The sequence below is a fragment of the Pseudomonas sp. NIBRBAC000502773 genome, assembly GCF_006517195.1.
In the GTDB taxonomy this organism is placed as follows: Bacteria; Pseudomonadota; Gammaproteobacteria; order Pseudomonadales; family Pseudomonadaceae; genus Aquipseudomonas; species Aquipseudomonas marginalis.
The window spans coordinates 5,825,905-5,941,247 of the sequence record NZ_CP041189.1 but is presented as its reverse complement, the minus strand read 5'-3'; the positions used below and the strand labels follow the sequence as shown (position 1 = coordinate 5,941,247).

The 115,343-nt window shown below is 62.9% G+C and carries 89 protein-coding genes and 4 pseudogenes (2 of these 93 only partly in view); 34 read left to right on the top strand and 59 right to left on the bottom strand.

Translation table 11 applies throughout. The annotated features are described in order from the left end of the window. The 11 genes from NIBR502773_RS27460 to gspG form a co-directional block, all read right to left on the bottom strand. Nucleotides 1–298 carry the 5' end (the start) of a ShlB/FhaC/HecB family hemolysin secretion/activation protein gene (locus NIBR502773_RS27460; RefSeq protein WP_115488583.1) on the bottom strand. Its footprint begins 1,292 nt before the window's first position, so only the first 298 of its 1,590 coding nucleotides appear in the window; the start codon lies at nt 296–298; its stop codon lies off the left edge, out of view. Nucleotides 299–357: 59 nt separating this feature from the next. After that, nucleotides 358–951 (bottom strand): transposase, encoded by a 594-nt coding sequence (locus NIBR502773_RS27455; protein WP_065926276.1) that lies wholly within the window; start codon nt 949–951, stop codon nt 358–360. Nucleotides 952–1,603: 652 nt separating this feature from the next. Then, the gene (locus NIBR502773_RS27450) at nt 1,604–14,092 is read right to left on the bottom strand and encodes a filamentous hemagglutinin family protein (RefSeq protein WP_141157433.1); all 12,489 of its coding nucleotides are present in this window, start codon (nt 14,090–14,092) and stop codon (nt 1,604–1,606) included. A 185-nt stretch (nt 14,093–14,277) separates the two neighbouring features. Next, on the bottom strand, nt 14,278–15,462 hold the full coding sequence (locus NIBR502773_RS27445) for a substrate-binding domain-containing protein (RefSeq protein ID WP_141157432.1): 1,185 nt from the start codon (nt 15,460–15,462) through the stop codon (nt 14,278–14,280). Nucleotides 15,463–15,951: 489 nt separating this feature from the next. Then, nucleotides 15,952–17,163, bottom strand: a complete 1,212-nt coding sequence (gspF, locus tag NIBR502773_RS27440) for a type II secretion system inner membrane protein GspF (protein WP_141157431.1) — start codon at nt 17,161–17,163, stop codon at nt 15,952–15,954. Next, complete coding sequence (gene gspE, locus NIBR502773_RS27435; RefSeq protein ID WP_141157430.1) at nt 17,163–18,581, bottom strand: type II secretion system ATPase GspE; 1,419 nt, start codon at nt 18,579–18,581, stop codon at nt 17,163–17,165. Before gspE ends, gspF begins: the two co-directional genes overlap by 1 nt. 346 nt (nt 18,582–18,927) lie before the next feature. Beyond that, nucleotides 18,928–21,255 carry a type II secretion system secretin GspD gene (gspD, locus tag NIBR502773_RS27430; protein WP_141157429.1) on the bottom strand — a complete coding sequence of 776 codons (2,328 nt, stop codon included), beginning with the start codon at nt 21,253–21,255 and terminating at the stop codon, nt 18,928–18,930. Further along, nucleotides 21,252–21,764 (bottom strand): type II secretion system protein GspM, encoded by a 513-nt coding sequence (gene gspM, locus NIBR502773_RS27425; protein WP_141157428.1) that lies wholly within the window; start codon nt 21,762–21,764, stop codon nt 21,252–21,254. Before gspM ends, gspD begins: the two co-directional genes overlap by 4 nt. Continuing rightward, nucleotides 21,757–22,827 (bottom strand): type II secretion system protein GspL, encoded by a 1,071-nt coding sequence (gene gspL, locus NIBR502773_RS27420; RefSeq protein ID WP_141157427.1) that lies wholly within the window; start codon nt 22,825–22,827, stop codon nt 21,757–21,759. Before gspL ends, gspM begins: the two co-directional genes overlap by 8 nt. Continuing rightward, the gene (gspK, locus tag NIBR502773_RS27415; RefSeq protein WP_168209019.1) at nt 22,824–23,702 is read right to left on the bottom strand and encodes a type II secretion system minor pseudopilin GspK; all 879 of its coding nucleotides are present in this window, start codon (nt 23,700–23,702) and stop codon (nt 22,824–22,826) included. The genes gspL and gspK overlap by 4 nt, the downstream gene beginning before the upstream one ends. Before the next feature lie 8 nt (nt 23,703–23,710). Further along, nucleotides 23,711–24,160, bottom strand: coding sequence for a type II secretion system major pseudopilin GspG (gene gspG / locus NIBR502773_RS27410; protein WP_049708805.1), 450 nt, complete (start codon nt 24,158–24,160; stop codon nt 23,711–23,713). Between the two features lie 148 nt (nt 24,161–24,308). On the opposite strand from gspG, the gene gspI reads away from it, so the two are divergent. After that, nucleotides 24,309–24,674, top strand: a complete 366-nt coding sequence (gene gspI, locus NIBR502773_RS27405) for a type II secretion system minor pseudopilin GspI (protein ID WP_141157425.1) — start codon at nt 24,309–24,311, stop codon at nt 24,672–24,674. Here the strand turns inward: gspI and NIBR502773_RS27400 are convergent. Then, nucleotides 24,661–25,092, bottom strand: a complete 432-nt coding sequence (locus NIBR502773_RS27400) for a type II secretion system protein N (RefSeq protein ID WP_027607547.1) — start codon at nt 25,090–25,092, stop codon at nt 24,661–24,663. The genes gspI and NIBR502773_RS27400 overlap by 14 nt on opposite strands. A 93-nt stretch (nt 25,093–25,185) precedes the next feature. On the opposite strand from NIBR502773_RS27400, the gene gspH reads away from it, so the two are divergent. Next, nucleotides 25,186–25,638: a type II secretion system minor pseudopilin GspH gene (gene gspH / locus NIBR502773_RS27395; protein WP_027607548.1), complete on the top strand. Its 453-nt coding sequence runs from the start codon at nt 25,186–25,188 to the stop codon at nt 25,636–25,638. Further along, nucleotides 25,635–26,246: a type II secretion system protein GspJ gene (locus NIBR502773_RS27390; protein ID WP_141157424.1), complete on the top strand. Its 612-nt coding sequence runs from the start codon at nt 25,635–25,637 to the stop codon at nt 26,244–26,246. The genes gspH and NIBR502773_RS27390 overlap by 4 nt, the downstream gene beginning before the upstream one ends. 740 nt (nt 26,247–26,986) lie before the next feature. On the opposite strand, the gene NIBR502773_RS27385 is transcribed toward NIBR502773_RS27390, so the two are convergent. The 7 genes from NIBR502773_RS27385 to NIBR502773_RS27355 all read right to left on the bottom strand — a co-directional run bounded on the left by NIBR502773_RS27385 (nt 26,987) and on the right by NIBR502773_RS27355 (nt 38,660). After that, nucleotides 26,987–27,472, bottom strand: coding sequence for a hypothetical protein (locus NIBR502773_RS27385; protein WP_141157423.1), 486 nt, complete (start codon nt 27,470–27,472; stop codon nt 26,987–26,989). A gap of 233 nt (nt 27,473–27,705) precedes the next feature. Then, nucleotides 27,706–28,236: an SMI1/KNR4 family protein gene (locus NIBR502773_RS27380; protein WP_141157422.1), complete on the bottom strand. Its 531-nt coding sequence runs from the start codon at nt 28,234–28,236 to the stop codon at nt 27,706–27,708. Nucleotides 28,237–28,238: 2 nt separating this feature from the next. Continuing rightward, on the bottom strand, nt 28,239–34,370 hold the full coding sequence (locus NIBR502773_RS27375) for a DUF637 domain-containing protein (RefSeq protein WP_168209018.1): 6,132 nt from the start codon (nt 34,368–34,370) through the stop codon (nt 28,239–28,241). Nucleotides 34,371–34,391: 21 nt separating this feature from the next. Further along, complete coding sequence (locus NIBR502773_RS27370; RefSeq protein ID WP_141157421.1) at nt 34,392–36,086, bottom strand: ShlB/FhaC/HecB family hemolysin secretion/activation protein; 1,695 nt, start codon at nt 36,084–36,086, stop codon at nt 34,392–34,394. A 423-nt stretch (nt 36,087–36,509) separates the two neighbouring features. Next, complete coding sequence (locus tag NIBR502773_RS27365) at nt 36,510–37,436, bottom strand: DUF4880 domain-containing protein (RefSeq protein WP_141157420.1); 927 nt, start codon at nt 37,434–37,436, stop codon at nt 36,510–36,512. Nucleotides 37,437–37,473: 37 nt separating this feature from the next. After that, nucleotides 37,474–38,019 carry an RNA polymerase sigma factor gene (locus NIBR502773_RS27360; RefSeq protein ID WP_027607555.1) on the bottom strand — a complete coding sequence of 182 codons (546 nt, stop codon included), beginning with the start codon at nt 38,017–38,019 and terminating at the stop codon, nt 37,474–37,476. Next, nucleotides 38,016–38,660, bottom strand: a complete 645-nt coding sequence (locus tag NIBR502773_RS27355; protein ID WP_065939841.1) for a secretin and TonB N-terminal domain-containing protein — start codon at nt 38,658–38,660, stop codon at nt 38,016–38,018. The genes NIBR502773_RS27360 and NIBR502773_RS27355 overlap by 4 nt, the downstream gene beginning before the upstream one ends. A 216-nt stretch (nt 38,661–38,876) precedes the next feature. Here NIBR502773_RS27355 and NIBR502773_RS27350 point away from each other — a divergent pair, with 216 nt between their 5' ends. Then, entirely contained in the window at nt 38,877–39,176 is a 300-nt protein-coding gene (locus tag NIBR502773_RS27350; protein ID WP_027607557.1) for a hypothetical protein, read from the top strand. Between the two features lie 141 nt (nt 39,177–39,317). Here the strand turns inward: NIBR502773_RS27350 and NIBR502773_RS27345 are convergent, their stop codons facing one another. Next, nucleotides 39,318–40,385, bottom strand: a complete 1,068-nt coding sequence (locus tag NIBR502773_RS27345; protein ID WP_115488567.1) for an NAD(P)-dependent alcohol dehydrogenase — start codon at nt 40,383–40,385, stop codon at nt 39,318–39,320. Between the two features lie 147 nt (nt 40,386–40,532). Here NIBR502773_RS27345 and NIBR502773_RS27340 point away from each other — a divergent pair, with 147 nt between their 5' ends. From NIBR502773_RS27340 to NIBR502773_RS27330, 3 genes are all read left to right on the top strand, one after another. Then, complete coding sequence (locus NIBR502773_RS27340; RefSeq protein WP_141157419.1) at nt 40,533–41,429, top strand: VOC family protein; 897 nt, start codon at nt 40,533–40,535, stop codon at nt 41,427–41,429. Continuing rightward, nucleotides 41,426–42,817 carry an alginate export family protein gene (locus NIBR502773_RS27335; RefSeq protein ID WP_141157418.1) on the top strand — a complete coding sequence of 464 codons (1,392 nt, stop codon included), beginning with the start codon at nt 41,426–41,428 and terminating at the stop codon, nt 42,815–42,817. The genes NIBR502773_RS27340 and NIBR502773_RS27335 overlap by 4 nt, the downstream gene beginning before the upstream one ends. A gap of 89 nt (nt 42,818–42,906) precedes the next feature. After that, on the top strand, nt 42,907–43,725 hold the full coding sequence (locus NIBR502773_RS27330) for an alpha/beta fold hydrolase (RefSeq protein ID WP_141157417.1): 819 nt from the start codon (nt 42,907–42,909) through the stop codon (nt 43,723–43,725). Between the two features lie 46 nt (nt 43,726–43,771). Here the strand turns inward: NIBR502773_RS27330 and NIBR502773_RS27325 are convergent, their stop codons facing one another. Together NIBR502773_RS27325 and NIBR502773_RS27320 are read right to left on the bottom strand one after the other, a co-directional pair. Continuing rightward, the gene (locus tag NIBR502773_RS27325; RefSeq protein WP_027607562.1) at nt 43,772–44,158 is read right to left on the bottom strand and encodes a DoxX family protein; all 387 of its coding nucleotides are present in this window, start codon (nt 44,156–44,158) and stop codon (nt 43,772–43,774) included. A gap of 81 nt (nt 44,159–44,239) precedes the next feature. Beyond that, a complete protein-coding gene (locus NIBR502773_RS27320) occupies nt 44,240–45,115 on the bottom strand; it encodes a LysR family transcriptional regulator (protein ID WP_141157416.1) in 876 nt (291 codons plus the stop codon). A 112-nt stretch (nt 45,116–45,227) separates the two neighbouring features. Here NIBR502773_RS27320 and NIBR502773_RS27315 point away from each other — a divergent pair, with 112 nt between their 5' ends. Both NIBR502773_RS27315 and NIBR502773_RS27310 read left to right on the top strand, forming a co-directional pair. Continuing rightward, entirely contained in the window at nt 45,228–46,460 is a 1,233-nt protein-coding gene (locus NIBR502773_RS27315) for a YbfB/YjiJ family MFS transporter (protein WP_115488563.1), read from the top strand. Further along, nucleotides 46,457–47,455, top strand: a complete 999-nt coding sequence (locus NIBR502773_RS27310; RefSeq protein ID WP_115488562.1) for an NAD(P)H-quinone oxidoreductase — start codon at nt 46,457–46,459, stop codon at nt 47,453–47,455. Before NIBR502773_RS27315 ends, NIBR502773_RS27310 begins: the two co-directional genes overlap by 4 nt. Before the next feature lie 259 nt (nt 47,456–47,714). Here the strand turns inward: NIBR502773_RS27310 and NIBR502773_RS27305 are convergent, their stop codons facing one another. The 3 genes and pseudogenes from NIBR502773_RS27305 to NIBR502773_RS27295 form a co-directional block, all read right to left on the bottom strand. Continuing rightward, entirely contained in the window at nt 47,715–48,839 is a 1,125-nt protein-coding gene (locus NIBR502773_RS27305; RefSeq protein WP_141157415.1) for an alkene reductase, read from the bottom strand. A 78-nt stretch (nt 48,840–48,917) separates the two neighbouring features. Continuing rightward, nucleotides 48,918–49,595 carry a type 1 glutamine amidotransferase domain-containing protein gene (locus tag NIBR502773_RS27300; RefSeq protein WP_027607567.1) on the bottom strand — a complete coding sequence of 226 codons (678 nt, stop codon included), beginning with the start codon at nt 49,593–49,595 and terminating at the stop codon, nt 48,918–48,920. Next, nucleotides 49,592–50,219 (bottom strand): annotated as a pseudogene (locus NIBR502773_RS27295) (TetR/AcrR family transcriptional regulator). Before NIBR502773_RS27295 ends, NIBR502773_RS27300 begins: the two are co-directional and overlap by 4 nt. Before the next feature lie 172 nt (nt 50,220–50,391). Here NIBR502773_RS27295 and NIBR502773_RS27290 point away from each other — a divergent pair. Next, nucleotides 50,392–51,336, top strand: a complete 945-nt coding sequence (locus NIBR502773_RS27290) for a GlxA family transcriptional regulator (protein ID WP_027607569.1) — start codon at nt 50,392–50,394, stop codon at nt 51,334–51,336. Here the strand turns inward: NIBR502773_RS27290 and NIBR502773_RS27285 are convergent. Beyond that, complete coding sequence (locus tag NIBR502773_RS27285) at nt 51,314–51,820, bottom strand: GNAT family N-acetyltransferase (RefSeq protein WP_141157413.1); 507 nt, start codon at nt 51,818–51,820, stop codon at nt 51,314–51,316. The genes NIBR502773_RS27290 and NIBR502773_RS27285 overlap by 23 nt on opposite strands. A gap of 177 nt (nt 51,821–51,997) precedes the next feature. On the opposite strand from NIBR502773_RS27285, the gene NIBR502773_RS27280 reads away from it, so the two are divergent. Further along, complete coding sequence (locus tag NIBR502773_RS27280) at nt 51,998–52,870, top strand: undecaprenyl-diphosphate phosphatase (protein WP_092359732.1); 873 nt, start codon at nt 51,998–52,000, stop codon at nt 52,868–52,870. A 138-nt stretch (nt 52,871–53,008) separates the two neighbouring features. Here the strand turns inward: NIBR502773_RS27280 and NIBR502773_RS27275 are convergent, their stop codons facing one another. The 5 genes from NIBR502773_RS27275 to NIBR502773_RS27255 are packed head-to-tail and all read right to left on the bottom strand — an operon-like array spanning nt 53,009 to nt 57,486. Further along, nucleotides 53,009–53,971, bottom strand: coding sequence for a Dyp-type peroxidase (locus tag NIBR502773_RS27275; RefSeq protein WP_141157412.1), 963 nt, complete (start codon nt 53,969–53,971; stop codon nt 53,009–53,011). Nucleotides 53,972–54,020: 49 nt separating this feature from the next. Further along, nucleotides 54,021–54,839 carry a sugar phosphate isomerase/epimerase gene (locus tag NIBR502773_RS27270; RefSeq protein ID WP_098479788.1) on the bottom strand — a complete coding sequence of 273 codons (819 nt, stop codon included), beginning with the start codon at nt 54,837–54,839 and terminating at the stop codon, nt 54,021–54,023. A 1-nt stretch (nt 54,840) separates the two neighbouring features. Then, a complete protein-coding gene (locus NIBR502773_RS27265; protein ID WP_141157411.1) occupies nt 54,841–56,040 on the bottom strand; it encodes an NAD(P)/FAD-dependent oxidoreductase in 1,200 nt (399 codons plus the stop codon). Between the two features lie 2 nt (nt 56,041–56,042). Further along, nucleotides 56,043–56,363 (bottom strand): MocE family 2Fe-2S type ferredoxin, encoded by a 321-nt coding sequence (locus NIBR502773_RS27260; protein WP_027607575.1) that lies wholly within the window; start codon nt 56,361–56,363, stop codon nt 56,043–56,045. A gap of 28 nt (nt 56,364–56,391) precedes the next feature. Further along, nucleotides 56,392–57,486, bottom strand: coding sequence for a fatty acid desaturase family protein (locus NIBR502773_RS27255; protein WP_115488554.1), 1,095 nt, complete (start codon nt 57,484–57,486; stop codon nt 56,392–56,394). Nucleotides 57,487–57,648: 162 nt separating this feature from the next. Here NIBR502773_RS27255 and NIBR502773_RS27250 point away from each other — a divergent pair, with 162 nt between their 5' ends. Together NIBR502773_RS27250 and NIBR502773_RS27245 are read left to right on the top strand one after the other, a co-directional pair. Then, a complete protein-coding gene (locus tag NIBR502773_RS27250; protein ID WP_141157410.1) occupies nt 57,649–58,698 on the top strand; it encodes a LacI family DNA-binding transcriptional regulator in 1,050 nt (349 codons plus the stop codon). A 462-nt stretch (nt 58,699–59,160) separates the two neighbouring features. After that, complete coding sequence (locus NIBR502773_RS27245; RefSeq protein ID WP_053128775.1) at nt 59,161–59,457, top strand: DUF6124 family protein; 297 nt, start codon at nt 59,161–59,163, stop codon at nt 59,455–59,457. A gap of 342 nt (nt 59,458–59,799) precedes the next feature. On the opposite strand, the gene NIBR502773_RS27240 is transcribed toward NIBR502773_RS27245, so the two are convergent. Continuing rightward, nucleotides 59,800–61,773: a sigma-54-dependent Fis family transcriptional regulator gene (locus NIBR502773_RS27240; RefSeq protein WP_141157409.1), complete on the bottom strand. Its 1,974-nt coding sequence runs from the start codon at nt 61,771–61,773 to the stop codon at nt 59,800–59,802. Between the two features lie 185 nt (nt 61,774–61,958). Between NIBR502773_RS27240 and NIBR502773_RS27235 the strand changes: the two genes are divergently transcribed. Genes NIBR502773_RS27235 through NIBR502773_RS27225 form a run of 3 tightly spaced genes read left to right on the top strand, consistent with a single transcriptional unit; the run spans nt 61,959 to nt 64,700 of the window. Next, nucleotides 61,959–62,975 (top strand): Gfo/Idh/MocA family oxidoreductase, encoded by a 1,017-nt coding sequence (locus NIBR502773_RS27235; protein WP_141157408.1) that lies wholly within the window; start codon nt 61,959–61,961, stop codon nt 62,973–62,975. Continuing rightward, nucleotides 62,975–63,754, top strand: a complete 780-nt coding sequence (locus NIBR502773_RS27230) for a TIM barrel protein (RefSeq protein ID WP_027607580.1) — start codon at nt 62,975–62,977, stop codon at nt 63,752–63,754. The genes NIBR502773_RS27235 and NIBR502773_RS27230 overlap by 1 nt, the downstream gene beginning before the upstream one ends. A 19-nt stretch (nt 63,755–63,773) precedes the next feature. After that, nucleotides 63,774–64,700 (top strand): sugar ABC transporter substrate-binding protein, encoded by a 927-nt coding sequence (locus NIBR502773_RS27225; RefSeq protein ID WP_115488550.1) that lies wholly within the window; start codon nt 63,774–63,776, stop codon nt 64,698–64,700. A gap of 123 nt (nt 64,701–64,823) precedes the next feature. Here NIBR502773_RS27225 and yghU read toward each other — a convergent pair whose 3' ends face one another. Beyond that, nucleotides 64,824–65,660 carry a glutathione-dependent disulfide-bond oxidoreductase gene (yghU, locus tag NIBR502773_RS27220; RefSeq protein ID WP_027607582.1) on the bottom strand — a complete coding sequence of 279 codons (837 nt, stop codon included), beginning with the start codon at nt 65,658–65,660 and terminating at the stop codon, nt 64,824–64,826. 78 nt (nt 65,661–65,738) lie between these two features. On the opposite strand from yghU, the gene mug reads away from it, so the two are divergent. Both mug and NIBR502773_RS27210 read left to right on the top strand, forming a co-directional pair. Beyond that, complete coding sequence (mug, locus tag NIBR502773_RS27215) at nt 65,739–66,251, top strand: G/U mismatch-specific DNA glycosylase (RefSeq protein ID WP_141157407.1); 513 nt, start codon at nt 65,739–65,741, stop codon at nt 66,249–66,251. Between the two features lie 38 nt (nt 66,252–66,289). Further along, nucleotides 66,290–66,886, top strand: coding sequence for a glutathione S-transferase family protein (locus tag NIBR502773_RS27210; protein WP_141157406.1), 597 nt, complete (start codon nt 66,290–66,292; stop codon nt 66,884–66,886). A gap of 138 nt (nt 66,887–67,024) precedes the next feature. Here NIBR502773_RS27210 and NIBR502773_RS27205 read toward each other — a convergent pair whose 3' ends face one another. Beyond that, entirely contained in the window at nt 67,025–67,792 is a 768-nt protein-coding gene (locus NIBR502773_RS27205) for an SDR family NAD(P)-dependent oxidoreductase (protein ID WP_027607585.1), read from the bottom strand. 136 nt (nt 67,793–67,928) lie between these two features. Between NIBR502773_RS27205 and NIBR502773_RS27200 the strand changes: the two genes are divergently transcribed. Next, nucleotides 67,929–69,077 (top strand): aldose epimerase family protein, encoded by a 1,149-nt coding sequence (locus NIBR502773_RS27200; protein ID WP_141157405.1) that lies wholly within the window; start codon nt 67,929–67,931, stop codon nt 69,075–69,077. Nucleotides 69,078–69,202: 125 nt separating this feature from the next. Here the strand turns inward: NIBR502773_RS27200 and araH are convergent, their stop codons facing one another. The 7 genes from araH to NIBR502773_RS27165 are packed head-to-tail and all read right to left on the bottom strand — an operon-like array spanning nt 69,203 to nt 77,526. Continuing rightward, complete coding sequence (gene araH, locus NIBR502773_RS27195; protein WP_141157404.1) at nt 69,203–70,171, bottom strand: L-arabinose ABC transporter permease AraH; 969 nt, start codon at nt 70,169–70,171, stop codon at nt 69,203–69,205. Between the two features lie 9 nt (nt 70,172–70,180). After that, on the bottom strand, nt 70,181–71,683 hold the full coding sequence (araG, locus tag NIBR502773_RS27190; RefSeq protein WP_141157882.1) for an L-arabinose ABC transporter ATP-binding protein AraG: 1,503 nt from the start codon (nt 71,681–71,683) through the stop codon (nt 70,181–70,183). Beyond that, complete coding sequence (locus NIBR502773_RS27185; protein ID WP_065926374.1) at nt 71,680–72,687, bottom strand: substrate-binding domain-containing protein; 1,008 nt, start codon at nt 72,685–72,687, stop codon at nt 71,680–71,682. Before NIBR502773_RS27185 ends, araG begins: the two co-directional genes overlap by 4 nt. A gap of 37 nt (nt 72,688–72,724) precedes the next feature. Further along, nucleotides 72,725–73,588, bottom strand: a complete 864-nt coding sequence (locus tag NIBR502773_RS27180; protein ID WP_141157403.1) for an SMP-30/gluconolactonase/LRE family protein — start codon at nt 73,586–73,588, stop codon at nt 72,725–72,727. Between the two features lie 16 nt (nt 73,589–73,604). Further along, nucleotides 73,605–75,185: an aldehyde dehydrogenase (NADP(+)) gene (locus NIBR502773_RS27175; RefSeq protein WP_141157402.1), complete on the bottom strand. Its 1,581-nt coding sequence runs from the start codon at nt 75,183–75,185 to the stop codon at nt 73,605–73,607. A gap of 10 nt (nt 75,186–75,195) precedes the next feature. Then, nucleotides 75,196–76,188 (bottom strand): AraD1 family protein, encoded by a 993-nt coding sequence (gene araD1 / locus NIBR502773_RS27170; protein WP_141157401.1) that lies wholly within the window; start codon nt 76,186–76,188, stop codon nt 75,196–75,198. A 15-nt stretch (nt 76,189–76,203) separates the two neighbouring features. Further along, complete coding sequence (locus NIBR502773_RS27165) at nt 76,204–77,526, bottom strand: MFS transporter (protein WP_141157400.1); 1,323 nt, start codon at nt 77,524–77,526, stop codon at nt 76,204–76,206. Nucleotides 77,527–77,718: 192 nt separating this feature from the next. Here NIBR502773_RS27165 and NIBR502773_RS27160 point away from each other — a divergent pair, with 192 nt between their 5' ends. Together NIBR502773_RS27160 and NIBR502773_RS27155 are read left to right on the top strand one after the other, a co-directional pair. After that, entirely contained in the window at nt 77,719–79,455 is a 1,737-nt protein-coding gene (locus tag NIBR502773_RS27160) for an IlvD/Edd family dehydratase (protein ID WP_141157399.1), read from the top strand. Between the two features lie 48 nt (nt 79,456–79,503). Continuing rightward, on the top strand, nt 79,504–80,226 hold the full coding sequence (locus NIBR502773_RS27155) for a FadR/GntR family transcriptional regulator (RefSeq protein WP_027603617.1): 723 nt from the start codon (nt 79,504–79,506) through the stop codon (nt 80,224–80,226). A gap of 42 nt (nt 80,227–80,268) precedes the next feature. On the opposite strand, the gene NIBR502773_RS27150 is transcribed toward NIBR502773_RS27155, so the two are convergent. Continuing rightward, entirely contained in the window at nt 80,269–82,395 is a 2,127-nt protein-coding gene (locus NIBR502773_RS27150) for a TonB-dependent siderophore receptor (protein ID WP_065939745.1), read from the bottom strand. 221 nt (nt 82,396–82,616) lie between these two features. Beyond that, nucleotides 82,617–83,708 (bottom strand): NADH:flavin oxidoreductase/NADH oxidase, encoded by a 1,092-nt coding sequence (locus tag NIBR502773_RS27145; protein ID WP_115489074.1) that lies wholly within the window; start codon nt 83,706–83,708, stop codon nt 82,617–82,619. Between the two features lie 78 nt (nt 83,709–83,786). Here NIBR502773_RS27145 and NIBR502773_RS27140 point away from each other — a divergent pair, with 78 nt between their 5' ends. Then, nucleotides 83,787–84,098, top strand: a complete 312-nt coding sequence (locus NIBR502773_RS27140; protein WP_027603612.1) for a helix-turn-helix transcriptional regulator — start codon at nt 83,787–83,789, stop codon at nt 84,096–84,098. Nucleotides 84,099–84,106: 8 nt separating this feature from the next. On the opposite strand, the gene NIBR502773_RS27135 is transcribed toward NIBR502773_RS27140, so the two are convergent. The 3 genes and pseudogenes from NIBR502773_RS27135 to NIBR502773_RS27125 all read right to left on the bottom strand — a co-directional run bounded on the left by NIBR502773_RS27135 (nt 84,107) and on the right by NIBR502773_RS27125 (nt 86,482). Further along, nucleotides 84,107–84,565: a metallophosphoesterase family protein gene (locus tag NIBR502773_RS27135; protein ID WP_141157398.1), complete on the bottom strand. Its 459-nt coding sequence runs from the start codon at nt 84,563–84,565 to the stop codon at nt 84,107–84,109. After that, nucleotides 84,562–85,607: pseudogene (locus tag NIBR502773_RS27130) on the bottom strand (GGDEF domain-containing protein). The gene NIBR502773_RS27135 and the pseudogene NIBR502773_RS27130 overlap by 4 nt, the downstream one beginning before the upstream one ends. Continuing rightward, the gene (locus tag NIBR502773_RS27125) at nt 85,592–86,482 is read right to left on the bottom strand and encodes a hypothetical protein (protein WP_227451630.1); all 891 of its coding nucleotides are present in this window, start codon (nt 86,480–86,482) and stop codon (nt 85,592–85,594) included. The pseudogene NIBR502773_RS27130 and the gene NIBR502773_RS27125 overlap by 16 nt, the downstream one beginning before the upstream one ends. Nucleotides 86,483–86,731: 249 nt before the next feature. Here NIBR502773_RS27125 and NIBR502773_RS27120 point away from each other — a divergent pair, with 249 nt between their 5' ends. The 4 genes and pseudogenes from NIBR502773_RS27120 (at nt 86,732) to NIBR502773_RS27110 (ending at nt 90,623) form a co-directional block, all read left to right on the top strand. Continuing rightward, nucleotides 86,732–87,622, top strand: coding sequence for a bestrophin family protein (locus NIBR502773_RS27120; protein ID WP_115489070.1), 891 nt, complete (start codon nt 86,732–86,734; stop codon nt 87,620–87,622). A gap of 144 nt (nt 87,623–87,766) precedes the next feature. Then, nucleotides 87,767–88,798 (top strand): annotated as a pseudogene (locus NIBR502773_RS31465) (cache domain-containing protein); the annotation flags it as partial. 375 nt (nt 88,799–89,173) lie between these two features. Further along, nucleotides 89,174–89,710 (top strand): annotated as a pseudogene (locus NIBR502773_RS31460) (methyl-accepting chemotaxis protein); the annotation flags it as partial. A 91-nt stretch (nt 89,711–89,801) separates the two neighbouring features. Further along, nucleotides 89,802–90,623 (top strand): DeoR/GlpR family DNA-binding transcription regulator, encoded by an 822-nt coding sequence (locus tag NIBR502773_RS27110; protein ID WP_115489068.1) that lies wholly within the window; start codon nt 89,802–89,804, stop codon nt 90,621–90,623. Nucleotides 90,624–90,780: 157 nt separating this feature from the next. Here the strand turns inward: NIBR502773_RS27110 and otnI are convergent, their stop codons facing one another. From otnI to NIBR502773_RS27050, 12 genes are all read right to left on the bottom strand, one after another. Then, nucleotides 90,781–91,566, bottom strand: coding sequence for a 2-oxo-tetronate isomerase (gene otnI, locus NIBR502773_RS27105; protein WP_115489067.1), 786 nt, complete (start codon nt 91,564–91,566; stop codon nt 90,781–90,783). A gap of 15 nt (nt 91,567–91,581) precedes the next feature. After that, entirely contained in the window at nt 91,582–93,042 is a 1,461-nt protein-coding gene (locus NIBR502773_RS27100; protein ID WP_141157396.1) for an SLC13 family permease, read from the bottom strand. Between the two features lie 97 nt (nt 93,043–93,139). Beyond that, nucleotides 93,140–93,784: an aldolase gene (locus NIBR502773_RS27095; RefSeq protein WP_141157395.1), complete on the bottom strand. Its 645-nt coding sequence runs from the start codon at nt 93,782–93,784 to the stop codon at nt 93,140–93,142. Further along, nucleotides 93,781–95,073, bottom strand: coding sequence for a 3-oxo-tetronate kinase (gene otnK, locus NIBR502773_RS27090; RefSeq protein WP_141157394.1), 1,293 nt, complete (start codon nt 95,071–95,073; stop codon nt 93,781–93,783). The genes NIBR502773_RS27095 and otnK overlap by 4 nt, the downstream gene beginning before the upstream one ends. Before the next feature lie 10 nt (nt 95,074–95,083). Next, nucleotides 95,084–95,989 carry an L-threonate dehydrogenase gene (gene ltnD / locus NIBR502773_RS27085; RefSeq protein ID WP_115489063.1) on the bottom strand — a complete coding sequence of 302 codons (906 nt, stop codon included), beginning with the start codon at nt 95,987–95,989 and terminating at the stop codon, nt 95,084–95,086. Nucleotides 95,990–96,126: 137 nt separating this feature from the next. Further along, nucleotides 96,127–99,231 (bottom strand): autotransporter outer membrane beta-barrel domain-containing protein, encoded by a 3,105-nt coding sequence (locus NIBR502773_RS27080; RefSeq protein ID WP_141157393.1) that lies wholly within the window; start codon nt 99,229–99,231, stop codon nt 96,127–96,129. Nucleotides 99,232–99,338: 107 nt separating this feature from the next. Beyond that, nucleotides 99,339–100,373, bottom strand: coding sequence for a fimbrial protein (locus NIBR502773_RS27075; RefSeq protein WP_141157392.1), 1,035 nt, complete (start codon nt 100,371–100,373; stop codon nt 99,339–99,341). After that, on the bottom strand, nt 100,370–102,877 hold the full coding sequence (locus NIBR502773_RS27070) for a fimbria/pilus outer membrane usher protein (RefSeq protein WP_168209017.1): 2,508 nt from the start codon (nt 102,875–102,877) through the stop codon (nt 100,370–100,372). The genes NIBR502773_RS27075 and NIBR502773_RS27070 overlap by 4 nt, the downstream gene beginning before the upstream one ends. A gap of 120 nt (nt 102,878–102,997) precedes the next feature. Continuing rightward, nucleotides 102,998–103,693: a molecular chaperone gene (locus NIBR502773_RS27065; protein ID WP_168209016.1), complete on the bottom strand. Its 696-nt coding sequence runs from the start codon at nt 103,691–103,693 to the stop codon at nt 102,998–103,000. A gap of 91 nt (nt 103,694–103,784) precedes the next feature. Further along, the gene (locus tag NIBR502773_RS27060; protein WP_168209015.1) at nt 103,785–104,282 is read right to left on the bottom strand and encodes a fimbrial protein; all 498 of its coding nucleotides are present in this window, start codon (nt 104,280–104,282) and stop codon (nt 103,785–103,787) included. A 430-nt stretch (nt 104,283–104,712) separates the two neighbouring features. Beyond that, entirely contained in the window at nt 104,713–105,351 is a 639-nt protein-coding gene (locus tag NIBR502773_RS27055) for a response regulator transcription factor (protein WP_115489057.1), read from the bottom strand. Between the two features lie 16 nt (nt 105,352–105,367). Beyond that, complete coding sequence (locus NIBR502773_RS27050; protein ID WP_168209014.1) at nt 105,368–108,259, bottom strand: ATP-binding protein; 2,892 nt, start codon at nt 108,257–108,259, stop codon at nt 105,368–105,370. Between the two features lie 302 nt (nt 108,260–108,561). On the opposite strand from NIBR502773_RS27050, the gene NIBR502773_RS27045 reads away from it, so the two are divergent. From NIBR502773_RS27045 to NIBR502773_RS27020, 6 genes are all read left to right on the top strand, one after another. Then, complete coding sequence (locus NIBR502773_RS27045) at nt 108,562–109,152, top strand: amino acid synthesis family protein (RefSeq protein ID WP_141157389.1); 591 nt, start codon at nt 108,562–108,564, stop codon at nt 109,150–109,152. Between the two features lie 39 nt (nt 109,153–109,191). Next, nucleotides 109,192–110,025, top strand: a complete 834-nt coding sequence (locus tag NIBR502773_RS27040; RefSeq protein WP_141157388.1) for an alpha/beta fold hydrolase — start codon at nt 109,192–109,194, stop codon at nt 110,023–110,025. Continuing rightward, nucleotides 110,022–111,503 carry an aldehyde dehydrogenase gene (locus NIBR502773_RS27035; RefSeq protein WP_141157387.1) on the top strand — a complete coding sequence of 494 codons (1,482 nt, stop codon included), beginning with the start codon at nt 110,022–110,024 and terminating at the stop codon, nt 111,501–111,503. Before NIBR502773_RS27040 ends, NIBR502773_RS27035 begins: the two co-directional genes overlap by 4 nt. A gap of 12 nt (nt 111,504–111,515) precedes the next feature. Then, a complete protein-coding gene (locus NIBR502773_RS27030; RefSeq protein ID WP_027603601.1) occupies nt 111,516–112,001 on the top strand; it encodes a flavin reductase family protein in 486 nt (161 codons plus the stop codon). Between the two features lie 130 nt (nt 112,002–112,131). Then, nucleotides 112,132–112,884, top strand: coding sequence for a GntR family transcriptional regulator (locus NIBR502773_RS27025; RefSeq protein WP_027603600.1), 753 nt, complete (start codon nt 112,132–112,134; stop codon nt 112,882–112,884). Between the two features lie 2 nt (nt 112,885–112,886). Continuing rightward, nucleotides 112,887–113,450 carry an NUDIX hydrolase gene (locus NIBR502773_RS27020; protein WP_141157386.1) on the top strand — a complete coding sequence of 188 codons (564 nt, stop codon included), beginning with the start codon at nt 112,887–112,889 and terminating at the stop codon, nt 113,448–113,450. A 138-nt stretch (nt 113,451–113,588) separates the two neighbouring features. Here the strand turns inward: NIBR502773_RS27020 and NIBR502773_RS27015 are convergent, their stop codons facing one another. Next, entirely contained in the window at nt 113,589–113,882 is a 294-nt protein-coding gene (locus NIBR502773_RS27015; RefSeq protein WP_065926396.1) for a DUF1330 domain-containing protein, read from the bottom strand. Nucleotides 113,883–113,950: 68 nt separating this feature from the next. Here NIBR502773_RS27015 and ribBA point away from each other — a divergent pair, with 68 nt between their 5' ends. Both ribBA and NIBR502773_RS27005 read left to right on the top strand, forming a co-directional pair. Further along, nucleotides 113,951–115,060 carry a bifunctional 3,4-dihydroxy-2-butanone-4-phosphate synthase/GTP cyclohydrolase II gene (ribBA, locus tag NIBR502773_RS27010; RefSeq protein WP_115489053.1) on the top strand — a complete coding sequence of 370 codons (1,110 nt, stop codon included), beginning with the start codon at nt 113,951–113,953 and terminating at the stop codon, nt 115,058–115,060. A gap of 228 nt (nt 115,061–115,288) precedes the next feature. Beyond that, nucleotides 115,289–115,343, top strand: partial view of an ABC transporter substrate-binding protein gene (locus NIBR502773_RS27005; protein WP_027603596.1) — the 5' end (the start) only. It continues 971 nt past the right edge of the window; 55 of the gene's 1,026 nt are visible here — the first part of the coding sequence; its start codon is at nt 115,289–115,291; its stop codon lies beyond the right edge, outside the window.

Genomic DNA, 115,343 nt, shown 5'->3' with positions numbered 1-115,343 from the left:
CGACCTTCTGTTCCGGCAGCTCGACAAACACCGACTGGTAGCCACGCGCCTGGTAGATCTTCTGCAACGCATCGCGCGCGCCTTCGATATCGTCCAGGGTCTTTTGCGGGCCGAGAAACGGGTACACCGCCTCCTCGATCGTCGCCGCATCGAGCACGGTATTGCCGCGCACGAAGTACTCGTTGACGTCCACCTTGCGCGCCGGGGCCTCACCGCCCTCCTCGGCCCACACCGGTTGCGCCAGGACGCCCAGCGTCAGGCAGCACAACGCCAGCGTTGATTTGAACAGATGCTCCACACCGCCCCCTAACTGTCTAAGATTTTGCACCGTCGCCGATTGCACGGCGTCTGGCCTGCTCAATTGCTGCTGGTCGAAAGATGGCTGTGTCGCGCCAGCCAGGTGTGCAGCAAGGCGAAGTTCAGGGAGAACTCCGGCATGTGCAGCAAGGCGCCACAGAACACTTCACCGATGATGGTCTGGATCAACTGCACGGCCTGCGGGTTGTTCAACAGGCTGGCGATGTCGCGCTGCAAAGCGTGGATGCTCCACACCTTCTGGTTCAGCTCCAGGCCGACGAACCAGCGGAACAGCAGGTTGTAGTTCAGTTGCTCGTGCAGCTGCTGTTCGCTGGGCACCGAATACAGCAGTTGCAGCAGCAGGATCTGCACCACGGTCTGCGGCGCGATCGACATGCCCGGCGCGGCCTGGAGCAGGTCGCGATGCTGCTCGAGCACCTCGTCGATCTGCGGGCGCAACAACACCAGCGAATGTCCCGCCGGGATGTAGCTGGACACTTCCTTCAAGGCGCCCTGCCAGTCGTCCTGGGAGACGATCCACACCCAAGGCGCGCCGTAGCGGTACACCGAAACCGGCTTCTTGCGCGCAGCCTCGACGATCTTCGACAGGCGCTGGTCAAGCTCCTGCATGCCTACTTTCGAGTAACGTTCCATAGTTCCCATTGCCCCACTCCTGGCGTCCCGCTGACGGCTGGGGAGGCGGCTCGTGGCGGCCTCCAGCGCGTTACATAGGCAAGACGGAAGTGGCGATGAGCTACCGAACTTTTGTCATGAAAGCTTCATTTTGGATTGTGAGGGGGGCAATTTTTCCGGGGGCTGCAATGGCGGCCCTAGAGCTGAGCGAGTTGTGCCCGGTGTACTCGGTTGGAAATGTGGGAAGTTGCCCGGCTGTAGATCTCGTGGGCACCGCTAATCCCCTGTGGGAGATGTCGAGCTTCAGCGAGGCTTCGATGGCGGCGGCACAGTTGATAGAGGGGCTGGCTGACCCACCGCTATCGGGAGCAAGCCCCCTCCCACATTTGAGCTCGGTTGGCAGGTGGGAGGTTGCCCGGCTGTAGATCTCGTGGGCACCGCTGATCCCCTGTGGGAGATGTCGAGTTTTAGCGAGGCTTCGATGACGGCGGCACAGTTGATAGAGGGGCTGGCTGACCCACCGCTATCGGGAGCAAGCCCCCTCCCACAGTTTTGACCGAATCACACCCCACAACACCGGTCGATTATCAGGTCGCCGCCCCTCTGATCCGCCAAAAAAATGGGGCGATCACTGATCGCCCCGAACGGTACATCGAGAGGTCCTTCTGAAGTTCTACAAACTGATCTGCTTACGCTCCTCATCCGTCAACCGCGCCCGCGCCTGTTCACTCAGCGGCCCCGCGCCCAACACCTGCACCGGACTGTCGGGGTTGTAGCCCGAGGTTTTGCGAGGTTCCGGTTCACGCGGCAACGGCTCGGTGCCCAGGCTCAGCACCTCCACGGTCATGATCGACGGCCGGCCCTGTTTGGCCGCCGCCTGCTGGCTGCGCGCCGCGTCTTCTGCGGCCTGGGACGCCGCCGCTCCCGCCGCGCTGGCCGAGCTCATGGCCCCGGTGTTGACGGTGGCCGACACCGGCACCCCGGACGACTTGCCCTGGGTCTGGATGTTCGCCGCGTTCACCACCCGCAGGGCGGCGATGTTGACGTTACCCGATACCCGAATGCCCGCCTCCCCCGCATCGATGGTGCCCATCGGCGCGATCAGGTCGATATCCCCCGCCGGCACTTCCGGGATCGGGTTCAGCGTGGCGATCCCCGCACCGGTGCTCGGCACCGACGGCGACAGGCTCACGTTGCCCCAGTTGTCATAGACGCGCTTGGGCGGGGTGTACACCACGGTGGTCTTGGAGCCGCGCCCGGCGTTGATGTCGCCCTGGGCGGTCCAGGCCATGATCGAGCCGCCGAAGGTGGTCATGATGCGGCTCTGGCCGAGCAGGATGCTGCCCAGGGAGTACAGCTGGATATCTCCCGAACCCTGGGTGATCAGACCCGCTGTCGACGGCGGTGCCGCGCCTTCGATGCCGAAGGTCTGGCTGCCGCCTGGGGTGAGCATCTGGATCGAGCCACCGGCATTGGTGTGTACGCCCGAGCCGTTGAACAGCGTGATGTCGCCTTGGTAGGTGATCGCGTTACCGGCCACGTCCTTGTCCGGGAACAGCGCCGCAATCGCCGCGCGACCACGCAGGTAACTGCCCTGGCGCACGCTGCCGTCCTGGTTGTACTCGCGGCCGGCGGCCTTGAGTTCGGCGAAGTACACGTCGCGGGCAAATATCCGTTGCTGCTCGGCGGGCAGCGCCGCGTAGTAGGCGCGGGCCTGCTCGCTGTCGCCGACAAAACCGAAGCGCTCGGCGAGCCAGGTAACCAGTTCGTTTTCGTACGTCTTGGCGACCTTGGCCCCCTGCAACGACTCGCCCGCTTGTGCCTGGTTGACAGGGTTCAGGTAGCGCTCGACAAAACGCTGGTAATCCGGCCCGTTGGCACCGACACCGGCCTGCATCACAATGCTCGCGCCGGGGCGGCTATCGCCTGGCAATACCCCGCCCAGGCTGGTCACGCTGTACTCGCCCGCAGGTCCCGTCATCAGGATATTGCGGCCTGCCGACACATCCAGCAGGCCAGGCCCGGCCACCTCGAAGTTGCTGTAGAGAATGTCGCGACCGGCCGACACGATGGAGATATCGTTGGCGTTTTTGTGCAGGAACAGATTATTGCTCGAAGGCGCGTCCGTCCTGTCCACACCAAAACTACGCCCACTGCTGACGATATCCCGCCCGGCCATCATCCGGACCGGGCCATTCCCTTCATACCAGGTCTCGCCCTCATGCAGGGATCCAGGGTCACTGCTGAACGTGATTATCCGACCACTGCTCACCCCGACCAGGTCCCCGTCTATCGCATAAAAACGCGCCGGCTCAGCGCTGCCAGCGGATGACGCGGCTGCCGTGCCGGAACCGAACGCCAACAGCGACAGACTGACCAGGCTACCCGTGGGCGGCAGGTTGCTGACCACGACAGCATTGCCAATACGGGCCTGGTACGCAGGGTTCCAAGGGGTTGCCATCGCACTCGGCGCCGCCCCGGACTGGCTCACGGCCATGCCACCGGCGTAGATCGAGCCCTGGGCGAGGAACTGCAACTGGCCGGCCGGCCCGGGAGCCAACATCAGGGGGTCTGTGTAGTTGAGGTCAGAGTTCTCCTGCGCACGGGCCGCTTTACCGTAATACAGACTGCCGCCGGCCGCCGTTGCCCTGACGATTGACGGGTAGGCCACGGCCAGGTCAGCCGGCGTGTCGGGCAGGCTGACGGGGGTCAGGTTACCGCCCAAGGAAAACAGATCAATAGCCGTGTCCTTGGTCCACAGGGTAAACCAACTGCTGCCGGTGCCGAGGGTGGTGCCTTGTGCAAAAGGCGAAGAATGGCTAACCGGCACCCGGCCCGGGTCTTCGACGGTTTTCACCACCTGGTCACCCAGGGTCTGCACGTTGAACGTGGCGTCACCCGGCACCAGGGTCAGCCCACCGCGCGCCACGCCACGGGTCGAGACCAGCGGGTCGAAGGCACGGGTCTCGCCCGGGCTCTGTTCGGTAGAGGTTGCCCCGTACAGCAAATCGACGCTGCCCACACTGGCGCTGCGCAACTGCACATCACCACGAAGATTGACCAGCATGCCGTCACGATGGTCCGCATTGGCAACGACAACACTGGCAGGGTTCATGCTGCCACCGATGCGCACCCGCAGATCGCCCCCACCGGTCACTTGCAGGCTGCCATCGCTGGCGACCCTGCCCGTGCTGCCCACTGCCAGGACCAGGCCTTGGCTATGGGGGTTTACGGCATCGTTGCCGAAGCCATAACCCAGGGTGTTCAAGACCCCGGCGTCGCCGCCGACATTGACAGCCAGATCGCCACCGCCCAGGGTGCCGAAGCCGGTGAAACCGAGCATTTTGTCCGCGCCTGCAGCCGCTGCGGTGTAACTGCCGAAATTGATCCACCACGCGCTCGGTTGAGCCTGGCCACCCGTCGCCACATCGCTGCTGCCCTGGCGCCATAGCCAGTTGCCGATTGCCGCCGAATCGAACCCGAGATCCTTGGGGTTGGGTCGCCCGATGTTGCTCTGGGCGATGCTGGTGATATCACCGGTCAAGTCACCCCCGGTATTAATCGTCAGATTGCCCCCGGCCTCTGGATACCAGGCCCGGTACAAGCTCGTGGACGAGCCGTTGACGAACTGTTCGAACAGGCTGCCAGGATCACCCAGCACGGTGGCCCCCTGCTTCGCCTTGGGCTGATTGTAGGGGTCGCCCTGGAAGGTGCCGGCAGAAGACGTACCGGCGGTGTACACCCCATACAACGAGTCCATGCTCAGGTTGCCCGCGCTCAGCAACTCCAGATCGCCGGTCCCGGTGCGGATCACGCTCAAGCGCGTGCTTGCCGGTGCAGCGGCGTATTCCTGCGGGTTTTTCATCTGGCAATACGTGGGGCTCGCGCACAGTTGCTCCACGGTAATTTGACTGAAACTGAACGCCAGCGCCTCGGTGACCTCGTCCCCCGCCTTTACGATGATGCCCTTCCTCGCGAATCGAGCGACTGCCGCCGGAGTGAATATGTAAGCACCCGTGGTCTTGCAGAATTGCGGGGATGCACCGCAGAAATCATCGATTGAGCCCTTATTGAGGCCGTCGAGCACACGCTGGTCGATCGGATCACCGGCCTTGACGGTCACCCCGACGCCCGCCAGGTACGTGACCCCGGCAGCCGTCCAGGTTTCCACGCCACGGGGTGGTAATGCCTTGGCGAACATGCCGTAGTGAGTGTCCGCCAGATGCAGGTCGCCGCTGCGCGGGTGCGCTTGCAGGATGCGACTGTCCGCAGCCTCGGTATCGGCGCCCGCGACCAGGCGCAGCGACCACGACTGGGTGCCTTCGGCAAGCATCGGCGAGATCGCCCAAAGCTGCCCGGCCGCACCGGCGCGCAACGCCACCGACTGGACCCCGGCAGGCAACTTGACATCCGTGCCGGCAGGGATCAACGCACCTTTGGGCAAGGCCTTGAGACCATCGAGCAGCACAATGTTAGTGGTCAGGCCTGCCTGGTCCACACTTGGCAGCGGTACGCCCTTTGGCCAGGTCATGCCTTGCAGCAGGGTACCCTCGGTCAACAGCGTACCGGCGCCCAGTTGCGTACCCGCCACCAGGGTCTGCGCCTCGCCGAGCAAGGTACCGGCGGCAAACAACAGAGTGCCGCCGGCATCGCGCACATCGGCGGCGACGACGCTGCCCGCAGGCAATACCAGGTCCTGGCCCAACGTCGCGGCCACTGGCAAACGCGTATTGGCGGCGACGGTCAGGCCCTTGATCGGCAGGTCATAGTTAAGGGTCGCGCCGGCCGGGAAGGCGGTGCCGTCGGCCAGGGTCACGCCGTTGCCAGGCACCACCACCGTGCCGCCACGGTAGTCGATACCCGGCAACAGCACCCAGCCCTTGTCATCGGCAGACGCCGGCGGCGGTGCGAAGCCGTCGTTGATGCTGCCATAGATATTCAGGTCACCCCCGGCGCGCAGGGTCAGGCTGCCGGATTCACCCGAGCCGTAGACGGCATTATCCTGCTGGCTATGGGGGTTGAGGCTGGCGTAACGGTAGCGGGACAGGTCCACGTCGCCCTGCACGACCAGGTCGCCGTCCGCCGTCTTGCTGACGATTTCCACGCCAGGGCGCAGGTGGAAAGCATCGGCGTAAGTGGCGTTGTTCAATCCGGCGAGTTTGTTTTGCAGCAGGTTGCTGTTCTGCAACGCAGCCTTGATAAAGGCGTCGCTCAAGGCGTGCTTGCCATCCAGGTAACCCTGGGTGATTTCCTGATACGGCTTGCCGCTGGCGGTAGGGTCGGTTTTTTCCGGGGCGTCGTCGTAGGTGATCATGCCGTTGAGCGCAATCGAACGCGCGCCTTGGATAGTCAACTGCCCACGGGCGTCGATGGCGATGTCATTGCCGCCCACTCGCGGCGCGTTGAGTTCCAGCGTACCGCGGCTGCGCCCGTCATTGCCGGTCGCAGCAGTACCGTGACGCAGGTCGATACGTGCCCCCTCGGCGAGGGTCAGTTGGCCGTCACCGGAGCCAAGCACCACCATGGCGCGGTTGGGCGAGTCGATGATCTTGCCGTAGCTGTCCACCCGCAGTTTGCTGCCATGGGCGTCGAGCACCGCCGTGCCGTCGAGGGTCAGGCCGTGCTTGCCAGCCAGGTTGATGCTGCCGACCCGCTCACCGCTGGCGTCCACCAGGCCGTTCACGCGCAGGCTGCCGTTATCCATGGACACGCTGATGGTGCCGGCCTTGAGCCCGTTGCCGATGGTCAAGTCACCCTGCTTGAGCTGGAAGCTGCGGGCACCGAAGACCCCGCCCTGGTTGAGGCGCTGGTTAAGGTCGGCGAACTGCTGGTCCAGGGAACCGCTGCCGCCCAGGTGCTGGGCCTGGAGTTCCACGGTAGCGGCCTGGTAGGGCATCGAGGTGCCACCAGCCGCGTAATAACCGCTGCTGCTGCCAAGGATCCTGCCTTGCAGGTCGACGGTCCCGGCCGCCGCATCCGTGGCCACGGCCCGCAATTTACCCGCCTGGTTGTGCTGGGCCGACAGGTCGATGGTCGAGCCCGCCGCCTGGCGGATATTACCGCTGCGGCTGTCCAGCAACACATCGCCGCCCCAGCCGTACTGGGTCACATCGTTGAAGGCAATGGCGCGGCCGGCTACGTCGATCAAGGCGTCATCGGTCAAGACCACATCGCCCCTGGCGCTGAGGCTGACCTTGCCGCTGGGCAACACCACCGCAGCGGCCACGCGAATGCTGTCGCCTTGCAGGGACAGCTCGGCCCCCTGGCCGTTGGCCGTGCCACGGGGGCCGGCCGACGCGCCGATATCAATCGCACCGCCGGCTTTGATCGTGTTCACCGAGCCGGCCTCACCGGTCATCAGCGGTGTACGGATCGTCAGGTTGCCGCCGCTGTACTGGAAGCCGTTGACCGGGTCATACGCGCCCTGACGCTGGTACACCGACAGGCTGCCCTTGTGGTTGGCGGTGATGCGTTCGCTGGCGTTGAGGTTGACGTTGGCGAACCCCAAGGCCAGGCGGTCGAAACGCTTCACCTTGCTCGTCTGGCCGAACTCGCCATAGCCGAATTCGATACGCTCGGCGTTGATGTCCAGGCGTCCACTGCCGGTGCCCGCGCCGCCCGTCACCACCGCGCCAGGGGCGTTGGTGGCGCCCAGCCAGATCAGGTTGGCGGTGTGGATCGTCGCCACATCGTTGGCCGCCCCGGCGCCATACATCGCCGGGGTGGATAGCATCAGGTTGTTCAGCAGTGATTTGCCGGTGACGGGGTCATAGGTGTCCAGGGACGTGGTGCCGTAGAAATTGAAACTGTCACGGGCGGACAGTTGCAGGGTTTCCAGGGCCGGCGCGCCGAATTGCGTGTCACCGCGCAGCAGGCGGTCGAGCAGCGCCTGGGTCAGGGTCAGGCCGGCCGGCACGCGGTTTCCGGCAGCGGCGAGGGCTTCGGCGCTGCCCAGGTTGATGGTGCTGACACCCAGGTTGAGGTGACGCGTGCCATAGCGCACCTGGTCGCCCAGTTGGAAGGTACCGTTGGTCAGCGCCACGATGCTGCCATCGGAATACAGGCCGGTCTGGCCGCTGCACGTGCCGCCGTCGCAGGCGCCTATGTTAATCCCGCCGCTGACGCCGTCTGGCGACGGCGCACTGACCACATTGAGCAGCCCGTTGGACACCGCCAGCATGTTGGCAACCCGATAGATAAACCCGTCACGTGCGTCGTAACTGGCCTTGCCGCGGCCCAGGGTGTTGATCGAGGCGCCCTGCTCCACCACGATTGCGCCGGTGTCGCTCACCAGAAAGACTTCAGGGGCCGCCAGTGTTGCCCCTTCGCGCAGCGTCACCGTGCTGTTGGCACCATTCGCGCCGGATGCCAGGTTGATAAAGTTCCCGGACTGGCCGTACTCCACCACCGTCATACCGCCCACCACCAGCCGCGATGCACCCAAGGCATTGAGGGTGTCGGCCTTGAGCGTAATGCCGGCGAAGTCTGCAGTGGCGGACTTGCCCGCGCCGACCACTTCGATACCCTGCCGGGTTGGATCCAGCACTGCCACCGTACCGCCGTAGCCGCCTGGGGCGGCATCGAAACGGCCGATGCCCTCGAACGAGAAGGCATCCGCACCCGCACCAGGGCGCAGCGACAGTTTCAAGGTTTTGGCGTCGGCTTCCAGCATCGGCCGGGGCACGCCGATCCGGGCTGCATCGGCCCTGGCAAACTGGGCGTAGCTGGTTTCGTTGTATTGGGAATAACGGCGCAGGGTATCGGCCGAGGTCAGGATCAATTGGCTGGCGACGCTGTTGCTGATCCCCGTGTGGGCAATCGACAGCTGCCCCGAGGTGGCCCACGAGCCATTGCGCATCAGCGTGGTCGCACCATCGCCGCCAAGCCCGGCCAGCCCATTGATTTCGACGCGGAAGGCCCCCGGCATCAGGGCGTAGGTCGACGGCATCAGGGTGTAGGTGCCCGCCGGTAACCCCGGCACACCAGCGCCGATGGTGATCTGCTGGCCGATCAACGGCGCCACGGCACCGCCCTCCGCCGCCACCGGCGCCGCGCCTGGCTGTACCCCGGGCACAATCGCATAGATCGGGTTAGTGGACAGGCCCGGCAGCACAAACCCGCCGTTGGCGCCGAACTGCACCAGCGGGTTGTAGCGCGCATCGGTGGAACCGCCGCGCCCGGAAATGAAGCCGGCGCCCAGCAGTTCGCCACCGCCGGAGAGGTCGAGCGTGGCATCCGGCTGCACGGCGACGGTGGTACCGCCCAGAATGACGCCGACGCTCAAGTCGCTGTTCAGGTTGGCCACCCCGCCCTGGCCGATAAACGTGACCTTTTGACCGTTGTAGCGGTACTCCTGGCCATCCAGCGTGCCGCCATAGGGCAGCACCAGCCCCTTGCCACTGACCGAGGTGATACTGCCCGGCAACAGTTGCACCAGGTTACTGCCCATGCTGCCGATATCGATCAGCCCCAGCGGCGCCCGCACCACACCGCCCTGGCGAACCGTGGCTGCGCCCAGTTGCAGGCGGCCGAACGCCGAATAGGGAATGGCGGCGTCGGCCGTGCCGGTACGGCCAATGGTCAACGTACGCAACGGGTCGAACAGGATATCGTTGATACCTGCCTCACCCAGGTAGCCCGCGATCACCCGCGCGCCGACCTGTGTGCCGGGGTACAACTGCGCCGCGCGCAAGGTCATGTCGCCCTGGGTCAGCAATTGGGTGCTGATACCCAGGGCGACCCCGTTCTCATTGGCCCCTGCCAGAAACCGCAGGTCACCCTCGCTGGTCAGGTTGACCTGGTCAAAGCCACGCCGTTCCATATCCAGCAGGCTGCCATCCGCCTGACGCAGGCTACCCTTGACGCCAAACAACACACTGTCGCGCACATCGATCAGGTTAGCGCGGGCGTTGAACTGAGCGGCGGTTTCACGCTGGGACGGGACAGGCAGCACAATCGCCGGACGCACATACCCGTCCCGGCCTGGCGTGTTGACGCCAGCCAGCAATAGATACGGTGCAGCCAGGTTGACCCGGGTGTTGTCAGCGGCATTTTCACTGAGGCCGAAGGCCGTACCGAACAGCCGCAGACTCTGGCCCAGCGTCAGCGAAACATCGCCATCGGCACTGATGAGCCCGTTGCTCATCAAAGCCAGGTTGTCAAAACCGCCCGCGCTGACTTGGTCCACTCCCAGACGCCCATGGCCGTACTCCAGGCTGCCGGCAGCCTCCTGCGGCGTACCCGCCAGGTCGTGGCGCTGGTGCGTCTGGCTGATCAGCAATTCACGGCCTTTGAGCACCGGATCAACCACGGTATTAAGCGTGTAGAGCGGACTGTCCAATGCGACCGCGAGACTGCCGCCCGCAGCGCCGGCGCCACCCGCCCTGGCGACAAAGCTGCCGTCCAGGTACAGGCCGTTATTGGACGCCAGGCTGATACTGCCGCCATTGCTGGCCTGGCGCACCATGCCCTGCCCTAGAATATTCAGCAGGGCCTCGGTGCCGGAGGCGTCCAGGCGCGCACCTTCACGCACCACCACAAACACGTCACTGGCCGTGGCCACCCCGGTCTGCAGATCGAGCGTGCCGCCGATAGTGATGGTACCGCCGTCGCGGACCAGGCCATACGCGCGGCCAAGGTTGTCAACCGCCGTGGCAGCACGCGCTGCGACATCGATCAGCGCATGTTCGCCAACCCAGATGGAGCGACCATGGCCAGCCGCATTCACATCCTCGGCAGACCCAGCCTTGATGCCCCCCAGGGTCACGCTGCCACCCCAGGCGTTCAGCGTGCCGTCCATGTTCAATTGGCCAACGCTGCGCAGGCTGATGGCCTGGCCGGGATCGACATTGATGACCGCGCCCTGGCCCACCGTCAGGGCAGCGGTTGCCAGTTGTTCGGCGGTGGAGTCGACGTAGCCCGCGTTCAGGCTCAAGCCGGCGCCACGGCGCTGGGTCAGCAGGCTCTTGGTCGGATCTTCCTGATAGAGCATGGGCGTCCAGCGCTCCAACGCACTGGCCGGGTCGCTGCCGGTGGCGATCGACGACGCCTGTGCGCCCAACCGATACACCGGGACCGTGACATCGACTTGGGTACCGTCGGTGACGATCAACCCCTCGTTGCCGGTGATGTCGTAGGCGGAAAAACCTTTATTGAAGAAGTCAGCGGCCAGTTTCAGGGTGTCGGCATCCGCCGCAAGGGGGCTGTCGCCGATCTGCACCTTGCGCGCCTGCAACGCCAGGGTGCCGCCGCCGGTGACGCCATAGCCGCGCACCTCGCCGCCCAGCCCCAGGGCGCCGAGTGCGCCCAGGGTCACGTTGCCGCCCTTGCCGCCGGTGAGCCGGCCATCCACGCCGAGGGTGCCGCCGGAAGAGGCGTCCACCACGCTGCCGGCCATCAGGTGCACGTTGCCCGTGCTGCGCAGCGACACATTGCCACCGTTCACATAGGCCACGCCGGTGCTGTTGGCCGCGTCCAGCAGCAGGTTATTCCAGCGCCCGCTGGCATCCAGCTTGACCCCGGCGGCGACCGTCACACTGCCGTCGCCCGGCAGGATCGTGTCCTCGACAGCGCCGTCCTTGGTCGGATCGACCTGGCTGAGGATGTTCCCGGCCTGGAGGCTGCCACCGTGGGCCGTCAGGTTGGCATTGATGGTGACGCCTGGCCCGAGCAGGGTGATAGCACCACCGTCCGCCACGTTGAGTGCACCGTTGACGCTGACCTGCTGGTTGGCGGCGACCTTGATTGCGCCCAACTGGAAACCGTTGAGCTGGTCACTGTCGAGCACGATCTGGCCTTGGCGATCCGCTGGCAGCGCCGTTGTGAGGTCCAGGCCATCGGCGATTTTCTGTGTATTGCTGTCGATCAGCACCTGCTCGGTGCTGCCGGTCAGCGCATAGCGCAGGGTGCCGGTGGTCTTGTTGTAGACCGGCGTGTAGCCGCCAATGATCAACTGCGCGCGCTGGGCCATGGCCTTCTGCGACTGCTGGTAACCGTCAAGGTTGATGTTCGGCGCCTGGGTCTGGCGATCGCCCTGGAACACATCGCTGACCACCTGGCCTTCCAGCACCGCACTGGTGGTGCCGACCACCAGCTTGCCGGCATCGCGGCCCACGGTATAACCGTTCTCGTAACGGCGCTGCTTGGCGAGCATCGGGTTGTAGTAGAAATCGGTCTGGCCCCAGCGCTTGCTGGTGTCTTCGTAACCCTTATAGAGCCCGGAATAGAGAATGTCGCCGGGCGCGTTGGACAGCTCATACAAACGCCCGTCCGGGCCCTTGAGCCAGGTCTGCTGGATATACCCGGCCTGCACATCCACGGTGCCGCCCGACAGGTTGATCTGCGCACCCTTTTGAGTCACCACGTCCTGGCCGGTAAAGGTCACGGTACCGCCCTGGGCCATCCACTCACCCACCGAGTGGCCCTGGGTGCCGAGGTAACCGCCAACCTCCAGCAAGCCGCCGGCGGTGTACCAGCGGTCCGTGGCATAGCCGTTGGTACCGGCCGGCACAAACACCAGTTCGCGCAGGTCGACCCACACATCGTTGTTGATCAGCTTCCCGTCTTCACGGTTGACCGGTGCGTCGCGTTGCTCGTTGCCCTGTACGTTGATCTTGATGTTGTTGGCTTCCATCGACACCTTGACGCCCACCGCGCCGGACACGTCGATCATCGCCCCATCGCGCACCAGGCTGCGCCCGCCCGCGCTGACCGCGACCTGGCCACCGGTCGCCAGGGTGATCGAGCCTTTCTGGAAGTCCACGGTGCCGCCGCTGACGATCTCGATACGCGACTGGTCGGTACGATCGGCCACGGCGCTCAAGTGGTTGAATTGCTCGGTGATCAGGTTGGCGGGCTTGCCATCGAGCGAAGTCAGGCCATTGTTTTTCTGGGAATTGAGGGCGCTGCTGCCGCTGGCGTCCAGCAGGATCGCGGTGGTGCTGCCCTCGCCCAGGGTGACGCTGCCGGTGGTGTCACTGGCCGCGTTGAGCAAGTGGAGGGTGCCGCGCGTATCCACCGAGGTACTGGTCAGGGCCACACCGTTTTGCTGGACCTGGTGGCCGGTCAGGGTGATGTCGCCGGTGGAGGCCATGATCAGGCCGCTGTTGGTGACCTTGCCCGCAGTGCTGTCGGCGTTGAGGGCCGTCGCGACTTCATTGCCACGGGTAGTAGAGCGCTCGTTGCCGGCGGTGCCGACGCCTTTGCGGATATAGAAGCTGTCGCCGGCCGCCAGGGTCGTCTGGCCTTTGGCAGTGATGAGCGTACCGGCGTTTTCAACCTCGGTGCCGAGCAGCAAGGCATAGCCGCCGGCATCGGTGGACGTGGCGGCGTTGTGGGTCTGGATCAGGGCGCCGCGTTGCACCTCGACCTTGCCTGCCGCGTCGGTGAAGGTCGGTTGCGTACCGGTGGTATCGACGTAGAGGCCACGCTGGGTGAACTGCTCATCGGTAATGTTCGCCGCCGCTGCCACCAGGTTGCGCACATTGACCTGGCTGGTGCCGCTGAACACCACGCCGTTACGGTTCATGATCATCACCGTGCCGGCGCCGTTGATCTGGCCCTGGATCTCGCTGGGCCGGGCATCGGGGTCGTTGACGCGGTTGAGCACGGCCCAGTTGGATTGCTGCTGGAAGTCCACCGTGGTGTTGCGCCCGACGTTGAAGGTCTCCCAGTTGAGGATCGCCTTGTCGGCGGTCTGCTCGATGCTCACCGTGGTCTTGCCGCCGGCCTGGGTCTGGCTCGGAGCCTTGGCGTTGGTCCAGCCCTGGGTCAGGCTGTTGTCCACCTGCAAGCCGCCCTTGCCCAAGCCATCGGGAATCGTCGACACCTGGCCGAACGCAGCCTGGCGCCCCGCCGCTTGCGCGGCCTGTTGCGCGGCAATCGCCGCGACACTGGTATTCAGCGTGCTGATGGAGCGTGCCAACTGCTGGTTGACCCGTGCCTGCTGGTTCAGCGTCGGAACGCCCGGCACTTGCCCGGCACTGAGCCGTGCCGCCGTCGCCGCCTGGGTCGCGCCCTTGTCGGCAAACCAACTGGAACTGAACGCCGTAGCCGCATGGGCGTTGCCCGCCACCATCAACAGGGCGATGGCCTGGGCCAGTGGCTTGAGGCGCAGGATCGTCTCTTGGGCTTTCAGGTTAACCGGTGATTTGCAGCGGACCATCGGGGATCTTCCTTCTTTGTTATCACGCAGGGAGCAAGGCACGCTCACGTATGAGGGTTAGGCGGTTGGCGAGGGGCGCGACTGAACTTCTGTCATGCAAAGTTCACATACGGCTGCTAATGCAAAAAATCAGCAACGGCACAGGCCGTTGCTGATCAGGTGTTGCGGGTCGTTGAACGCTTGGGTTACAGCGGACGACCAATGCCGTTGCAGACGCTGGTGTTGCCGATGCCTTGCGCGCTGGAAACGGTAGCGAAGGTGTCGGTGATCGCTTGTTTCCAGTTGCTTGGCAGTGGTACGAAGCGGTTGGCGCTGATGGCAGCGTCGTTGTTATCAACGCTGTCGTAGTGACGCAGGAAGAAGTCTTGCACTTGAGTGGTTTGATTAGCGTCGGCGTAGCACTGGCTGAAGATCACGTTGGTGAAGCCCAGGATCGGGTAGCCGGTAGTTGGGTAAGCAAAGGTAGCTGAGCCGCTCGCGGTGGCAGCAAATACTGGGACCCAGTTGTCTTGGTTGGTGGCGTCGATGAACGTGCCATTAGGGCGGGCTTGGGTTGGAGCAAGGATCTGACCGATAGCGGCCGACACGTTGGCAGGCGCAGGCGAAACACCGGCAACCTTGGCGACTTTGGTGGCGTCATCCAGACCGGCCAAAGTAGTCGCGGCGTAATCCGGGCTCATGTAGGTGATACCACCGTCCGTAGCGTTCAGCGCAGTCATCACGCCTTGGCTGCCGGTCGCGGCCACGGAACCGGCCGGCACGCTATTGGCCACGTTGCCGTAGCTCGACGAGAAGGTGGTGGTGATGGCGAACGTTTTGGCTTCGCTGCACTTGGCGTTCAGGAAGCGGGTGAAGAGTTCAGTGGTACCGCTGGATTCACTGCGGTAAACAACTTTGATCACACCTGTGCGGCCGGAACCGGTGATCTGGTTCCAGTTGGTCAGGCGACCCGAGAACACGCCGCACAGCTGGTTAACGCTCAGGTTAACCGCCGCGGTGCCGGCCTTGTTGAACGGAATGGCAACCGACGTGGCAACCGATGGCACCTGGATCAATTTGCCCCAGGCCGCTTGGTGGTCATTTTTGTATGCCAGCAGCTCGGCCGCCGACAGTTTGGAGTCGCTGCCAGCCCAGTGCACGTTCTTGGTGCCAGTGCCGAACTGGCTATAGTCGTTGTTCAGGAACGCCAACTTACCTTTGCCGCTGCCCACACCGATGTAAGGGGCGAAGCCAGCGGTCAGGACGCCGGCGGTCTGGTACAGCGGCTGTGGCAGAGTCGCGCCACCGCCGTTTACGTCAGCGAATGCAGCCTGTGCCGAGCACAGTGCAGCGAGGGTCATGGATACCGCGAGAACGTTGCGCTTAAACATGAAGAATCTCCTTTCGTCGTGTTTGTACGTTGGGGTAGATGGCTCTTGCATGACGCCATGGCTTCGGTCCCGAGCCGTGTCTCGGGGGTGGCGAGGGGTGAGGCCATGGGTAGGAAATTTCGCAGTTTCCGATGACAGCAAAAGGAAAAAACCTCGGGAGGAAGGGCTTGATTTTTAAAAAGATTCTCGGGTGTTTTGCTCATGATTGTGAGCGGTTTGGCGGCAGGTGACAGCGAGGTTTCAGCGTGGGTTTCGCCAAGGCGGCGCGGGCTGTGGCGCAGGGCCTGGATGTGACGGAATGAGGAACCCGAGGTCGGGAGCCGGCGATATCGGCCCACCCCAAATCAACTGAACAGACAGGGTTCAATGTGGGAGGGGGCTTGCCCCCGATTGCGGTATGTCAGCAACAACTGAGGTGGCTGACCCACCGCTATCGGGAGCAAGTCGAATCGTCGCACCGCCCCTCCCACATTTTTTAACCGCGTGCATTCAGGTAACGAGTTGGTTGATCTCGATGATCGGCAACAGCACCGCCATCACGATCACCAGCACCACCGCGCCCATCACCACGATCATCAGCGGCTCCAGCAGCGCGGTCATGCCCATGGCCCGCCGTTCGATATCCCGCGACAAGGTCTGCGCCGCCCGCTCCAGCATCGGTGGCAGCGAGCCGGTTTTTTCGCCACTGGCGATTAGGTGGATCAGCACCGGCGGGAAGACCTTTTCCACCGCCAGTGCCGGGGCCAGGTTGACGCCTTCGCGCACCTTGGCCGTGGCATCGTTGACGCACTGGCTCAGGCGTTCGTTGGACAGGGTCTGCCGCGCCGCTTCCAGGGCCCGCAGCAACGGCACCCCGGCACCGCCGAGGATTGCCAGGGTCGAGGCAAAGCGCGCGGTGTTCAGGCCCAGCACAAAACGCCCGATCAGCGGCAGGCGCAGCACGCGGCTGTGCCAGTTCAAGCGCGCCACCGGGTTGCGCAGGTACAGGCGCCAGCCCCAGAACCCACCGACAATCCCGCCGAAACACAGCCAGCCCCAGGCGCGGATAAAGTCGCTGGCGTTGAGCATCGCCAATGTCAGCCCGGGCAAGTCCTGGCGCGCCTGGGAAAACGCGCTGACCACCTGGGGCACCACGTAGCTGAGCAAAAAAATCACGATACCGATGGACACCAGCCCGACCACACCGGGGTAGATAAACGCGGTGAGGATCTTGCCGCGCAGGTTGTTGCGCTCCTCGATGTAGTCGGCCAGGCGTTCCATCACCTGGGCCAGGTCACCGGACTCCTCCCCCGCCGCGATCAGTGCGCGGTAGATCGACGGAAAGTCCCGAGGCCGCGCGGCCAAGGCATCCGCCAGACGCATGCCGCCGCGTACATCGGCACGCACGGCGGCCAGGGTCTGGGCGATGTGTTTTTTCTCCGCCTGTTCCACCGTGGCGCTTAATGCCGCCTCCAGGGGCAGGCTGGCGCCGAGCAGGCTCGCCAGTTGCCGCGTGGCCCAGGCCAGGTCGTTATCCGACAGCTTGGCGCTGAACAGGCTGCTGCCGGCGGCGCTTTGCTGGCCGCCCTCGACCTGCACCAGCAGCGCGGTCAGGCCACGGCCGCGCAGCACGGCAAACGCCCCGCTCTGGCTGTCGGCCTCCAGGTGCCCGGCCTCGACTTTGCCGCTGGCATCGGCGGCTTCATAGCGGTAGCGATTCATCAGGCGTCCCGTGTCACGCGCAGGATTTCTTCCGGTGCGGTGGCGCCGCTGCGCACCCAGCGCTCGCCGTCTTCACGCATACTGAACATCCCCGCACGGCGCGCCGCCACGCGCAGATCCTGCTCGCCGGCGCCCTGGTGGATCAGGCTGCGCACCTCGTCGTCGACGCAAAACAATTCATGGATACCGGTACGTCCGCTGTAGCCGATCTGGTTGCACTGCGCACAGCCCACCGGGCGCCAGGTGCCGGGCGCGGCCGGGTCTTCCTGCTTGCAATGCGGGCACAGGCGGCGGACCAGGCGTTGCGCCAGCACGCCCAGCAGTGACGAGGCCAGCAGGAACGGCTCGACGCCCATGTCGATCAGGCGGTTGACCGCCGACACCGCATCGTTGGTGTGCAGGGTCGCCAGCACCAGGTGCCCGGTGAGCGAGGCCTGCACCGCGATTTGGGCGGTCTCCAGGTCGCGGATTTCACCGATCATGATGATGTCCGGGTCCTGGCGCAGGATCGCCCGCAGGGCCAGGCCGAAGGTCATGTCGATCTTGGCGTTGACCTGGATCTGGCTGATGCCCGGCAGGTCGTATTCCACCGGGTCCTCCACGGTGAGGATATTGCTGGTGCTCGCATCCAGCCGAGCCAGTGCGGCGTACAGGCTGGTGGTCTTGCCGCTGCCCGTAGGCCCGGTGACCAGCACGATGCCGTGGGGCTGGCGAATCAAGGTGTCGAGGCGCGCCAGCAACTGCGGCTCCATGCCCAGGGTCTCCAGTTGCAGCCGCCCGGCCTGCTTGTCGAGCAAGCGCATCACCACGCGCTCGCCATGCCCGGTGGGCACGGTCGACACACGAATATCAATCGGCCGCCCGGCCACGCGCAGGGCGATACGACCGTCCTGGGGCAGGCGTTTTTCGGCGATGTCGAGCTGGGCCATGATCTTGATCCGCGACACCAGTGCGCCATGCAGCGCCTTGCGCGGCGACACCACATCCCGCAACGTGCCGTCGACGCGGTAGCGCACCACGGAGTGGGTTTCATAAGGCTCGATATGGATATCACTGGCCTCGTCCCGCGCCGCCTGGGTGAGCAAGGCGTTGATCATGCGGATCACCGGCGCGCCGTCCTGGGTGTCGAGCAGGTCGGTGATCTCGGGCATGTCCTGCATCAGGCGGTCGAGGTCGACCTCGTTCTCTGCCGCCCCCACCACGGCGGCGGCGCTGCCCGTATCGGCATAAGCACTGGCGAGGAGGCCGTCGAGTTCATCGTCGCGTACCTGTTCAACCCGCGACTGGCCGAAATGGCGCCGTACTTCGCTGATGGACCAACCGGGGGTGGAGGGGCAGACGGTCAGCAGCATGCCGTCGTCGCCGGGGCGCAGGAGGATGCGTTGGGATTTGGCCCAGGCGTAAGGGAGAAGGCTCACAAGACATCTTCCTGACCGAGCGCGGTCACAAAACAACGTACCCACGATGCGAAGCGAGCCGCTTTTGATCTTCGGCGCCCCGTAAAACCACGCTGGCCGAACGCAGGCTTGAATCCGTGGGTAACCCGGCAGGACGCCGGGTTAGCCGTCCTGGGCCAGGGATGGCCCATGACGGCGGCCCACGGATTCAAGCCTGCGTTCGGGCACACCGAGCCTAGGCGAGGTGCCGAGTGGTGGGGCGAGGACCTTTTGGTTACTTTTGGGTCCTTCCAAAAGTGACCCGCTGTAAGAGCGGAACCATAGGTGGCCGTTACCGCAGAAATGGATATGTACACGGTCAAAATGTTCACGGTCGCCCCCCAGAAACCGGCACCGCCCGAATCACCGCCCTCGGCCCCTGCTGCTGCCCCCCCGGAATCGCCTTCTCCACCGCCGGCAATTGCGGCGCCTGCACATCCGGCATCGCCCAACTGTGTTCCGGCTGCAACCCACTCTGCGCCCGGCGCATAAACTCATAACGGTTCAGGGTAATGCTGCGCCCCGCGCCACTGTCGCGGATGATGTAAGGCCGCAAAAACACCATCAGGTTGGTCTTGCTCACACTGCGCTTCTCGTTGCGAAACAACGCCCCCAACCCCGGAATATCCGAGAGCCACGGCACCGCGTCATTGCTCTGGCTGTAGCCGTCCTGCAACAGCCCGCCGAGCACCATGATCTGCCCGTCGTCGAGCAGGATGCTGGTATCGATCGCGCGCTTGTTGGTCACCGTGCCCGCCGACACCGACGCCCGTGTGTCCACGGTGCTGACCTCCTGGTAGATATCCAGCTTCACCGTGCCGCCTTCGGAGATCTGCGGGCGTACATTCAGCTTGAGCCCCACCTCTTCGCGCTGCACGGTCTGGAACGGGTTATTGCTGGTACCGCCGCCACCGGTCACATAACTGCCGGTGACGAATGGAATGGTCTGCCCGACGAAAATGCTCGCCGCTTCGTTGTCCAGGGTCAGCAGGTTCGGCGTGGACAGCACGTTGGTGCCGCCCTTGCTCTTCAAGGCACGGGCCAGGACCTTAAGGTCGAGTACCTTGCCGATCCCCGGAATATCCACGGTGCCGTTGACCACGCCAATATTCAGGCCCTTGGGCAGTACGTCGATGCTGGTGGGACTGGCGGGCGTGCCCACGACACCGCTGCCCCCCAGGTTCACCCCGCCGAAGCCACCTCTGCCCGCCAGATTGCCAGCCTGCCATTGCACTCCGAACTCGGTAGCATCGTCCTCGCCCACTTCCACGATCAGGCTTTCGATCACCACCTGGGCGCGGCGCTGGTCGAGCATGTCGATCACTTCCCGCAGGTTGCGGTACAGCGGGTCCGGCGCGGAGATCAGCAGGGTGTTGGTGGTGGCGTCGGCCTGGATGGTCACGCCGCCGGCGCTGAACGCGGTGTCCTGCTCGTTGGCGGTATTGCCGCTGCCAGTACTGGTGCCGGTGCTGGAGCCGGTGGCTTGCCCATAGCCCGACTGCACGCCACTGCCGGTGGGCGTGCCGCTGCTGTTCTGGGCATTACTCGTGCCCTGGCTGTTATTGCCATTGCCGCCCATGGCGCTGAGCTTGCCACGCCCATCGTCGCTCACCCCGGAATCGCTCTCACCGGTGAGCAACCCGCGCAGCGACTGGGCCAGCTTGGCCGCCTGGGCGTTGCGCAGGTACACCACGTGCATATTGCTGGGGTTGCTCTGGGCATTGTCGAGCTTGTAGATGAGGTTGCGCGCCAGCTCCGTACGTTCGGGGCTGCCGGAACGGATGATGATCGAATTGGAGCGCGGGTCACCGACCACGTTGATCTTCTGGGTCTGGTCGGCGCCCTGGGTTTCCAGCAGCTCGGAAACCATGGCGGCGATGTCCACGGCAATGCCGTTCTGAATCTGCACCACATCGGTGTCGATGGCGCTGGGGGTGTCGATGCCGCTGATGATCTGGGCGACCCGCGCGAGGTTTTCCGCATAGTCGGTGATGACGATGCTGTTGTTGCCGGGGTAGGCGTTGATCGGGTTGTTCGGCGACACGATGGGACGCAGCACCGGGATCAGGTTCACCGCATTTTCGTATTGCAGGCGGAAGGTGCGCGTCTGCATGCCACTGCTGCCGGCGCTGTAGATCGGCCCGCCGAGCAACTTGGCATCGGCCTCCGGCACCACCTGGGCCACGCCGCCCACATCCACCACGCTGAAGCCCTGCATGCGCAGCGCCGCCAGCAGCATGTCGTAGGCCTGATGGGCCGGCACCTGGCCTTCGCTGACCAGGGTGAGCTTGCCCTTTACCCGTGGGTCCACCAGGAACTGCTGGCCGGTGGCACGGGACAGCGCACGCACCACCGCCTGGATATCGGCATCGACAAAGTTGAGCTGCACCGGCTGGTCACCCAGCGGGTTACGCGCCTTGACCGGCGCCGGGGCCTGGCCACGGACGCTGTTGGTCACCGGGTGCTGGACCCGCGGTTTCGGCGCTTCGTCGCGCTGGCGATCCAGCAGGGTATCGCCGCTGCGCCGGGTATCAGCCAGGGGTTGGCCAAGCTCACTGTCCACCAGTAACGGCGTGGTTGACGGGCTGCTGCACGCACTCAAGGCCAGCAACAGCAACGGCGCGGCCTTGCGAAAAGGGAGGACTGACCACTTCATGAAGCTTCCTTAGCGCCAGGCGCCTGATCCATGCGAACGGTCCCGGACACAGTGCCGGCCGAGTTATCGACGGCATCCGCAGCACGTTGCAAACGCGCCTCGGACACCTCCAGGGAAAATGAACGGGGATTGCCCAGCAGCCAGCCCACCACGGCGTCGGCCGGGGCGTTGTCGAAGGTCAGGCGCCAACCGCCGGCGTCCAGCGCCTGCACCTGGAAATGCCCTTGCAGGCCGGCACTGTCCAGGGCCTGGCGCAACGCGGCTTCGTCGGCCTGGCGCGGCGCGGCGACATCCTGCAACAACACCTGCAAGGCTTCGGCCTGGGCGCGCAGCCTGGGGGTTTCGGCCTGCCAGTAGTCGATCTTTTTCAACGCCGGCTGCACCAGCACCAGCCAGGTCAGCAGGCTTGCCAGCACCAGCCCGGCGCCGATCAGCAGGCGTTTCTCGCGCAGGGCCAGGCCGCTCCAGAACACCTGGGCCTGGGTGCGCAGGCGCAGCCACCTATTCATCGCCGGCCTCCGGTTTTTCCGTGGCCGGCGCCGGGCCGATGCGCCAGCCCTGCTCATCGCGCGTGGCGGCAAAACCGGCCTGGGCCAACGCCGCCTGCCACTCGCCCTCGGCCGCCGGGTTGCGGCTGTCGGCGAGTAGCGCCAGGTGCAAGGTGCCCTGCTCAAAGTTCAGGTTATCGACGCTGCCCACCATAAAGGGCAGGTTGCTGCCTGCCAGTTGCAGCAGGCTGCTGAAGCGTTGGCCCGAATCGGCAGCCGCGCCGCTCTGACGTGCGGCCAACTGTTGACGGGCCTGCTGCAAGGGGTTGAGCACCACGGGTAATTCAGGAAACGCCTGGCGCACCTGTTGGTTCATCAACGCCTTGAGCCGTTGGCCTTCGTCGACCTGGCGCGCGGCATACAGGTTGAGGCCGACGGTCCAGATGGCAGCGGCCAGCGCCACACAAGCCAGCGCCCTGCCCCATCCGGCGCCGGAGGCTTGACCGAGGCGAGCATGCAAGCCCCAGCCAGGCACCGCGCCGCTCCAACGCTGCGCCTCCGCCACCAGCGGCACGTCGAGCGTCTGCAACCCCAGTGGGTGCACAGCGCCCTGTTGCTGGCTGTCGCGGGTCAACAGATAGCCGTCGTCCAACGCCGCCGCCCCCACCGGCAAGGCATAGGGCGCCGGGTACAGGCCGCGCAGCTTGAGCTGCACCTGGGCCAAGACCTGGCCCAGCCGTTCCAGCCCGGCCTTGGGCACCCAGCCCACCTGCACGCGCCCATCGCTTTCGCGCGGGCCGTGGGCCACGTGCATCTGTTCCACCGGCCCGAGGATCAGCGCCTGGGCCGCACAGGCCACCGCCGCCTGGTTTTTTGCTGCGGGCAATGGCGGCAGCTCCAGGCTGGTGAGCAGGCTGTCATGCGGGTGCAGAAAGCAGTCCACCGCCTGCCGGCGCTTGCCCAATTGCGCCAGGCTTTCCTGCCCCTCGGCCACCACCACGCCACGCTCGAGCCAGGCAAATTTCACCTGGCTTTCAGCACTGACCTGATCCAGCGGCGGCAAGGCAATGCGCAAGCGTTTCATACGCCCACCCGCGACCAGATCACCCTGGGTTCACGGTCTTCGGGGCGGTGCAGCAACGCGTCGATCGTCACCCGCCGGCGCTCGCGTCGCGCCTGGCCCTGGAGGCGAAACCACTCGCTGGTAATGCCCACTTGCACCGCTTCCAACTCCACCTGGGGCAAGTGCAGGCGGTTGACGAAATCCCCACGGTTGATAAACCAATGCCCGTTGTCGCGCTCGGCCACCAGCCCGTGGGCCTGGGACAGGCTGAGCTGCGGCACCACCGCGCTGAGCACTTCGGCACTGGCGGTGTTGCCGTTGACCCAGGTATTGCCGGGTAGCACGCTGACGTACGCCTGCAGGCGCTGCAACACCTCCGGGGTCAGGCCTTCGAGGCCACTGAGGTCGTCGAGGCTGCGCAGCATCGGGTATTTGGCGGGCTGCCCGTTCTGTTCATAGGAAGCAATCACCCGCTGGCTGATGCGCCGGCTCACGGCCGGGGCCACGCCCAGGGTGCGGCACAGGCGCTCGAAACTCTGCAATTGCTCGGCGTCGGGCTGGTGGCGGTTAACCAGGTTGCGCAGGTTGAACTTGCCCTGTTCATCGTCGATCCGCCCCTCGAACACGCCGGCCTGGGCCCGTGCCCAGGGCTGGTCAAGGCGGGTCAGCACGTCCTTCTGGCGCGCTTCCCAGAGCATCTGCCGGCTGCGCTCAAGACCGCCCAGCAACAGCCATTGGCCCTGCACGCGCGACTGTTCGGCTTCCAGGCTGCGGGTGAATACGGTCTGGCGCGTGAGCATGCCGCCGGCGATCACCGCCACCACCGCCGCGATCAGCAAAGCACTGATAATCGCCATGCCGCGCTGCTTCGCCGCTGGGGGCGAATACCCTTTCATGGCGCGCCTTACAACTGCCAGGAGCCGATATCGGCATTCACGCCATCGCCATCCGGTTGGCCATCGGCGCCCAAGGAGAACACATCGACCTCACCGTTGGCGCCCGGATTGAGGTAGTGGTAAGGATGGCCCCAGGGATCGTTGGGCAAACGCTCGAGGTAGGCGCGCCAGTTGTTGTTCTTGGCATCCGCCGGGCGCTCCACCAGCACTTTCAGGCCCTGGTTCATGCTCGGGTAAGTGCCGTGGTCGAGGCGATACAGCTTCAACGCCTGCATCAACCCGCCGATGTCCTGTTTCGCCGCGGTGGCCCGCGCCTGGTCCGGGCGATCGAGGACCTTGGGCACCACCATCGCCGCGAGGATCCCGAGGATGACCACCACCACCATGATCTCGATCAAGGTGAAGCCACGCTGGCCGCGAGGGCCTGGCAATGGGGATGTTAGGCGCGCGATATCCATCTCGACATTCCTTGGCTTGGGTACATTTCGTGGCGCAGTGTTGCAAGAACACATGTCAGTCGTATTGAAAATCCTCGGGAGTTTCGGTCGCCAATCGGTCAACTGCCGGCGCTAGTCTGCGGGCCTGTTTCCCGGCTTTGAGAACCCCATGTACGGCCGTCGCAAGGAGCAAGGTTTTACCCTGATCGAGGTGCTGGTGGCGCTGGCGATTATCGCTGTGGCGATGGCCGCCGCCATCCGCGTGGCCGGGTTGATGACCCAGGGCGACGGCCTGCTGCGGGACAAATCCATGGGGTTGCTGGCGGCGCAGAGTCGCCTGGCGGAGTTGCGCCTGGAGGGGCATTTGCGCGACGGCACAAAGACCTTCAGCTGTGACCAGGGGCGCTTGAAGCTGCGGTGCGAGCAGACCATCAGCCGCGATGGCCGCCTGTTTCAAGTCAACGTGCAGGTGCTCGACGCCAGCCGCGAGGCGCCGCCGCTGGCCCGCGTGGAGACACAGGTCAGGGCCGAGTGAGCCGCGGCAAGGCCGGCCCATCGGGCAACTTGTCGAGGTTGACGCGCAGCTTCTCGCCGCCGCGCTCGATCTCGACCCCGTCGCCTTCGATGGCCGTGAGCCGCACGCCCGGGCTGAGGCGCTCGCCCAGCAGGAAACTGCGCGGCGGGCCGTCGTTGAGACTGAGGATCGCCACCGCACCGCGCGCCCCGGCCAGCACCCCAGAGACCTTGACCTGCAACGCCGCCGGCGCATTGGAAAACCATTGCAGCGCCGGGTTATCGCTGCGCGCCGCCAGCACCTGGGGCGCGGCCTGGGGGGTATGGGACTCGGCGGACGTCAGCAGCAGCGGCGTCCAGACCGCCACACCGGCCAATGCCGCCAGCAACGCCACGATCTGCACACCGTGGGCCGGTGAGAAACGCAGGGTGAATGCCATGGGAAGGACCTCCTGTTTGTCCATGGCACCAGCCTACAGGCCAATTCGCACGTTTTTATTTCACAAGCTCACCAGCTTTCGAGGGGCCTACCGATGAAACAGCAAGGCTTCACCCTGATCGAGTTGATGGTGGTGCTGGTGATCATCGGCATTGCCAGCGCCGCCATCAGCCTGACCATCAAGCCCGACCCGCTGCACCTGCTGCGCAAGGACGCCGAGCGCCTGAGCCAACTGCTGCAAGTGGCCCAGGCCGAAGCCCGCGCGGACGGCCGCCCGATCACCTGGCGCGCCGACGCCAAGGGCTTTCGCTTCAACCGCCGCACCGACGATGGCAGCGGCGTCGAAGCGTTCCAGGGCGACACCCAACTGCGTCCGCGCCTGTGGGAAAGCACGCCGATGCACATCAATATCGAACCCCGGCAAACCCTGGTGCTCGACGCCGAATGGATCAACCCACCCGTGCGCATCGTGCTGTCCGACGGCCAACACAGCCTCAGCCTGCAACGCGACACCGCCGGCTTGATGCGCGTGGTGAGCCAGCCATGAAGCGCTCCGAACAAGGCTTCACCCTGATCGAAGTGATGGTCGCGATCATGCTTATGGCCGTGGTCAGCGTGATCGCCTGGCGCGGCCTGGACAGCGTCACCCGCGCCGACCAGCACCTGCAGGCAAGCAGCGAACAGACCGAAGTGCTGCTGCGCGCCCTCAACCAACTGCAGCGCGACATCAGCCTGCGCGCCAGCGTCGAACTGAACGCCCCGGAGCCCTCAAAGAACAGTGCAGAAAAGCTCGATGGACTGGCGGCGATCACCGTGCGCAGTTCCGACAGCAAAGGCTTTCGGCTGGACATCATTCGCAGCGCACCCATCGCCGGCGATGGCCTGCAACGGGTGCGTTGGTGGCTCAAGGGCGACCGCTTGTATCGCGCTGCCGCACCCGCGCGAGACCGCTATCCGCTGCCGGCGGCGAAGGATGGCGTGGTGGTGTTGAGCGGGGTCCGTGATTTGCAGGTGCGGGTGTGGGAGGCGGATAAGGGCTGGCGGCAGTTGAGCGGGAATCGGCGCGAGGATCCGTTGGGGTTGGAGATCAGTTTGGTGCGGGAGACGCCGCAGGGGGTGGAGAAGTATCGGCAGGTGGTGGGGCCACTGAGATAGCCGTCCCCCACTCGCGCTTCTCATGTAGCTGGCGAGCGCAAGACATTGCAAAGCAGTCGGTCCAAGAAGGCTTAACTATCCCGCTCCAGAATGTAACAAAGGATAATTTTTCTTTATAGTCACCACACCAAAATCAGAAGCACGTTTGAGTTTTTCATCGAGCTGCTTCTGGGTAGCTCTAGTTGATACCTCAGCATCACTTTCATATTTTGCGCCAACTTACTATCGAGAAGCTAAATTCTTAGCCGCTTGATGCAAAGCAATCACAAGATCCTCAAGTTTCAAGTTCAATTTACCTCCCTCAATAGCGGAACAAATTTCTATTTCAATTGATCTTCCTGGCTCATGCGGTACCTCAGCCAACTGACTCGACCCCGCCCAAATTTCGACTACACAATTCTCTCGGTCTGGGGGGCTTGTTATCACAGTTGATAAAAGACTCATGGCTTCGGCGGCTCCAATAACCCAATAAATTTTCCATTCGAATCGTAGCGAAGCCGACGACCATCGGGGGCAATCACATCCATGACCTTCCCAAATCCACCGGCGTCTTTGTGGTCGCTGGGGATCACTCGGGGTCAGACCCCGTTTACCCTCTATTTCGCACGCCAATCTGGGTATTATGACCGAGGACCGACTCGCCACAGGTCTTCGGAAGTGTAGAAGCTGTTTAACCTCCAATCGTGGCTGTGACTTTTGCACCGCTTCAACCCAGTAACAGGACGTTGTTTTTCATTAAATCACACACTAGAAAGCTTCCACAGTATCGCGTAAGGCAGCTCATCATCAACAATATCATGCAAGCGAAAATAATAAACAGCCAATGAACTTTCTAAGCCCTTATGAACAAATGCACCATCAGACATAACACGATAAGAGGCGTACTCCATAAACTTGTCAGAACCAAGAGAGCTAAGGGCATTTTTTATCTGACTATAGGTCTCCCCCGCCCCAACTGGAAGCAATTCAGGCGGCGGCCGGCATACGGCCATGTCATCATTTTCAACATCCCTGTAGTAGGCTCTTCTAAATGCAGGCTCACTGCAGGCCCAGTAGAGGGATAGCAAACGAAGTTTTTCCTCTCCCTCATCAGAAGACTCGTCAGCTAAAAAATACTGATCGTCTGAAATTTTGTATGCACCGTCGTCCATAGCGATAACGCATTGCTCCCGTACATCAACGGCGCCCCCAACTTTTGATTTGCACAGCGATGACCATTCTTTCATCTTAAATACCTCGAGCCTATTGTGGCCATTTGAATATTCGGCCTTCGACCCTGCCAGCCTTAAGCGCACTCTCTGCGGCTGCGTTGGCCGATCCCTCCGGCATATTTTTAACGGAATTTATGATCTCTGACTGCCAGGCCTATAACTTTAAATCTGGCAAGGAAGTCGGATAGTACCGTGATCGACTAATTTCATTTCACCAGACGGCAAGCCGCTCGCAGTTCCTTTTGCATCTAATCAGCAGCTGTAAAAAAATGTTTATCTAGATCAACAGGAGGAAACTGACCAGGTAGAATTTTTGACGAAATATCTCTGCTAAGCAGCTTTAAAATAAACTCAACACAGCCGAAGTTGTAGATTTCCTCTTCCCCCTGATCCGAGCTATGAATAGCAACTTTCCATGAGTCTGGCTCCCCATCAACCAACCAAACAAAAGTTTCTCCATTATCCGTTACCGCCCAAGGAAGAAAAGAGCCTTCCGCAGGGTAATCTGGTCTTGGATAGTCCGATAAAAATTCCTGCCTCATTACAGCGTACGCGTCTATAAAATATTGGCTTTTGTCAAAATTCAAATTTGAGTTTTCTGAAAATGGATCTAACACCCATACGAAATCGTCTACTGCTCCACATCCGTAAATTGATATGAACTGTTTAAAATCAGATGGTAATCGCAGACCTCCCTCAGATTCAAAGGTCGCCCAAGCCGCATTATCAAAGATTCGCTGAGAGGGTGGCGAAAGGAGAGCAATCAGTTCATTTATCATTCTTACTTAACTCCACTCACGTTCGGAATTGATACATCAAGAGTAAAACCGCCTGACCCACGAGCAGACAACGTTACACCGGTTGGCATTGGGTTTGTACCTGTATAAATGGGCATAGCCCTATAGCTTACTGTTTCACCACTCTGCACTGCGCCCCTGACTTGACGCTCAAATGAACTCATATTTGGATGATTTGCGTTGCGCTGGAAAAGTGTCACCAAATTTCTTGCATCATCACCAGCCCCTCCTAGTGAATTCGCAAGCAAATGTCCTCGTGCATGGTTAGCAGGCTGCCCCTCAAAACCTGGAGGTCGAATCGCTGGGTTAGCGCTTGAACCGCCTCCCAATGAATCCTCCCTAAGGACTGCTGTAACCCCAGTAGGTCGACCAAGTGAGTCAAGCTCGCCAAGAATTACATTGCTTGGGGCATTTGGACTTGGTTTAGCAAGCGACGGGTAGCTGCTTTCTGGAATTGCTTTTGCCCCCCCCGCCACAGCCCTCCTATAAGCCACCACCCCCGCCGCAGTCCCCACCCCAACCGCCAGCGCGATCTTCAAATTGTCCGCAATGTCCTGCGCCTGAGCGTCGCTCAGTTCCCATTTCGCCTTGAGCGAATCGACCATCGCACCCACCGAGTGCTCGGTCGTGGCGGTCGCTAACATTTCCTGGAATTCGTAGTTGCCGTTGATAAGGTTCTGTACTGCTGCCCGGGCCTCAGGCGAGGCGTCGTCAGCGATATCGCGGATGGCGTTGAGGTTCGCCTGGGTGTTGGCGACTTCCATGGAGCGTGCGGCGCAAGAGTCGGGGTCGGCCTGGCAGCTGACTATCGCGTCAATGTCCTGCTGCAGGCTCAGTTCTATGAATTTGCGCGTCGCGTCTTCGATGCAGGAGGCGTCGGTGCATCGCGTTATCTGTTTGGCGGCTCGCTCCAGTTGGTTGTGTGACAGGTAGTTGTATTGCGTGGCGTTCTTCGCCACCCAACTGCCGGTCTCCAGCTTGGCTGCGTCCGTATCGCTCTGCGCCGCAGCCGCGAGCACGCCGACGATCTGCGAGCTCATGGTGAGCAGGTTGTCGTTGCCCTTGACCAAGTCATCCAGGTGGCCAACCAACGCTTCGCTCGCCGCCGCAGCCAATGCGCCGGTTTTGAAGTCGCCGCCGGTGGCTTCTGCCAGCAACCCACCGACCATGGCGTGAATCACCACCTTCGGGGCCGAGCCGTCCGCCAGGAGGTTTTTCGTGTAATCCCCGACCAGGTTGAAGCTGGCGGCCGCCAAGGTGTTGAACAAGGCATTTTTCAGGGCGTCACTGACACTGCCGCCCTGCCCCAGGGCTTTGTTCAGCAACACAGAGGTGCCGTTCTGCAGCGCCTGGTTGGCTGCGAACTGGCCGACGCCACTCCAGGTACCCAGTGAGCCGGATGTGACAATTTTGCCTATGTCGGTCTGGGTGTGGGTGCCGGTCCACCGATCGAAATGACCCACCGTCAGCCCGGCAGTGATCGCCGAAATCCCATAGCCCTTGATGGCATCGGACGCCGTCACATCCTTGAGAACCGCACCGAGATTGCCCCGGTTATTGACCACGCTGACGCCGGCATTGGTCGACGCGCCGGTGGCTACCGCACCGACCATGGCGCCGCCTACGCCGCCCCCCGCGGCAGCCGCCGCCATGGGCCCGATGACTGCCGACATCACGATGGCAATGATCATTTGCGAGGCGGGGCCCAGCCCGGAGTGGCTGTACTTGAAGCTGTCGTGGACTTCCCTGACCTGACGCCAGTCCACGTCCCCGCGTTGCTCTGCGTCCTTGAGCCAAGCCAATTGCGGGTCGGCCTTGACCATCGCATCGATGGACTGGGTGACGCTCTGCTGGTTGACCTGCTTGATGTCGATCTTCAAACCGTCGACGGCTTTGATCGCGACTGTGCCCCCGGCAACCAGCTGACTCTGGCGCAGCGTTTCGTCAGTGCTGCCCTTGCCCTTGGATGACACCCAGAATGCGTTGTTGTTGGTCTTCTCGTGGCTCTCCTGATGCAGGTCCTTCACCGCTTCGAAGGTCACCGCTCCACCACTGGTGATGGCGATATCCGCAGCACTTTCCAGCCTGGACCCTTGATAAAGCTGGTCGCCGCCACTGATCAGGTTGAGGTTGCCGCCTGTGGTGACCTGGCTGCCCACCGCGCGCACGTCGGTGACTTCGTCGCGTTGGGTCTTGAGTGCGCCGAAGCTGCCTTTTTTCTTGTAGTCATACAGGCTGTAGTCGCGGTCATTGGCACTCAGCAGCTGCAACTGCCCACCGGCCACCAGATACGCATCCTTGCCGCTGCGGACCTGGCTGGCGTGCAGCACGATGTCTTGCCCCGCGCTGGCGGTAAGGGTGCCGCCGGCGGTGAGCTGGCTGCCCACGTGGCGGACCTGGGTGGTTTGCTCATGGACCCTGGCGCCGCCGCGTTTGCTGTTGACCTCATGATCGGTTTCGTTGGCGGCGGCCAATAGGTGGAGGTTGCCAACGGCGGCGACGGTCAGGTCTTTGCCGGCGTTGGCCTGGCTGGCCAATAGCGTGACGTCGCGCCCGGCGTGCAGGCTCAGGTTACCGGCGGCGTTGAGGTTGGCGCCGAGCTGTTCAGTGCGGCTGTGTTGGGTGACGCGGTGGCCGCCGTTTTCCGTGGTGCGGACCTGTTGGGTGTCGGTGACGGCGATGAGGTTGATGTCACGCCCCGCACTCAGGCTGGCATCGCCAGCGCTGTTGATATCACCACGGTTGGTGATGTCACGACCGGCATTGAGCGTGAGTTGCTGTCCGGCACTGATCCGGCTGGCGGTGTCGAGATGGGTGACAAGGGTGCCGTCGCCCTGCTGTCTGGCGTGGGCGGTGCGTTCGTTGATGATGTCGCCGCTCACACTGGTGAGATCGATGTGACTGCCACGGATCTCACCGGCCATCGCATTGCGGATACTGTCGCTGGCCAGCAGGCTGATGCGTTCACCGGCGCTGATCGTGCCGCCATTGAGCAGGCTGCCATCGCTAATGGCGGTCAGATCCTGCGAGGCTTTCAAGGTGCCCACGCTGACGATATCGCCACCGCTGACCAGGTTGACATCCCGGCCTTGCACCAGGCTGCCGCCCCGCAGGTTATGGGCATCGACCGTTGCCAGGTACAGCACCGGCACCAGCACGTCTTCGCCCTGCACCTGGCGTTTTTCCATCCACACGATGTCGTGGGTCAGGGCCGCCACCTGCTGCGCGGTGAGGCCGACGCCGACACTCAGTTGCAGGCTGTCACGGGCGCTGAGGCCGTTGTCCATCAGGTAGCGGAACTGTTCCTCGTCGCTCTCCAGCCCGGCGAGAAAGCGTTGCCCGGTCTTCGCCAGCACGGCGTCACGGATCAGGCGGCTTTCGTAATAGCCGTCGCCCAGGCGCCGCCAGGCTTCGTCGTTGTTGTAGCCGATCTTGTCGAGCAGGTACTGGGAACTGAGGAAGTTGGCAAGGTGGGTGAAGAGTGGATTGGTCTCAATCAGGTAGGGGCTGCCCGGATTCCTGCTGGGGATAAACAGCCCGTACTCACCGCTGGGCAGTTGGAATTCCGGCGGTTGGGTCAGGTCTTCGCTGAGGCGATCAGGGCTCAGTTCGAGGTCGTTGGGGTTGTGGCCTGTTTCGCCCGTCAGTTGCGCCAGGGTGTTTTCACGCAGGGTGCCGTTTTGCAGGTATTCGCTGGCCTGCAGGTTGAGGCTGCCGCCGGCTTGCAGGGTGGCGGCATAGACTGCGCGGCCATCCTCGCGCCAGGTCGTGAGTGTGCCGGGGTTGCTGAAGCCCTCCCCTGTCGAGCGCGCCTTGAGTTCGGCAAAGCGCACCGGGTCGAACGGCGCATTGTTGAAGGCCGGCAGGTCGTGGAACTCCATCTGGTCCCACAGGGCTTTGTCGATGCGCCCGGGGGTGCCGATGATGGTGCTGGAAGTACCGGTCTGGGAGGCCGCGCCCTGGTTGATAAGGCGGTGGGCGGCGAGGTGCATGTCGCCATTGGCGGCGAGCAGGCTGTAGCGGTTTTCCAGGGTATGCGCGTCGATACTCAGGTGTTTGCCGGCCACCAGTCGCGCGGCCTGGGTGGAGTTGGGCGCGGCGGTTTCGCGCCAGGTTTCGCTGATATAGATGGTGCCGCGCTTGAAGCTGTCGTCGCCGTCGCAGTGCTGGCCGCAGACCCACTGGATGCTGCCGCCGACCAGTTCGCGCTCGAGGGCAAGGTGGGTGCGGGCGTTTTCGAACTCGCGGGCGTTGATGTGCAGGTTGCCTTCGGTTTCCACGCTGCCGGAGAGGTTACTGAAGCGCGTGCCGCTGAAACTGAAATCACCGACGCTGTAGAGATCACCTTCGAGGTTGCTGAAATGCTCGCCGCGCACGTGCAGGTCGCCGCCGCTGAACAGCAGGCCGGTGTTGGTGACGTTGGCAGTGAGCAGGAAATGGCCTTGGCTGCCGACGCTCCCATGGTTATCCAACTGAGCGGCATTGATCTGCAGATGCCGCGCTGCGCTGAGCACGCCGAGGTTGTGCAGTACATCGCGCACGCGCAGTTGGATGTCTTGACCGCTGAGGATCTGGCCGTGGTCTTGGGTGAGGTTTGATGCGCTGATGACGGCATCGCCTTTGGCGGCGATGAGGCCGGTGTTCTTCAGATCGCCATCGATCTGCAGTTGCAGACGGTGGTCGCCGAGCAGTTCGCCAGCGTTGGTGAACGTGCCGGCCGCAATACTCAGCTCACTGCCCGCCCCCACGATCTTGCCGCTGTTGTCGACGGTGTCGGCGACGAGGCTCAGATCGCCTTCGGCATGAATCGTCCCGGCGTGGTTGACGGCCTGATGGGCGACAATGTCCAGTTCGCGGGCGGTGACGACCTGGCCGTTGTTTCTCAGGGTCTGGCGAGCTTCGATTCTCGCGCTGTCGGCGGCGATCCGGCCGTTGTTATCGAGGCTGCCGCTGGTGATTTCCAGGTGGCCACTGGCGTTGAGTTCGCCCTGGTTATCCAGGCGCTGGGCCTGGATGGTCAGCTGTTTGCTCGCGATACGCCGATCTTCCAGGATGCCGCTGACAACCTTGCCCTGGTTGCTGACCGAGGTGCCTTCCACGCTCACATTTGCGGCACTGGCCAGGGTTTGCCGCACCACCAGGTCGCCCTGGGCCTGCAGGTCGACATCCCCCATCGCAAAGGTCGGGCCCTGCAAGTCAATCGACTCGGCCTTGGCAGTGAGTGCGCCGACGCTGGTGGTGTGGGACAGGCTCAGGCCGCCATTGGCGTTGATCACAATGTCGCCGGCGGTGCTGGCCATATCGCCCGCCAGCCTTACGCCTACGCCCTGCTCAGTACCCACCAGGCGAATCGTCCCGGCGTACATCCCGCCGAGTGCGCTGGCGTCGATGGCCAGTTGCGGTTTGTCCCGGCCATCCTCGGCATGGGCGTGGGCCTGCAAACTGTCGGCGCTGACATCGTTACGGCCGGTGATGACGGTGAGGTGGTCGGCATGCAACTGCGCATTGAGCTTGGCCGTACGGGTAATCAGGTCGAACTGGCTGACATTGCGTGCATTGAGCCCGGCGCCCTCCACCGCAATATCGCCGCCCTCTACGCGAAAGTGATCCAGCCGCCCACCCTCGATCACTGGCTTGCCGGTGGTCAATGTCGCGCGAGGCGTATTGATAAACCCGCAGCCATTGCAGGTGATGCCATGGGGATTGGCGACGATCACCCGCGCGGCCTGCCCGGCCACCTCGGTGTAGCCACCCAAGTGGCTGCGGTTGCCACCGGTGACTTCGTTGAGGATCACGCTGGCGGGTCGCCCTTGCAGGCCTGGGTTGCCGAGGATCACACCCCCCAGCTGGGTGTGTTGCGTGGCCTGGGTGGCGTTGTTGAGGATCAGCCCCTGGCTGCCGACGTTGTAGTCGGTGAACAGGTTATGGGACAGCCCGCTGCCATTGGGCCCGGCGATATTCACCACCGGCACGCCATTAGGTGCATGACCGACGCTGGTGCCAGGGCTGGCCGGGTCCACGCTCAGCTCTGCGGCGGCGGCAACAATGGGGTTGAGGAGGATGATTCCCGCCAGGCTCAGGGCCAGGCACTGGTGAAACGGGCTGCGCACGTCCATAGGCAAGGTTCCTTGTTGTTATTAGAAAAACAGCTCGATTCGGGCGTAGATCGGGTGTTCGCGGCGCTCAACGACGGCCGGGCGCTCCAGGGAACGGGCGAGCACCAGCGACGCCGCAAGGTGAGTGCCGCGTGCGCTGAACTCCCAGGCATGGCCGGTAAGGCGCCCGGCGACCTCAGGGTTATGCGGGCCGCGGCTGATCACACCGACGTCGTAGCCAAAGCCCACGCCCACTTCGTGCACCCAGGGGTGCAGCGCATCCCAGGCAACCGGTTGGCGCCAGCGCACCTGGCTGCGCCAGTAGCCGCCGCTGTTGCCCGACAGGTTCTGTTGCTGAAACCCGCGCACAGCACCAAGGCCGCCGACGCTCAGGCGTTGTGGTCCATAGAGTTCGTCTTCGGCGTGTTGGCCGGTAGCAAGGCTGTCGACACTCCAGTACTGGCCCAGCCAGCGAAAGGACTGCAAATAGCTGAGGGTCAGGGTGTATTTCTGATAGCGCGAGGTAGGCGCGCCGCGCTGCCTGGAGAGATCGCGCTGGGCGTCCAGCGCACCGATGCCCTGTTGCCAACCGGCATCGAGATTGAGAAAGGCATTGCCGATTCGGCGGCCATGGTTGAAGCCCAGTTGACGCTCAGTGATGCGATGGCTGGAGGTGCGCAGCAACGCGTCTTCCAGGTAGTTGCGGGTGCGCAGGTGGCTCAGGCCCAGGTTAAATGCCGTCTTGCCCAGGTTATCGCGGTGCAGCACGCGTTCGGCGCGCAACTGCTGGCTGGAGGTTTCACCTGACAGCGCAAAGGCAAACCCGGAGAGGTCGTTACGCGTGCGATAGTAGCTTTGGCCGTGGCTGAAATTGAAGGTCCACCAACCATACGGCAGGCTGTAGAACAGGTTCTGGCTGTGGGAATGGCGCCAGCGGTCGCTGACGGTGTCGCGGTTGGCCCGCAGGTTCAACTGATCCGCCAGGCCCAGGGGGCTGTCCCAGTCCAGGCCGATACCGGCCTGCTGGCCACCGGTGCTGGTATCGCCATGGTTGTTACGGTTGGCCGAGACGCGCCAGGGTTTGAGGCGCTCGCCTTTAAGCGTCACGCGACTGCCGCCCACCGCCTGCCCCGGCAGGACCTCAAGCTGCGGCTGGCGCGAGGGCAAGCGCGACAGTTGATCCACCCATTGCTCCAGCTCACGCAGGTCGAGCACCTCACCCACGGTGCCGGGGAAGGTCATGGCGGACTCCAGCGGGCTGGCCAGCAATGAGCTGTCGAGTCCTTCAAGACGCCCTTCCACCACAATGATGGTCAGCTCGCCATTTTTCAGGTCCTGCTGCGGCAGGTAGGCGCGGGTGGTGACGTAGCCGCGATACAGGTAATGATCAGTGAGGCTTTTGAGCACTGCGTTGAGTTGAGGCACCCCCAGGCACCGCCCCTGCCAGGGTTCCAGCAACGTCTGCCGCTGGGCCGCCGACAGCAACACAGCGCCTTCGACATTGATGCGCGTGAGGGTGATGCACTGGCCGTCGTCCAGCGGCGCGGGGGCGGTTGGTGCAGCGATCTGGCCCGGCAGGTGTTGCAGGTCTTCAAGGCGGCGACGCTGTTCCTCCAACACTTTCTGCTGACGCTCACGGGCCAGTTCGCGGTCGCCGGGCGACACGGGGGACGCGGCAAAAAGCGGACCTGAAAGCAGCGCCATCCCCAGCAGCGCAGGTCGGAAAACAGCTGGCATCCCTTCACCCTCACACAGGTACTCAAATGGAAAGAGCACCCATGCTGCCGAGGCTGAAACGCTTAAGGAAAAGAGGAAAAGTTACAAAAAATTCGGCGTTTTTGAGGGCGTCGCCCTGCCTGTCACACAGCCGTTAGAGGACTGTCAGAGGCTTCCGAACAATGTAAGTCGAAGGAAGAAATCGGATAGGCAGTGAGACTTGAAAAGCGTGTTTCCTGGTTTTTTCATACGTTAAAAATCCCTTCCCCTACAAACGAAAGAGAAAATTCAGAGAAGATGAGAAAGGAGGTCTGTCAGAGGAGAGAGACCGGTCGCTCAGCCCATGAGCACATGGGCATACCTGAAAGCGACAGGCGTAGAACAACGGATGATCGCGGCTCTTTTACCGCGTAAAAATCGGAGTTACCCGACGAGCGGCAGGCCTCAACTCAACAACACCACCCCACCCGGCAACTCCGTACACTTGGCCCCATACGCATCCCGAATCAACAACGCCACCCCCGCCAGTTGCTGCAGGCTGAACCGCGCCTGGACGCGCCGTTGGCCGAGTTGCTTGTTGAGCAGCACCAGCATCCCCGGGCGGTAGCGGTTGATTTCGTCCACCACCGTGGCCAGGGTGGCGTTGTTGAAGACCAGCACCTGTTCGCGCCAGGCCACGACCGCCTGGGTGTCCACCACCACCGGTTCGCCCAGACCGGCCGCGTCGTAGCTCAATTGCCGGCCGCTCTCCAGGCGCACGCTGCGCCCGGCCACGGCCACCGACAGCCAGCCCTCGATACAGGTCACGCACACCGTGCGGTCGGTGTTGCGCAGATTGAAACGTGCCTGCGCCGCGCTCACCCAGCCTTCGCCCGCCAGCATCTTGAGCGGTTGTGCGGAATGGGCGATCACCTCGACTTCGCCTTCGAGCAATTCAAGCCCCTGGCCCACGCGGCTGACGCGCGTCTGGGTGTTGAGTTCCAGGCTAACGCCGTCGCTTAACAGCACTTGGCGCTGTTCGCCGACTTCGGTGCGATAGTCCGCCGTGAGGCCGGCAAAACCACCGGGGGAGCCGACCTGCACCATGAGCATGGCGGCCGATGCGGCAATCGCGCCGCCCAGGAACGCCCGGCGCCCAAAGCTGCGCGGCTGCGAGACTTGCTCAAGCGCCGGGGCCAGTTGCTGCCACATCGTCTTGGCCTGCTCGAACGCCTGGGCATGCTCGGGGCTTTGCGCACACCAGGCCTTGAGCGCCTTGGCATCGGCCACGGTGGCGCGGCCCGAGGTCAGCAGGACCAGCCAGTCGCGGGCTTCGTCGTGCAGGGGGCTGGCGGCGGATTGCCGAGTGGCACTGAGGCTAAAAATGTTCAAGCGCGCAAATACTCACGGTTTTATCAGGGACTCGACTCTAAGACGGTTTTCCGGCCCCGGGACCGAACCGCTGGATCACTTTTCTTTCCAGGCGCTTGGCGCAGTGGCCCAGGGCGGCCTTGATTTCCTTCTCGACCATACGCGTGGAAATGCCGAAACGCTGGGAGATTTCCAGGTGCGGGGCTTCTTCCAGGCGGGCGGCGATAAGGATCTTGCGGCGGCGGGCCGGCAGTTCGTAGAGCGCCTTGACCAGGGACTGGATTTCTTTCTGGCCGCCCACCACCCGTGACGGGTCCTGGGCTTCGTCGGCGCTTTGCAGCAGTTCTTCCACCTCGCTGCCGGTGAGCAGGCGCGCGTCGGCCTGGCGGCGGTCGGCGGCGATGTTCAAGGCCATGCGGTACAGGTAGGCATTGGGTTGCGCCAGGTTGGGCGGCACTTCCATGCGGTCGACCCGCAGGTAGGTTTCGTGCAGCACATCGTTGGCCAGGTCCTCCGAGCCCAGGCGCTTGCGCAAACGCACCTTGAAGTCGTCATAGGAGGCCAGGAACAAGCCGACCATCGTACTGTGCCCGGTATTTTTCATCCGCCCCAGGCTCCGTTTGCTGCTGTGCATTCCATGCGCATTCCTGTGGTGTCGGGCATCAAAAGTAAAGTCACCGGTTGGCGCAGCGAGCTCGGCGCCGGTCGTTCGACCCGCGTGGTGCCCAGGTTGCGTACCAGTGCTTCATCGCGTTGTTCGTCGCCGGTGGAGCTGACCAACCGACTGTGTTCGATCAGCCCTTGGGGGTTGACCCACACCTGTACCAGCGCGCGGAAACTGCCGGGCCGGGTCAGCGGCGAGCGGCACAGGCTGGTCTCGATGGCCTGCTGCAAGGCCGTGGCGTAGCTGTTGTTGATCCGTGCGGCGTTGCGTGCCGCCGCACCACGGGCGGCAGGCGGCTGGCTGACCGCGGGCAACTGCAAGGTGAACGCATCATCGCGTGCATAACGCGCCATCAGGCCACTCCCCGTCAGCAACATCGCCAGAGCCTCCTGCGCCGTAAAACGTCCGCGCACACTGATGGAACGCCGGCCCCGCGTCAGTTCGCGGTCGACCAGCACCGCCATTCCGGTGGCGCGGCTGTACGCTTGCAGTGCATGTTCCAAGTCCTGCGCCGGCAGGTTCAACAGCAGCAGCGGTGACTCCGCCTGCGCGACGCGACCACCGGCCAGCAGCAACAGCAAGACCAGGGCGCATACGGCGCGCCTCCAGCCCCCCTGTTCACCCCCTGCTCTGCATCGCTGCACGGCCGACGCGCCCTAGAAAACCGTCATCCTGAGGCCAATTTATGAACCTGATGTTACGGTGATAGCAAAAAAAACATCACGGTGACGAGAGGCCCGCTGCACTAGACTTGCACACCAACCGGCCCACCCCCTCGGGCCCGCCAGGAGGCCTTGATGAAACGCTTACCGCTCCTCGCCAGCCTGTTGCTGTGCACGGCCCTGCCCTTGCACGCCCACGCCGGCAACTGCGCCGAAGTCTCGGTGGATGGCTACAAGGCGCCCGACTATGGCTGCCTGAGCCAGCAGATGGGCAACGATACGAATGCGGCCAAAGCCGCGAAGAAAAACCGCGAGGCGCAAGGTATTGCCGTGGAAAAACGCCAGCCGAACAAGGTCGGCCTGGCCACCCCGGCGGCGACCAGCGTGCGCATGGGCAACACCTTCGGCACCTCGGTGAAGCCGCAGCGGCCTTGAGGTGTTCGATGACCGTTTGAGCAACACAGCACCCATGTGGGAGGGGCATAGGTATCTACACAACTTTGTCTAAATGCTGTCCCCCCGGCACATAGGGCAAGCCCCCCTCCCACATTGCCCCCATGTTTCCCGGAGCAGTTTTCAAGCCGCGTGGCTTTCCTTTTTCAAGCTGTCCATATCGATCACGAACCGGTACTTCACATCGCCCTTGAGCATGCGTTCATACGCCTCGTTGATGCCCTGGATGTCGATCATCTCCACGTCCGAGACAATCCCGTGCCTGGCGCAGAAATCGAGCATGTCCTGGGTCTCCTGGATCCCGCCGATCAGCGAGCCGGCCAGGCTGCGGCGTTTGAAGATCAGGTTGAATACGGTTGGCGACGGGTGCGGGCTGTCGGGGGCGCCGACCAGGGTCATGGTGCCGTCGCGCTTGAGCAGGTTGAGGAACGCGTCGAGGTTATGCGGCGCGGCGACGGTGTTGAGGATGAAGTCCAGGCTGTTGGCGACCTTGGCCATTTCGTCCGGGTTCTTCGACACCACCACCTGGTCGGCGCCCAGGCGCAGGCCGTCTTCACGCTTGTTGGGCGAGGTGGTGAACAGCGTGACATGGGCGCCCATGGCATGGGCGATCTTCACCGCCATATGCCCCAGGCCGCCCAGGCCCACCACACCGACCTTCTTGCCGGGCCCGACCTTCCAGTGATGCAGCGGCGAGTAGGTGGTGATGCCCGCACACAACAGCGGCGCGACGGCGGCCAGGTTGGAATCGTCGTGGGAGATGCGCAGCACGAACTTCTCCTTGACCACGATGCTGTCCGAGTAGCCGCCAAAGGTATTTTCACCGCCGAATACCGGGCCGTTGTAGGTGCCGGTAAAACCGCTCTCGCAGTATTGCTCCTCGCCCTCGGCGCACGAGGCGCAGTGCTGGCAGCTGTCGACCATGCAGCCGACACCGGCGAGGTCGCCGACCTTGAATTTCTTCACATTGCCCCCCACCGCCGTCACGCGACCGACGATTTCGTGGCCGGGTACCGACGGGTACAGGGTGTTGTTCCACTCGTTGCGCGCGGTGTGCAGATCGGAGTGGCACACGCCACAGTAGAGGATGTCGATCTGTACGTCGTCCGCCCCCGGCGCGCGGCGCTCGAAGGTAAAGGGCTTGAGGGCATCCGTGGCGTTCCGGGCGGCGTAGCTGTAGGTCTTGGCCATTTCGTTCACCTGTGTGATCTGACGGTAGAGGTCAGTGGACCAGCATAGACGCTGAACCGTTCAACCGAGCACGGTTGTACAATTTCCATCGCGTCCCTGCCCCTAACCTCACGGCTTTCAATCCCGTAGAAGTGCTGGAGAGTGGGCATGGGCAGCAAAGCAATCAAGGTATCTGTGGCATTGACGCTGCTGGCGAGCGCAATGATGGGCAATGCCTTCGCGGCAACCCCGAGCGTGGCCGTGGCGCCGCAATACGACACCAGCCACGTGTATGTGGCCCCGGCGGATGTGGAGCGTTTCGCCCAGAGTTTCCTCGCCACCTTTGGCGGCAAGAGCACGCCCCAGGTGGTGGTGAACGTGCTGCCGGTGCCGAGCAGCACCACCTCGCAATTGCTGCAGACGCCGGCGGGCACGGTGTCGCTGTTCGGTTTCACCACGCCGATCCCGCACCCCTTCGGCCAGGAACGCAACGGCTACCTGGTCAAGGACATGGACGCGGCGCTCAACGCCGCGCGGGAAAACGGCGCCGCCCTTATCGTCAGCGACTTCCCGGACCCGATCGGCCGAGACGCCGTGGTGCAATGGCCGGGCGGCGTGAACATGCAGCTCTACTGGCACACCAAGACCCCGGACTACGCGGCGTTCCAGACCGTGCCGGAAAACCGCGTGTACCTGTCCACCGATCGCGCTGACGCCTTTATCAAAGCGTTTCTGGGCTTCTCCCACGGCAAGGTCCTGGCCGATGACAAACACGCGCCTGGCGTCGATGTGGGTCAGGCCACTGGCACTTACCGTCGCGTCGATATCGAGTCGCCATTCGGGCGCATGGCGGTGCTGGTCACCAACGGCCACCTGCCCTACCCCTTCGGCCACGAGACCACCGGTTACCAAGTGCCTGACCTGACAGCCACGCTGGGCAAGGCCACCGGCTCCGGCGCCAGGGTGTTGGTGCCAGCCTTTGACAGCAAGGGCCGGCGCAGCGCCGTGGTGGAATTCCCCGGCGGCTACGTCGCGGAAATTCACCAGCTCCACGCCGCAAAATGATTCGCCGCACAGGCTGGGGCCTGGCCGTGCTGTGGCCGCTGCTGGTCGGCAGCGCCCACGCCGACGAGCAACCGGCACGACCGGCCATCAAGACCAACCGCTGGCAGGAAGACTGGTCGGTGCTCAAGGATCCGGCGTTGCGCACGCAACCGCTGGACAGCTTGAAGTACATCCCGCTGTCCAGCGCCAACCCGTTCACCTATTTGTCATTGGGGGCAACGCTGCGTGAGCGCTTCGAGATGAACGATGCCAGTGGTTTTGGGGTGAAGGACGTGAAGCGTGATCGCTACCTGATCCAGCGCTTCCAGGTGCACGCCGACCTGCACTTGAACGAACACTGGCGGCTCTTCACCCAACTCGAAGATGTACGCGCCTACGACAAGACCACGGTCGGCGGCGCCGATCAGAACCGCGTCGATTTGCGCCTGGCCTTTGCCGAATACGTCAACGCCTTTGCCAGCGGCACGCTCAAGGCCCGTGTCGGGCGCCAGGACTTCGCCTTCGACCTGCAGCGTTTCATCTCATCGCGGGATGGCCCGAATGTGCGGCAATCCTTCGATGCGCTGTGGGCCGATTGGGAGACGCCCAACTGGCGCTTTATCGGGATTGCCAGCCAGCCGGTGCAGTATCAGGACGAGCGGCACTTCGACGACACATCCAACCGTGACGCGCGCTTCCACATGCTGCGGGTCGAGCGGCTGGTGGGCGGCAAGAATGAGCTGTCGGCCTACTATGGCGTGTACGAACGCAGTGCCGCGCACTATCTGGATGCGGACGGCGATGAAACCCGCCATCTGTTCGACGCACGCCTGGGCGGTGCGGCCCTGGGGTTCGACTGGGACATCGAAGCCATGCTGCAAAGCGGCTCGGTGGGCAGCAAGGATATTCGCGCCTGGGCCGGCGGCAGCCGCACGGGGTACACCTTCGAGAGCCTGGCGTGGAAGCCGCGCATCGGCCTGCAACTGGACATCGCCTCGGGCGACCGCAAGACCGGGGACGGCACCGTCGGCACGTTCAACCCGCTGTTCCCCAACGGCTACTATTTTTCCCTGGCCGGCTATACGGGCTACAGCAACCTGATCCACGTCAAACCGTCGATCACCGTCAAGCCCATCGACAAACTCAGCGTGCAGGCCGCCGTCGGCCTGCTGTGGCGCCAGACCACCAGCGACGCGGTGTACACCCAGCCGAACCTGCCCGTCGCCGGCACCGCAGGCCAGGGTGAACGCTGGACCGGTGCCTATGGTCAGCTGCGTACCGACTATGTGTTTACGCCAAACCTCACCGGCGCGGTTGAAGCGGTGCACTACGCGGTCGGCCGCACCTTGCGCGATGCCGGCGGCGATGACAGCAATTACCTGGGGGTCGAGCTCAAGTTCAGTTGGTGACCCCAGGCAAGCACACCCGTACAAGCCCCCGGCCCGGTTTCGGGCAATAGTGAGGCTGGTTTTTCAGTTCCTCAATCAAGGAGTTTTCCATGAGCACATTCGTTGCCAAAGACGGTACCCAGATCTACTTCAAGGATTGGGGCAGCGGTAAGCCCGTGCTGTTCAGCCACGGCTGGCCGCTGGATGCCGACATGTGGGAATACCAGATGGAATACCTCAGCAGTCGTGGCTTTCGCACCATCGCGTTTGACCGCCGTGGCTTTGGCCGCTCGGACCAGCCCTGGACCGGCAACGACTACGACACCTTCGCCGATGACATCGCGCAGTTGATCGAACACCTGGACCTCAAGGACGTGACCCTGGTGGGCTTCTCCATGGGCGGCGGCGACGTGGCCCGCTACATCGCACGCCACGGCAGCGCGCGCGTGGCCGGCCTGGTGCTGCTGGGCGCAGTGACGCCGATCTTCGGCCAGAAGCCCGATTACCCCCAGGGCGTGCCGCTCGACGTATTCGCAGGCTTCAAGGCCGAGCTGCTGAAGGATCGCGCGCAATTCCTCAGCGATTTCAACACGCCGTTCTATGGCATCAACAAAGGCCAGAAGGTCTCCGCTGGCGTGCAGACCCAGACCCTGCAAGTCGCCCTGCTCGCCTCCCTCAAGTCCACGGTCGATTGCGTCACGGCGTTCTCGGAAACCGACTTCCGCCCGGACATGGCCAGGATCGACGTGCCGACCCTGGTGATCCACGGTGACGGCGACCAGATCGTGCCGTTCGAGACCACCGGCAAGGTGGCGGCCGAGATGATCAAGGGCGCCGAGCTGAAGGTGTACAAGGATGCGCCCCACGGTTTTGCCGTGACCCACGCTCAGGCCTTGAATGAAGACCTGCTGGCGTTCCTGAAACGCTGAAACACCCGCTCCTTATTTTGGCCGGGCTCGCCCGGCCTTTTTTTGCTCAGGAGAAACGCTGGCTCAGCACCAGGCGCCCCGGCCCGCTGATCAGCAGCGTGGTGAACATGATCAACAGCAGCCAGCCGAATTGCCCTTCCAGCAGCGTCCACTCCGGATGCACCACCACCATCGCAATCAACAGCACCGCCAGAATCGGCAGGCACGCCAGGCGCACCAGCACCCCGGCGATGATCAGCAGCGGGCACAGCACTTCGGCGAAAATCGCCAGCAGCAAGGTGACATGGGCGCCGAGGTGAAACGGGTCTTCGATCAGCTTCAACTGCTCGCTGTAGTTGAGCAATTTGGGCAAGCCATGCACCCATAGCAGGAACAGCGCCCCGCTGCCTCGCAGAAACAACAGCCCCAGGTCCTGGTGTCTTGATTCGTTCATATGCGCTCCGGTGGGTTGACACGTTATCGACCTCGATTGTGTCCACAGAGCGGTACGCACGCTTGCAACCGTGTGCTGACCTCACTCCCCGGTGCCGGCAAACCCCGCGACGATTTCATCGATCACCGCCCGCACCCGTGCGGTGTGGCGCAGGTCGGCGTGGGTCAACAGCCAGACGTCGTAGGGCAACGGCCGCGTGCGCTCCGGCCACAGGCGCACCAGCCCGTCGCGCTCGCCGGTGAGGATCGGGATTTCGCCGATGCCGATCCCGGCGGCGATGGAGCGGCGCACCAACAGGCTGGAACTCAGGGCGGCGACGATGCGCCCACGGCCCAGGGGTTCCGAGACCAGGGTCATGTCCTTCTGGGTTTGCAGGTACGGTTGATAGACCACAAGATCATGCCCTTCAAACAGGCTGCCCGGCGCCGGCGTACCCTGGCGATCGATATAGGCCTGGGACGCAAACAACCCCACCGGCCAGCGCGCGAGACGCCGGGCGATCAGGTCGGGGCTGTCCGGGCGGGTGTTGCGCACGGCGATGTCGGTCTCGCGTTTGGCCAGGCTCAGGAACTGGGTAGACGCGTCGAGCTGCACGCGCACATCCGGGTGCTGGACGTGCAGGCGCGCAATCGCCGGGATCAGGAAGTCGATGGCCAGGGAGTCGGTGGTGCTGACCCGTACGGTGCCGGTCAGGCGGTCATCCAGGCCCTGGATCTGGCGCTCCAGCTCCAGGGCCGAGCGTTCCATTTTTTCCACCGAGTGCAGGGCGGCCTCGCCGACGGCGGTCAGGGCGTAGCCTTCGGAGGTGCGCAGGAACAGCGTGGCACCCAGGGACTTTTCCAGGGCGTTGACCCGCCGCCCGACTGTGGCCTGGTCGACCCCCAATACCCGTGCGGCCCCGCGCAGCGTCGACTCGCGGCAGACCGCCAGGAACACCCGTGCATCATCCCAATTCATGCGGCCTCCTTATGCTGCATATCTGCATCACAGCGACGTGTATTCGCTGCATTATTGCATCCAGAAACCTGGATATGCTGGGCACCAGAGAAAAATACCCAGGACCGCCATCATGCTCGACACTCACGCCCCACCCCGCCGCTCCGTGTGGCTGCCGATCTTCGCCGGCCTGTGCGCCAGCCTGGTCAGCATCGGCCTGGCACGCTTTGCGTACACGCCGTTGATTCCGTCGCTGATCCAGGCCCACTGGTTCAGCGCCAATGACGTGGTGTACCTCGGTGCCGCCAACCTGGTGGGTTACCTGATCGGCGCGCTGATCGGGCGGCCCATTGCCCAGCGCATCTCGAACAGGACCGCGCTGCGCATCATGATGGTGGCGGTGACCCTGGCGTTCTTCGCCTGTGGCTTCCCGCTGTCGGTGGTGTGGTTCTTCGCTTGGCGGCTGCTGTCGGGGATTGCCGGTGGCGCAATCATGGTGCTGGTGGCGGCGACCGTGTTGCCCCATGTTCCGGCAGCGCGACGAGGCTTGGCCAGCGGTGCGATTTTCCTCGGCATCGGCCTGGGCATCGCCGGTTCCGGCACGCTGGTGCCGCCGCTGCTGAGCCTGGGCTTGCAGCAGACCTGGTTCGGCCTCGGCCTGCTGGCCGTGGTGTTGACCGCCGCCAGCTGGTTCGCCTGGCCTGCGGGCACGCTGCATGAAGACGCGCCGCCATCCGGCGCGGCCGTAGCAACGCCTTCCGGCGTGTACCTGCTGTTCGCCCAATACGCCTTTATGGCCGCGGGGCTGGTACCGGCGATGGTGTTCCTGGTGGATTACGTGGCCCGTGGCCTGGGGGCCGGGGCGCATATCGGCGCGATGATCTGGGTGATGTACGGCCTGGGGTCGATTGTCGGGCCGGTCACCTACGGGTTCCTGGCAGACAAACTGGGGGCGCGCTTGAGCATCCGCGTGGTGCTGGTGGTGCAGGCAATTGCCGTCGGTGCGTTGCCGTTTGCCGGCTCGTTGACTGGCCTGGCGGTGCTCGCGGTGATCCTCGGTTCTTTCCCGCCAGGCATCGTGCCGTTGGCGCTGGCGCGGGTGCACGAACTGCTCCCCGACCATCATCAGCAGCAGGTCGCGTGGAGCCGTGCCACGGTGTCCTTTGCGACTTTCCAGGCACTCTCGGGGTTTGCCTATTCCGCCCTGTTCAACGTCAGCGGAGGCCAGCATGCGCTGTTGTTCCTGATCGCCGCCGGGGCGATAGTGGTCGCCCTGGCCCTGGAGCCGGGCATGCGCCTGCTGAACCGCCGGCCGTCCGACGCGGTCCCAACCCATACGCTCATCGCTGCAGGTAATCTGAAATGACGCTTCCCAAAGAAATGACCCTGATCGAAATCACCACCCCCGGTGGCCCCGAGGTGCTGCAACCACGCCGGGCAGATGTACCGGTGGCGGGCCCCGGCGAGATCCTGATTCGCGTGCATGCGGCCGGTGTGAATCGCCCCGACGCCCTGCAACGCGCCGGCAAGTACCCGATGAAACCCGGCATGAACCCGCTGCCTGGCCTGGAAGTGGCGGGCGAAGTCGCCGCGCTGGGCGACGGCGTGAGCGAATTCGCCGTGGGCGATAAGGTCTGCGCCCTGACCAATGGCGGCGGCTATGCGCAGTTCTGCACGGTGCCCGCCAGCCAGGCGCTGCCGATTCCTGAAGGCATGGACTGGATTCAAGCCGCTGCCGTGCCGGAAACCTTCTTCACCGTGTGGGCCAACCTGTTCGGCCTCGGCGATGCCCACACCGGCCAGCGCGTGCTGATCCACGGCGGCACCAGCGGCATCGGTACGACCGCGCTGATGCTGTGCCGCGAATTCGGCATCCAGGCCTTCGCCACTGCCGGCAGCGCCGACAAATGCGCGGCCATTGCCCAGCTGGGCGGCGAGCCGATCAATTATCGCGAGCAGGATTTTGCCGAGGTCATTGCGCAACAGACCAACGGCCAGGGTGTGGATGTGATCCTCGACATCATGGGCGGCTCGTATCTGAACAACAACCTCAAGGCCCTGGCCATGGACGGCCACCTGGTGATGCTGGGTTTCCTCGGCGGCGCCAAGGCCAACGACGTCGACCTGCTGACCATCCTCGGCAAGCGCGCGGTGATTACCGGCTCACTGTTGCGTGCGCGCAGCAAGGCTGAAAAAGCCGCGATTGCCGAACAGTTGCGCGAGTACATCTGGCCGGTACTGGAAGCCGGGCGTTGCCTGCCGATCATCGACAAGGTCTACGAATACACCGACGCCGCCCAGGCCCATGCACGGATGGAAGGTGGGGACCATATCGGCAAGATTGTGTTGCGGGTGGAGTAACCAGCAAGCAACACAAAGCAAATGTGTGAGGCGCAAGCAGCAACCTGTAGTGAGCGGGCTTGCCCCGCGCTGGGCTGCGAAGCAGCCCCAAACACAGCCCCGGAGCTGCCTGACACACTGCAGCGCTCTTATTGGGGCTGCTTCGCAACCCAGCGCGGGGCAAGCCCGCTCACCACAAAAAGCCCGCTCACCACAGTTACAGTGTCCCTTCTTAAATGGCTGGCATCAGGGCAAGCCCCCTCCCACATTGACCGCGCTCTTACTCGGAATAGGTGGGGTAGTCGATGTAGCCCACCTCACCGCCACCATACATCCCCTCTTCCCGCAGCGGGTTCAACGGCCAGCCCTTGAATAGCCGTTGCGGCAGGTCCGGGTTGGCAATGAACGGCCGTCCGAACGCAATCAAATCCGCCAGCCCGGCGTCCACCAGTTTCGCGCCGCGTTCAGCGGTGTAGCGACCGGCGTAGATAATGCGACCGCTGAAGGTGCTGCGCACGGCTTCACGGAAGCTGTCGGGCAGCACGGGGGCGTTGTCCCAGTCGGCTTCGGCGATGGACACGTAGGCGATGCCCGACTGTTCCAGCACCTTGATCGCTTCGATGTAGGTGTGGTGCGGGTCTTCTTCCACCAGGCCGATGTACACACGGTCCTGGTCGGTGCCGCTGAACAACGGCGAGAACCGCACGCCCAGGCGCTCCGGCCCGACCACCTTGCTGACGGCTTCGACGATCTCGCGCAAAAAGCGCAGGCGATTGTGCAGCGAACCACCGTACTCATCGTCGCGCTGGTTGGCATGGGCCGAAATGAACTGGTTGACCAGGTAACCGTTGGCCGAATGAATTTCCACGCCGTCAAACCCGGCGTCCAGGGCATTGCGTGCGGCCTGGGCGTAGTGCCCGACCAATTCTTCAATCTCGAGCACGCTCAAGGCGCGAGGCACCGGCGGCTGCTTCAATTCACCCGTGCCAGGCCCGGTCTCGATAAAGGCCTTGGCTTGCTGGGCTTGAATAGCCGACGGTGCCACCGGTGTGGCGCCGTCAGGCTGCAAGGCGTTATGGGACACACGGCCCACATGCCACAACTGGGCAAAGATCACCCCGCCTTCGGCATGCACCGCGTCGGTGACCTTGCGCCAGCCGTCAATCTGCGCCGGGGTGTAGATGCCCGGCGTCCAGGCATAACCCTGGCCGCGGGGTTCGATCTGCGTGCCTTCGCTGACCATGAAACCGGCCGTAGCGCGCTGGCGGTAATACTCGGCCATCAGGTCGGTGGCGATATCGCCGGGCTGGGCGCTGCGCTGGCGTGTCAACGGTGGCAGCACGATACGGTTGTTCAAGGTGTGATGACCCAGTTTGACCGGGGTACTTAAAACGCTGTTAGTCATTGAGGTATTCCAAATTCGAGACGAGCAAACCCATTGGCGACTGTTGCAAGTCGCCAATGAATGAAAGGGTTAATTAACTTACGCGGTGAGTTTGAGCAGCGCCTTGGCCACGTCACTGGAGCTGGCAGGGTTCTGCCCAGTGATCAGCAAACCATCTTCGAGCACGAAGGATTGCCAGTCGGCGCCCTTCTGATAGTTGCCGCCCAGTGCCTTGAAATCATCTTCAATCAGGAACGGCACCACCTCGGTCAGGCCCACCGCCGCTTCTTCCGAGTTGGAGAAGCCGGTGACGCGACGGCCCTTGACCAGCGGCTCGCCATTGACCGCCTTGACGTGGCGCAAGGCGCCCGGTGCGTGGCAGACAAAGCCGATGGGCTTGCCGGCACGCTCGAAGGACTCAATCAGGGCAATGGACACCGGCGACTCTGCCAGGTCCCACAGCGGGCCGTGGCCGCCTGGGTAGAACACGGTGTCGAAATCGTCAGCGTTGACCGTGTCCAGCTTGACCGTGCTGGCCAGGGCCTGTTGCGCGGCAGGGTCGGCGGCAAAGCGGCGAGTCTGCTCGGTTTGCGCGTCGGGCGCGTCACTCACCGGGTCCAGGGGCGGCTGGCCACCGGCCGGGGAAGCCAGCACCAGTTCGGCGCCGGCGTCCTTGAACACGTAATAGGGTGCGGCAAATTCTTCGAGCCAGAAGCCGGTCTTGCGGCCGGTGTCGCCAAGCTGGTCGTGAGAGGTCAGTACCATTAATACTTTCATTTTCCAGTGCCTCGATCAGTGAATGTCAGTGTGTCCAGGGCAACCCAACAGCTGTCGGGTCAGCAGCAACGCCTCCTCGAAAGGCGCAGATGTCCGGGTGATCTTGCTCATCACGCTGGTCCCCAGCCACAGCGCGTACAGGCGCCGGGCCAGGCTTGCAGGGGCTTGGTCGACAGTCAGGGAACCGTCCTCAAGGCCGCGCTGTATGGCGATGGCGAGTAAATCGATGGTGCGCGACGTGCCACGTTCCAGCGCCAGGCGCATGGGCTCTGAAAGGTCTGACACCTCCGCACCCAGTTTGACGGCAAGGCATTTGCCCGCATCGGTGCAACCGGTCTGATTGTCGATCCAGGCCTGCCAATAACGCATCAACTTGGCCTGCTGGGATAAACCGGGTTGGTCGAACAGTTGCTGCATGCCGTGCACGTAGTTGTCGAAGTAGGTGTCGAGCAACACGACACCGAAGCCATCCTTGGAGTTGAAGTAGTGATAGAACGAACCTTTAGGCACCTGGGCGGCTTGCAGTATTTCGTTCAAGCCCACCGCAGAAAAACCTTTGCGGCCGACAATCAATTGCGCCGTATCAAGAATGGTCTGCCGTGCACCTTTGGTTGGGCTGTTCATGCTTCACTCCGTCCGATTAGACCAGTCGTCTAGTTCGTTGAGGGAATGTTAGGGGCCGCGCCAACCCCTCACAATGTCATATGCGCAAGGATTCCGGACATGACCCGAAGTCGGTTGCCGTTTTCCCGGCAGCCGCCGACAATCCACCCTCCCACGCCCCTGGAGACATGCGATGCACAGCGTTGCGCTGATGGTTTACCCGAACTTCCAATCCCTGAGCCTCAGCCTGGGCTCGGTGTTCGAGTGCGCGAACCTGCTGCGCGGAGAGCCTGCCTATGAGTTTCACCTGGTGTCGGAAAGCGGCGGCGCGGTGATGACGTCCCAGGGCTTTTCGGTGAACACCTCGCCCCTGCGGCCCCAAGGCTATGACACGCTGATCGTCAGCGGTTACCTGGAGTTTCGCCTGCCGGAGGCCAACCTGCTGGCACTGGTCAAGGCTGCCTCGGCTCAATCGCGGCGTGTCGCCTCGCTGTGCATGGGCATCTTCGTGCTGGCCGAGGCCGGTTTGCTCGACGGCAAACGCACCACCACCCACTGGATCCACGCGCCGGCCTTTCGCAAGCGCTACCCGGACATCCGCCTGGAAGAAGACAAGCTGTTTATCGTCGACGGCCAGGTATGGACCGGCGCCGGCATGAGTGCCGGGGTGGACATGGCGCTGGCCATGGTGGAGAACGACCTGGGCAGCGACCTCGCCCGGCGCATTGCGCGCAAGCTGGTGATCGCCCAGCGTCGGGGCAGCGAGCAATCGCAGTTGTCTGCACTGTTGGAGCTGGACCCCAAGTCCGACCGTGTGCAACTGGCCCTGGCCTACGCCCGCGAAAACCTCACCCATGACCTGTCGGTGGACGCCCTGGCCGAGGTGGCCCGGCTGAGCCCGCGCCAGTTCAGCCGGGTATTTCGCGAAGAAACCGGGCAGACGCCGGCCAAGGCCATCGAATCCCTGCGGGTGGAAGCCGCACGGGCGATGATGGAAACCAGCCGTCACCCGGTGGAAGTGGTGGCCCGCGAAACAGGTTTCGGTGATCGCGAGCGCATGCGCCAGGCGTTTCTAAGGGCGTTCGGGCAGCCGCCCCAGGCGATGCAGCACACCTTTAATGCAACACCGCCCGCGTAACCAGGTAACTCATCAACTGCGGGTCATCCGCCAGTTCAAGGGCCTGCACCGGGCGCGGCAGGTTATCCAGCACCGTACGCCAGAACGCCTGGGACACTTCGTCCTGGTCATAAAACCGCACCAGCCAATCCGCCTCGCCGCTGCACAACACCTGGGTGGCGATGGCGCGGCCGATGCCTTTGCGACGATAACGCTTGAGGATAAACAGGTCGGCCAGTTCCAGGGCGTCGACACCCGGCAACTCGCTGCCCTCGATCAGCAGGAAGCCGGCGATATAACCGTCCACCAGCAACAGGTTGGCGCTCCAGTGCGGGTCTTGCCAGTAGCGGTTCAGGTGCTGGTCATGGATGTAGAAACGGCCGTCCGCCTCGACATCTTCCTGCTCCCAGTCCGACGATTCATAGGCGTAGTACTGGTAGAGATTGCGGATCAGCTCGGCTTCTTCGGGGCCGGTCTGGATCAATTCCACGGTGGTTTCAGGCATGGGGCTCTCGGTCAAAAAACGCAGGGCGCCATTGTTCACAAAACCTCGGCGCAGTCCAATAGCGCCGCGAACCTTTCTACTTGCTGAACCGATTGCAAATAGCGGCGAGCCCTGCCGAAGCGCTGAAACATTTCGAATAAACTCCGCCGGCTCGCCACTTTTTCAAGGACACGCACTTTGACCAACGTCTGTACCGCCGGCCTGGATGTGGGCTTCGCCTCCCTGGATTACCTGCAGATCTTTATCCTGGGCGTGATCCAGGGCATTACCGAATTGTTGCCGGTCTCCTCCACCGCCCATATGCGTGTGGTGCCCGCCCTGCTCGGCTGGCAAGACCCCGGCTCGGCGTTTTCGGCGGCCATGCAGCTGGCGGCACTGGCGGCGGTGGTCAGTTACTTCTGGCGCGATGTGCGCCAAGTGACCACGGGCAGCATCGGCGCGGTGCGCCGGGGCGACTACAACGATCCATGGTTCAAGCTCGCGGTGGCGATTGTGTTGGCGACCATTCCGATCGGGATCGCCGGCCTGGCCTTGTCGTCGACCCTGAACGCCTGCAATTCGCCGTTGCGCGGGCTGCTGGTGATCGGTATTTCCTGCGTGGTAATGGCGGTGCTGCTGGCGGCGGCCGAGCTGCGTGCCCGGCATACCCGCGAGGTCAGCCAGATGCGTCTGCGGGATGCGCTGATCGTCGGGGTCGCGCAGATCGGCGCGTTGATTCCGGGCGTATCGCGTTCCGGCTCGACCCTCACCGCGGCCCTGTTCCTCAACTTCAAACGCGAAGAAGCCGCGCGCTTTTCCTTCCTGCTGGGCCTGCCCGCCATCGCCCTCGCCGGTTTGAAGGAGCTGTGGGTGCTGCTGCATGCCGATATGCCCGCCCATGCCTGGCCGCATTTGTTGTTCGGGCTGGTGGTGGCCAGCGTCTCGGCGTTCTTCGCGATCTGGGGCCTGATGAAGTTCCTCGAGCGGTTCTCCACCTGGCCGTTTGTGATCTACCGCGCGCTGCTGGGGGTGTTCCTGATTGTGGCCGTCAGCACCGGGTTGCTGGGTTGATATAACACCCCGTCTCAACCCGGCATCAATCTCATGTGGGAGGGGGCTTGCCCCGATGAGGGCGTGTCAGTTAATGCATCTTTAACTGACCCACCGCCATCGGGAGCAAGCCCCCTCCCACATTTGAACTGCTTTGCTTTACAGCCCGCCCGTACGCTCCGCCAGTGCTTCGAGCAGGTCGGCCGATGGCACGAAAAACAACCCGCCGGTGACCGCCGTGCTGAAGTCGAGCAAGCGGTCGTAGTTGCCTGCCGGGCGGCCGACGAACATGTTTTCCAGCATCTGCTCCAGCGGCTGCGGCGAGCGTGCGTAGCCGATGAAGTAGGTGCCGAACTCCCCGGCACCGGGGCGGCCGAAGGGCATGTTGTCGCGCAGGATTTTCACTTCTTCGCCGTTCTCGTCGGTGATCACGGTCAGGGCGCTGTGGGCATTGCTCGGCTTGGCGTCTTCGCCTAACTCGATATCCGACAGCTTGGTACGCCCGATCACCTTCTCCTGCGCTTCCACCGTCAGGCCGTTCCAGGCGGTCATGTTGTGCAGGTACTTCTGCACCAGCACGTAGCTGCCGCCTTCGAATTCGGGGTCTTCGTCGCCGACGATGGTGAAGCCCACGGCCTTGCGCCCCACCGGGTTCTCGGTGCCGTCGACAAAGCCGATGATGCTGCGCATGTCGAAGTAGCGGAAACCCTGGACTTCATCCACCACCTTCACGCTATCGCCCAGCGCTGTCATCAGCTGGGTGGCGAGTTCAAAGCACAGGTCCATCTGCTCGGCGCGGATATGCAGGAGGATGTCGCCGGGCGTCGACACCGCCATGCGCCCTTCTACACCGAACTCCCGAAACGGGTGCAACGCCGCCGGGCGCGGCGTGCCGAACAAGCGGTCCCAGGCATCCGAACCAAAGCCGCAGACGCAGGTGAGGTTGCCCGCCGGCACGCGCTTGCCCACCGAACGCACCAGCCCGGCGATGTCTGCGCACCAGGCGCGCACGCCGTCTTCACTGCCGGGGGCGATGGTGGCGACCATAAAGATCGCGCTGCTGGTGATCGGGTGGCAGACGGACTGCGGTTCAAGAGGCGGCTGAACGGAGGAAGTCGGCATGGGGCAAATCCAGGCTAAGGGCGGGAGTGAACCCGCGCAGGTTAGCAGATCATTTCCGGCACGCCTGCCACACGTCGCGAATCAACGCCTTGAGCTGCAACGCCTCGGCCCAGCGGTCACTGATTTCACGCCCATCGGCACCGGTAATGGCATAGGGCGGCGGGCCCAGTTCGCAGGTGAAGGACAGGCTGTGCGGGGTCTCGGGGCGGGCCAGCCAGTCTTCGATCCCGTAACGCCACCACGCGGTAAAGCGCTGCACCCAGGCCTGGTGCTGGGGGAACGCCAGCGACACCTGCACCTGTTCGCTGCTGGCCACACGGCCATGAAAGCCCCAGCTGTGGCGCAGGATCGTGCGGATCTGCTCGTCGTCTTCGGCGGCGCCGGGCTCGGGCAGCTCGCGGCCGACCACGTAGTGAGACAGGTCGGCCAGCAGCTTCAAATCGGGCATCTGCGCCAGCAGGTCAAGGGTGAACAGCAGGTCGCTGGTGAGGCGATAGCGGTGGGTTTCCAGCAGCACCGGAAAATCCACCTGCTCGGCCAGGCGCTGCCAGCCTTCGATCAAGCGGGCGGCTTCGGTTTGGGTGCGCGGGCGCACATCGGCTTGCAGGGTGAGGTGGTGGCAGCCGTGGCGGCTGATCACATCCAGTGCCGCCGCCAGGTCGTCGACGCTTTGCGGGAACAACTGGCCTTCGATCTGCAGGCCCCGCGCCGTGGCGGCGGCGTGCAGGCGCGCGACATCAGCGGCCTGCCAGTAGTGATCGGTAATGCCGTCGAAACCGGCGGCCTTGATGCGGTCGAGTTGGGCCTCCAGGGGGCCGGGCTCGGTGTGCATCGCCCAGAGGGATTGGAATACCAGGAATTGGCGCATATCAGCCTCGCAGCAGGTGTTTGAGGGACACGTCAGGGTCGGCCAGGCTGGCCGCGTTCAGGGCGATGCGCGCGCTGATCAGGCGTTCGCACAGCTTGATGTCCTTGGCCACGCTGTTGCCGGGGCCCCAGCCGCAGGCGCCTTGCAAGTGCTGGTCGGCGTCGAGGTAGAACAGCAACAGACCCGCGCCCGGCAAGGCACGGCTGACGGTCAGCGGCGTGATCACGCCCACGGTCTGCAAGCCCCAGTCGTACTGGTCGGACCAGAAGCCGGGCAGCGCTTCGAACGGCTCATCACGCCCGAGCATGTTCAGTGCGGCATGCCGCCCTTGGGCCTCGGCATTGCGCCAGGTTTCCTGGCGCTGGTACTCGCCGCCGAGGCGAAACTCGCACACGTCACCTGCCGCGTAGATGTCCGGCGCGCTGGTGCGCAGGTGCGCGTCGACGCGAATGCCCTGCCCCACCTCCAGCCCCGCCGCCACGGCCAGCTCGATATTCGGTTGCATGCCGATGCCGACCACCACCAGGTCGCAGGGCAGTAACTGCCCGTCCACCAGTTGCACCGCCTCTGCATGGATCGACTCCAACGCCACATTCAAGCGCACGTCGACACCCTGTTGGCGATGCACCTGCAGCAGCGCTTCGGAGATGACCGGCGCCAGCACCCGGCCCGCCAAGCGCGGCCCGGCTTCGAGCACCGTCACCTCGCAGCCCAGGCCCCGTGCCGTGGCCGCGACTTCCAGGCCGATAAACCCGCCGCCGACAATCACCAGCCGCGCTCCGGGTCGCAACGCGGATTTCAGCGCCAGCGCTTCATCATGGGTGCGCAGGTACAGCACGTTGGCCTGCGCCTGGGGCAAGCGTCGCGCCCTGCCGCCGGTGGCCAGCAACAGGCCGGCGTAGGACAGCCACTGGCCGTCAGCCAATTGCAGGCGGTGTTGCGGCGGGTCCAGTTCGCGGACCGGGTTACCGGCGATGTGTTCGATGCCCAACTCAGCGAGCCGGGCGCTGTCGCACAGGCTGCAGCCGGCCAGGTCCATGTTGCCCTGCAACAGGCCCTTGGACAGGGGCGGCCGCTCGTAGGGCACGTGCGGTTCGTCGCCGATCAGGATCAGGCGCCCGCTGTAGCCTTCTTCACGCAGGGTCAATGCCGCGCGGCCACCGGCATGGCCGGCGCCGACGATGATCAGGGCTGCGTTCATCATCAAGCCGTGACGGCGAGCAACACCCGCCCCGCTTCGACCCGCACCGGGTAGGTCTTGAGGTTGACGCACACCGGCGCGCCCAGGGCCTTGCCCGAGCGATAATCGAAGCGCCCGTTGTGCTTGGGGCACTCGATCACATGGTCCATCACCAGGCCGTCGGCGAGGTGGATTTTCTCGTGGGTGCACAGGCCGGCGGTGGCGAAAAACTCATTGTCCGCCGAGCGGAACACCGCGTAGGTGTGCGCCCCGTGGTCGAAGCGCAGCACGTCTTCCGCGTCTATTTCGCCCACGGCGCAGACGTCGATCCATTGATCGTTCATGGCGTTTTCTCTTGTTCTTGGGTGGGATTCAGCCGGCAGTGGCTTCTGCATGCATCGGGGCCCTGGCGGCCGGTTCAGCACTGGGGCGGATGGGACGCTGGACGAAGTAAGTCGGATCGCTGCGCTGCTTCCAGATCGTCGGGATGATCTCCCTGTACGCCTCGAACAGGTTGGCGTACGGCGGCGGGCAGTCGCTGCGGATCTCTTCGTGCAATTGCGCCAAGGCGTGGTACGGCACCATCGGGTACATGTGGTGCTCAAGGTGGTAGTTCATGTCCATGTAGATAAAGCGCAGCACGCGGTTCATGTAGATGGTGCGGCAGTTGCTGCGGTGGTCGAGTACATCTTCGGCCAGGCCCACATGCTGGGTGAGGCCGAACACGTAGCCGAGCCAGGCGCCGTAAATACTGGGCAGCCCGACCAGCATCAGCGGCAGCCAGCTGTGCAGGTACAACGCCGTGCCGATGACCAGCGCATAAATGCCGACCCAGATACGCGCGGCGCGGAACACCTTGGGCCACTCGGATTCGGGGATGAAGTCCGCCTCCTGGGCACTCATCTGGCCGATGGCATGGCGCGCCACACCGCTGAAGGTCTTCCAGGCCAGGGGCAGGTTGAACAGGCTGAGAAACATCATCGGCAGGCTCGGCGGGCGTGGCTCGACGATCTCCGGGTCACGGCCGACGACGATGGTGTCGGTGTGGTGCCGGGCATGGCTCCAGCGCCACACGTGGGGTTCGAAGATGCACATGAAGCTTGCGACCTGGTACAGCACGTCGTTCATCCAGCGGGTCTTGAACGCGGTGCCGTGGCCGGTTTCGTGCCAGCGCGGGTTGGATGCGGTGCCGTACAGCACGCCATAGGCGAGGAAGAACGGTACGCAGGCCCACGTGCCCCAGAACCAGTAGCCGCCGAAGCCGGTGGCCAACAGCGCGGCCGCCCAAATAGCAGTGTCGAACAAGGCCGGGCCGTCGCGGCGTTGCATCAGTTCTTTCATGCGTTTACGGGAAATCGGCGATTGGTACCAACTGGCCGAGACCAGGCCTTTTTCCGCCGCGCGGGCGGCTTCGGGGCCGGTGAGGCTGTAGTCGCGCCGAGCGGTGTGAGCGGTGTGTTCAGGCATTGTTATTGTTCTCCGCAAGCGAGAGGTTTCAGGTGCTTTGCGAAACCAACGATAGAGCGCGGCTAAATCACCCTCAAGGCCTTGAATCCATTCCCTATCAAGCTATCATCCAGGCCCAGCGGGGCTTGATAGTTTTCTATCAAGACGCTCAAGGGGGCTGTCATGAACAACAATAAACGCCCGACCATCGCCACCGTCGCCGCCCATGCGGGCCTCAGCGTGGCCACCGTCGACCGCGTGCTGAATGCGCGCGCGCCAGTCAATCCGCAAACGGCCGAGCAGGTGTTCCAGGCTGCCGAAGCGGTGGGCTATTTTGCTGCACGGTTGATCGGCCAGCGCATACGCGAACGCCGGCCGACCTATCGCTTCGGCATCCTGCTGCTGGGCACCGCCCAGGCGTTCTATGCCCACCTGGCGCAGTCGATCAGCGAGGCGGCGCAGCATCACGCCAGCGCCAACCTGACCTGCCAATTCGACTACATCAACGACCGCACACCCAGCGCCATCGTCGCGCAGATCGAACAACTGGCCGTGCAGTGCGATGGCCTCGCCGTGGTCAGCTTCGCCCACCCGCTGATCAACGCCTGCCTGGCGCAGATCCGCGAGGCCGGTGTGCCGGTGGTGGCCCTGCTCTCGGATATTCACGAGCAAGCCCTTGAACCCTACGTGGGCCAGGACAACCACGTGGTCGGCCGCACCATGGGTTGGCTGCTCGCCCGCACCTGTGGCGCCCGCAAAGGCAGCGTGGGGATCCTGCTCGGCGGCCATCGCTTCCTCGGGCACCAGGCACGGGTCGAAGGCCTGCACAGCTACCTCGCCGAATACGCCCCCGGCCTCAAACCGCTGGAGCCACTGATCAACCTGGACAACTGCGACATCACCGAAGAAGCCACCCTCGACCTGCTCACCCGCCACACCGACTTGCGCGGCCTGTGCGTGGTGGGCGGCGGCGGCGACGGCATCATCAGCGCCCTCGCGCAACTGCCCAAGCGCCCCGCGTTGTGCTGCATTTTGCAGGAGTCCACGGCGCTGTCACGCCAGGCGCTGAGCCAGGGGTTGATCGATGTGGTGATGGATTCCCAGCCCAGGCAGACAGCGAACGCGCTGGTGCAGTTGCTGGTGGAATTGCAGAGTGCCGAGGGGTTTGATCCGGAGCGGCATCGGGTGCATATCGCGCCGCAGATTGTGACGTCGGAGAACATGTGTGCCTGATACATGGAGATCAAAAGGTGGGAGGGGGCTTGCCCCCGATAGCGGTGGGTCAGTTAAGTAGATGTCAACTGACACTCAGCTATCGGGGGCAAGTCGAATCGTCGCACCGCCCCTCCCACATCGACCGCGTTCCATTGGTGGGCGGGTGGCGTTTTGTCATGGTTTGTAAAGGGCCAGCAAGGCCGGTCCCTTTTAATTGCAGGACGTTTCCTAGACAATCCTGGCCGCCTTGTGCCTGCTGGAATCGGTGGCTAGTCTGCGGTCCGTCACTGCTCATCAGTGATCGGGTTTAGTCGCCCGTTACCAGTTTGCGCAAGCTGTCGCCATGTTCATGGTGGCTGTGCGCAGGGCACCTTCGGGTGCGCCGGGTTCAACTGGCCGGTCGACTAACCTGCGTACAGCCGCCACCCGACGTTTAGTCGCGAAAGGTTCGGTTCCTTACCTACCAGTTGGAATTACACCATGAACAAAGTCCTACCCGATCCACCCCACGATCCCGCCAAAGACCGCGCCGCCTTCAACCGCGCCATCGATCACTATCTCCCCACCCAAGGCTTTCACTCCGTCAACGAAGACCTGAGCTTTGAAGATGCCCTGCTCTACACCGCCAGTTTGCTCGACAGTGCGTCGGCGACTGCGTTGGATTGTGGGGAGCAACTGGAAAGCCCGGAGCGGGCGAAGATTTTGGCGGTGTGGCATTTGCTGGAAATTGCCAAAACCACTGTGGATCGCTCCATCAACTGCCTAAAACGCGGTTAAACATGTGAGAGGGGGCTTGCCCCCGATGGCGGTGGATCAGTTAAGTAGATGTCAACTGACACTCCGCTATCGGGGCAAGGGTATCTACGCAACTTTTCAGACCCTGACAAATCTCCCTGTGGCGAGCGGGCTTGTCCCGCGTTGGGCTGCGCAGCAGCCCCAGTCAAGAAGATCGCGGTGTATCAGACACTCTGTAGAGGCTGGTTTTGGGGCTGCTGCGCAGCCCAGCGCGGGGCAAGCCCGCTCACCACGACAGCCCTATCCGCCGCGCTTTCAGCGTTGAGCCAACGTTGTGTAGATACCTATGGCTATCGGGGGCAATCCCCCTCCCACATGTCGACCTTACGCGCCGCGAAAATCTGCGGCACTCAGCCCGAACCGACTCATCTTGTTGTACAGCCCACCCCGCGATACGTTCAGTTGCCGGGCGGCCAGGCGGATGTTGCCGCCGGTGCTTTTGAGGGCGGCGACGATGGCGTGCATTTCGTGGCTGCTCAGGTCCTGGGCGGGCTGAGGTTCGTGGTGGCGCAGCGTGGCGCGCGGTCTGGTTTCCAGGGGTAGATCGGCTGCCTGGATCAGTTCGCCCGTCGCCAGGTTGGTGGCGCGTTCGATGCTGTTTTCCAGCTCGCGCACATTGCCTGGCCAGGCGTAGGCCGAGAGCACTTCCAGCGCATCCGGGGCAAAGCCCTGCACCGCTTTACGCAGCGAACGGGCGCAGCGCGTGAGGAAGTGCCGCGCCAGCAACGGGATGTCTTCACGGCGCATGCGCAGCGGCGGTACGGTCAGGTTCAGGACGTTGAGTCGGTAGTAGAGGTCTTCACGGAACGCCCCTTCGGCCACTGCCTGGCTGAGGTTGCGGTGGGTAGCGGCGATGATCCTTACGTCCACGGGCCGTGAGCTTTTCGCGCCGACGCGGGTGATCTCGCCTTCCTGCAACACACGCAACAGGCTGACCTGAGCGTCGAAGGACATATCGCCGATCTCATCCAGAAAGATGGTGCCGCCATCTGCCAGTTCAAACTTGCCCGCCGACCCGCCCCGGGCCGAGCCGGTAAACGCGCCCTCGACATGCCCGAACAGCTCGCTCTGCACCAGGTCCCGTGGGATCGCGCCGCAGTTGACCGCCACGAACGGGCCGTTGGCGCGGTCGCTGGCGTTGTGGATGGCCTGGGCGAACAGCTCCTTGCCGGTGCCGCTTTCGCCGAGGATCAGGGTGGTGGATTCACTGCGACTGGCGATGCGTCCCAGGTGCAGCGCGTCCTGGATCGCCCGCGACGTGCCCTGGATAGTGTCAAAGGTGTAGCGCGCCTGGGTGCTGATGATGCGCCGGGTGATTTCACGGATGCGGCGGTTCTCGCGCAGGGACACGATCACCCCGCCCTGCTCCAGCGGGCACACCGAGACCAGGCAGGCGAGCTGGCTGCGGTCGTGCAGGTGGAAGGTGCAATCGAGGTCACGCACCGGCTCACCGCCGCGCAAAAGCATGGCGTCACTCAATTCACTGCGGCCCAGGCGCTGGAAGGGGCTGCCGATCAGCTCCAGCCCCACCCTGAACAGTTGCCGGGCATAACGGTTGAGCGCCTTGATGCAGCCACGCTCATCGAGCACCACCAGGCCTTCGTTAAGCACTTCGAGCACGGTTTGCTGCTCTTCCAACAGCGCTTGCAAGGCCATCTGGCGGGAGACCGCTTCGGCAGCCGCCTGCACGGTGCCGAGGGTGTGAAAATGAAACCAGCCGGGTTCGGCGGTGAGGGTCAGCATCGCCAGGGTCTGGCCCTGGGCATTCCTGATTGGCGCGGCGGCGCAGTGCATGCGGCGTTGGCGCAGGCCGCTGCCGAAGTTCTCCTCGGCCAGCACGTACACCAGGCGGTCTTCGGCCAGGGCCAGGCCGGTGCAGTTGGTGCCCTGGACCGATTCGAGCAGGCGACTGCCGACGGGGGTGATGTCCAGCCCGCAGAAATACAGGGTGGTGCCGTCGGCGTCGGTGAGGTTGATATGCCCTCGCGGGTTATAGGCCAGCAGGCCATGCATGACCTGCGCAGCGGCGGCGATCAGGACGCGGTGGGTGGCCAGGGTGGCAGCAAGGTCGTGGGGCGCCACAAAGCGGTACTGGCTGTCATCCGGGTCGATACCCGCCTCGACACTGCGGCGCCAGGAATCCCAGATCACCTGCCGCACCTCGGCCGGGCGCTGCACCTGCCCGGCCAGGCACGCGCGCCACGCCTGTTCCAGCGCAGCCACGGGGCCGTCGTTCAGCGCCGCAGGCCCCAAGGCTGTCAGGTAGTCGAGGTCTTGTACGCTGAACGCCATGCTCATCAGGCAGTATCCATGTTCATGTTTTTGACATGTCAGTATAGGCATGTCATCAGAATGAACACATTTTGTTTATTGTATTTTATAAAGTCTTAATTATCAGATAGTTATAAATTGGCATAACCTTTGCTCCAGCCCCTTTGCCAGCCAGGGCTGCCCTGCGGCCAACAATAAAAAGGGGTTATTTCATGAGTACACAGAACATCCGCCTGGGCTTGATCGGTGCAGGTCGCATGGGCAGCTTCCACGGCCTGACCGCTGCGCGACACATCCCCGGCGCGAGCCTCGCCGCCATTGCCGACCCCACTCCCGGCCAAGCCGCACGCCTGGCGGCCGAACTGGGAGTAGCCAAGGTCTACACCGACCCGCAACAGCTGCTCGACGACCCGGACATCGACGGCGTCCTCATCGCCGCCCCCGCCCGCAGCCACGCCGAACTGGTGATCAGCGCCGCCCGTGCCGGCAAGGGGATCTTCTGCGAAAAACCCATGGCCATCACCCTCGACGAAGCCGACCGCGCCATTGCCGCCGCGGCCGATGCGCGCGTGCCGCTGCAGGTCGGTTTCAATCGGCGTTTCGCCAAGAGCTTCCGCACGGCCCACCTCGACGTGGCGGCCGGCCGCATCGGCACGCCGCAGTTGTTGCGCTCGCTGACCCGCGACCCGGCACTCAACAACCCGGCCAATTCGCCGCAATGGGTGATCTTCCTGGAAACCCTGATCCACGACTTCGACACCCTGCGCTACCTCAACCCCGGTGCCGAAGCGGTGCAGGTGTATGTGATGGCCGACGCACTGATCGCGCCGGAGTACAAAAGCAAAGGCTTCCTCGACACCGCCGTGGTCGCGATCCGCTTCGACAACGGCGCCATCGCCACCGCCGAGGCCAACTTCCAGGCGGTGTATGGCTACGACGTGCGCGGCGAAGTGTTCGGCAGCGCAGGCATGCTGAGCATGGGCAGCCTCAACGACTCCGACCTGGTGCGCTACCTGGCCGAGGGCATCCAGGCCGACACCCAGCGCATGGACACCGACCTGCTGCGCGACGCCTACATCGCCGAACTCAACCACTTTGTCGACTGCCTGCGCAGCGGCGCCAAGCCCATGGCCAGTGGTAAAGACGCGCGCGCCGCCCTGGCGATCGCCCGCGCCTGTATCGAATCGTTCCAGACCGGCAAGGCCGTGGCCGTGCAGGGAGCCCGCTGATGAGCCCGTTCAAACTGGCGATCAGTGCCGAGATGGTGTTTCTCGACCTGCCCTTCGTCGAGCGCGTGAAGCGCATCCATGCACTGGGTTTCAGTGCCGAAATCTGGAACTGGACCAATAAAGACATCAGCGCCCTGGCCGCCACCGGCGCCGATTTCACTTCGATGACCGGCTATATCAGCGGCACCCTCACCGACCCCGACGGCATCCGCCAACTGCTCGACAGTGCGCGCGAATCCATCGGCGTCGCCGAGCGCCTGAACTGCCCCAGCCTCAACCTGCACGGCACCGGCCTCGGTGACGGCGGCCTGCCGGTGCAGCCCGTGGGCCAGACCACCGGGCGCATGTGGCTGAGCGCGTGCAAGGCGCTGGAAAAGATCGCGCGCCTGGGCGAAGACGCCGGCCGCGTGTTCCTGCTGGAAAACCTCAACACCGAGGTCGACCACCCCGGCACCCCGTTCGCCCGCGCCGACGACACCCTGGCACTGATCGAAGCCGTGGGCAGCCCGCACCTGAAGATGAACCTGGACCTGTACCACGCGCAGATCGGCGAAGGAAACCTGATCGAGCTGATCCAGCGCGCAGGCAGCGCCATCGGTGAAATCCAGGTGGCCGACGTGCCCGGACGCCAGGAGCCCGGCACCGGCGAAATCCACTACCCGGCCATAGCCAGGGCCCTGCACGCCATGGGTTACAACGGCGTGGTCGGCCTCGAAGGCTGGGCCAGCGGCGACAGCGAGTTGGCCCTGGAGCGTTTCCGTCAAGCGTTCACCCTATAACAATAAAAGGAACACCCTCATGCATCGCTATTCATTGCTTGTTGCTGCATTTTTACTGCTGTTCAGCCAATGGACCTTCGCCGCGTATCGCATCGGCGTGAGCATCGCGCGGGTCGACGATAACTTCATGACCTACGTGCGCACCGGCCTGGAAAATGCCGCCAAGCAACAGGACGTGCAGATCCAGTTCGAAGACGCCCAGGGCGACGTGGTGCGCCAGCTCAACCAGGTCGAAGGTTTTCTGAACCAGAAAGTCGACGCCGTGATCGTGCTGCCGGTGGACACCGCCGCCACCGCCAACATGACCCGCGCCGCCGTGGCGGCCAAGACGCCGCTGGTGTACGTCAACCGCCACCCGGATGAGCGCACCTTGCCCAAGGGCGTGATCACCGTGGCATCCAACGATATCGAGGCCGGGCAACTGCAGATGCGCTACCTCGCGGAAAAGCTCGGCGGCAAAGGCAATGTGGCGATCATCATGGGCGACCTCGCGCAGAACGCCACCCATGACCGCACCGAAGGCGTCAAGCAGGTGCTCAAGGACTTTCCCGGCATCAAGGTGGTGGAGCAGCAAAGCGCCGAGTGGCAACGCAACAAGGGCATGGACCTGACCAGCAACTGGCTGCTGGCCGGCACGCAGTTCGATGCGATTGTGGCCAACAACGATGAAATGGCGATTGGCGCGGCCATGGCCTTGCAACAGGCGGGCAAGGCCAAGGGCGAGATTGCGATTATCGGCATCGACGGCTTGCCCGACGGTCTGGCGGCGATCAAGCGCGGCATGCTCACGGCGTCGGTATTCCAGGACCCCAAGGCCCAGGCCACGCAAGCGGTGCAGTCGGCGATCAGGATGATCAAGGGCGAGTCGATCGAGTCCGAGGTGTGGGTGCCGTTCGAGCTCATCAAGCCCGAACAGGTGGCAGTGTTCGAACAGCGCTACAAGTAAATCGAAGATAAGGCGATCAAAATGTGGGAGGGGGCTTGCCCCCAATGGCAGTGGGTCAGTTGATACATCCGTGACTGATCCACCGCTATCGGGGGCAATCCCCCTCCCACACTTGGATCTCAATCAGTCCAGGTCACTTGCATCATGGCGCTCGGGCAACTGTTCCTCGCCCGACACCCGATTCACCCGCCGCCCACGCTGCACCGCCGGCCGCGCCTCAATCGCGTCCGCCCAGCGCTGTACGTGCTTGTACTCGTGCACCGAGAGAAACTCCGCCGCCCCATACAAGCGGCCTTTGACCAACCCGCCGTACCATGGCCAGATGGCGATATCGGCGATGGTGTATTCATCCCCGGCGATGTATTCGCTCACGGCCAGGCGCTGGTCCAGCACATCCAGTTGGCGCTTGGTTTCCATGGCAAAGCGGTTGATCGGGTATTCCATCTTGCTCGGCGCATAGGCATAGAAATGCCCGAAGCCGCCGCCCAGGTAGGGCGCGCTGCCCATCTGCCAGAACAACCACGACAGGCATTCCGCGCGGGCCGCCGGCTCGGTGGGGAAGAAGGCGCCGAACTTCTCGGCCAGGTACTGCAGGATCGCGCCGGATTCGAACACGCGAATCGGCTGGACGCCGCTATGGTCCATCAAGGCCGGGATCTTCGAGTTCGGGTTGACCCCGACAAAGCCGCTGCCGAACTGGTCGCCGTCGCCGATCTTGATCAGCCAGGCGTCGTATTCCGCGCCGCTGTGCCCCAGGGCCAGCAGTTCCTCGAGCAGGATGGTGACCTTCTGCCCATTGGGCGTGGCCAGGGAATACAGCTGCAGCGGATGCTTGCCGACCGGCAATTGCTTTTCATGGGTGGCGCCGGCGATGGGCCGGTTGATGCTGGCGAAGGTGCCGCCACTTTCAGCGTCCCAGGTCCAGACCTTGGGTGGGACATAGCTGGATGAATCGGTCATGCTCACTGCTCCTGAGGCGCTTGGGATGGATGAATTCAAAGCGCATCTTACCGATTGGCTCACATTCAGATACCCCACATGGCCGACAGACTTGAAGATATTCTCGCCAATCACCTGAAGGTCGTGTTCTGCGGCATCAACCCCGGCAAGGGTTCCGCCGCCCTCGGCCTGCATTTCGCCAACCGCAGCAACCGCTTCTGGCGCACCCTGCACCTGGCCGGCTTCACGCCCCATGAAATCCGCCCCGAACACGGGCGTACGCTGCTGCACTACCACTGCGGCCTGACCACGTTGGTGGAACGTCCCACGGCCAGCGCGGGCGAATTGGCACGGCATGAGTTCACCCAGGCCGCGACGGGCTTCGAACACAAGATCCGCCACTGCGCGCCGCGCTTCGTGGCGTTCCTGGGCAAGCCCGGCTACAGCGCGTTGAGCGGCCAACGCGAGATCGCCTGGGGCTTGCAGCCAAAGGTGCTGGGCGGTGCGTCAGTGTGGGTGCTGCCCAATCCCAGCGGACGCAACCTGGCGTTCAGCCTGGAGCAGCTGGTGCAGGCGTATCAACAATTGCGCCGGGCGACCGAGTGCCCTTAATCTCTTGGGCTCGTCACCCTGATAGCAATGGAGGCTTCATGAAACTGATCGGCATGCTGGACTCGCCCTACGTGCGCCGCGTGGCTATTTCCCTGGACCTGTACGGGGTGGATTTCGTGCATGAACCCCTGTCCGTGTTCCGCACCTTCGACGAATTTGCGCAGATCAACCCGGTGGTCAAGGCCCCTACCCTGGTGCTGGACGACGGCACGGTATTGATGGACTCCAGCCTGATCCTGGAGTACCTGGAAACCCTGGCCCCGGCTGACAGGAAGCTGTTGCCCCGGCAACCTGCGGCACTGGCCAAGGACTTGCACGTTCTGGGACTGGCGCTGGCAGCCTGCGAGAAGAGCGTGCAGATCGTCTATGAACATAACCTGCGCCCGGCCGAGAAGCTGCATGCACCGTGGCTTGAGCGCGTGAGCGGGCAATTGCTCGCGGCCTATGGGTTGCTGGACAAGCAATTGGGCGACAGCGAAGCACTGACCCAGGCGTCGATTACGGCGGCGGTGGCCTGGTCGTTCAGCCAGTTCACCGTGGCGTCGGTGGTCAAGGCGGATGCATTTCCCAACCTGCAACGGCATGCCGAAAGGCTGGAGCAGCATCCGGCGTTCACGCGTTACCCCATCGAATAAGCGACACAGTTTCAAATGTGGGAGGGGGCTTGCTCCCGATAAGGGTGGGTCAGTTGTAGAAGTACTGTCTGAGCCACCGCTAACGGGGGCAAGCCCCCTCCCACCTTGATCTGGGTTGTCTGAACTGACGTGTTCGGTTCAGACCCACCCGCCGTCAACGATGAAGTTCTGCGCCGAACACATCGCCGAGGCATCGGACGCGAGAAACAGCGCCATATTGGCGATGTGTTCCGGCAGTACGCTGCCGGGCAGGCACTGGCTGCGGCTGATCAGTTCCTTGGCGGCGTCATCCACCCACATGGCCAACTGTTTTTCGGTCATCACCCAGCCCGGCACCAGTGTGTTCACCCGGATACGGTTCGGCCCCAGTTCCCGTGCCAGCGCGCGGGTCATGCCGTGGGCGGCGGCCTTGCTGGCGGCGTACACCGGGTAGCCGGCGGAGGCCATCATCCAGCCGACGGAGCCGAGATTGATGATCGAACCGCTGCCGGCGCGTTTCATCATCGGCACCACGGCCTTGGCGGCAAAGAAGGCGTGTTTGAGGTTGACTGAGATCAGCTTGTCGAAGGTTTCCGAATCGACTTCTTCCAGGGTGTGGCGCACGTCATTGGCGGCGTTGTTCACCAGCACGCTGATAGGCCCCAGGGAATGCTCGAAGCGCCCTATGGCCGCCTTGTAGGCGATTTCATCGGTGATGTCGCAGCACACGAACTCCACGGCATGCCCCTGGGAACTCAACAACGCCGCCAGGCGTTCGCCCTGGCTTTGCGCGCGGTCCACAAAGCCGACCTTGGCACCCTGCACGGCGAAGGCGCGCACCATGAATTCGCCGATCCCCGAGGCGCCCCCGGAAATCAGTACGGTCTTGCCCTTGAGGTCGGGATAAACGGCGTGTTCAGTACTCATAAAAGGATGCCTCGATCAATTAGTCTTATTTTATTTTACGAAATCGGCTTTAAAGGCTATAAATTCGCTGTCCAACCGACAAAATATCGCTATTAGTAGAACTATTCCACTCAAAACAACAAAAGGAAGTTCGACCATGAAGCACCCTCGATACCTGCTGTCCGGCCTGGCGCTGTCCATGATGATCGCCAGCGGCGGCGCCCAGGCGGCCGGCCTGAGCAGCGAGCAAAAACCTTTCGGTAAAACCAACGACGGCACTGCCGTCGAGCAGTACATCCTGCGCAACAGCCACGGCATGCAAGCTACGGTGATCACCTACGGCGGCGTGTTGCAGTCGCTGAAAGTGCCGGACAAAAACGGCAAGGTCGACGACGTGGTGCTGGGCTTTGACGACGTACAAGGCTATCAAGCCGGTACGGCGTTTTTCGGCGCAACCATCGGCCGCTTCGGCAATCGCCTGGCCGGCGGTGCCTTTGAACTCGACGGCAAGCGCTTCCAGGTGCCGCTCAACGATGGCCCCAACTCACTGCATGGCGGCGCCCAGGGCTTCGACAAGCAGGTGTGGAAGGCCGAGCCGGTCAAGGACAAGGACTCGGTCGGCGTGAAGCTGAGCTACCTGTCCAAGGACGGTGAGATGGGCTTTCCCGGTAATTTGAAAACCGAAGTCACCTACCGCCTCAACGACAAAAACGAACTGCACATCGACTACAAGGCCACCACCGACAAGCCGACGGTACTCAACCTCACCAACCACAGCTACTTCAACCTGGCCGGTGCGGGTAACGGCGACATCCTCAAGCACGTCGCTACATTGCATGCCAGCCATTACACCCCGGTGAATGCCACCTTGATTCCCACCGGCGAACTCGCGCCGGTCAAGGGCACGCCGATGGACTTCCTCAAGCCCACCCCGATCGGCCAGCACATCAAGGAAGATCACCCGCAGCTCAAATTTGCCGAGCCGAAACAGGGTGGGTTTGACTTCAACTGGGCGCTGGACACCAAGGGCGACGTCAAGCAACTCGCCGCCGAGGTGCATGACCCGGCGTCAGGCCGGCGCTTGCAGCTCTACACCAGCGAACCGGGCGTGCAGTTCTATACCAGCAACTTCCTGGATGGCTCGGTGAAGGGCAAAGGTGGCAAGACCTACCTGCACTGGAGTGGTTTCACCTTGGAGACCCAGCACTATCCGGATGCGCCTAACCAACCAAACTTCGCCTCAACTCGCCTGAACCCAGGACAGACCTACACCCAGAACACCGTCTTCAAGTTCTCCGCTGATTAAAACCGCTTTACTGTGGGAGGGGGCTTGCCCCCGATTGCGGAGTGTCAGTCTGCATATTTGCTTCTGATACACCGCCATCGGGGGCAAGCCCCCTCCCACATTTTGAGCCTCACATGACAAGGGGTTCAGCGTTGTTTCATGCGGTCGATGACCACCGCCAGCAGCAGGATCGAACCGCGGATCACATACTGGTAGAAGGTGTCGATGTTCTTCAGGTTCATCGCATTCTCGATGATCGCCAAAATCAACACCCCGGCAATCACATGGCGGATCATGCCGATGCCGCCACTCAGCGACACCCCGCCCAGCACGCAGGCAGAAATCACCGTCAGCTCGAAACCCTGGCCGATCATCGGCTGGCCCGAGGTCATGCGCGAGGCGAGGATCACCCCGGCCAATGCGCCGATCAGGCCGTGCACGGCGAAGATCAGGATCTTGGTGCGGTCGACATTCACCCCCGCCAGCAACGCTGCTTCCGGGTTACCGCCGATGGCCATGGTGTTGCGCCCGTAGGTGGTGTAGTTGAGCAGCCAGCCGAAAAACAGGAAGCACACGATGGTGATCAGGATCGGCACCGGCACGCCCATTAACTGGCCGTTACCGAAGATAAAGAACTGGTCCTGGGATACGCCCACCGCCTTGCCGTCGGCAAAGATATAGGCCAGACCGCGCACGATCTGCATGGTCGCCAGGGTGGTGATCAACGCATTGACCCGCAGCTTGGCGATCACGATGCCGTTGATCAGCCCCACGACCAGGCCCATCAGCAGCGCCGCGCCGATGCCCAGCATGACGCTGTCGGTATCGCGCATCACAATCGCCGCCACCACGCCGGCGCAGGCGATCACCGAGCCCACCGACAGGTCGAAGTGCCCCGACGCCAGGCAGAACAGCATGGTGCAGGCGGCGATGCCCACGGTGGAAATCGCCAGGCCCAGGCCGCGCATGTTCAGCGGCGAGAGGAAGTTATCGATGAGCAAGGCGCACAGGACAAAGATGCCCACCGCTGCCAGCAGCATCGCCCAGTTGTCGAGCAGTGCGCGCATATCGAGGGGTTTGCGTGCCGTCGGCAGCGCGTTGTTTTGAGTGGTCATGGTCTTCTCTCAGTTCGCCAGGCCGCGCGGCAGGGCCAGTTGCAGCAGGTTGGATTCGGTCGCGTGTTCACGGGTCTGTTCGCCGCGCATCGCGCCTTCGCACAGCACCAGGATGCGGTCGGAGATGCCCATCACTTCCATGAGGTCGCTGGACACCACGATCGCCGCAATGCCCTGGGCCGCGAGGTTATGGATAATCTGGTAGATCTCGGCCTTGGCGCCGATGTCGATGCCGCGAGTCGGTTCGTCCAGCAGCAGCACCTTCATGGGCATCGACAGCCAGCGGCCGAGAATGGCTTTCTGCTGGTTGCCGCCGGACAGGTACATGATCTTTTGCGCGGCAGTCGGGGTTTTGACCTTCATTGCCTTGATCTGCTGGTCGGCATTGCCCTTCTCCCAGCCATCGCGCAGCAACCAGCCGAACGAAGAGTGGGCGCCACGGGCGCTGATATTGATGTTCTCGGCGACGCTGGACAGCGGAATGATGCCTTCCTTCTTGCGATCTTCCGGGCACAGCAGTACACCGGCGGCGATGGCGTCGCGGGGCGAGCGCAGTTGCAGGGCCTCCCCACATAACTCAAGGCTGCCGGCGCTGGCGCGCTCCAAGCCGCTGAGCAAACGGAACAGCTCCGTGCGCCCTGCCCCGACCAAGCCGAACAGGCCGAGAATCTCGCCCTTGCGCACCTCAAAACTGATCGGCTCACGCAAACCCGGCCCCAACAAACCGTCGACCTTGAGCGCCACCTCGCCGTGCTCGCGCGGGCGGTAGTCGTAGATGTCCTGGATGTCGCGACCGACCATGCAGGTCACCAACTGGTCGTGGGTCAGCGCGCTCATGTCATCGAAGGTGCGCACGTAGCGGCCGTCCTTGAACACCGTGACCGCGTTGCAGATGCGGAACACTTCTTCCATGCGGTGCGACACATAGAGCACCACTTTGCCCTCGTCCCGCAGGCGCGTGATGATCGCCATCAAGCGGTCGATCTCCCGCGCCGACAGGCTGCTGGTGGGTTCGTCGAAGGCAATCACATGGGCGCCACGGGACAGCGCCTTGGCGATTTCCACCAGTTGGCGCTGGCCCAGGGACAGGCGGCCGAGTTTTTCCTCGGGGTCGATTTCATCCGCCAGGCCCTTGAGACAGGCCAGGGCCTGCTTGCGCAGCAGGCCCCGGTTGACCACGCCGAAGCGCGCGGGCAAATGCCCGAGGAACAGGTTTTCGGCGACGGTCATTTCCGGCACCAGGTGCAGCTCCTGGTGGATCACCGCGACGCCGCTGGCGATGCTGTCGGCGGCGCACTTGAACGCCATGGTCTGCGCGCCGATCTGCACGCTGCCGCTGCTGGGGATATAGGCACCGCCCAATATCTTCAGCAGCGTCGACTTGCCCGCGCCGTTCTCGCCCATCAAGGCGTGCACCTGCCCCGGGTGGGCGGTGAAGCTGATGCCGTCCAGCGCCTTGACCCCGGGAAAGGTCTTGCCGATAGCGTCAAAACGCAGGGCCGCCGCCGTCATTTCCACAGCCCGATCTTGGTCAGTTCTTCCTGGAAGTTGGCGCGGGTGATCAGGGTCACTTCATCCATGGCCGTGTATTTAGGCGGCTCGGTGCCCTTGGTGACCCACTCGTACATCATCAACGCAGTGTTGTAGCCCTCGATGTGCGGGCTTGGCAGCATCGAGCCGAAGAAGCCGCTGTTGGCCTTCTTCAATTCGCCGATGGCGTCGGTGCCATTGATACCGATACCGATCACATTGGCCGCAGCGAAACCGGCGCTTTCGGTGGCGCGCACGCCGCCGAGCACGGTGTTGTCGTTCATGCCGCCGATGATCAGGTTTTTCGCACCGCTGGGCAGCTTGACCAAGGCCGAGTTGGTGGCGTCCATGCTGCCCGGGACGTCGAGGGTTTTCAGCGCGGCGGTGAGGATGTGGTCCTTGGGAATGCCGGCTTCTTCCAGGGATTTGATCGAGCCGTCGGTGCGTTTCTTGCCGGTGTCGAGTTCATTGAAGGTGTTGATCACCGCGTAGGTGTCCTTCCAGTCCCAACCGCGTTTTTTCGCCTCGGCAGCCATGGCCGCGCCCTGTTTCTGGCCCACTTCAAACGCGGCCATGCCCAGGTATGGCACGTCCTCCATGAAGTTGCCCTTGGCGTCGACAAAACGGTCATCCACGGCAATCACTTTCAAGCCGTTGGCCTTGGCCTTGGCGACGATCGCCGGGCCCAGGGACACGTCCGGCGGGCAGATCACAAAGCCCTTGGCGCCGTTGGCGGCCAGGCTGTCGATGGCCGAGAGGGTTTTCTCGCCATCGGGCACGGCGATCTTGATCACGGTAAAGCCATGTTCCTTGCCGGCTTTTTCGGCGAAGGCCCATTCGGTCTGGAACCACGGTTCCTCGGCCTGCTTGACCAGGAAACCGATCTTCACTTCTTCAGCGGCCAGCAACAGCCCGCTCAAGCTCATGGCCGAGACCGCCACAGCGGCGCAGCACAGGGAACGGATACCACGACGACGATGATTCATACGGGTGACTCCTTGTTGTTGTTTTTAAGTCTTGGGGTTAACCAGCAAAGCGATGGCAAGGCATGCCGGGTACATCGACTTCGATGGCCAGCACCGCGCCGTCCAGAGGGTGATCCAATGGGCTGGCGGCGCTGGTGATATACAAAGTGGTGAGGTTGGGGCCACCGAATACGCAACTGGTGGGGCGACTCACGGGCAATTCGATAATGCGGTCCACCTCCCCCTCGGGCGTCAGGCGCAGCAGGCAACTGCCGTCCCAACGGGCGTTCCAGATGTAGCCTTGACTGTCCATGGCCGAGCCATCCGGCCCGCCGCGCAAGTGCGGCCCGAACCACGGCGTTGCGGGCTCGAGTTGGCCGTCGGCCTGGATCGAATACTGGTAGAGCGTGGCGTCCAGGCTGTCACCGAAATGCACCTGCCTGCCGTCCTCGCTCCACAGCAAGGTGTTGGGAATGCCCAGGCCGTGGAGCAACGGCGTGACCTGTGCATCCGCATCGATGCGAAACAGGCCGCCGGAGCGCCGCGTGATCGGCAGGTCTTCGCCGTGTTCGCCGATGTTGTTCTGCATGGTACCCAGCCACAGGCGGCCCTGGGCATCGCAGCGCGCTTCATTGCCACGGTTGCCCGGTTGCGGGTCGGCCACGCACAGCAGGGTCAGGGCTTCGGTGGCCAGGTCCAGGCGGTAGACACCGCTGCTCAGGGTCACCAGCGCATCACCGCGTTCGCACGGGATAAACGCCGAAACGTGCTCGGGCAACTGCCAGATCTGCAACTGCCCGTCCATCAGGCGCAGTGCCTGTTTGCCGGCGATATTCACCCAATACAGTGCCTGGGTGGGCGCGTCCCAGAACGGACCTTCGCCCAACTGAGCACGGTGCGGAGTAACGGCGATGCACGACATGTTGCCTCCTGATTATTTACAGCGAGTCGCGGGATGGCGTGCCATCCACCAGGCGCTGGATGCGCAGGGGGTTGGCGTTTTTCAACGCGTCGGGCAGCAGGCTATCCGGGTAGTTCTGGAAGCACACAGGGCGCAGGAAACGGTCGATGGCCAAGGTGCCGACCGAGGTGCCACGGGCATCGGAGGTAGCCGGATAAGGACCGCCGTGCACCATCGAGTCGCAGACTTCGACGCCGGTCGGGTAGCCGTTGAGCAGGATGCGCCCGACTTTCTGTTCCAGCAGCGGCGTGAGTTCGGCGAACTGTTGAAAGTCTGCCGGTTCGCCAATGATCGTCGCCGTGAGCTGGCCGTGCAGGCCGTGCAAGGCGGCGCTGAGTTGGGCTTGATCAGCCACTTCGACAAACACCGTGGTAGGGCCGAAGACTTCTTCCTGCAGCACTTCATCGCCCTCGAGCAACAAGCGCACATCGGCCTTGAACAGCTGCGGTTGCGCCTGATTGCCCGCCTGGGTGCTACCGGCCACATGCTGAATGCCAGGGTGCGCCAGGAGTTTTTCCAGGCCTTTGCCGTAGCTGCTCAGGGTGCCGGCATTGAGCATGGTTTGCGCCGGTTGCTCACCGATCAGTTGGGCGACCTGTTGGGTAAACGCGGTGAACTGCGGCGAGGCGATACCGATCACAAGGCCAGGGTTGGTGCAGAACTGGCCGCAGCCTTGCACCACCGAGGCGGTCAGGTCCCGCGCGACCGCTTCCGCCCGCGCCTGCAGGGCCTGGGGCAACACGATCACCGGGTTGATGCTCGACATCTCGGCAAACACCGGGATCGGCTGCGGGCGCGCCGCGGCCATATCGCACAAGGCGCGACCGCCCTTGAGCGAGCCGGTAAAGCCCACTGCCTGGATCGCCGGGTGCTTGACCAGCGCCTCGCCGACGCCGCCACCGAAGATCATGTTGAACACGCCCGCCGGCATCTCGGTCGCTTCTGCCGCGCGAATGATTGCATTGGCCACCTGCTCAGCCGTGGCCATATGCCCGCTGTGGGCCTTGAACACCACCGGGCAACCGGCCGCCAGCGCCGCTGCGGTATCGCCGCCGGCGGTGGAAAACGCCAGGGGGAAGTTGCTCGCGCCAAACACGGCCACCGGGCCCAGGCCGATGCGGTATTGGCGCAGGTCCGGGCGTGGCAGTGGCTGGCGATCGGGTAACGCCTTGTCGATACGCGCGCCATAGAAATCACCACGTCGCAGCACCGTGGCAAACAGACGCATCTGGCCGCTGGTACGCCCGCGCTCGCCTTTGATACGTGCGGCAGGCAGCGCGGTTTCGCGGCAGACCAACTCGATGAAGTTATCGCTCAGGCCATCCAGCTCGTCGGCGATCGCATCCAGGAACTGCGCACGGCGCGCGGCACTCAACGCACGGTACGCGGGATACGCCGCGGCGGCGGCCTTGGCGGCGGCGTCGACTTCTTCCGGCGTGGCCTGGTAGAAATCCTGGGGCAAGGTTTCGCCCGTGCTGGCATCGACGCTGTGCAGCTTGACGCTGCCGTTGGCGCTGCGCTGGCCGCCGATGTAGTTGTGGCCGAGGAACTGGGTCATGTTGATCTCCTTAAAGGGGGGTGACTTGGCCGGGTTCAAAGGCCGCCTCGCTGCTGCCGACGCCGTTGACCAACGGCGCGCCGAACTCGGCCTGGCTGATCTCGAACACATCGCCCGGTTGGGTACGTATACCGTCGGCGAATGACAGCGTGGCGGTGCCGAAGAAGTGAATGTGCACATCGCCCGGCTTGAGGAACTGGCGGTATTTGAAGTGGTGGTACTCGAGGTTTTCCAGGCTGTGGCACATATTGGCCTCGCCACTGAGGAATTCGTTCCGCCAGATTTCCTCGCCGTTACGCAGGATGCGGCTGGTGCCGGCCAGGTGCTGGGGCAACTCGCCCACGCGCAGTTCGGGGCCGTAGCTGCAGCTGCGCAGCTTGGAATGGGCCAGGTACAGGTAGTTCTTGCGCTCCATGATGTGGTCGGAGAACTCGTTGCCCACTGCAAAACCCAGGCGATAGGGCTTGCTGTCCGGGCCGATCACATACAGGCCGCCGATTTCCGGCTCTTCACCGGCGTCTTCGGCAAACGGTGGCACCGGGAAGGCTTCGCCTGGGCGCACGACGATGCTGCCGTCGCCCTTGTAGAACCATTCCGGTTGCACGCCGGCCTGGCCGGCAGCGGGCTTGCCGCCCTCCACGCCCCACTTGAAGATGCGCATGGTGTCGGTCAAGGCGCTCTCATCGCCGGCCTGCTGGTGCATTTTGTCCCGCGCCGAGGCACTGCCCAGGTGGGTCAGGCCGGTGCCGCTGATGAGCATATGGGCCGGGTCCGGATGATCCAACGGCGGCAAAATCTTCAAGTCGGCCAGCAGTGCGGCGTAGTCATGGCTGTCGCCCAGGCCCAGGCTCTCGACCTGCTGCTGCAACTTGACGCCCGCCTCGATGGCGGCCAGCGCCAGTTCGCGCACACTGCGCGCGGTACGCACTTCGCGCACTGTGGCGCCTTCTACAACGCCGACCCGGCGTTCACCGTTGCTTGACTCGAACTGAACTAAACGCATCAGACTTCTCCCAGATTAAGTACGTGTGGCGCCACGGGCGCTGGCGGCGAATTGATCGGCGGGCAGTACGTGCTTGCGCTCCAGCACGCGGTAGACCACGCCGGTCAAGACCAGCCCGAACACCATGACCCCGGACAGGAAGTACAAGCCCGAGGCGAGGTTGCCGGTGTATTCCTTGAGCGCACCGATCACGAACGGACCGATATAGCCGCCGAGGTTGCCCACCGAGTTGATCAACGCAATGCCCGCCGCCGCACTGGCGCCGGCAAAGAAGCGCCCCGGCAAGGTCCAGAACACTGCGGTGCAGGAAAACAGCGCAAACGCCGCCAGGCACAGCGCGGCCATTTGCAGCACCGGCACACTCAGCCAGGCGCTGAAGAACAGGCCGATGGCGCCCAGCACATACAGCACCGCCAGGTGGCCGTAGCGATCATTCAGGCGGTCGGAACTGCGCGGGATGATCAGCAGGCCGATGATGCCGAAGATGTACGGCACGGCGGAGATAAAGCCGGTGACCAGGTCGGTGCCGCCGAACTGTTTGATCAGGGTCGGCAGCCACAGGCCCAGGCCATAGATGCTCAGAGTTACCGGCAGGTAGAACAGCGCCAGCAGCAACACGCGCTTGTCCTTGAGGGCATGCAGCGGGTTGCCGTGACGGGTCTGGCCGTAGGCTTGCAGGTCTTTGTCCAGCTCGCCGGTGAGCCAGGCCTTTTCCTCGTCGCTCATCCATTTGACCTGCCTGGGGCCATCCGGCAGGTAGCGCAGCACCGGCCAGGTCAGCAGGATCGCCGGGGTGCCGATCACGATGAACAGCCACTGCCAGCCGTGCAGGCCGAGGATGCCGTCCATGCCCAGCAGGCCGCCGGACACCGGGCCGGTGATCATCATCGCAATCGGCTGGGACAGGATGAACAGCCCGAGGATCTTGCCGCGATGGCGCACCGGGAACCACTGGGTGATGTAGTACAGCACGCCCGGAAAGAACCCCGCCTCCGCCGCGCCGAGCAGGAAACGCATCACATAGAAACTGTGCGGGCCTTGCACGAACGCCATGCCGATGGTGATTGCGCCCCAGGTGATCATGATCCGCGCGAACCAGCGCCGCGCACCGAAGCGGTCGAGCATCAGGTTGCTGGGAATCTCGAACAGGAAGTAGCCAATGAAGAACAACCCCGCGCCCAGGCCATAGGCGGCGTCACCGATGCCGACGTCGGCGCCCATATGCAACTTGGCGAAGCCCACGGCGGAACGGTCCACGTAGGCGATCAGGTACAGCAGGATCAGGAAGGGAATCAGTTTCAGCGTGATGCGCCGAATAAGCCGCAGCTCCTGGCTCATGGGGGTCGATCTCCGATTGTTGTTTTTATAGAAGCTCGGGGGACGCCTCTCGCGAAAATCCGCCAGGGTCATACCTCAGTTGGACCGACTATATAGTATGACTATTTGCAAAACAACACTTCCAAAGCTGGGTCTTTGCGCTTATGTTTAAGCCAGCTTAGAACATATAGTCATACAATAAGAGAATCGATCATGCCTGACAAAAAGCCCGGCCTACGCTCTGCCCAGTGGTTTGGTACCGCCGACAAAAACGGCTTCATGTACCGCAGCTGGATGAAGAACCAAGGCATCGCCGACCATCAGTTCCATGGCAAGCCGATCATCGGTATCTGCAACACCTGGTCGGAGCTGACGCCGTGCAACGCGCACTTTCGCCAGATCGCCGAGCACGTCAAACGCGGCGTGATCGAGGCCGGTGGCTTCCCGGTGGAATTCCCGGTGTTCTCCAACGGCGAATCGAACCTGCGCCCCACGGCCATGCTCACCCGCAACCTGGCGAGCATGGACGTGGAGGAAGCGATTCGCGGCAACCCCATCGACGGCGTGGTGCTGCTGACCGGCTGCGACAAGACCACCCCCGCCCTGCTGATGGGCGCCGCCAGCTGCGACGTGCCGGCCATCGTGGTCACCGGCGGGCCGATGCTCAACGGCAAGCACAAGGGCCAGGACATCGGCTCGGGCACGGTGGTGTGGCAGCTCAGCGAACAGGTCAAGGCCGGCACCATTACCCTGGATGATTTCCTCGCAGCCGAAGGCGGCATGTCGCGGTCGGCGGGCACCTGCAACACCATGGGCACCGCGTCGACCATGGCGTGCATGGCCGAGGCGCTGGGCACGTCGCTGCCGCACAACGCGGCGATTCCGGCGGTGGATGCGCGCCGCTATGTGCTGGCGCATATGTCCGGCATGCGCGCGGTGGAGATGGTGCGCGAAGACTTGAAGCTGTCGAAGATCCTCACCAAGGCAGCGTTTGAAAACGCCATTCGCGTCAACGCGGCCATCGGCGGCTCGACCAACGCGGTGATCCACCTCAAGGCCATCGCCGGGCGCATCGGCGTCGAGCTTGACCTGGATGACTGGACCCGCATGGGCCGGGGCATGCCGACCATCGTCGACCTGCAACCGTCCGGGCGCTTCCTGATGGAAGAGTTCTACTACGCCGGTGGCCTGCCCGCCGTGCTGCGTCGCCTCGGTGAAGCCAACCTGATCCCGCACCCGAACGCCCTGACCGTCAACGGCAAGACCCTCGGCGAGAACACCAAGGACTCGCCGATCTACGGCCAGGACGAAGTGATCCGCACCCTCGACAACCCGATCCGCGCCGACGGCGGCATCTGCGTGCTACGCGGCAACCTGGCGCCACTCGGTGCCGTGCTCAAGCCGTCGGCCGCCAGCGCCGAGCTGATGCAGCATCGCGGCCGTGCGGTGGTGTTCGAGAACTTCGACATGTACAAGGCGCGCATCAACGACCCGGAACTGGACGTGGACGCCAACTCGATCCTGGTCATGAAAAACTGCGGGCCCAAGGGTTACCCAGGCATGGCCGAAGTCGGCAACATGGGCTTGCCGGCCAAACTGCTGGCCCAGGGCGTGACCGATATGGTGCGGATCTCCGATGCGCGCATGAGCGGCACCGCCTACGGCACCGTGGTCTTGCACGTGGCGCCGGAAGCCGCAGCCGGCGGACCGTTGGCCACGGTGAAGGAAGGTGACTGGATCGAACTCGATTGCGCCAACGGTCGCCTGCACCTGGACATCCCCGACGCAGAGCTGGCGGCGCGCATGGCCGACCTGAAACCGCCGCAGAACCTGATCGTCGGCGGCTACCGCCAGCTGTATATCGACCATGTGCTGCAGGCCGACCAGGGTTGCGACTTTGACTTCCTGGTGGGTTGCCGCGGGGCTGAAGTCCCCCGGCATTCCCACTAATTGGGATGCTATGATGCCGCGAATTTAAGTCGGAGCATCCCTGTCGTTATGGATCACCAGCCGTCCAAGCCGCGCAAGAGCATGCATGCCCAGATCGTTCAGGACTTGGGCATGCACATCGTTTCAGGTCGCTTCAAGCCCGAAGAACGGCTGCCCATGGAGGCCACGCTGTGCGAGGAGTACAAGGTCAGCCGTTCGGTGTTGCGCGAGGCGACCCGGGTGCTCAGCGCCAAGGGCCTGGTGTATTCCAAGCCACGGGTGGGTGCGGTGGTGCGGCCGCGCTTGAAGTGGCACCTGCTCGACCCGGACGTGTTGTCCTGGTTGATGCAGTCCACGCCCCACAGTGAATTCTTCAATACCCTGGCCGGTGTGCGGCGCATCCTCGAGCCGGAGATCGCCGCCATGGCGGCGACCACCGCCACCGATGAAGACATCGCCACCATCGAAAAAGCCTACCAGGGCATGGAAACCGCGCAGACCCACGAACAGCTGCTGCAGGCCGACCTGGACTTCCACCGCGCCATCGCCGACGCCACCCGCAACGACCTGCTCGCCTATATGTGCAACATGCTGTCGTTGCCGCTGCGCGAGTCGATCAACATCACCAACCGCCGCCCGGACATCCAGGGCCTGAGCCTGCCCCGGCACAAGGCGATCCTCACCGCGATCCAGAACCGCGACGCCCTCGGCGCGCGGCATGCGTCGCTGGTGCAGCTGGATGACACGCGAGTGGCGTTGGATACGGTGATGAATGTGCTGACGCCGTTGTAATGTAAACGCAAGCCCGCTCCCACACTGGCACTGTGCAGGCTGTTAGAGGGTGTAGGCGATCCCTACCTGCACCGTGCGCGGTTCGCCTGGGTAGGCGTATACGTTGCCGAACGCACCTTCTTCATACTCGCGATTGAACAGGTTTTTCACGTCCAGGTTCAGCCGCACCTTGTCGTTGACCTTGTAGTAGCTGAGCAGGTCGACCACGGTGTAGGCGTCCATCGAGAAGGCGTTGTTGGAGGTCTGCCCGGCCCGTTCATCCACATACTTGCCACCCGCGCCGAGGCCCAGGCCCTTGAGGGCGCCGTCCTGGAACTCGTAGACGTTGAGCAGGCTGAAGCTGTTACGCGGGATGTTCAGCAAGCGCGTGCCGCTGCGCAGGGTGTTGTCCTTGGTCACTTCGGCATCCACGTAGGCGTAGCCACCGATCACACGCCACTCGGGGGTGATATTGCCCGCCACGTTCAGGTCGAAACCACGGCTGCGCACCTGGCCGGCGGCGACGCTGAAGGTGGAGTCGAGAGGGTCGGTGGTGAGCACGTTTTTCTTCTCGATCTGGTAGATCGCGGCGTCGACGCTGAGTTGACGGTCCAGGGCTTCCCACTTGATGCCCATCTCGTAGGATTTGCCTTTCTCCGGTTCAAAACCACCGCCCTGGCGACTGGCGCCGGTATTGGGCTTGAACGAACGCGCGGCGTCGGCGTAGACCGCGACGGTGTCGGTGAGGTCGTAGATCACGCCCACGCGTGGGGTGACGGCGTTGTCGCTGGCTTCCCAGCTTTTACCGCCCGGCACGTAGGTGTGGTAGTCGTGTTCGAAACGCTCGAAGCGTGCGCCGGCGAGCACTTTAAGGCGCTCGGTCAGGGCCACCTGATCCTGCACGAAGGCCGCGTAGGTCTTGAGGTTTTCCTTGTCGTGGGTCGGCGTGCGCGTGAGGTTCGGGCGCGCCTGGCCGTAGACCGGGTTGAAGATGTCGATTGAATAAGCACCCACTGCGCCGCTGGAGCGCTGGATGATCGACTTGTAGTCGTAGTCTTCGAATTCGACGCCGGTGAGCAAGGTGTGGTCGAAACCACCGGTGGAGAAATGCCCGGTGAGGTTGAGCTGGGTGTCCTTGTCGGTCCACTCCAGTTTGCGGTAGTTGAAGTTGCGGCCCAGGGTGCGACCGTCGGCGGCCAGGCCGTTGGCTTCAATGGCATTGCCTTGCAAGGTGCCGTCCAGCCATTGGAAACCACCGCCCAGGGTCCAGCTGTCATTGAGCAGGTGCTCGAAACGCAGCTGGGCCATGCTGTTGTCGTTGTGCAGTTTGCCGGCGTCTTTTTCACCCCAGAAGGTGTCGCGCGAGGCGGTGCCTTTTTGATTGGGATAGCGCGTCAGGCCACGGTCCAGCGGGTGGTTGTTGCGCATGAAGTCGCCTTCGAAGATCACCTTGGTGTCATCGCTGGCCTGCCAGGTGATCACCGGGGTCACGCCGTAGCGTTCGGTTTCGACATGGTCACGGAAGGTGTCACCGCCCTCGCCCACCACGTTCAGGCGATAGGCCAGGCGACCTTGTTCGTCCAGCGGGCCGGAAGCGTCGAGGGTGGCGCGCTGCATGCCCTGGTCATCCAGTTGGCTGCCGAGGGTCACGGTCGGCTCGGCCAGCGGTTGCTTGGAGACCACGTTGAAGGTGCCGCCAGGGTCGCCACGGCCATACAGCATGGTTGCCGGGCCGCGCAGCACTTCGAGGCGTTCGATGGTGTTGGCGTCGGGCATGTTCGGGTAGCCGCGGTTGATCGGGAAACCGTTGCGGTAGAACTCGCCGGTGGTGAAGCCACGTACGGTGAAGGTGGTGAGCCCCTGGCCGCCGAAGTTGTTGGCGCGGCCGACGCCGCCGGCGTAGTCCAGGGCGTCCTGCAAACGGGTGGCGCCGATGTCTTCGACCACATCCTTGGACACGACGCTGATGGACTGCGGGGTTTCATGGATCGAGGTGTCGGTGCGCGTCGCACTCGCGGAACGTGTGGCGTGGTAGCCCTTGACCGGCCCTTGCGCCGTCTCGTAGTCCGCCTCGCCGGTGACATTGGTGGCTTGCAGCTCAAGACTGGCCTTGTCGGCAGGGACAACCTCGGCCCAGGTAAACGGGGAAAACGCCTGAAGCACGCAGAGGGAAATCAGGGTACGACGCATGGATGTTGAACCTAGTGAATGAGCCAGATGGGGCGGCAAACCTGCCAAAAAACGCGGGAATGGTATACCAAGTCATTCGCGTTTGACATACATTCTCATTCACTATTTTTCAGGTAACAGCTTTGTATCGATCTGTAGGAAATTGGACGAGAGGCAAATGTGGGAGGGGGCTTGCCCCCTCCCACATTTGGATTTTTATACAACGTTAGAAGTGGATCCGATCAGCGATACCGCTCCAACCAATGGGCGTAAGGCGCCGGCAGGGTCCAGGAGGATTTCTCCACCCCCAGCTCCTTGGCCGCAAAGTACGCCCAATGCGGGTCAGCCAGGTGCGCACGACCGACCGAGACCAGGTCCAGGTGCCCCGCCTGCAACGCACCTTCCGCCAGTTGCGGCGTGCCAAAGCCCCAGGCCGAGGTCACCGGGATGCCGGCTTCGCGGCGCACGCGCTCGGCGATCGGGCCCATGAAGGCCGGGCCCCACGGGATATTGGTGTCGGGGATGGTAAAACCGACGCTGACGCTCAGCAGGTCAAGGCCGCCAGCCTTGAAGTTGCGGGCCAGTTCGATGGATTCGGCCAGGGTCTGCTCGTCACGGCCGTCGTATTCGATCACGCCAAAACGCGCGGTCAGCGGCAGGTTTTCCGGCCAGACCTCGCGCACGGCAGCCAGGGTTTCCAGGAGGAAACGGCTGCGGTTGTCGAAGCTGCCACCGTAGGCGTCGGTGCGCTGGTTGGAATGCTCGGAGAAGAAGCTCTGGCCCAGGTAGCCATGGGCGAAGTGCAGCTCGATCCACTCGAAGCCGACGTCACGGGCACGGCGGGCGGCGTCGACGAAGTCCTGCTTGACCCGAGCGATGTCGTCCAGGGTCATGGCGCGTGGCACTTGCGGCAGGTTGGCACCGAAGGCGATGGCCGACGGCGCGATGGTTTCCCAGCTGCGCGCATCGGAGGAAGGCATATGGTCGTCCCCTTCCCATGGGCGGTTGGCGCTGGCTTTGCGACCGGCGTGGCCGATCTGGATGCCTGGCACCGAGCCGGCGGCCTTGATGGCCTTGACCATGGGCACGAACGCTTCGGCGTGGGCGTCGCTCCAGAGACCGGCGCAACCTGGGGTGATACGCCCCTCAGGCGCTACAGCGGTGGCCTCGACCACCAGCAAACCGGCGCCACCCCGGGCCATACTGGCCAGGTGCACGAGGTGCCAGTCGTTGACGATGCCGTCATCGGCCATGTATTGGCACATTGGCGGGATGGCGATGCGATTGCGCAGGGTGACGTCTTTGAGTGTGAACGGTTCGAACAAAGCGGGCATTGAGAACTCCGGGAGCGAGTGGATGATTCGATAGTTCGATGGTAATCGAACTATGGTATTCGATGATAGCCCCCTGTTATGATTCGTTTCATGCGAGCCTTTAAACACCCCACCCCGGAAGACTTGACCCTCGAGCGCCTGTTGTACGCGCTGAGTGATCCGGTGCGCCTGGAGATTGTCCGCTGCCTGGCCGGCGTGCCCGAGGCCAGTTGCGGCGAACTGGACGGCGGGCGCCCCAAGTCCAGCATGTCCCACCACTTCCGGGTACTGCGCGATGCCGGCCTGGTCCACACCCGCAGCGTGGGCACTACCCACATGAATTCATTGCGCGGCGAGGTGCTTGAGGAACGGTTTCCGGGATTGCTGCAGAGCATCCTGACGCAACGATAAAAGCCGGATCAGTCCAGCAGCGCGATCAGCCGCGACTCGATCGTCAGCTTCTGCACCTCCAGCACCGCCAACGTCACCGGCAACTTGAAGCGCCGCCGCCCTGCACTGCCGGGGTTTACGTACAGTGTTGCGCCCCGCCATTCGATCAGGGGCTTGTGCGAATGGCCGGTGATCACCAGCCGAGTAGACGTGTCGAGTAAGGCGGGTACGTCGGCGATATCATGCACCACCAACGTCCGCCATCCGTCCACCTCCAGCATCAGATGATCGGGCACCTGCTCCGCCCACGCCGCGTCCTGGTCATTGTTGCCACGCACCACGTGCAGGGGCGCGATCTGTGCCAATTGCTGAAGAATCTCAGGGCTGCCGATATCACCGGCATGGATGATCTGCTCGCATCCCTGCAAGGCAGCGACAGCCTCAGGGCGCAGCAGGCCGTGGGTGTCCGAAATCACGCCAACTTTCATAGGGCCTCCGGGGTGGACATCGAACGGTGAAACACCGGCGCGCCATCCAAATATACGCGGTCTTTACCGTTGCCCTTGGAGGCGTAGAGATTGCGGTCGGCACGCTTGAGGACCGCCGACATATCGGCCCCGGCCGTAAAGCGTGTCATGCCCGCACTGCAGGTGTAGTGATGGGGCGGCGCGACACTGCAGCGGATCGTTTGCAGCAGGCGCAGCGCGTAATCGGTGGCGAGATCGGGGTCATCGACCAGCAGCAGCACGCCGAATTCCTCGCCGCCAATCCTGCCGAAACTGTGGCTGCCGGGGGTGGATTTCAGGCACGCGGCCATGGCGCAGAGAATCCGGTCGCCGACATCATGGCCGAACTGGTCATTCTTCAATTTGAAACTGTCGATATCCAACATCATAAAGTAACCGGTATCACCGGCCGCAATCAGTTTGGCGAAGCCCTCCATAAAGGCGCGCCGGTTCAGGATGGAGGTCAAGTAATCCGTCTCGGCCAATTCCCGAAACTCACTCTCGACCAGTAACACGGAGCGCAGGTTTTTCAGGTAGTAGACATTCAAGATAAAGCCAATCGATACCGACGCGGCACAGAAGATAAACACATAGGTGTCGACGCCGTCATAAAGGCTCAGCTGAATGTTAGGCCACGTCAGTAACCAGACCAGGGCGGCGCAGACCAGAAAATCCTGGACCACGATAAACAGGATTGCGCTGCTCATCACCAAGGTCACGGCCAGCGGCAAGGCGAACACCTGCAACGCGGGGCGGGTGTGCACCACATAGGCAAAACCTGCGGACAGCAGCACCATGTAGAACCCGCCGAGGGCCCGCCACAGCACATAATGCGTCACCATCCGGTGAACCCCATACACCACGCACAGCCCCAGCGTGACCAGCACCACCGGCCAGCCGACCCCCCCCCACGATCCACCAGCAATACCGCCAGCCAGGCGAAAATCCCGATCAGTTCGGCCTGGGCGATGGCAGGCGACAACAGCCTCTGCATCCGTGGCCTGAGTTTCACATTTGCCGGCATCCCGTCACTCCCTGTGCATGGGTGGCCGGTGTGTCATCGGCATGACTCAGTTGAAGACTGTGCAGGCAGATCGCAAACGAATAGGCCATGAACCGTCTTACCAGCACGACAAAAGGTGGCAGGACCTCAAGCTGCGTCTTGGAATGAATCTTGAAATAGCCCCGCTCGGCCCCCTCTTGCACCAGACGAATGACATGGGTCTTGGACACCGAAAGTTGCTCAGCGATGGAAAGGTAGGACGATGACCTGAAACTTGCGCCCTGATTATCCCGCGCGCACGCATCGTTATAGATCGCCAGCATCAACATATGCCCGGCATCGCGTTTTACCAGCCAATAACAATCGGGCATCAACAGGTCAATGCTCAGGTTACGGCAGAGAAGCACCGAAAACCCTTTAAAATAACGGGCCAGATAGGCGCGATCATCCAAACCGGCCATTGAACCGCAAACCGCGGGTTCCGGGCACATCACGCCCAGCGGCTCGACCATGGACGTGAGCATCGGCCGGATCTCCGCGCAGGCTTGGGACGATGGGCTGAACAGCCGCAGACGGCTGTCGTCCGGATGCCTCGACACCGTCATGAACCCCAGCGCCCTGAACAGCAGGAAGATCGACTCCAGACTGTTTCGCGAACAGAACCCGCGCGCCACACAAAACGCTTTCACCTCGGACAGCAGGGGAACTGGCTTGGCGAAATACGTGCTCAATAAGGTAAAGGACACCATCAAGCGACTGAACTTCAGCGCCGTCTTGTAGAAAAACGGTCTTTTTGAATAGCACTCCAGCAGAACCGAATAATGGGTACGAATACACCCTTCAAAATCCACATGGCGCTCAAACGCCCGCGCCGACTGTTCAATCGCCAGCTTCAACGAACCACTGCACATGAGAAAGAGCCCTGATCAAACAACTTGGATTCACTGATCTCAATTGCAGCACCGGTAATGGCGTTTTGCCTTGAGCGCAATCTAGCGTGATTAGCTCAGGGGACATCGTCGTTACCAAAATTGTTCCAAAAAACCCAGGCGGCTTAACCGTTTCAGTCGCCGCGGCGAACCTTCCCCGCAAGCCGGCGTCCGAGCTAAGGCATTGTTGCCTACCGTTCGCCGCGAGGTTGTCGTTTGAAAGCCGCCATCATCAAAAAGTACCGCCTGATCATCAAGACCATGGGCTATGTGGGCTGGTCGCTGTTCTGGCTGTTGCTGTGGGACGTCGCCGTCACCGTGGACTTCATGCTGTTCCTCACCGCCAAGATCAACTTGCCGCTGATGCCCCTCACCCTGCTGGGCTCGGCACTGATCGTGCTCATCAGCTTTCGTAACAGCAGCGCCTATAACCGCTGGTGGGAGGCCCGTACGCTATGGGGCGCGATGGTCAACAATTCACGCAGCTTCGCGCGGCAGGTATTGACCCTGCTGGACGACCCCGACGGCGAAGTGAACCCGGTCAAGGCCACCCTGCTGCGCCGCCATGTGGCCTATGTGAATTGCCTGGCCGCGCACCTCAAGGGCGAGCCGTGCCCTGATGAAGTACGCGCCTTTATCCCCGCCGAGGAATTCGCCCGCAACGGCGCCACCAACAACTTTGCCAATGACATCCTCACCGGCTCGGCGGCGTTGCTGGCCAGGGAATACAAGGCCGGGCACCTGGACAGCATTCGCCTGGCACGGCTGGAGTCGACCCTGGTGGATTTGTCCAATGCCCAGGGCGGCATGGAGCGGATCGCCAACACGCCACTGCCCTACCCCTACGTGTATTTCCCACGCCTGTTTATCTCGCTGTTCTGCCTGATCGTGCCCGTGGGCCTGGTGGAATCCCTGGGCTGGTTCACCCCGCTGGCGTCCACCGTGGTGGGCTTTATGCTGCTGGCCATCGAACGTATCGGCACCGACCTGCAAAGCCCGTTCCGCTCCAGCGAGCACCAGATCCAGATGGAAGCCATCTGCGAAACCATCGAGAAAAACCTGCAATCGATGCAGCGTGATGCGCTGGGTGGCGAGCGCATCGGATAAACACGCCCTTCGGCCTAAAGTGCGTGCTCCCGCAGTCGATACAAAAGGAGTACGCATGGGCCACATCCCCTCAAAACAACACATGCGACGCTCGACGCCACTGTTTTCTCCTTGCCAAAAATATAAATACCCGCGGGTGAAGTCATGAATATCAAGCAAAAGTTGACCTGGGCGTTTGCCGCTATCGCGTGCCTGCCAGTCATCCTGGTGGCCGTTATGGTTGTGCTGAACTTGCGCGAGGGGGCCCTGGCCAATTTCCTCGACAGCAGCGGTCGCGAGATCCGTCAGATCGACAACGGCATGAAGCAGTTTTTCGATGGCATCAGCCAGAACGTCGACTTTGTCGCCAAGGACCCGCGCGTTGTCGCGGCCAAGGACCTCAAGAGCTACGCCGGCGCCGACGCCGCGCAAATCCCCCTGACCCAGACCAACAAAGACCTGCTGGCGATTTTCGATCAGTTCGCCAAGAGCCACCCGAGCACCGCCTACTTGTCCTTGGGCCTCGCCGACGGCGGTTATGCCAGTTGGCCTGACGACGCCAAACTGAACAACTACGACCCACGCGTACGCCCCTGGTACAAGGCCGCCATCGCCGCCCCAGGCGCTACCGTGCGCACCGGCGCCTACTACTGGGCACCGGACGACGTGGTGCTGATCGGCACCGTGCACACCGTCGCCGACGCCACCGGCAATATCCTCGGCGTGGTCGGCCTGGACGTGTCGCTCAAGCAGCTCACCGAGCTGGTGCGCAACATCAAGCTGGGCGACAGTGGCTACCTGATGCTGGTGGAAGCCAACGGCAACGTGCTGGTGGACCCCAGCGACGCCAAGCACAACTTCAAGCCGATGGCCGACCTGGGCCCCAACTACGCCGAACTGGCCAAGCGCGGCGACGGCGTGACCCAGGTCGACATCAACGGCGTGGCCTACATGGCCAACGTGGTCAGCTCCAAGGATCTGGGCTGGCGCTTTATCGGCCTGATCAAACGCGATGAAGTCATGGCCGGCGCCACCAGCCTCACATGGTTGATCGCCGCGATTGCCGCCGTCCTGGCCGTGGTGTTCGCGATTGTCGGCGCCAGTTTTGCGAGCATGATCGTGCGCCCGATTCGCGGGGTGGCGGACGGCCTGCAGGAGATTGCCGAAGGCGAAGGCGACCTGACGCGCCAACTCAAGGTGCAAGGCAAGGACGAAACCGCCAGCCTGGCGGGCTGGTTCAACCAGTTCCTGAGCATGATCGCGCAACTGGTGCAGCGCATCGGCAACGCCTCTTCCGACCTGCAAACCGCCGCCGCCGACACCAGCGAAGTCGCCAACAACATGAACCAGGCCGCCGGGCGCCAACGTGAAGCCGTGGAGCTGGTAAGCACCGCGTTCAACGAAATGGTGGCCACCGCCAACGAGGTCGCGCGTTCCTGCAGCGCCGCCGCCGCGAGTGCCGACGAAGGCTACCGCGACGTGCACAATGGCCAGCAGCATATCGGCGAAGCCACCGGCAGCGTGCTCAAGCTCAGCGAAGACCTGCAAAAGTCGACCCAGACCATGCAGTTGCTGGAGCAGGACAGCCAGAACATCAACACCATCCTCGACACCATCCGCTCGATCGCCGAACAGACCAACCTGCTGGCGCTCAACGCCGCGATTGAAGCCGCGCGCGCCGGTGACCAGGGCCGCGGTTTTGCCGTGGTCGCCGACGAAGTCCGCGCCCTGGCACGCCGCACTGCCGACTCCACCGGTGAAATCGACAGCCTGCTGGGCAACCTCGCCCGCCGCACCCAGGAAGTCACCCTGCAGATGCAAGGCAGCCTTCAGGTGTCCCACACCAGCGTGGAACGCATCCAGCAGGCCCGCGACAGCTTCGACAAGATCCAAGGCTCGGTGGACTCGATCCGCGACCAGAACACCCAGATCGCCACCGCGGCCGAAGAACAGCACCAGGTGGCCGAGGAGATCAACCGGCACATCGCGCAGATCCATGCCGATGCGCAACTGGTCGAAGGCTTTGCCCACTCGGCGCAGACCGGATCGGGGCGGTTGACGGATATTTCCGGTCAGCTCAAGGGGTTGGTGGGGCGGTTCAAGTTCTGACCGCTGTCACACCGGGGTCGCCGGCGGGGGCGTGTATTGGCTACTATAGCCACGCACTCCCCGCCTCTTACCCAACCACTGCGGAGCCTTAATGCCCAACCCGAAGGACACGGCCACCGACAGCAGCACCCCGATGATTCCCGAGCAGCGTCGAGAACAGATCCTGCGACAGTTGCGCAAGCATCAGGTGATGAGCGTGCACCAGTTGATGGAGATGTTCGACTGCTCGCACATGACCGTGCGCCGCGATATCGCCCTGCTGGAGCAGGAAGGCCGAGCGTACTCCGTCACCGGTGGGGTCCGGATCGCCAGCCAGTTGCACAGCGAACCCAGCCATCAATCCAAAGCCGTGGTGGAGTTGCCGCAAAAGCAGGCCATGGCACGACTGGCCGCACGGTTGCTGCACGCGGACATGACGGTGTACCTGGATGCCGGCACCAGCACCCTGGAGATCGTCCCGTATATCAAGGCGCTGTCGGGGATGACGGTGGTCACTAACGACTTCGGGATCGTGCAGGCCCTGATGGATGCGACGCAGGTCACGGTGATCCACACCGGCGGCCAACTGGACCATGACAACCATTCTTCCGTCGGCGGGCTGGCCGTGGCGACCCTGCGCCAGGTGGTCACGGACATCGCCTTTGTCTCCACCAGCTCCTGGGATCTGCACCGAGGCATCACCACCCCCTCGGCGCTGAAAGTCGAGGTCAAGCAAGTGGCGATGCAATCGGCGTCCCAGGTGGTGTTGGTGGCGAGCAGCTCCAAGTACGGCACCTTCAGCATGTACCGCATCGCCGGGCTGGAACCGTTCGACGTGATCATCAGCGACGACGCCCTGGCCCCGGCAGCGGCAGATGGCATCCGCAAGCGCGGGATTGAATTGATGCTGCCGGGTGATCCGTTGCCGGAGTGATGCCCTTCCTGTGTGGGAGAGGTCGAGCTTTAGCTAGGCTTCGATGGCGGCGGCATGGTTGGTAGATGTGTTGGCTGACACACTGCTATCGGGGGCAAGTCGAATCGTCGCACCGCCCCTCCCACATTTGAACCGAACCGACACAGACGCTCGTCGACTACCGAGCCGCTTTCCAGTCCCGCAACCATTGCAGGCCCGCCGAGGTATCGGCCTTTGGCCGGTATTCGCAGCCGACCCAGCCGTCGTAGCCCAACTGGTCCATCAGTTCGAACAGGAACCCGTAGTTCAGTTCGCCCAGGTCTGGCTCGTGACGGTCCGGCACCCCGGCAATCTGGATATGGCCAATGCCATCGAAGTCGCGGCGCAGTTTGGTGGCCAAGTCGCCTTCGACGATCTGGCAGTGGTAGCAGTCGAACTGCACCTTGAGGTTGCGCGCGCCGACCTCCCGGCAGATGGCCTGGGCCTGGTCCTGGCGATTGAGGAAAAAACCCGGCATGTCGCGGGTGTTGATCGGTTCCAGCAACACGGTGACGCCGACCTTGGCCGCCGCCGCGCTGGCGTAGGCGAGGTTTTCCAGGTACACGGCCTGGTGGCGCTGGCGCAGGCTTTCCGAGGGCAGCAAGCCGGCCATGACATGCACGCGGTCGTTGCCGAGCACGGCGGCGTATTCCAACGCGCGGTCGAAGCCACTGCGAAACTCGGCCTCACGCCCCGGCAGCGTGGCGATGCCGCGCTCCCCCGCCGCCCAATCGCCCGGTGGTGCATTGAACAGGGCCTGGACCAGGCCGTTGTCACTCAGGCGTTGCTTGAGTGCCTCGGCGCTGTAGTCGTAGGGGAACAGGTATTCCACCGCGTCGAAACCATCGGCCTTCGCCGCCGCGAAGCGCTCGAGAAAATCATGTTGCGGGTACAGCATGCTCAGGTTGGCAGCAAAACGAGGCATAAAAGCTCCCAAGAGTCAGACAAAAGGCCAGATCAGCAGGGTAATCAAGAAACCCAAGGTGCCGAGCAAGGTGGTGATCACCGTCCACGTGCGCAGACCGTCGGCCACGTTGAGCCCGGCGAGCTTGGTGAAGATCCAGTAGCCGGCGTCGTTGATATGCGACATCGCCAGCCCGCCACCGCCCATGGCCAGGCACAGCAGCGCCAGGTGGTTGGGCGTGAGGTTGAGGGTCACGATCAGCGGGCTGATGATCCCCGCCGTGGTCACCAGGGCCACGGTGGTCGAACCCTGCACCGCGCGCAGCAGCATGGTCAACAAAAAGCCCAGGGCCAGCACCGGCAGGCCGGTGGTGCGCAGCATGTCGGAGACTACCGCGCCGATGCCGGTATCCACCAGCACCTTGCCGAACACGCCACCGGCGCCGGCGATCAGGATCACCATCGCCACGCCCGGCAACGCCGAGCCGATCACGTCAGAGACCTGGCTGCGGCTCCAGCCACGGCGCGAACCCAGCAGCCAGGCACACAGCAAGGTGTCGATCAGCAGCGCCACCAGCGGCGCACCGAGTACGGTCATCACCCCACGCAGGGTCGAGTCGACCGGCAGCAGCGAAGTGGCCAGGGTACCCAGCAAAATCAGCACAATCGGTAGCAGGATCAGGCTCACAATCAGGCCAAAACCGGGTGCAGGCGCCGCCGGCAGCTTGGCGGCGATGGCGCTGGTGGACTCTTCCAATCCCATATGGGACTCGGCCACAGCGCTCTGTTGCACCGCCTGGTGATTGCCGTTGGTCCAGGCCCGCAGGTCTTCATTGGTCACGTGAGGGCCATAGACTTCGGCACGGATATCGTCGGTCATCGGATAGAAGCGTCGGGTCATGCGCCCCGCCACGCGGTAACCGATGTAGCACAGCAACGCGGTGATCGGCAGGCCGAACATCAGCACCCGGCCCAGGTCGGCGCCCAGTTGGCTGGCGGCGGCCACGGCGCCTGGATGGGGCGGCAGGAAGGCATGCACGGTGAGCAGCGCCGCACACATCGGCAAGGCGAACACCAGCAGCGGCTTGCGCGCCCGGCGTGCCACGCCATAGGCCAACGGCATCAGGATGATCACCCCGACTTCAAAGAACACCGGCACGCCGATGATGAACCCGGCGATGGTCAGCGCCAGCGGCGTACGGCTGTTGCCGAAGCGCTCGATCAGCGACTTGGCCAGGGCCTCGGCACCGCCGGACAGCTCGATGATCCGCCCGATCATCGCGCCCAGGGCAATGATGATCGCGATATGGCCAAGGGTCTTGCCCATGCCGCCCTCGATCGTCGCCACCAGGTCAGCCGGTTTCACCCCGGCCACCAGCGCCACCACGATACTCACCAGCATCAACGCGACAAACGGCTGGAATTTGTACCTGAGGACCAGAAACAACAGCAGCGCGATACCCGCGACAGCGGTCAACATCAAAATCAGTGGGCTCATTCAAGAATGTCCTGTTGTTATTGTTTTTTCAGGCAAGCCGGGGCCGTCGAGCGTCAAACCAGGCGCTCGGGCAGCACTTGCCGTGTCGTCTTGCGGGTTACCAGTGCGCGCCGAACGTCTCGCGCAATTCATCCAGTGCAGCCTGATCCAACGGCGCCGGTCGGGGGTTGCTCATCAACCACAACCGTGCGGTTTCTTCCAACTCTTCCAGGGCGTAGCTGGCCTTGGCCACCGAACTCTCCCAGACCACCGGCCCCAGGCGTTCGAGCATCACCCCACGCACGCGGTTGGCCAGTTGCGCGACCTGCTCGGCGACCTTGGGCGAACCCGGACGCTGATAGCCGATCAAGGGAATGTGACCGACCTTCATCACCTGGTAAGGCGTGAGCGGCGGCAAGATATCCTCCGCGCTCCACACGCCTGCCAGGGTCAGCGCAACCAGGTGGGTGGAGTGGGTGTGCACCACTCCGCCCACCGAGGGGTTGCGGTCATACACCTGGCGATGCAGGGCCAGGGTCTTGGACGGTTTGTCCCCGGACACCCACTCGCCTTTCAGGTTGACCTTGGCAATAGCACCTGGCACGAGGCGCCCGAGGCAGACATCGGTGGGGGTGATCAGCCAGCCATCGTCGAGGCGCGCACTGATGTTGCCGGCGCTGCCGACGGTGTAGCCACGCTGGTACAGGCTGTGGCCGACATCGCAGATTTCTTCGCGCAGGGCCTGTTCGTCGATACCAGTCACTGGGCACCTCCGGCCAGGTGCGCGAGGGCTTTGGCGAAGAACTCACGGCCACCGAAGTTGCCGGATTTGAGCGCCAGTGCCAGGGGCTCGGCGGAACTGCTGACGGTGGCCGGCACACCAGGGTCGATCTGCGCACCAATCTGCAATAGGTTGACGCCGAGGGCCTTGACCACCGCGCCGGAGGTTTCCCCGCCGGCCACCACAAAGCGTCGCACGCCCTGCTCGCGCAAGCCGGCAGCGATCTCGCCCAAGGCGTTCTCCACCAGGGCGCCAGCGCGTTCGACACCCAGCTGTTGCTGCACCGCCTTGACCTCAGCCGGGGTGCTGGTGGCGTAGATCAATACGGTGTGTGCGCTGTCGCGGGCAAACGCCAGCGCCTGCAGCACCACCGGCTCACCGGCGGCCAGGGCCAACGGATCAATGCGCAACGCCGGGCGGCCCGCCTCTAACCAGGCCGCAACCTGGCCGAGGGTCGCCACCGAGGCACTGCCGGCGAGCACCACCTCGCCACCGCTGATAGTCGGCAGCGTCGCCGCATCGAAGTCGCGCAGCTTACCGGCACTGCGGAAATTGCCTGGCAAACCCAAGGCCAGGCCCGAGCCACCCGTGAGCAAAGGCAAGTCGGCGCAGGCGCTGCCGAGGGTGTAGAGGTCTTGATCGGACAGCGCATCGGCGATGGCAATGCCCACGCCTTGCTCGCGCAGTTCGGCGATTTTTTTACGGGTCGCCTCGACGCCCGCGGCGATGCTGTCGTACCGCAGCAGCCCGACCGGCAATTGCGTCTGGCTCTGCAGCACGCGCACCAGATTCGCGTCGTCCATGGGCGTCAGCGGGTGATGTTGCATGCCCGACTCATTGAGCAACTGGTCCTGCACAAACAGGTGACCACGGAAAATCGTCCGGCCGTTTTCCGGGAACGCCGGGCAGGCCAGGGTGAAATCACTGCCCAGCGCCTTGAGCAAGGCCTCGCTGACCTGACCGATATTGCCGGCGGGAGTGGAGTCAAAGGTCGAGCAATACTTGAAGAAAATCTGTTCGCAGCCCTGCTCGCGCAGCCAGTCCAGCGCGGCCAGGGATTCCTCGACAGCCTCTGCGACCGGCGTGGTACGCGACTTGAGGGCGATGACGATGGCGTCCGCATCCAGCCCGTCCGCGACTTCGCGGCTGGGGATGCCAATGCTCTGCACCGTGCGCATACCGCCGCGCACCAGCATGTTGGCCAAGTCGGTGGCGCCGGTGAAATCGTCGGCGATGCAGCCCAGCAACGGGCGCGTGGTGTGGTTAGTCATAACGCGTTCCTTACACCGGCTCGGGCTTGGCAGTCGGCAGGTCGATGCCGGGGAAAATCTTGATCACGGCCGAGTCGTCCTCGCGGCCAAAACCGGCGCTGGAAGCCTGCATGAACATCTGGTGCGCAGTGGCCGACAACGGCAGCGGGAATTTGCTCGCACGCGCGGTATCCAGCACCAGGCCGAGGTCCTTGACGAAAATATCCACCGCCGACAGTGGCGTGTAGTCGGCCTTGAGAATGTGCGGCACGCGGTTTTCGAACATCCAGGAATTGCCGGCGCTGTGGGTGATCACCTCGTACAAGGCATCGGCGTCCACCCCTTCGCGCAGGCCCAGGGCCATGGCTTCGGCGGAGGCGGCGATATGCACGCCGGCGAGCAACTGGTTGATGATCTTGACCTTGGAGCCCAGGCCATGGACGTCGCCCAGGCGATACACCTTGCCGGCCATGCCCGCCAGCACTGCATCGGCCTTGGCATAGGCGGCCTGCGGGCCGGAGGTCATCATGGTCATCTCACCGGCGGCGGCCTTGGCCGCACCGCCGGAAATCGGCGCATCCAGGTACAGCAGGCCGTGTTCGCCCAGGCGCTGGCCGAGGTCCACGGCGTAGGTCGGGGCCACGGTGGCACAGCCGATCACCAGGCTCGCCGGGCGCAATGCGGCTACCGCACCGCCCTCACCGAACAAGACGGTTTCGGTCTGCTCGGCGTTGACCACCACGGTGATGAGCACATCACAGGCCTCGGCCATCTGCGCCGGCGACGCGCACGCCACCCCGCCTTCGCTGGCGAGCTGCTGGGTCACCGCGTCGCGCACATCACAGGCATGCACATTGAAACCTGCGCGCAACAGCGAGCGGGCAATGCCCAGCCCCATCGCGCCCAGACCGATCACACCGACATTCTTATTATTCATGGGGTACTCCAGGGGTAAACGGCGGCTCGCGCTACACCGGCGAGCCGCATTGGAATTGCAGTCGATCATCCACCAATGAACGGATTATGTGAAGTAATTTTTCGATTTAACATTTATTAACATTGGTCCCCGCCGATTTACCACGCCAGCCGGTAACCAATGTTCAAAGCCCACGGGCGCTTTTGGGTAGAACTGTCACTGGTCTCGACATCGGCATATAGATGCTGGCTCCTGCCTATGGCCGCAGCAATACCTGCCCCGGCATACCAGCCACCGCCATTGCCGTCGGGGTGGCTGCTGACGTCGTTGGTCTTGACCTGGTTGCGCGCTGACAGGTCCTGGATCCAGCCAGCCTTGAGGTATGGCTGGATCGCAATATCACCCTCTAACCGCATCTGGCGCCCAACCAGCGCGCCGCCGCGCAACTGGGTTGAAATGCCATCGTCGGCGTCGACGCGCATGTCGTTGCTCAACCGGTAACGATCACCGCCACCGTACAACGCCGACAACTGCGCCTGGGGCTCAACAAACCAGCCGTGGGAGAAATCCAGGCGCTTGCCGGTTTCCACCGAGAGGCCAGCGCCGTTGCTGTGGGTTTTACCGCTGACGCGTTTGCCGTCGGTGGCGTCCACGTCGAACCGAGTGGACCAGCGATTGAGTGTCAGCAGGCTGTCGGTGTACCAACCCGAATCGTCGAGGTAAGTGGCGTAGGCACCGATGTAGTAACTTTCGAGCTTACCGCTGCCCTCGCCATTGAAGCTGCGATTGGCGTGACTGTAACCGGCAAGGCCGCCGAGGATCAGCGAACCGTTGCTGCGCGCCACCCGGCCATCCACACCCACCTGGACGCCGTTGAGGTTCTGCGTGAAGTGCCGCCCTGCGCCGTTATCCAGTTGCTGCTCATGGCCATAGCTTCGCATCCACACCCCTTCGTCGTGGCCATCGCCGCGCACATCGCCCAGGCGCTGGATCAGGCTGCCGCGCTCAGCATCCCAGGTGTCACGCAGGGTCGCCAACGCGCTGCTGTTGATCGCCGCGCTGGCGGCGGTGGACAGTTGCTTGGTGATGTTGACCAGGCTCCACTGCGATTGGCCGCTCGCACTGTCGTCACGTTGCAAGGTGTAGCGGTAGGTGCCCACATCCACCTCCTGGCCACGGTTGGTCAGCGTGAAGTCGCCGACGCCCCCCTGGCTGTCGATCAACAGCAATTTCTGCCCACCGCCCGACGGCTCGGCGCCGCTGTTGCGCACCAGCAACTGGTTATTACCGGTCACCTGGCCGCCCACCTCAAGCCGGTCGCCGCGCAGCGCGCCCAGATCAGTATTCATGATGTACTGCCCGTCGCCCTGAAGGTCGCCGGCGACTTTCAGGCGCATGAAATCGCTCGCTGCCGGCGTGGCGAATTCCACGCTGCCCTTATTTGTCAGTTGGCCGACACTGGAGTCGCCCCGCATCAGCCAACTGCTGCTGTCGTCCAGACTGAGGCTGGAATGGCCAGGGGTATCGTTCACCGCACCTTCGAGGCGTGACTGATTGTTCAGGCTCAACTGCAGCGCGCCACCCTCGACCAGGACATCGCCATCGATGAACGAGTGATCGCTGTCCAGCCGGACGAGGTCGGCGGCCAGCCCATTGGCACCGTCGGTAATCCATACTGCCGTCGCGGGCTGATCGGCGCTGCGCCCCACCAGGCTGCTGTGGATCAGATGACTGAGCAAGCTGCCGCCGGAGACGCGCAAGGCATTGCTGTCGTGGGCCACTACCGTACTGTCAGTGAGATCGAGTTGGTTGGTGATACCCGCGATGGTTGCCTGGCTCACCAGCCCGTAGGCTTTCTCTCCAGCGGTCTCGATGTGGGTGTCGGTCAGGTCTGCCGTGGCATTGTTGCTGACCGACAGGCCATACGCCGAGTTACCTTCGGTGACCACATTCGTGCGAGTCGCCTGCAAGCTGGCATCATCGCCTGAAACCAGTAGGCCATGACTGAGATCACCGTGGGTCAACAGCTGGCTGTCGGACAACACCATCCGTGTCCCGCCCAGCCGGGCTAAGGCGCCGACCGACCCGACGCCAAAGGTCTCGATCACCACGTTCATCACATCGAACGTCGCCCCGGGCGCCCCCGACTGGCCACCGATCACGTCGGTTGATGCATAGAGCCCGTGGGACGAGTCACCGTGGGTGACCACGCGGCCGCCGTCCATCTGGAAAATACCGGCGCGATTGTCCACCGCGGCCGCCTGTGTGCCCCATGTTTCCAGCTGACTGTCGTGCACGTCGGCGTGGCTGTCGCTGCCGGGCATCCAGATCGCCGAACCATTATCCCCTTTGGCGCTGATCTGGGACTCGTACAGTTCCAGGGACGCACCTTTGGCATCAAGGTTGATGCCGTTGCCGGTTTGAGAGAGGACCTGGGAATTGCGCACTACCGCCGTCCCCCCACCGTTGGGAGAACTCGGCCGGATCAGGATGCCGTCAGTCTTGGCCTGGATGCTGCCATTGCTGAACTCCAGACGTCCTTCTTGCATCTCCACGCCCTGGGCGCCGTCGGATTGTGCGGTCACGCCGTCGGCGGTGACCACGCTGTCCGTACCGGTGATGGCGATCGCGGCAGTCTGGCCATGGGCGGTGGCGCTGACGTTGTTCAACTTGATGCGCGCCCCCTGTTGCGCCCGCACTGCGTAGGCCGCATTGCCGGCGGTCGATACGCTCGTGCCACTGGCGCTGATGGTCGAACCAGCGCCCATGGCAGAGAGCCCGTCGGCCATAAGCCCTGTAGTGGTGACCGTGCCGCCGATGATCTGCGCGCTGGAGCCCTGATTGACCATGACCCCACGGCCACGGGCGCCGTCGGTGGTGATGTCGGTCTGCCCCAGTTGCACATGCGAGCCTGCACCGCTGGCGCTGGCACCGTCGCCGAAATAGCCGCTGGCCTTGATCGTTGAGCCCTGCAGTGTGCCCCGCCCACCGCCCTGCGCTTGCAGCCCCGTCACGGCATCGTTAGGCCCGCCGGCGGTCGCGTGGATATCCATGGTCGTGCCGATGAATTCATTTTGCCCCCCCACAACGCGAACGGCCGCACCTTTGCCGGTGAACGAAACCTGGTCATTATCCAGTACCAGCAGGTCACCCGCCTCGGACGATACGTCAACAGGCCCGATAGTGGCCGCCTGCACCGGCGCCAGTGCAACGAAGAGGGCATAACTGATTGCAAAACTGAGGGGTTTCTTCGGAGAGTTCATTAATCCAATCCTTGACGTTAGTTGTCATCCAACAAAAGCGCTCGGCAACAAAATGCCCGCCATGCCCCCCAGTCAGAGAGGGCGTAGCAAACCCTTTAAAGCGCCTTTTATTGATACTTCACAGTGACCGTTGCGGTACCTTTTACAAGCCCGGGTGTGACGCAATTAGTGCCGCCAGAACTTTGGTAATAACGCACTAAATAGGGCAAGTTGAAACTTGTCGAATTGTTAAACACCGTGCCCACGACTTGAGTCGCCCCGAGTATCGCGGGCAGCCCGCTGGTGGCATCGAGTACTTGCAGCGCCACGCAAGAGGCATTGTTCACGCCGGCCTGCGGTTTGATCAGGCCCAGGCTGCCGTCGGGCATGAACTTGTCTGCGTCCAGGGTCAGGGTGACTGCGCCGTTGGCTCCGGAACAGGTAAACGGCACGTTGAAAGGTGTGTCGCCCGTGGTGGAGCCCTGCCCGGTGAAGCGGCCGAATGGCGCCGGAGCCAGATCCACACTCAGGTCGCCGATCGAGCAGGTACCCGTTTCCGGCACGATTTCACTGCCGCCACCGGTGATGCGCGTGGTCAGGAACACACCACTGTTGAACGGGTAAACATTCTGCGCCGTGTTGTTGGTGTAGGTACCACCCGCCAATGCACCGGAACCGACGGTGTCGCTCAGCTTGATCAACTCAACGACAACTGTTCCGCCGACATTGAAGACCAAGGTGTTTTGCGCCGCCGAGCCACTGACACCGGGCATCCCAAGCTTCCAGGTGGTCTGTTCTCCAGCATAAAACGGTGAAGCCGATTGTGCGGGTATCCAACTGGTACGCATGCCGACACCGGCAATGTTAGTTGTGTAGACGTTAGTTATAGTAGTGGCAGTGCCTTGTACGACTCGCCATTGCGTTGTATCACCCGGCTTGCAAGAAACAATGGCGAAAAAACTGCCAACAATAGGAAACTCCTTACTGTAAAACACGTCACCCACGGCAACCCCCGAAGGTACCGATATGCGGCCCATGGTTATATCGACTACCGCGCCTTCCTGATAGTTGGGCATCATCCCGCACACCGCATAAGCCGACGTTGAAAACATTAGCCAGGCACACACCTGAAACACTGCATAAATAAGTCTGGTCATTTTCATCGACTGCTCAGACGGGTACCTTCGCGCAGCAGGCACGGCGCTTGCGTTTGTAGCAGCCCCTTGGTGCCGCTCGCCGTTTTCTCGCCGAATCGATATGCAACCTGACAGGTTGATTCGTCCGGCAGGTTCACGCTCAGTGCGCCGTTGTTTTCAACGCCCTGGACAAACAGGTTGTTGCCCTGGCCGACCACACCGACCACATTGCCACGCTCGTCGCGTACATCCGCGCCGAACGGCAACTTGAGGTTGCTGCCATTGGTGATATGGATCACCGCCGACCGCCCGACCCGGGTCTGGAAATCGACGCGGACAATTGCGCCGGCAAAGGGTGCGACCTGTTGCGTGGTGTTCTGGAACGTGACATCCATCGAGCTGCCCTTGGGGTCCAGGTTGATATTGTTCATGCGATAGGGCGATAAATACGGCATCACGCCATAGCCGTTTTTATCGATGACCAGGCCGGACAATCCACCAATGCTCGCGCCCTCGCCGCCCGGTGCGGAGACCAGTGCAATGGTGTCGCCGGTATTCGGCGATAGCGTCACCCCGCCGCTGTGCACCACCAGGCTGCCATCGCTGCCCAGCGAGGTGGATTTGTAGTCCCCACCCTGTTCGTACGACGCGCGAACGGTGCTGCGGTCGCCGCGGTATTGAGCATTGACGCTGCCCGAGCTTGAGGTGTTGGTGTCCGCCGCGTGGGCGACCCCGTAGCTCAGGCGCCCCTCGTCATCGGCCACCCCGCTCAAGTAGTTGCGCAGCGTGCTGCCTTGCCCGCGCCCGCCGGTGTACTGCGTGCTCAGCGTCGGTGACTTGGCGCCGCTGCCCAATGGAATATTCAGGCTCAGGAAGTACTGGGTCTGGGCGCCGACGAACTCATCGTTATTGCGACTGGCGGAAAGGCTGTAGCTGACATCCCCGACGCTGCCGTTGAAGCCCACTTCAAACTGCCGGCTCGAGGATCCCGAGTCCCCCCAGGTCTTGCTGGTGCTACCGGTCAGGAACAGCGAGCCATAAGTGCTTACCGGCTGATCGATGCTGATATCGAAGCGGTCACGCTCATTGCCATACCACAGCCATTCATCCTGATAGCCCGGGGTCTTGACCCGCTCACGCGCATCGACCGCCTGGGAAAGCGTCATGTATTTGGACGACGAGTAGCGGTAGGCAGCGAGGGTAAAGTTAGTGCGGGTTTCGCTCAGCAACTTGCTGTACGCCACCTTGACGCTGTGCCCCGAAGCCGAACCGCTACGAGCGCCCAGCTGGGTGGTCTCCTGGGTCAGGTCGACCGAAAACGCCCCTAGCGAGGTGTTCAGTCCGACACCCGCGAGCCCCGCGTGAAAGCCTTCGCTGACCTGGAACCCGCCGTAGCCGGTCAGGCTGTTGTTCAGACCATAGAACAACGTGCCCTGGAACAGATGGGCATCGCTGGCCAGGTTCTGGTTATACAGCCGGCCAGCCACCAGGTCGTATTTGGCACGCCCCGGACGCATCAGGTTGGTGATCGACGAATAAGGCACATCGAAGCGCCGCTCACTTCCGTCGGCCTCGGTAACCACGACATTTAGGTTGCCGCCGTAGCCTGTGGGGTACAGATCGTCGATCACAAAGTTGCCGGGCGTGACCGTGGTCTGATAGAGCTTTATATCGTTCTGCCACACCTCGACTCGCGCATTGCTGCGCGCGAAACTGCGGATCACCGGCGCGAAACCGATCTGTGAATCGGGAAACATGCGCTCGTCCGAGGCCAGGCTGACACCGCGCACAGCGATGCTGTCGAACCCCACGCCTTTGGTATTGATCTCGCCCAGGGTCACCTGGCTCTTGAGCTGCGCCATTGGCCGCTGAAGGTAGGTGGACATGCGGGTCCATTCGGCTTTGCCACCCTGGGTCCAGTTCACATTGGCGTTATGTCGGAACTGCCAAAGGCCAAAATTGAACCCGCCACGCAGGCCCATGTAGGCAGAGTCGGTGCTGCCGTAATGGTCGTTCTGTGTGCTGAAATAGTTCAGGTTGTAATCGAGTTTCGCCGCGGTAATGCCCGCGTCCCAGTACTCGGGCTCTACATAACCACGCGGGGTACGCCGCAAGTTGGCCTGGGGGATTTGCAGGTAGAGCTTCTGCTCACCGATGTCGGCATAGGAGACCGTGTTGGGCAACACCGCCTTGAGCTTGCGACAACCGTTGAACGGCACCAATGGCTGTGTATCGATGCCCAGCCGTTTCAGCGCTGCGAGCGTGAAACAGGCTTGCGCGATATTGCTGTTGGCCTCATCTGCGAACTCGACCTTGGCGCGCGTCACCTGCTTGCCATTGATGTAAACGTCCAAATCGTAATTTCCTGGCAATACCGGGTTGCCCTTCTGGTAACGCGACATATCCGTACGCTTGGCATTTCCCACCAGAAACGAACTGGTGAACTCGGCATCCTGGAAGTCCACCTGTGCAGCGGCCGCCGGCAGCACCGGCTCATCCGCCATTACGTTGTCATCTGCCGTGCTGAACACGAGGCACGCCACCGCCCAGAAACGAACGATTGAGCATGACGGTGACGCCAGAAATACTTTTCTGCGTAATATCGATCGATCAAAACGGTTCATAGACTTTTAGCGAAAGGGTAATTGAACTTAGTCGAACTGCGCGTTCACGGTTTTCAAGGCGCCATAGTCGTTAATATAATTAAACTGTATGCCCTGGGCTTTTAGTTCAGGCAGGCGCGCGGTCTGCGGGTGCAGTTCAAACACGGCTTCGCCGCCAGGGGCAACCATATGATTACCGTCAGTATTACTGAGTGTCTTGCCCACCCACTTCACCTGTATATCGGCAAACGAGACATGCAATGGCGAGGTATTCGTGCAGCGTAACTTCAACTGTGCGCCGTCGCCGAACACCTGCCACTTCAAATGCTTCGCGGCGTCATGCAAGGAGCTGCGGAGTGTCGCGGGTCGATAGAACACTTTAATTCGACTTTGAACAGCCAATAACAAGTTGTTCTTGTTTCTCGACTTTTCCGGCACCGGTGGTACTTCAAGTACATTCAGCCAGAACAGCGATTCACGGTCTGGCGGCAATGCTGTTCCATTGAACAGGATCCGCAGGGTCTGCGAGGCCTGGCCTTCGATACGGGTCAGCGGCGGCATGATCAGGAACGGCGCGGAGCTGTTCTCCGGCGTAGAGTCGGTGGTGCCGTCATCCATCCACGATTGCACCAGTGCCGGGGTCGCGCCCTTGTTCGACAGGGGCAGCGTGACTTCACGTTCGCCGCCTGGATAGATCAACCGAGTCCCGCCCAAAACGATATTGGCGCGAGCATCGAAGCTCATTAAATAAATGAGGAGGCAACCTATTAATAGACGATATATCCGCATAGTCAGGGTAGTCCCCTCTGCGCGATGTCTGCGCAGAGGGACATTCTCAGTTATAGCTCAATTGGTATTTGACCTGGCTCTTCACCAGGCCTGCCGTGGATTTGCCGGTCGCGTAGTACTGCACGCCGTAGATCATTTCAGCCGCACCGTCTTCCACGGTGAAGCTCTTGGCAGCGCCAGCGTCGCCTGGTTTGATCAAGGAGTTGTCTGCGTAGTTGTAAAGCTGCAGGCCCACATTGGTGGCGGAGGTATCGCCGCTCAACTGGTTTTTCAGCACGCCCGAACTGATGTCGACCAGGTTGGCATCGTAGAGAAACTGCGCGCGTACATTGGTCACGGTCGGCGAGCATTGATTGACCGCAATACGGAAGTTGGACGGCATCGCGGTAGCACCGGCCTGGGCCAGGTCAGCCACTTTGGCGGTGGCCAGGTCCACGGTAAAATCGCCCGATGAGCCGGTGGTTACCTGGCAAGTTTCATCCGTAACTTTACCGTTGAAAGTAATAGTACCGGCTTCCGCGGCACTGACAGTAGTTGACAACATCAGACCACCACACACACTCAGGAGCGCCGCCTGCACAGGCAGTAAACGTTGCTTCTTCATACTTTATCATCTCTCAAATTTATATTAATTTGCGTTAATTTAATAACGCATCACAGGGCCGAACTTCACTTCACGAGTTGCTGGGCATCCACCTCCTTACTTGGAAATTAATCCTTTTTTGGCGCACAGTGACCCGCCGCCTTGAAGTGCACTGTTGCGCACAACTGCAATAAGAAACTGTTCTTTTCTAGTGCAACTCAACCAGCACACGGCTACAAGTAGGTGACGTGACTTAGTCTATTGAGGTGCGGGCTGACGCTGTGGGGCCATTATGCGAGCCGACTCGGTGGCTGTCTTTAAGATCAAACTGAAAATAGGCCCAGGGCGAGAACTATCTTTCGGTTCAGCCCACGTAAACCGCTGGCACGACTTACAGGAAAAGCTGCGCGTCCGCACAGAAGGTCAACAACGCTTGATCATTTTCCACGCCCAACTTGCGCATCGCCGAGACCTTTTGTGCGCTCACTGTCTTGGTGCTTCTATGCAATCGTGCCGCGATTTCACGGCCACTCAAGCCCGATACAAAATGCCGAAGCACTTCGTATTCGCGCATCGTCAGCCGAGCGGCCCTGGCTTGCATCTGGCTGTCGATGTTCGACAGCGCTTGCGCTGGTGGCTGGTATTTGCGTCCCTGCGACAACGCCTGCAGTGCTACCGCAATCTCATTGAAATCACCACTTTTCAATATTACGCCCCACACACCCAGGTGATAGAGGCCGCTGAGAATCAGGGGATTGGATAGCATGGTGAATACCAGGATGCGGGTGTCACCAAAGCGCCGGCACAGCAACTCGATCATCTGCAATCCATCGCCATGAATTCCGTCGCCGGGCATGCTGTAGTCGGCAATCACGACATCAGGCGAAAACTGCTGATGCATCTGCACCAATTCAGTAGGACCCTTGGCGATACCCACCACTTCAAAGCGGTCATCGCGCTCGACTATTTCCTGCACCGCCATCGCCACAATCGGATGGTCGTCGGCTATTAACACAGTGGTCTTTTTCATGGTTTGTATTCCAGTCTCAGTCATTGGATGTAGGGGGCTCGCCGTCCGTATTCGGCGCAAGGCCCGCCAGTAGTCGCTCTATACCGTCCATGAGTTCAATAACGCCCTTGGGAATTTTGTGCGTGGCGATCAGTTGCTGCTCCAGCGCTTTGCACGCGTCTGCCAGCTGCTTCGCCTGCACCGCAGCCAGCGAGCCGCGCAGCCGATGCAACTGCGGCACCATGGCAGCTATGTTGTGTTGCTGGCTGGCGTCGCGCAGGATTTTCAGGTCTGCACGCGTGGTATTCACAAACAGTTCATGCAGTCGCGGTGAGATCGCCACAAACGCCGGCAGTTCTTCCTCCTGCGGCTCAAGTATTTGCGCGGGCGGGCAGCAGCGTCGCAACACTGCGTACAAATCGCTCAGGCTCACGGGCTTTACAAGCCAGGCATCCATGCCGGCTGCGACGAAGCGTCGGGTTTCTTCCGGCAGGGCGCTGGCGGTGATGGCGATGATCGGAAGCGTTACGCCCTGCTGACGCAGCGCACTCAATAACTCGAACCCATCCATCTGCGGCATGTTGATGTCGGTCAGTAGCGCATCGAAAGCCGGAGACCAGCGCGCCAATGCGTCAAGACCGTGACTTGCCAGGGTGACGCGACAGCCGAGCTGCTCGAGTTGTTCCTTGATCAATGCCTGGTTCATCGGGTTGTCGTCGGCGACCAGCAGGTTCAGGCCCAACTTACCGGGATGCCGAGACAAGCGAGCGCGCACGGCGGTCAGCGGTGCATGCTGCCCCAAGGCAAAGCTGGCACTGAAACTGAAGCAGCTACCCACCCCGGGTTCGCTGGCCACGCTCAACCGACCGCCCATCAGTTGGGCCAGTTGCGCGCAGATGGACAGGCCAAGCCCGGTGCCAGCAACGGTATGCGCATGTCGGTGCGCCTGGTAGAACGGCTCGAACAGATGAACCTGCTGCTCGGCCGCAATACCCACGCCGGTGTCGGTGACTTGCCACGTCAGCGTAGCCCTGTCGTCGCTAATCGCGGCGCTCACCTGCAGCGTTACACCGCCGTGCTCGGTGAACTTGAGGGCATTACTGAGCAGATTGGTGAGGACCTGCCGGATACGCCGCGCATCCCCATGCACCCCAACCGGTACACCGGCATCGACATTCAAGCGCAACTGCAGACCCTTGCCCTGTGCGGTGCCGCCGTATTCGGCGACGACCTCCTCGGCCAGTGCGAGGGGGCTGAAATCCGCCGACTCCAGCGCCATCTCCCCCGCTTCGATCTTGGACATGTCCAGCACATCGCTGACCAGTTGCAGAAGCATTGAAGAGGAGCGCTCGATAATGTGCAGATAGTTGCTTTGTTGCTCGGTCAACTCTGTGAGCCCCAGCAACTCCAGGGTACCCAACGCGCCATAGAGTGGAGTGCGGATCTCATGGCTGATGGTCGCCAGGAACCGCGACTTGGCAGCGCTGGCCTCGGCGAGCTTCTGCTCCACCGCCTTGTGCGCGCTGATGTCGCTGAACGCGCAGAGCACCACCGCCTCGCCGCGATAGCGGGCTGAGGCGAAACTGCCGTGCAGTGTGTAGCCGTGGCGGCCGTGGAAAATCACATCGCCGTCGGGTTGCGCCGGGTTAGGATTGAGCCCCCAAGACTCACTCAACTGCCTCACCGCCTGGGCATCCCCCAGCATTCGTTCGGCCAGTGGGTTTTGCATGATCAGGTGCCGATCCGCGCGCCTGAGCACACACAGTGCCACAGGGGCAGTCTGGATTACCGTACGGCTGAAAGTGTCGCTTTCGACGATCTCAAAATGGGCCTGGCGCGCGGGCGAAACCACCTTGCGCGCGTACCAGCGAATCGCCACCCAACTGCTCAACACACTGGCCAGCAGCAGGCCAATGCCGCCAAGCAACTGCCACTTGGCGTAGCCGAAAAAGCCTTGATAATTCAGTTCGTATAACGCGACCCAACCACCGGCACTGGGGCCGCCCATCTTGAACAGCAGGCCTTGCGCAGTGAGATTCAGGCCCTGCCGGTAGCTCTGCGCTACACCGACTGCATCTATCAACGAGTCGCCCTGGGGAGACAACAGCTGCAAGCGGTCGTAGATCGGCCGCTCGAACAATTGCTCGGGATCATTGATGCGCTCCAGATCCAACAGGGTCACGATGAAAATCCGACGCTTGACCTCAGGGGTCCACCAGATCGCATCGGGCAGCCTGAAATCCAGATAACCCAACAGCTCACGGGACTCGCCGGCAATGAAATACTGCGCTGGCGCCCAGCGCACGTGGACTGCCCCCGTCGAGTCTTTACCGACTGGCAGCGCGCTGTAAATCCGCTCGACTGCCGCCAGGTAGTTCTCCGTCGTCAGCAGCACACGCCCCGGAAACCGGTCGATGGCAGGCACAGCCATGCTGGTGTTGCCCAGCGCGCCGATGACGAACACCTGCGGTGCCGGGTAGACAGAGGTACTCCAGAAACGGCTGTAAAAATTCGCCAGCATCACCCCCAAGGCGAAATTGCCCGGATGCGGGCCGGACGTTACGTGCTGTTGCGCCAGGGTAAACGGCATCGAAAACGTATATTGCGCCGCCTCAAAGATCCGCACGCCTGGCGTGTCGACACGCATTTGGCTCTGTACCGTCAGACCCGACGTCGGTTGGTTCTGCGAGACCTGGTTGCCGTGTTGCGCAATCCTGTTGATGAATTTTTCGTGCTGATGGATATCACCCACCAGCCGGTTGAAATGCAGCGTCACCTTGTTGCGCTCTTCGGCAACCACCTTGCTCAACGCCCAATAGCAGGCGGCCAGCGTTAACAGGTTAAGAAAAAGCGCGCAGATCAGCACGGTATTCAGGCGCAGGGACGTGCTGGCGAGCTTGCGAATCAAGCTGTAGTTGCGTTCGGGCATAGGTTCAAAGTCCGGTCTCGGAAGACGGCACGGTGGTAGCGGCATAGAGCCAGGCGCTGTATGCCACAGCTGGAGGTGAGTATGGCGTAACACGGCAAGTTCGCCTTGCCAGGCTTGAAGCGGCGTCAAGTTTAAAAAAGGGGGCGTTTTTACCAGATGGGCATCTCGCACAGGTTGATCGAGATCAAAAAAAACCCATCATCCAGGTGCACCGTTTGCCGACCCGGTCTTGTGGCGCTTGCACTTGTCATATTATGGTATACCATCATACACAGATCCATTTACCTCAGACGGAGCAGCTCATGAGTTTCGAAATCCGCAAGATCGTCAGCTACGTAGAAGAAACCTTTATCGAAGGCGGCAAGGCCGCGGACACCCCGGTGAAAATGGTCGGCCTCGCCGTGGTGCTGAAGAACCCATGGCTGGGTCGTGGCTTCGTCGAAGACTTGAAGCCCGAGATCCGGGCCAGTTGCTCCGACCTCGGCGCGCTGATGGTCGAGCGCCTGGTGGGCATCATTGGCGGCGCCGAAAACATCGAGGCGTATGGCAAGGCTGCCGTGGTCGGGGCCGATGGCGAGATCGAACACGCGAGCGCGATCATCCATACCCTGCGCTTCGGCAATCACTACCGTGAAGCGGTCAAGGCCAAGAGCTACCTGAGCTTCACCAACAAGCGCGGGGGCCCTGGCACCTCGATCCAGATCCCGATGATGCACAAGGACGACGAAGGCCTGCGTTCGCACTACATCACCCTGGAAATGCACATCGAAGATTCGCCGCGTGCCGACGAAATCGTCGTGGTATTGGGCTGCGCCGATGGCGGCCGCCTGCACCCCCGTATCGGCAACCGCTATATCGACCTGGAAGAGCTGGCCGCTGAAAAAGCCCAGTAAGCAAGACCGGCCAAAACAAAAAGCATGCAGGAGCGCTCCATGATTCGGCTCACCGCTGAACGCACCCCGGCTGGCACCAGTTATCTGGCGACCGGCCAAGGCCAGCCTGTGGTTTTGATCCACGGCGTGGGCCTGAATAAAGAAATGTGGGGCGGGCAAGTCGTTGGCCTGGCCACGAATTACCGCGTGATCACCTACGACATGCTCGGTCATGGCGCCAGCCCGCGCCCGGCCGCCGGCACGCCGCTGCTGGGGTATGCCGACCAGTTGCTGGAGCTGCTCGACCACTTGCAATTGCCCGAGGCCACGGTGATCGGTTTTTCCATGGGCGGCCTGGTCGCCCGGGCGTTTGCCCTGCACTACCCCGAGCGCCTCACATCCCTGGTAGTGCTCAACAGTGTGTTCAATCGCAGCCCCGAACAGCGTGCCGGCGTGATCGCACGCACCGCCCAGGCCGCCGAACACGGCCCGGATGCGAATGCCGAAGCTGCGCTGTCGCGCTGGTTCAGCCGTGAATACCAGGCGGCCAACCCGGCGCAGATCGCCGCATTGCGGGAAACCCTGGCGGGCAACGACCCCCAGGGCTACCTGACCACCTACGAACTGTTCGCGACCCAGGACATGTACCGCGCCGACGACCTCAAGGGCCTGCGCGTACCGACCCTGGTCGCCACCGGCGAACTCGACCCCGGTTCAACCCCGGAAATGGCCCGGCAACTGGCCGATCGTGTTCCCGGTGCCACCGTTGCGGTGCTGGCCGAGCAACGGCATATGATGCCGGTAGAATCGCCACGCCTGGTCAACCAGCTGCTGCTGGGCTTCCTCGACACGGTGTACGCCCAAAACAATCCAATCAAGGGGATCGTTGCATGACACTCGCACGCTTCCAGATGTGCATCGGCGGTGAATGGGTCGATGCCCTGTCCGGCAAGACTTTCGACAGCCTCAACCCGGCCCTGGCCGAACCCTGGGCGCAACTGCCCGACGCCGATGAAGCCGATGTGGAGCGCGCCGTGCAGGCCGCGCAAAGCGCCTTCGACAGCCCGGCCTGGCGTGGCCTCACCGCCACCGCACGGGGCAAATTGCTGCGCCGCCTGGGTGACCTGATCGCCGAGAACAAGGAGCAACTGGCCCAGCTGGAAAGCCGCGACAACGGCAAGTTGATCCGCGAAACCCGTGGCCAGGTCAGCTACCTGCCGGAGTTCTTCCACTACACCGCCGGCCTGGCCGACAAGCTCGAAGGCGGTACCCTGCCGCTGGACAAGCCGGACCTGTTCGCCTACACCGTGCACGAAGCCATGGGCGTGGTCGCCGCGATCATTCCGTGGAACAGCCCGCTGTACCTGACCGCGATCAAACTCGCGCCGGCCCTGGCGGCGGGCAATACCATCGTGATCAAACCGTCGGAACACGCCTCGGCGACCATCCTCGAACTCGCGCGCCTGGCCCTTGAAGCCGGGATCCCAGCGGGCGTGGTCAACGTGGTCACCGGCTACGGCCCCAGCACCGGCGCCGCCCTCACCCGCCACCCACTGGTGCGCAAGATCGCCTTCACCGGCGGCGCGGCCACGGCCCGCCACGTGGTGCGCAGCAGTGCGGAGAACTTCGCCAGGCTGTCCCTGGAACTGGGCGGCAAATCGCCGAATATCATCTTTGCCGACGCCGACCTCGACAGCGCCATCAACGGTGCGATTGCCGGGATCTACGCGGCGTCCGGGCAGAGCTGTGTCTCCGGCTCGCGCCTGCTGGTGCAGGATGAAATCTACGACGAATTCGTCGAGCGCCTGGTGGCACGTGCCGAGCGCATCCGCATCGGCAACCCCCAGGACGACGCCAGCGAAATGGGCCCCATGGCCACCGCGCAGCAACTGGCCGTGGTCGAAGGCCTGGTCGCCGATGCCATCGCCGAAGGCGCGCGCCTGCGCACCGGTGGCAAACGCCCGCAGAACCTCGGTGAGGGCTGGTTCTATGAGCCGACCTTGTTCGAGTGCGACAGCAACTCGATGAAGATCATGCAGGAAGAAGTGTTCGGCCCGGTGGCCTCGGTCATCCGTTTCAAGGACGAAGCCGAAGCGCTGGCCATCGCCAACGACTCGCAATTCGGCCTCGCCGCCGGCATCTGGACCCGCGAACTTGGCCGCGCCCACCGCCTGGCGCGGGACGTGCGCTCGGGGATCATCTGGGTCAACACCTACCGCGCCGTGTCGGCGATGGCGCCTATCGGCGGCTTCAAGAACAGCGGCTACGGACGTGAAAGCGGCATCGATTCGGTGCTCGCCTACACCGAGCTGAAGACGGTGTGGATCAACCTCTCCCAGGCGCCCATGCCTGATCCTTTCGTGATGCGTTAAGAGACCCCGACCATGATCGAACCCGGCATTTACAAAGACGTCATGAGCTCATTCCCTTCGGGCGTCACGGTGGTCACCACCCTCGACCCGGACGGCGGCATCGTCGGCATTACCGCCAGTGCGTTCAGCGCGCTGTCGATCGACCCGGCGCTGGTGCTGTTCTGCCCTAACTATGGGTCGGACACCTACCCGATCCTGCGCGACAGCAAGCGCTTCGCGATCCACTTGCTGTCCGCCGACCAGACCGCCGAGGCTTATGCTTTCGCCAGCAAAGGCAAGGAAAAGGCCAAGGGCATCGAGTGGCACCTGAGCGAGTTGGGCAACCCGCTGCTGGCCAAGGCCACGGCGATCATCGAGTGCGAACTGTGGCGCGAATACGACGGCGGCGATCACGCGATCATCGTCGGCGCGGTAAAGAACCTGATCCTGCCCAAGGAGCCGGTCACGCCGATGATCTACCACAAGGGCAAGCTGGGCCCGCTGCCGGCCCTGGCCTGAGGCGCGCGGGGGCCGTGAGGGTTTGTCGCTTAAGGAACGCAGCATGATAAACTTGGGCACGATTTTCGGCCCTCAATCGGCCCCGGCCGGCCGAGGCCTCCAGTTAACCGCTAAATTCAGAGCAGACCCCATGAAACGCGCGCCCCTCGACGACAGCTTCAAGGTCAATCACAACCCGGTCACCCTGCGCGAAATCGTGCTGGAAAAACTGCGCAGCGCCATCATGAACTTCCAACTGCTGCCCGGTGACCGCCTGGTGGAGCGCGACCTGTGCGACCGCCTCGGCGTCAGCCGCACCTCGGTACGCGAAGCCTTGCGTCACCTGGAGTCCGAAGGCCTGGTGGAATTCGCCGATGCCAAGGGCCCGCAGGTGGCGATCATCACCCTGGCCGACGCCGTCGACATCTATGAACTGCGCTGCGTGCTCGAAGGCTTGATCGTGCAATTGTTCACCCTGCGCGCCAAGGCCAAGGACATCAAGGCCCTGGAAAAAGCCCTGGAAGAAAACCGCAAGGCCCTCAAGGACGGTGAACTGCAACAGGTCATCGACTCGGTCCAGGGCTTCTACGACGTGCTGCTCGAAGGTTCGGGCAACCATGTGGCGGCCACCCAGTTGCGCCAGTTGCAAGCGCGCATCAGCTACCTACGCGCCACCTCGGTGTCCCAGGAAAACCGTCGCGGCACCAGTAACCAGGAAATGGAACGCATGGTCCAGGCGATCAAGAGCGGCGACCCGCTGGCGGCCCACCAGGCCTGCGTCGATCACGTGCGTGCGGCGGCCGCCGTGGCCCTGGACTACCTCAAGCGCAAACAGGAAGAAACCGGCAAGATTCCGGAAATCACCCTGCCCATCGCGCTGAAAGAACCGCGCATAGGTCACTGACCTTGGCCAGCCCCAGCTTTTGCCCGACATGCGGCGGCAGTGACCTCGGTCACCAGCTGCCACCGGGCGATACCCATGAGCGCCTGATGTGCCGGGGCTGCGGCTATATCCACTACATCAATCCCAAGATCATCGCCGGCTGCATCATCGAGCAGGACGGCAAATACCTGCTGTGCCAACGGGCGATCCCGCCCCGCCCGGGCACCTGGACCTTGCCTGCCGGCTTTATGGAAGGTGGCGAAACCACTGAGCAGGCGGCGTTGCGTGAAGTCTGGGAAGAAAGCGGCGTACGCGCCGAGATCGTATCGCCCTACTCGATCTTCAGCGTGCCCAGGATCAGCGAGGTGTACATCATCTTCCGCGCCATCGCGCTGGAGATCACCGGCCAGTTCGGCCCGGAGACCCTCGACTACAAGTTCTTCGCGCCCGAGGACATTCCCTGGGAGAGCATCTACTACCCGGCGATCCGGCAGATTCTCGAACGGTATATCGAGGAACGCCAGGCTGGGGTGTATGGCATCTACATCGGTAATGATGACAGCGGCAAGATTCACTTTATCCGCTGACCGCACGGCCAAACACGGATCAAAATGTGGGAGGGGGCTTGCTCCCGATAGCGGTGTATCAGTCAGCATCCTTGTAGCTGACAGACCTCTATCGGGAGCAAGCCCCTCCCACATTTGGCCCATGTTCGGCCTGATGACCTAGGGCGCCAGCCCTTCCACGATGATGATCTGCGCCAGCCCCGCCCCTTCACGGTGCGCCTTCGCCTCCTGATATTCAGCGGACTCATAACACGCCACCGCCTGCTCATAGCTCTCAAACTCAATCACCACATTTCGCTGCCGTGCCGGCCCGCCTTCCATCGCCTCGCTGCGCCCGCCCCTGGCCAGGAACCGCCCGCCAAACTTTGCAAACGCTGCCGGCGCGCGCTGGGTGTACTGCGTGTATTGCTCGGCATCGGACACATCCACATGGGCAATCCAGTAGGCCTTCATTGTGACATCCTCTTGTTGAGTTTTTTGGTATACCATAATACATACAACCAACAAATCGAGCACTCTCCATGTCCTTCAACAGCATCGCAGACATCATCGAAGACTACCGCCAAGGCAAGATGGTGCTCCTGGTGGACGACGAAGACCGGGAAAACGAAGGCGACCTGTTGCTGCCTGCGGCCTGCTGCACCGCCGAGACTATCAGTTTCATGGCCCGCGAAGCCCGTGGCCTGATCTGCCTGACCCTTACCGACGAACACTGCCAGCGCCTTGGCCTGGAACAGATGGTGCCGAGCAACGGCAGCGTGTTCAGCACCGCGTTTACCGTGTCCATCGAAGCCGCCAGCGGCGTGACTACCGGCATCTCCGCCGCCGACCGCGCACGCACCGTGGCAGCGGCCGTCGATATCAATGCCGGACCGGCCGATATCGTGCAGCCGGGGCATATCTTCCCGTTGCGCGCCAAGGACGGCGGCGTGTTGACCCGCGCCGGCCACACCGAAGCCGGCTGCGACCTGGCGCGCCTGGCCGGGCACACCCCGGCGTCGGTGATCGTCGAAGTGATGAACGACGACGGCACCATGGCCCGCCGTCCCGACCTGGAAATCTTCGCGCGCAAGCACGGCATCAAGATCGGCACGATCGCCGACCTGATCCACTACCGCCTCAGCACCGAACGCACCGTGGTGCGCATCGGCGAACGCGACCTGCCCACGGTGCACGGCACATTCCGCCTGATCACCTTTGAAGACCGCATCGACGGCGGCGTGCACATGGCAATGGTGATGGGCCAGTTGCGCCGCGATACCCCGGCGCTGGTGCGCGTGCATGTGATCGACCCGCTGCGAGACCTGGTCGGTGCCGACTACAGCGGCCCGTCCAACTGGACGCTGTGGGCGGCCTTGCAACGTGTCGCCGCTGAAGGCAGCGGCGTGGTGGTGGTGCTGGCCAACCATGAGTCGTCCCAGGCGCTGCTGGAACGCGTGCCGCAACTGACTCAGGCACCGCGCCAGTTCAACCGCTCGCAGTCGCGCATCTATTCCGAAGTGGGCACCGGGGCGCAGATCTTGCAAGACCTCGGCGTCGGCAAACTGCGTCACCTCGGCCCGCCCCTCAAATACGCCGGGCTGACCGGCTACGACCTGGAGGTGGTCGAGAGCATTCCCTTCACCGAATGACGGATAACCGGTAAGGCAAAATGCTTGCACAAAGTTTGGAATACCATAATATGATATTCCATAGACCGAACGCTTCCGCCAAGTGCGCCCGCCAGGGAGAGCACCAATAACAGCCCTTGGCACGGTCGCCTTTTGGGGTCTCGATTAGAGGCCCCCGATGGACCTACTGCTCCCGATAGGCGGGCATTACCAAGCCCGCTCAATAACAAAACAAATGAGGGCGTGAAAATGGTGTTGAACAAACGTGCAACCGCGGTGCTGTTCGCGGGTTTATTGGCCACGG

Excerpts from the sequence above, each read along its gene's own strand:
- NIBR502773_RS27050 (WP_168209014.1), bottom strand. The coding sequence starts at position 108,259 with ATGCCCGAACGCAACTACAGCTTGATTCGCAAGCTCGCCAGCACGTCC.
- NIBR502773_RS27175 (WP_141157402.1), bottom strand. The coding sequence starts at position 75,185 with ATGACCCAGTTCCTCGGCCACAACTACATCGGCGGCCAGCGCAGCGCC.
- yghU (WP_027607582.1), bottom strand. The coding sequence starts at position 65,660 with ATGACCGATTCATCCAGCTATGTCCCACCCAAGGTCTGGACCTGGGAC.
- NIBR502773_RS27335 (WP_141157418.1), top strand. The coding sequence starts at position 41,426 with ATGATTCGCCGCACAGGCTGGGGCCTGGCCGTGCTGTGGCCGCTGCTG.
- otnI (WP_115489067.1), bottom strand. The coding sequence starts at position 91,566 with ATGCCTCGTTTTGCTGCCAACCTGAGCATGCTGTACCCGCAACATGAT.
- NIBR502773_RS27240 (WP_141157409.1), bottom strand. The coding sequence starts at position 61,773 with ATGAGCATGGCGTTCAGCGTACAAGACCTCGACTACCTGACAGCCTTG.
- NIBR502773_RS27345 (WP_115488567.1), bottom strand. The coding sequence starts at position 40,385 with ATGGCCAAGACCTACAGCTACGCCGCCCGGAACGCCACGGATGCCCTC.
- NIBR502773_RS27305 (WP_141157415.1), bottom strand. The coding sequence starts at position 48,839 with ATGACTAACAGCGTTTTAAGTACCCCGGTCAAACTGGGTCATCACACC.
- NIBR502773_RS27230 (WP_027607580.1), top strand. The coding sequence starts at position 62,975 with ATGAGCCCGTTCAAACTGGCGATCAGTGCCGAGATGGTGTTTCTCGAC.
- NIBR502773_RS27455 (WP_065926276.1), bottom strand. The coding sequence starts at position 951 with ATGGAACGTTACTCGAAAGTAGGCATGCAGGAGCTTGACCAGCGCCTG.
- NIBR502773_RS27235 (WP_141157408.1), top strand. The coding sequence starts at position 61,959 with ATGAGTACACAGAACATCCGCCTGGGCTTGATCGGTGCAGGTCGCATG.
- gspM (WP_141157428.1), bottom strand. The coding sequence starts at position 21,764 with ATGAATAGGTGGCTGCGCCTGCGCACCCAGGCCCAGGTGTTCTGGAGC.
- NIBR502773_RS27375 (WP_168209018.1), bottom strand. The coding sequence starts at position 34,370 with ATGGACGTGCGCAGCCCGTTTCACCAGTGCCTGGCCCTGAGCCTGGCG.
- gspL (WP_141157427.1), bottom strand. The coding sequence starts at position 22,827 with ATGAAACGCTTGCGCATTGCCTTGCCGCCGCTGGATCAGGTCAGTGCT.
- NIBR502773_RS27310 (WP_115488562.1), top strand. The coding sequence starts at position 46,457 with ATGACGCTTCCCAAAGAAATGACCCTGATCGAAATCACCACCCCCGGT.
- NIBR502773_RS27450 (WP_141157433.1), bottom strand. The coding sequence starts at position 14,092 with ATGGTCCGCTGCAAATCACCGGTTAACCTGAAAGCCCAAGAGACGATC.
- NIBR502773_RS27140 (WP_027603612.1), top strand. The coding sequence starts at position 83,787 with ATGATTCGTTTCATGCGAGCCTTTAAACACCCCACCCCGGAAGACTTG.
- NIBR502773_RS27275 (WP_141157412.1), bottom strand. The coding sequence starts at position 53,971 with ATGCCGACTTCCTCCGTTCAGCCGCCTCTTGAACCGCAGTCCGTCTGC.
- NIBR502773_RS27445 (WP_141157432.1), bottom strand. The coding sequence starts at position 15,462 with ATGTTTAAGCGCAACGTTCTCGCGGTATCCATGACCCTCGCTGCACTG.
- NIBR502773_RS27400 (WP_027607547.1), bottom strand. The coding sequence starts at position 25,092 with ATGGCATTCACCCTGCGTTTCTCACCGGCCCACGGTGTGCAGATCGTG.
- NIBR502773_RS27315 (WP_115488563.1), top strand. The coding sequence starts at position 45,228 with ATGCTCGACACTCACGCCCCACCCCGCCGCTCCGTGTGGCTGCCGATC.
- NIBR502773_RS27080 (WP_141157393.1), bottom strand. The coding sequence starts at position 99,231 with ATGAACTCTCCGAAGAAACCCCTCAGTTTTGCAATCAGTTATGCCCTC.
- NIBR502773_RS27290 (WP_027607569.1), top strand. The coding sequence starts at position 50,392 with ATGCACAGCGTTGCGCTGATGGTTTACCCGAACTTCCAATCCCTGAGC.
- NIBR502773_RS27145 (WP_115489074.1), bottom strand. The coding sequence starts at position 83,708 with ATGCCCGCTTTGTTCGAACCGTTCACACTCAAAGACGTCACCCTGCGC.
- NIBR502773_RS27265 (WP_141157411.1), bottom strand. The coding sequence starts at position 56,040 with ATGAACGCAGCCCTGATCATCGTCGGCGCCGGCCATGCCGGTGGCCGC.
- NIBR502773_RS27205 (WP_027607585.1), bottom strand. The coding sequence starts at position 67,792 with ATGAGTACTGAACACGCCGTTTATCCCGACCTCAAGGGCAAGACCGTA.
- araH (WP_141157404.1), bottom strand. The coding sequence starts at position 70,171 with ATGACCACTCAAAACAACGCGCTGCCGACGGCACGCAAACCCCTCGAT.
- NIBR502773_RS27320 (WP_141157416.1), bottom strand. The coding sequence starts at position 45,115 with ATGAATTGGGATGATGCACGGGTGTTCCTGGCGGTCTGCCGCGAGTCG.
- NIBR502773_RS27180 (WP_141157403.1), bottom strand. The coding sequence starts at position 73,588 with ATGTCGTGCATCGCCGTTACTCCGCACCGTGCTCAGTTGGGCGAAGGT.
- NIBR502773_RS27150 (WP_065939745.1), bottom strand. The coding sequence starts at position 82,395 with ATGCGTCGTACCCTGATTTCCCTCTGCGTGCTTCAGGCGTTTTCCCCG.
- gspG (WP_049708805.1), bottom strand. The coding sequence starts at position 24,160 with ATGGATATCGCGCGCCTAACATCCCCATTGCCAGGCCCTCGCGGCCAG.
- NIBR502773_RS27100 (WP_141157396.1), bottom strand. The coding sequence starts at position 93,042 with ATGAGCCCACTGATTTTGATGTTGACCGCTGTCGCGGGTATCGCGCTG.
- NIBR502773_RS27300 (WP_027607567.1), bottom strand. The coding sequence starts at position 49,595 with ATGAAAGTATTAATGGTACTGACCTCTCACGACCAGCTTGGCGACACC.
- NIBR502773_RS27025 (WP_027603600.1), top strand. The coding sequence starts at position 112,132 with ATGAAACGCGCGCCCCTCGACGACAGCTTCAAGGTCAATCACAACCCG.
- NIBR502773_RS27075 (WP_141157392.1), bottom strand. The coding sequence starts at position 100,373 with ATGAAAATGACCAGACTTATTTATGCAGTGTTTCAGGTGTGTGCCTGG.
- NIBR502773_RS27045 (WP_141157389.1), top strand. The coding sequence starts at position 108,562 with ATGAGTTTCGAAATCCGCAAGATCGTCAGCTACGTAGAAGAAACCTTT.
- NIBR502773_RS27055 (WP_115489057.1), bottom strand. The coding sequence starts at position 105,351 with ATGAAAAAGACCACTGTGTTAATAGCCGACGACCATCCGATTGTGGCG.
- gspD (WP_141157429.1), bottom strand. The coding sequence starts at position 21,255 with ATGAAGTGGTCAGTCCTCCCTTTTCGCAAGGCCGCGCCGTTGCTGTTG.
- NIBR502773_RS27160 (WP_141157399.1), top strand. The coding sequence starts at position 77,719 with ATGCCTGACAAAAAGCCCGGCCTACGCTCTGCCCAGTGGTTTGGTACC.
- NIBR502773_RS27040 (WP_141157388.1), top strand. The coding sequence starts at position 109,192 with ATGATTCGGCTCACCGCTGAACGCACCCCGGCTGGCACCAGTTATCTG.
- NIBR502773_RS27210 (WP_141157406.1), top strand. The coding sequence starts at position 66,290 with ATGAAACTGATCGGCATGCTGGACTCGCCCTACGTGCGCCGCGTGGCT.
- NIBR502773_RS27255 (WP_115488554.1), bottom strand. The coding sequence starts at position 57,486 with ATGCCTGAACACACCGCTCACACCGCTCGGCGCGACTACAGCCTCACC.
- NIBR502773_RS27155 (WP_027603617.1), top strand. The coding sequence starts at position 79,504 with ATGGATCACCAGCCGTCCAAGCCGCGCAAGAGCATGCATGCCCAGATC.
- NIBR502773_RS27135 (WP_141157398.1), bottom strand. The coding sequence starts at position 84,565 with ATGAAAGTTGGCGTGATTTCGGACACCCACGGCCTGCTGCGCCCTGAG.
- NIBR502773_RS27200 (WP_141157405.1), top strand. The coding sequence starts at position 67,929 with ATGAAGCACCCTCGATACCTGCTGTCCGGCCTGGCGCTGTCCATGATG.
- NIBR502773_RS27360 (WP_027607555.1), bottom strand. The coding sequence starts at position 38,019 with ATGAAAAATACCGGGCACAGTACGATGGTCGGCTTGTTCCTGGCCTCC.
- NIBR502773_RS27245 (WP_053128775.1), top strand. The coding sequence starts at position 59,161 with ATGAACAAAGTCCTACCCGATCCACCCCACGATCCCGCCAAAGACCGC.
- NIBR502773_RS27030 (WP_027603601.1), top strand. The coding sequence starts at position 111,516 with ATGATCGAACCCGGCATTTACAAAGACGTCATGAGCTCATTCCCTTCG.
- NIBR502773_RS27340 (WP_141157419.1), top strand. The coding sequence starts at position 40,533 with ATGGGCAGCAAAGCAATCAAGGTATCTGTGGCATTGACGCTGCTGGCG.
- otnK (WP_141157394.1), bottom strand. The coding sequence starts at position 95,073 with ATGACTAACCACACCACGCGCCCGTTGCTGGGCTGCATCGCCGACGAT.
- gspF (WP_141157431.1), bottom strand. The coding sequence starts at position 17,163 with ATGAATCGCTACCGCTATGAAGCCGCCGATGCCAGCGGCAAAGTCGAG.
- NIBR502773_RS27330 (WP_141157417.1), top strand. The coding sequence starts at position 42,907 with ATGAGCACATTCGTTGCCAAAGACGGTACCCAGATCTACTTCAAGGAT.
- NIBR502773_RS27035 (WP_141157387.1), top strand. The coding sequence starts at position 110,022 with ATGACACTCGCACGCTTCCAGATGTGCATCGGCGGTGAATGGGTCGAT.
- mug (WP_141157407.1), top strand. The coding sequence starts at position 65,739 with ATGGCCGACAGACTTGAAGATATTCTCGCCAATCACCTGAAGGTCGTG.
- araG (WP_141157882.1), bottom strand. The coding sequence starts at position 71,683 with ATGACGGCGGCGGCCCTGCGTTTTGACGCTATCGGCAAGACCTTTCCC.
- NIBR502773_RS27225 (WP_115488550.1), top strand. The coding sequence starts at position 63,774 with ATGCATCGCTATTCATTGCTTGTTGCTGCATTTTTACTGCTGTTCAGC.
- NIBR502773_RS27110 (WP_115489068.1), top strand. The coding sequence starts at position 89,802 with ATGCCCAACCCGAAGGACACGGCCACCGACAGCAGCACCCCGATGATT.
- araD1 (WP_141157401.1), bottom strand. The coding sequence starts at position 76,188 with ATGCGTTTAGTTCAGTTCGAGTCAAGCAACGGTGAACGCCGGGTCGGC.
- NIBR502773_RS27260 (WP_027607575.1), bottom strand. The coding sequence starts at position 56,363 with ATGAACGATCAATGGATCGACGTCTGCGCCGTGGGCGAAATAGACGCG.
- NIBR502773_RS27060 (WP_168209015.1), bottom strand. The coding sequence starts at position 104,282 with ATGTTGTCAACTACTGTCAGTGCCGCGGAAGCCGGTACTATTACTTTC.
- NIBR502773_RS27165 (WP_141157400.1), bottom strand. The coding sequence starts at position 77,526 with ATGAGCCAGGAGCTGCGGCTTATTCGGCGCATCACGCTGAAACTGATT.
- NIBR502773_RS27285 (WP_141157413.1), bottom strand. The coding sequence starts at position 51,820 with ATGCCTGAAACCACCGTGGAATTGATCCAGACCGGCCCCGAAGAAGCC.
- NIBR502773_RS27350 (WP_027607557.1), top strand. The coding sequence starts at position 38,877 with ATGAAACGCTTACCGCTCCTCGCCAGCCTGTTGCTGTGCACGGCCCTG.
- NIBR502773_RS27385 (WP_141157423.1), bottom strand. The coding sequence starts at position 27,472 with ATGAAAGAATGGTCATCGCTGTGCAAATCAAAAGTTGGGGGCGCCGTT.
- gspK (WP_168209019.1), bottom strand. The coding sequence starts at position 23,702 with ATGAAAGGGTATTCGCCCCCAGCGGCGAAGCAGCGCGGCATGGCGATT.
- NIBR502773_RS27015 (WP_065926396.1), bottom strand. The coding sequence starts at position 113,882 with ATGAAGGCCTACTGGATTGCCCATGTGGATGTGTCCGATGCCGAGCAA.
- gspI (WP_141157425.1), top strand. The coding sequence starts at position 24,309 with ATGTACGGCCGTCGCAAGGAGCAAGGTTTTACCCTGATCGAGGTGCTG.
- gspH (WP_027607548.1), top strand. The coding sequence starts at position 25,186 with ATGAAACAGCAAGGCTTCACCCTGATCGAGTTGATGGTGGTGCTGGTG.
- NIBR502773_RS27250 (WP_141157410.1), top strand. The coding sequence starts at position 57,649 with ATGAACAACAATAAACGCCCGACCATCGCCACCGTCGCCGCCCATGCG.
- NIBR502773_RS27390 (WP_141157424.1), top strand. The coding sequence starts at position 25,635 with ATGAAGCGCTCCGAACAAGGCTTCACCCTGATCGAAGTGATGGTCGCG.
- ltnD (WP_115489063.1), bottom strand. The coding sequence starts at position 95,989 with ATGAATAATAAGAATGTCGGTGTGATCGGTCTGGGCGCGATGGGGCTG.
- NIBR502773_RS27185 (WP_065926374.1), bottom strand. The coding sequence starts at position 72,687 with ATGAATCATCGTCGTCGTGGTATCCGTTCCCTGTGCTGCGCCGCTGTG.
- NIBR502773_RS27270 (WP_098479788.1), bottom strand. The coding sequence starts at position 54,839 with ATGCGCCAATTCCTGGTATTCCAATCCCTCTGGGCGATGCACACCGAG.
- NIBR502773_RS27065 (WP_168209016.1), bottom strand. The coding sequence starts at position 103,693 with ATGAGCTTCGATGCTCGCGCCAATATCGTTTTGGGCGGGACTCGGTTG.
- NIBR502773_RS27325 (WP_027607562.1), bottom strand. The coding sequence starts at position 44,158 with ATGAACGAATCAAGACACCAGGACCTGGGGCTGTTGTTTCTGCGAGGC.
- NIBR502773_RS27380 (WP_141157422.1), bottom strand. The coding sequence starts at position 28,236 with ATGATAAATGAACTGATTGCTCTCCTTTCGCCACCCTCTCAGCGAATC.
- NIBR502773_RS27370 (WP_141157421.1), bottom strand. The coding sequence starts at position 36,086 with ATGCCAGCTGTTTTCCGACCTGCGCTGCTGGGGATGGCGCTGCTTTCA.
- ribBA (WP_115489053.1), top strand. The coding sequence starts at position 113,951 with ATGTCCTTCAACAGCATCGCAGACATCATCGAAGACTACCGCCAAGGC.